The sequence below is a fragment of the Bacillus sp. E214 genome (genome assembly GCF_008087365.1).
Classification (GTDB): domain Bacteria; phylum Bacillota; class Bacilli; order Bacillales; family Pradoshiaceae; genus Pradoshia.
The window spans coordinates 115,344-230,686 of sequence record NZ_VENN01000001.1; the positions used below are offsets into that span (position 1 = coordinate 115,344).

Annotated in this window: 109 protein-coding genes, 1 pseudogene and 2 riboswitches (1 of these 112 only partly in view); of the genes and pseudogenes, 80 read left to right on the plus strand and 30 right to left on the minus strand. The window is 36.9% G+C overall.

What is annotated here, in order from left to right; all coding sequences use genetic code 11:
* The 11 genes from FHY47_RS00560 to FHY47_RS00610 form a co-directional block, all read left to right on the plus strand.
* Nucleotides 1–679, plus strand: the 3' portion of a protein-coding gene (locus tag FHY47_RS00560) for a S66 peptidase family protein (protein WP_139891343.1). 260 nt of this gene lie to the left of the window's left edge; the window shows 679 of its 939 coding nt (coding positions 261–939); the start codon falls outside the window, past its left edge; its stop codon occupies nucleotides 677–679.
* Complete coding sequence (locus FHY47_RS00565; protein WP_066101083.1) at nucleotides 669–1,751, plus strand: dipeptide epimerase; 1,083 nt, start codon at nucleotides 669–671, stop codon at nucleotides 1,749–1,751. The genes FHY47_RS00560 and FHY47_RS00565 overlap by 11 nt, the downstream gene beginning before the upstream one ends.
* 15 nt (nucleotides 1,752–1,766) lie before the next feature.
* A complete protein-coding gene (locus FHY47_RS00570) occupies nucleotides 1,767–2,684 on the plus strand; it encodes a C40 family peptidase (RefSeq protein ID WP_306821537.1) in 918 nt (305 codons plus the stop codon).
* 460 nt (nucleotides 2,685–3,144) lie between these two features.
* The gene (locus FHY47_RS00575) at nucleotides 3,145–3,753 is read left to right on the plus strand and encodes an alpha/beta hydrolase (RefSeq protein WP_139891342.1); all 609 of its coding nucleotides are present in this window, start codon (nucleotides 3,145–3,147) and stop codon (nucleotides 3,751–3,753) included.
* Between the two features lie 15 nt (nucleotides 3,754–3,768).
* Nucleotides 3,769–4,383: a flavin reductase family protein gene (locus FHY47_RS00580; RefSeq protein ID WP_066101077.1), complete on the plus strand. Its 615-nt coding sequence runs from the start codon at nucleotides 3,769–3,771 to the stop codon at nucleotides 4,381–4,383.
* 284 nt (nucleotides 4,384–4,667) lie between these two features.
* Nucleotides 4,668–7,652 carry a YhgE/Pip domain-containing protein gene (locus FHY47_RS00585; protein ID WP_148629520.1) on the plus strand — a complete coding sequence of 995 codons (2,985 nt, stop codon included), beginning with the start codon at nucleotides 4,668–4,670 and terminating at the stop codon, nucleotides 7,650–7,652.
* Between the two features lie 108 nt (nucleotides 7,653–7,760).
* The gene (locus tag FHY47_RS00590) at nucleotides 7,761–8,312 is read left to right on the plus strand and encodes a glycerol-3-phosphate responsive antiterminator (RefSeq protein ID WP_316245978.1); all 552 of its coding nucleotides are present in this window, start codon (nucleotides 7,761–7,763) and stop codon (nucleotides 8,310–8,312) included.
* Nucleotides 8,313–8,497: 185 nt separating this feature from the next.
* Nucleotides 8,498–9,337 (plus strand): MIP/aquaporin family protein, encoded by an 840-nt coding sequence (locus FHY47_RS00595; protein WP_066101072.1) that lies wholly within the window; start codon nucleotides 8,498–8,500, stop codon nucleotides 9,335–9,337.
* Nucleotides 9,338–9,397: 60 nt separating this feature from the next.
* Complete coding sequence (gene glpK, locus FHY47_RS00600; protein WP_139891340.1) at nucleotides 9,398–10,888, plus strand: glycerol kinase GlpK; 1,491 nt, start codon at nucleotides 9,398–9,400, stop codon at nucleotides 10,886–10,888.
* Between the two features lie 171 nt (nucleotides 10,889–11,059).
* Nucleotides 11,060–12,730 carry a glycerol-3-phosphate dehydrogenase/oxidase gene (locus FHY47_RS00605; protein WP_066101068.1) on the plus strand — a complete coding sequence of 557 codons (1,671 nt, stop codon included), beginning with the start codon at nucleotides 11,060–11,062 and terminating at the stop codon, nucleotides 12,728–12,730.
* A gap of 138 nt (nucleotides 12,731–12,868) precedes the next feature.
* Nucleotides 12,869–13,933: a lactonase family protein gene (locus FHY47_RS00610; RefSeq protein ID WP_181161982.1), complete on the plus strand. Its 1,065-nt coding sequence runs from the start codon at nucleotides 12,869–12,871 to the stop codon at nucleotides 13,931–13,933.
* Between the two features lie 41 nt (nucleotides 13,934–13,974).
* Here FHY47_RS00610 and FHY47_RS00615 read toward each other — a convergent pair whose 3' ends face one another.
* Both FHY47_RS00615 and FHY47_RS00620 read right to left on the minus strand, forming a co-directional pair.
* Nucleotides 13,975–14,154, minus strand: a complete 180-nt coding sequence (locus FHY47_RS00615) for a hypothetical protein (RefSeq protein WP_066101063.1) — start codon at nucleotides 14,152–14,154, stop codon at nucleotides 13,975–13,977.
* Between the two features lie 127 nt (nucleotides 14,155–14,281).
* Nucleotides 14,282–14,830 (minus strand): peroxiredoxin family protein, encoded by a 549-nt coding sequence (locus FHY47_RS00620; RefSeq protein ID WP_148629522.1) that lies wholly within the window; start codon nucleotides 14,828–14,830, stop codon nucleotides 14,282–14,284.
* 160 nt (nucleotides 14,831–14,990) lie between these two features.
* On the opposite strand from FHY47_RS00620, the gene gntK reads away from it, so the two are divergent.
* The 3 genes from gntK to cdr all read left to right on the plus strand — a co-directional run bounded on the left by gntK (nucleotide 14,991) and on the right by cdr (nucleotide 20,252).
* Nucleotides 14,991–16,529, plus strand: coding sequence for a gluconokinase (gene gntK / locus FHY47_RS00625; protein WP_140461217.1), 1,539 nt, complete (start codon nucleotides 14,991–14,993; stop codon nucleotides 16,527–16,529).
* A gap of 107 nt (nucleotides 16,530–16,636) precedes the next feature.
* Nucleotides 16,637–16,837: riboswitch (Lysine riboswitch) on the plus strand.
* 132 nt (nucleotides 16,838–16,969) lie between these two features.
* Nucleotides 16,970–18,409 (plus strand): amino acid permease, encoded by a 1,440-nt coding sequence (locus FHY47_RS00630; RefSeq protein ID WP_140461218.1) that lies wholly within the window; start codon nucleotides 16,970–16,972, stop codon nucleotides 18,407–18,409.
* A 193-nt stretch (nucleotides 18,410–18,602) separates the two neighbouring features.
* Nucleotides 18,603–20,252 (plus strand): CoA-disulfide reductase, encoded by a 1,650-nt coding sequence (gene cdr, locus FHY47_RS00635; RefSeq protein ID WP_066101056.1) that lies wholly within the window; start codon nucleotides 18,603–18,605, stop codon nucleotides 20,250–20,252.
* 97 nt (nucleotides 20,253–20,349) lie between these two features.
* Here cdr and FHY47_RS00640 read toward each other — a convergent pair whose 3' ends face one another.
* Both FHY47_RS00640 and FHY47_RS00645 read right to left on the minus strand, forming a co-directional pair.
* Entirely contained in the window at nucleotides 20,350–20,631 is a 282-nt protein-coding gene (locus FHY47_RS00640) for a hypothetical protein (protein ID WP_148629523.1), read from the minus strand.
* Nucleotides 20,631–21,899 (minus strand): MFS transporter, encoded by a 1,269-nt coding sequence (locus FHY47_RS00645; RefSeq protein WP_066101053.1) that lies wholly within the window; start codon nucleotides 21,897–21,899, stop codon nucleotides 20,631–20,633. The genes FHY47_RS00640 and FHY47_RS00645 overlap by 1 nt, the downstream gene beginning before the upstream one ends.
* A gap of 152 nt (nucleotides 21,900–22,051) precedes the next feature.
* On the opposite strand from FHY47_RS00645, the gene FHY47_RS00650 reads away from it, so the two are divergent.
* From FHY47_RS00650 to FHY47_RS00670, 5 genes are all read left to right on the plus strand, one after another.
* Nucleotides 22,052–23,257, plus strand: a complete 1,206-nt coding sequence (locus tag FHY47_RS00650; RefSeq protein ID WP_066101050.1) for a helix-turn-helix domain-containing protein — start codon at nucleotides 22,052–22,054, stop codon at nucleotides 23,255–23,257.
* 522 nt (nucleotides 23,258–23,779) lie between these two features.
* Nucleotides 23,780–25,054, plus strand: coding sequence for a right-handed parallel beta-helix repeat-containing protein (locus FHY47_RS00655; protein ID WP_066101047.1), 1,275 nt, complete (start codon nucleotides 23,780–23,782; stop codon nucleotides 25,052–25,054).
* Nucleotides 25,051–25,548, plus strand: coding sequence for a nitrous oxide reductase accessory protein NosL (locus tag FHY47_RS00660; RefSeq protein WP_066101044.1), 498 nt, complete (start codon nucleotides 25,051–25,053; stop codon nucleotides 25,546–25,548). The genes FHY47_RS00655 and FHY47_RS00660 overlap by 4 nt, the downstream gene beginning before the upstream one ends.
* Before the next feature lie 69 nt (nucleotides 25,549–25,617).
* Nucleotides 25,618–26,430, plus strand: a complete 813-nt coding sequence (locus tag FHY47_RS00665; RefSeq protein WP_066101040.1) for an ABC transporter permease — start codon at nucleotides 25,618–25,620, stop codon at nucleotides 26,428–26,430.
* Nucleotides 26,427–27,131, plus strand: a complete 705-nt coding sequence (locus FHY47_RS00670) for an ABC transporter ATP-binding protein (RefSeq protein WP_066101037.1) — start codon at nucleotides 26,427–26,429, stop codon at nucleotides 27,129–27,131. Before FHY47_RS00665 ends, FHY47_RS00670 begins: the two co-directional genes overlap by 4 nt.
* A gap of 110 nt (nucleotides 27,132–27,241) precedes the next feature.
* Here FHY47_RS00670 and FHY47_RS00675 read toward each other — a convergent pair whose 3' ends face one another.
* On the minus strand, nucleotides 27,242–28,282 hold the full coding sequence (locus FHY47_RS00675; protein WP_139891331.1) for an AI-2E family transporter: 1,041 nt from the start codon (nucleotides 28,280–28,282) through the stop codon (nucleotides 27,242–27,244).
* A 224-nt stretch (nucleotides 28,283–28,506) separates the two neighbouring features.
* On the opposite strand from FHY47_RS00675, the gene FHY47_RS00680 reads away from it, so the two are divergent.
* The 8 genes from FHY47_RS00680 to FHY47_RS00715 all read left to right on the plus strand — a co-directional run bounded on the left by FHY47_RS00680 (nucleotide 28,507) and on the right by FHY47_RS00715 (nucleotide 37,325).
* Nucleotides 28,507–29,295 carry an SDR family oxidoreductase gene (locus FHY47_RS00680; protein ID WP_139891330.1) on the plus strand — a complete coding sequence of 263 codons (789 nt, stop codon included), beginning with the start codon at nucleotides 28,507–28,509 and terminating at the stop codon, nucleotides 29,293–29,295.
* A 391-nt stretch (nucleotides 29,296–29,686) separates the two neighbouring features.
* Nucleotides 29,687–30,628: an ATP-dependent DNA ligase gene (locus tag FHY47_RS00685; RefSeq protein ID WP_148629524.1), complete on the plus strand. Its 942-nt coding sequence runs from the start codon at nucleotides 29,687–29,689 to the stop codon at nucleotides 30,626–30,628.
* A complete protein-coding gene (gene ligD / locus FHY47_RS00690; RefSeq protein ID WP_148629525.1) occupies nucleotides 30,625–31,833 on the plus strand; it encodes a non-homologous end-joining DNA ligase in 1,209 nt (402 codons plus the stop codon). Before FHY47_RS00685 ends, ligD begins: the two co-directional genes overlap by 4 nt.
* Before the next feature lie 70 nt (nucleotides 31,834–31,903).
* Nucleotides 31,904–32,731, plus strand: coding sequence for a non-homologous end joining protein Ku (gene ku, locus FHY47_RS00695; protein ID WP_066101014.1), 828 nt, complete (start codon nucleotides 31,904–31,906; stop codon nucleotides 32,729–32,731).
* A gap of 426 nt (nucleotides 32,732–33,157) precedes the next feature.
* Nucleotides 33,158–34,534: a murein hydrolase activator EnvC family protein gene (locus FHY47_RS19385; protein ID WP_139891328.1), complete on the plus strand. Its 1,377-nt coding sequence runs from the start codon at nucleotides 33,158–33,160 to the stop codon at nucleotides 34,532–34,534.
* 172 nt (nucleotides 34,535–34,706) lie between these two features.
* Nucleotides 34,707–35,162, plus strand: a complete 456-nt coding sequence (locus FHY47_RS00705; protein WP_139891327.1) for a hypothetical protein — start codon at nucleotides 34,707–34,709, stop codon at nucleotides 35,160–35,162.
* A 288-nt stretch (nucleotides 35,163–35,450) separates the two neighbouring features.
* Nucleotides 35,451–35,786, plus strand: a complete 336-nt coding sequence (locus tag FHY47_RS00710; protein WP_066101009.1) for a DUF485 domain-containing protein — start codon at nucleotides 35,451–35,453, stop codon at nucleotides 35,784–35,786.
* Complete coding sequence (locus FHY47_RS00715; RefSeq protein ID WP_139891326.1) at nucleotides 35,787–37,325, plus strand: solute symporter family protein; 1,539 nt, start codon at nucleotides 35,787–35,789, stop codon at nucleotides 37,323–37,325.
* 178 nt (nucleotides 37,326–37,503) lie between these two features.
* On the opposite strand, the gene FHY47_RS00720 is transcribed toward FHY47_RS00715, so the two are convergent.
* The 4 genes and pseudogenes from FHY47_RS00720 to FHY47_RS00735 form a co-directional block, all read right to left on the minus strand.
* Nucleotides 37,504–38,439 carry an NADP-dependent oxidoreductase gene (locus FHY47_RS00720; RefSeq protein WP_148630226.1) on the minus strand — a complete coding sequence of 312 codons (936 nt, stop codon included), beginning with the start codon at nucleotides 38,437–38,439 and terminating at the stop codon, nucleotides 37,504–37,506.
* A 240-nt stretch (nucleotides 38,440–38,679) separates the two neighbouring features.
* Nucleotides 38,680–38,885, minus strand: a pseudogene (locus FHY47_RS00725) (zinc ribbon domain-containing protein).
* Between the two features lie 93 nt (nucleotides 38,886–38,978).
* On the minus strand, nucleotides 38,979–40,199 hold the full coding sequence (locus FHY47_RS00730; RefSeq protein WP_066100997.1) for an MFS transporter: 1,221 nt from the start codon (nucleotides 40,197–40,199) through the stop codon (nucleotides 38,979–38,981).
* 153 nt (nucleotides 40,200–40,352) lie between these two features.
* Nucleotides 40,353–40,994 carry a Bax inhibitor-1/YccA family protein gene (locus FHY47_RS00735; RefSeq protein ID WP_066100995.1) on the minus strand — a complete coding sequence of 214 codons (642 nt, stop codon included), beginning with the start codon at nucleotides 40,992–40,994 and terminating at the stop codon, nucleotides 40,353–40,355.
* A gap of 261 nt (nucleotides 40,995–41,255) precedes the next feature.
* Between FHY47_RS00735 and FHY47_RS00740 the strand changes: the two genes are divergently transcribed.
* Both FHY47_RS00740 and FHY47_RS00745 read left to right on the plus strand, forming a co-directional pair.
* Nucleotides 41,256–42,521, plus strand: coding sequence for a metallophosphoesterase family protein (locus FHY47_RS00740; protein WP_066100993.1), 1,266 nt, complete (start codon nucleotides 41,256–41,258; stop codon nucleotides 42,519–42,521).
* A 3-nt stretch (nucleotides 42,522–42,524) separates the two neighbouring features.
* A complete protein-coding gene (locus tag FHY47_RS00745; protein WP_066100990.1) occupies nucleotides 42,525–46,055 on the plus strand; it encodes a YhaN family protein in 3,531 nt (1,176 codons plus the stop codon).
* 60 nt (nucleotides 46,056–46,115) lie between these two features.
* Here FHY47_RS00745 and FHY47_RS00750 read toward each other — a convergent pair whose 3' ends face one another.
* On the minus strand, nucleotides 46,116–46,952 hold the full coding sequence (locus FHY47_RS00750; protein WP_066100989.1) for a formate/nitrite transporter family protein: 837 nt from the start codon (nucleotides 46,950–46,952) through the stop codon (nucleotides 46,116–46,118).
* A gap of 602 nt (nucleotides 46,953–47,554) precedes the next feature.
* On the opposite strand from FHY47_RS00750, the gene FHY47_RS00755 reads away from it, so the two are divergent.
* The 6 genes from FHY47_RS00755 (at nucleotide 47,555) to FHY47_RS00780 (ending at nucleotide 55,201) form a co-directional block, all read left to right on the plus strand.
* A complete protein-coding gene (locus FHY47_RS00755; RefSeq protein ID WP_066100986.1) occupies nucleotides 47,555–49,138 on the plus strand; it encodes a peptide chain release factor 3 in 1,584 nt (527 codons plus the stop codon).
* A 129-nt stretch (nucleotides 49,139–49,267) separates the two neighbouring features.
* Nucleotides 49,268–50,365 carry an SDR family oxidoreductase gene (locus FHY47_RS00760; RefSeq protein WP_139891324.1) on the plus strand — a complete coding sequence of 366 codons (1,098 nt, stop codon included), beginning with the start codon at nucleotides 49,268–49,270 and terminating at the stop codon, nucleotides 50,363–50,365.
* A 17-nt stretch (nucleotides 50,366–50,382) separates the two neighbouring features.
* Nucleotides 50,383–51,927 (plus strand): aldehyde dehydrogenase family protein, encoded by a 1,545-nt coding sequence (locus FHY47_RS00765; RefSeq protein WP_225983668.1) that lies wholly within the window; start codon nucleotides 50,383–50,385, stop codon nucleotides 51,925–51,927.
* A 69-nt stretch (nucleotides 51,928–51,996) separates the two neighbouring features.
* Nucleotides 51,997–52,092: riboswitch (yybP-ykoY riboswitch) on the plus strand.
* An 81-nt stretch (nucleotides 52,093–52,173) separates the two neighbouring features.
* On the plus strand, nucleotides 52,174–52,950 hold the full coding sequence (locus FHY47_RS00770) for a TerC family protein (protein WP_066100981.1): 777 nt from the start codon (nucleotides 52,174–52,176) through the stop codon (nucleotides 52,948–52,950).
* Between the two features lie 248 nt (nucleotides 52,951–53,198).
* Complete coding sequence (gene sigI, locus FHY47_RS00775; protein ID WP_225983669.1) at nucleotides 53,199–53,954, plus strand: RNA polymerase sigma factor SigI; 756 nt, start codon at nucleotides 53,199–53,201, stop codon at nucleotides 53,952–53,954.
* Complete coding sequence (locus tag FHY47_RS00780) at nucleotides 53,951–55,201, plus strand: anti-sigma factor domain-containing protein (protein ID WP_148629526.1); 1,251 nt, start codon at nucleotides 53,951–53,953, stop codon at nucleotides 55,199–55,201. The genes sigI and FHY47_RS00780 overlap by 4 nt, the downstream gene beginning before the upstream one ends.
* Nucleotides 55,202–55,271: 70 nt before the next feature.
* Here FHY47_RS00780 and FHY47_RS00785 read toward each other — a convergent pair whose 3' ends face one another.
* Entirely contained in the window at nucleotides 55,272–55,466 is a 195-nt protein-coding gene (locus FHY47_RS00785; protein ID WP_066100972.1) for an alpha/beta-type small acid-soluble spore protein, read from the minus strand.
* A 186-nt stretch (nucleotides 55,467–55,652) separates the two neighbouring features.
* Here FHY47_RS00785 and FHY47_RS18765 point away from each other — a divergent pair, with 186 nt between their 5' ends.
* Nucleotides 55,653–55,808 carry a hypothetical protein gene (locus FHY47_RS18765; protein ID WP_175354219.1) on the plus strand — a complete coding sequence of 52 codons (156 nt, stop codon included), beginning with the start codon at nucleotides 55,653–55,655 and terminating at the stop codon, nucleotides 55,806–55,808.
* Nucleotides 55,809–55,844: 36 nt separating this feature from the next.
* Here FHY47_RS18765 and FHY47_RS00790 read toward each other — a convergent pair whose 3' ends face one another.
* Both FHY47_RS00790 and FHY47_RS00795 read right to left on the minus strand, forming a co-directional pair.
* A complete protein-coding gene (locus tag FHY47_RS00790) occupies nucleotides 55,845–57,599 on the minus strand; it encodes a B12-binding domain-containing radical SAM protein (RefSeq protein WP_066100969.1) in 1,755 nt (584 codons plus the stop codon).
* Between the two features lie 196 nt (nucleotides 57,600–57,795).
* Nucleotides 57,796–58,866: an acyltransferase family protein gene (locus FHY47_RS00795; protein WP_139891322.1), complete on the minus strand. Its 1,071-nt coding sequence runs from the start codon at nucleotides 58,864–58,866 to the stop codon at nucleotides 57,796–57,798.
* Between the two features lie 319 nt (nucleotides 58,867–59,185).
* Between FHY47_RS00795 and FHY47_RS00800 the strand changes: the two genes are divergently transcribed.
* From FHY47_RS00800 to FHY47_RS00825, 6 genes are all read left to right on the plus strand, one after another.
* Nucleotides 59,186–60,199, plus strand: a complete 1,014-nt coding sequence (locus FHY47_RS00800) for a 2-oxoacid:acceptor oxidoreductase family protein (protein ID WP_066100961.1) — start codon at nucleotides 59,186–59,188, stop codon at nucleotides 60,197–60,199.
* Nucleotides 60,199–62,499, plus strand: a complete 2,301-nt coding sequence (locus FHY47_RS00805; RefSeq protein ID WP_148629527.1) for a thiamine pyrophosphate-dependent enzyme — start codon at nucleotides 60,199–60,201, stop codon at nucleotides 62,497–62,499. Before FHY47_RS00800 ends, FHY47_RS00805 begins: the two co-directional genes overlap by 1 nt.
* 179 nt (nucleotides 62,500–62,678) lie before the next feature.
* Complete coding sequence (locus FHY47_RS00810; RefSeq protein ID WP_225983712.1) at nucleotides 62,679–64,823, plus strand: PAS domain S-box protein; 2,145 nt, start codon at nucleotides 62,679–62,681, stop codon at nucleotides 64,821–64,823.
* A gap of 218 nt (nucleotides 64,824–65,041) precedes the next feature.
* Nucleotides 65,042–65,215, plus strand: coding sequence for an aspartyl-phosphate phosphatase Spo0E family protein (locus tag FHY47_RS00815; RefSeq protein WP_077247946.1), 174 nt, complete (start codon nucleotides 65,042–65,044; stop codon nucleotides 65,213–65,215).
* 780 nt (nucleotides 65,216–65,995) lie between these two features.
* Nucleotides 65,996–66,433, plus strand: a complete 438-nt coding sequence (locus FHY47_RS00820; RefSeq protein WP_066100952.1) for a MarR family winged helix-turn-helix transcriptional regulator — start codon at nucleotides 65,996–65,998, stop codon at nucleotides 66,431–66,433.
* Between the two features lie 230 nt (nucleotides 66,434–66,663).
* Nucleotides 66,664–67,689, plus strand: coding sequence for a YkvI family membrane protein (locus FHY47_RS00825; protein ID WP_066100949.1), 1,026 nt, complete (start codon nucleotides 66,664–66,666; stop codon nucleotides 67,687–67,689).
* Nucleotides 67,690–67,793: 104 nt separating this feature from the next.
* On the opposite strand, the gene map is transcribed toward FHY47_RS00825, so the two are convergent.
* Both map and FHY47_RS00835 read right to left on the minus strand, forming a co-directional pair.
* Nucleotides 67,794–68,537: a type I methionyl aminopeptidase gene (gene map / locus FHY47_RS00830; RefSeq protein WP_066100948.1), complete on the minus strand. Its 744-nt coding sequence runs from the start codon at nucleotides 68,535–68,537 to the stop codon at nucleotides 67,794–67,796.
* Between the two features lie 166 nt (nucleotides 68,538–68,703).
* Nucleotides 68,704–68,883 (minus strand): YkvS family protein, encoded by a 180-nt coding sequence (locus tag FHY47_RS00835; RefSeq protein ID WP_066100944.1) that lies wholly within the window; start codon nucleotides 68,881–68,883, stop codon nucleotides 68,704–68,706.
* 271 nt (nucleotides 68,884–69,154) lie between these two features.
* Between FHY47_RS00835 and FHY47_RS00840 the strand changes: the two genes are divergently transcribed.
* Nucleotides 69,155–69,349 (plus strand): hypothetical protein, encoded by a 195-nt coding sequence (locus FHY47_RS00840; protein ID WP_066100941.1) that lies wholly within the window; start codon nucleotides 69,155–69,157, stop codon nucleotides 69,347–69,349.
* 64 nt (nucleotides 69,350–69,413) lie between these two features.
* Here FHY47_RS00840 and FHY47_RS00845 read toward each other — a convergent pair whose 3' ends face one another.
* Nucleotides 69,414–69,917, minus strand: a complete 504-nt coding sequence (locus FHY47_RS00845; RefSeq protein ID WP_066100938.1) for a sigma-70 family RNA polymerase sigma factor — start codon at nucleotides 69,915–69,917, stop codon at nucleotides 69,414–69,416.
* 216 nt (nucleotides 69,918–70,133) lie between these two features.
* On the opposite strand from FHY47_RS00845, the gene FHY47_RS00850 reads away from it, so the two are divergent.
* The 4 genes from FHY47_RS00850 (at nucleotide 70,134) to FHY47_RS00865 (ending at nucleotide 74,381) form a co-directional block, all read left to right on the plus strand.
* The gene (locus FHY47_RS00850; protein WP_066100935.1) at nucleotides 70,134–70,877 is read left to right on the plus strand and encodes an SDR family oxidoreductase; all 744 of its coding nucleotides are present in this window, start codon (nucleotides 70,134–70,136) and stop codon (nucleotides 70,875–70,877) included.
* Nucleotides 70,878–71,352: 475 nt separating this feature from the next.
* Nucleotides 71,353–71,619: a phosphocarrier protein HPr gene (locus FHY47_RS00855; RefSeq protein WP_066100932.1), complete on the plus strand. Its 267-nt coding sequence runs from the start codon at nucleotides 71,353–71,355 to the stop codon at nucleotides 71,617–71,619.
* Complete coding sequence (ptsP, locus tag FHY47_RS00860) at nucleotides 71,619–73,340, plus strand: phosphoenolpyruvate--protein phosphotransferase (RefSeq protein WP_148629528.1); 1,722 nt, start codon at nucleotides 71,619–71,621, stop codon at nucleotides 73,338–73,340. The genes FHY47_RS00855 and ptsP overlap by 1 nt, the downstream gene beginning before the upstream one ends.
* Before the next feature lie 162 nt (nucleotides 73,341–73,502).
* Nucleotides 73,503–74,381: an NAD(P)-dependent oxidoreductase gene (locus FHY47_RS00865; RefSeq protein WP_395940462.1), complete on the plus strand. Its 879-nt coding sequence runs from the start codon at nucleotides 73,503–73,505 to the stop codon at nucleotides 74,379–74,381.
* Nucleotides 74,382–74,445: 64 nt separating this feature from the next.
* On the opposite strand, the gene FHY47_RS00870 is transcribed toward FHY47_RS00865, so the two are convergent.
* Complete coding sequence (locus FHY47_RS00870; protein ID WP_066100921.1) at nucleotides 74,446–75,600, minus strand: aminotransferase A; 1,155 nt, start codon at nucleotides 75,598–75,600, stop codon at nucleotides 74,446–74,448.
* 167 nt (nucleotides 75,601–75,767) lie between these two features.
* Between FHY47_RS00870 and corA the strand changes: the two genes are divergently transcribed.
* Complete coding sequence (gene corA, locus FHY47_RS00875; RefSeq protein ID WP_077247945.1) at nucleotides 75,768–76,724, plus strand: magnesium/cobalt transporter CorA; 957 nt, start codon at nucleotides 75,768–75,770, stop codon at nucleotides 76,722–76,724.
* Nucleotides 76,725–76,800: 76 nt separating this feature from the next.
* On the opposite strand, the gene FHY47_RS18770 is transcribed toward corA, so the two are convergent.
* Nucleotides 76,801–76,971, minus strand: coding sequence for a hypothetical protein (locus tag FHY47_RS18770; RefSeq protein WP_175354218.1), 171 nt, complete (start codon nucleotides 76,969–76,971; stop codon nucleotides 76,801–76,803).
* A gap of 228 nt (nucleotides 76,972–77,199) precedes the next feature.
* Here FHY47_RS18770 and FHY47_RS00880 point away from each other — a divergent pair, with 228 nt between their 5' ends.
* Complete coding sequence (locus FHY47_RS00880) at nucleotides 77,200–78,105, plus strand: chemotaxis protein (protein WP_148629530.1); 906 nt, start codon at nucleotides 77,200–77,202, stop codon at nucleotides 78,103–78,105.
* Nucleotides 78,106–78,132: 27 nt separating this feature from the next.
* On the opposite strand, the gene FHY47_RS00885 is transcribed toward FHY47_RS00880, so the two are convergent.
* Entirely contained in the window at nucleotides 78,133–78,627 is a 495-nt protein-coding gene (locus FHY47_RS00885) for a YkyB family protein (RefSeq protein WP_066100915.1), read from the minus strand.
* A 181-nt stretch (nucleotides 78,628–78,808) separates the two neighbouring features.
* On the opposite strand from FHY47_RS00885, the gene FHY47_RS00890 reads away from it, so the two are divergent.
* The 3 genes from FHY47_RS00890 (at nucleotide 78,809) to FHY47_RS18775 (ending at nucleotide 79,797) form a co-directional block, all read left to right on the plus strand.
* Nucleotides 78,809–79,189: a fluoride efflux transporter FluC gene (locus tag FHY47_RS00890; protein ID WP_140461227.1), complete on the plus strand. Its 381-nt coding sequence runs from the start codon at nucleotides 78,809–78,811 to the stop codon at nucleotides 79,187–79,189.
* Nucleotides 79,186–79,548 carry a fluoride efflux transporter FluC gene (locus FHY47_RS00895; RefSeq protein ID WP_077247944.1) on the plus strand — a complete coding sequence of 121 codons (363 nt, stop codon included), beginning with the start codon at nucleotides 79,186–79,188 and terminating at the stop codon, nucleotides 79,546–79,548. Before FHY47_RS00890 ends, FHY47_RS00895 begins: the two co-directional genes overlap by 4 nt.
* 93 nt (nucleotides 79,549–79,641) lie before the next feature.
* On the plus strand, nucleotides 79,642–79,797 hold the full coding sequence (locus FHY47_RS18775; protein WP_175354217.1) for a hypothetical protein: 156 nt from the start codon (nucleotides 79,642–79,644) through the stop codon (nucleotides 79,795–79,797).
* A gap of 64 nt (nucleotides 79,798–79,861) precedes the next feature.
* Here FHY47_RS18775 and FHY47_RS00900 read toward each other — a convergent pair whose 3' ends face one another.
* Entirely contained in the window at nucleotides 79,862–80,650 is a 789-nt protein-coding gene (locus FHY47_RS00900) for a metallophosphoesterase (protein WP_306821535.1), read from the minus strand.
* Between the two features lie 326 nt (nucleotides 80,651–80,976).
* Between FHY47_RS00900 and FHY47_RS00905 the strand changes: the two genes are divergently transcribed.
* From FHY47_RS00905 to FHY47_RS00915, 3 genes are all read left to right on the plus strand, one after another.
* Nucleotides 80,977–81,186 carry a hypothetical protein gene (locus FHY47_RS00905; protein ID WP_066100906.1) on the plus strand — a complete coding sequence of 70 codons (210 nt, stop codon included), beginning with the start codon at nucleotides 80,977–80,979 and terminating at the stop codon, nucleotides 81,184–81,186.
* Between the two features lie 195 nt (nucleotides 81,187–81,381).
* Nucleotides 81,382–82,146: a 2,4-dienoyl-CoA reductase gene (gene fadH / locus FHY47_RS00910; RefSeq protein ID WP_066100902.1), complete on the plus strand. Its 765-nt coding sequence runs from the start codon at nucleotides 81,382–81,384 to the stop codon at nucleotides 82,144–82,146.
* Nucleotides 82,147–82,374: 228 nt separating this feature from the next.
* A complete protein-coding gene (locus FHY47_RS00915) occupies nucleotides 82,375–83,013 on the plus strand; it encodes a DUF3993 domain-containing protein (protein ID WP_180349914.1) in 639 nt (212 codons plus the stop codon).
* 59 nt (nucleotides 83,014–83,072) lie between these two features.
* Here FHY47_RS00915 and FHY47_RS00920 read toward each other — a convergent pair whose 3' ends face one another.
* On the minus strand, nucleotides 83,073–83,312 hold the full coding sequence (locus FHY47_RS00920; protein WP_066100896.1) for a glutaredoxin family protein: 240 nt from the start codon (nucleotides 83,310–83,312) through the stop codon (nucleotides 83,073–83,075).
* 414 nt (nucleotides 83,313–83,726) lie between these two features.
* On the opposite strand from FHY47_RS00920, the gene FHY47_RS00925 reads away from it, so the two are divergent.
* The 6 genes from FHY47_RS00925 to FHY47_RS00950 all read left to right on the plus strand — a co-directional run bounded on the left by FHY47_RS00925 (nucleotide 83,727) and on the right by FHY47_RS00950 (nucleotide 89,347).
* On the plus strand, nucleotides 83,727–83,966 hold the full coding sequence (locus tag FHY47_RS00925) for a YkuJ family protein (protein ID WP_066100892.1): 240 nt from the start codon (nucleotides 83,727–83,729) through the stop codon (nucleotides 83,964–83,966).
* A gap of 208 nt (nucleotides 83,967–84,174) precedes the next feature.
* Nucleotides 84,175–84,621: a cyclic-di-AMP-binding protein CbpB gene (cbpB, locus tag FHY47_RS00930; RefSeq protein WP_066100889.1), complete on the plus strand. Its 447-nt coding sequence runs from the start codon at nucleotides 84,175–84,177 to the stop codon at nucleotides 84,619–84,621.
* A 259-nt stretch (nucleotides 84,622–84,880) separates the two neighbouring features.
* The gene (locus tag FHY47_RS00935; protein ID WP_066100885.1) at nucleotides 84,881–86,386 is read left to right on the plus strand and encodes an MDR family MFS transporter; all 1,506 of its coding nucleotides are present in this window, start codon (nucleotides 84,881–84,883) and stop codon (nucleotides 86,384–86,386) included.
* 107 nt (nucleotides 86,387–86,493) lie between these two features.
* Nucleotides 86,494–87,366, plus strand: coding sequence for a transcriptional regulator CcpC (locus tag FHY47_RS00940; RefSeq protein ID WP_066100883.1), 873 nt, complete (start codon nucleotides 86,494–86,496; stop codon nucleotides 87,364–87,366).
* A gap of 79 nt (nucleotides 87,367–87,445) precedes the next feature.
* Nucleotides 87,446–88,156, plus strand: coding sequence for a 2,3,4,5-tetrahydropyridine-2,6-dicarboxylate N-acetyltransferase (gene dapD, locus FHY47_RS00945; RefSeq protein WP_066100880.1), 711 nt, complete (start codon nucleotides 87,446–87,448; stop codon nucleotides 88,154–88,156).
* Between the two features lie 72 nt (nucleotides 88,157–88,228).
* A complete protein-coding gene (locus FHY47_RS00950) occupies nucleotides 88,229–89,347 on the plus strand; it encodes an N-acetyldiaminopimelate deacetylase (RefSeq protein ID WP_066100876.1) in 1,119 nt (372 codons plus the stop codon).
* A 42-nt stretch (nucleotides 89,348–89,389) separates the two neighbouring features.
* On the opposite strand, the gene FHY47_RS00955 is transcribed toward FHY47_RS00950, so the two are convergent.
* Nucleotides 89,390–90,208 carry a mechanosensitive ion channel family protein gene (locus FHY47_RS00955; protein ID WP_066100873.1) on the minus strand — a complete coding sequence of 273 codons (819 nt, stop codon included), beginning with the start codon at nucleotides 90,206–90,208 and terminating at the stop codon, nucleotides 89,390–89,392.
* 613 nt (nucleotides 90,209–90,821) lie between these two features.
* Here FHY47_RS00955 and FHY47_RS00960 point away from each other — a divergent pair.
* Entirely contained in the window at nucleotides 90,822–91,811 is a 990-nt protein-coding gene (locus tag FHY47_RS00960; protein ID WP_066100870.1) for a cytochrome d ubiquinol oxidase subunit II, read from the plus strand.
* A 40-nt stretch (nucleotides 91,812–91,851) separates the two neighbouring features.
* On the opposite strand, the gene rnjA is transcribed toward FHY47_RS00960, so the two are convergent.
* Both rnjA and FHY47_RS00970 read right to left on the minus strand, forming a co-directional pair.
* Nucleotides 91,852–93,519 carry a ribonuclease J1 gene (gene rnjA / locus FHY47_RS00965; RefSeq protein ID WP_066100868.1) on the minus strand — a complete coding sequence of 556 codons (1,668 nt, stop codon included), beginning with the start codon at nucleotides 93,517–93,519 and terminating at the stop codon, nucleotides 91,852–91,854.
* A 3-nt stretch (nucleotides 93,520–93,522) separates the two neighbouring features.
* Nucleotides 93,523–93,735 carry a DNA-dependent RNA polymerase subunit epsilon gene (locus FHY47_RS00970; protein WP_066100864.1) on the minus strand — a complete coding sequence of 71 codons (213 nt, stop codon included), beginning with the start codon at nucleotides 93,733–93,735 and terminating at the stop codon, nucleotides 93,523–93,525.
* Nucleotides 93,736–94,403: 668 nt separating this feature from the next.
* On the opposite strand from FHY47_RS00970, the gene FHY47_RS00975 reads away from it, so the two are divergent.
* On the plus strand, nucleotides 94,404–95,174 hold the full coding sequence (locus tag FHY47_RS00975) for a Cof-type HAD-IIB family hydrolase (RefSeq protein ID WP_066100860.1): 771 nt from the start codon (nucleotides 94,404–94,406) through the stop codon (nucleotides 95,172–95,174).
* Between the two features lie 151 nt (nucleotides 95,175–95,325).
* Here FHY47_RS00975 and def read toward each other — a convergent pair whose 3' ends face one another.
* Entirely contained in the window at nucleotides 95,326–95,880 is a 555-nt protein-coding gene (gene def / locus FHY47_RS00980) for a peptide deformylase (RefSeq protein WP_066100859.1), read from the minus strand.
* A gap of 300 nt (nucleotides 95,881–96,180) precedes the next feature.
* Between def and FHY47_RS00985 the strand changes: the two genes are divergently transcribed.
* The 6 genes from FHY47_RS00985 (at nucleotide 96,181) to FHY47_RS01010 (ending at nucleotide 103,229) form a co-directional block, all read left to right on the plus strand.
* Nucleotides 96,181–96,846 (plus strand): YkyA family protein, encoded by a 666-nt coding sequence (locus FHY47_RS00985; protein WP_066100857.1) that lies wholly within the window; start codon nucleotides 96,181–96,183, stop codon nucleotides 96,844–96,846.
* Nucleotides 96,847–97,380: 534 nt separating this feature from the next.
* A complete protein-coding gene (gene pdhA, locus FHY47_RS00990; RefSeq protein WP_148629531.1) occupies nucleotides 97,381–98,496 on the plus strand; it encodes a pyruvate dehydrogenase (acetyl-transferring) E1 component subunit alpha in 1,116 nt (371 codons plus the stop codon).
* A 3-nt stretch (nucleotides 98,497–98,499) separates the two neighbouring features.
* A complete protein-coding gene (locus FHY47_RS00995; protein WP_066100851.1) occupies nucleotides 98,500–99,477 on the plus strand; it encodes an alpha-ketoacid dehydrogenase subunit beta in 978 nt (325 codons plus the stop codon).
* Nucleotides 99,478–99,562: 85 nt separating this feature from the next.
* A complete protein-coding gene (locus FHY47_RS01000; protein ID WP_066100849.1) occupies nucleotides 99,563–100,888 on the plus strand; it encodes a dihydrolipoamide acetyltransferase family protein in 1,326 nt (441 codons plus the stop codon).
* Between the two features lie 3 nt (nucleotides 100,889–100,891).
* Nucleotides 100,892–102,301: a dihydrolipoyl dehydrogenase gene (gene lpdA / locus FHY47_RS01005; protein ID WP_066100846.1), complete on the plus strand. Its 1,410-nt coding sequence runs from the start codon at nucleotides 100,892–100,894 to the stop codon at nucleotides 102,299–102,301.
* Nucleotides 102,302–102,401: 100 nt separating this feature from the next.
* Nucleotides 102,402–103,229 carry a polysaccharide deacetylase family protein gene (locus tag FHY47_RS01010; RefSeq protein ID WP_066100842.1) on the plus strand — a complete coding sequence of 276 codons (828 nt, stop codon included), beginning with the start codon at nucleotides 102,402–102,404 and terminating at the stop codon, nucleotides 103,227–103,229.
* Nucleotides 103,230–103,542: 313 nt separating this feature from the next.
* Here FHY47_RS01010 and FHY47_RS01015 read toward each other — a convergent pair whose 3' ends face one another.
* Complete coding sequence (locus FHY47_RS01015) at nucleotides 103,543–103,974, minus strand: DUF1885 family protein (RefSeq protein WP_066100840.1); 432 nt, start codon at nucleotides 103,972–103,974, stop codon at nucleotides 103,543–103,545.
* 372 nt (nucleotides 103,975–104,346) lie between these two features.
* Between FHY47_RS01015 and FHY47_RS01020 the strand changes: the two genes are divergently transcribed.
* The 3 genes from FHY47_RS01020 (at nucleotide 104,347) to FHY47_RS01030 (ending at nucleotide 105,976) form a co-directional block, all read left to right on the plus strand.
* Nucleotides 104,347–104,460: a GapA-binding peptide SR1P gene (locus FHY47_RS01020; RefSeq protein WP_077247942.1), complete on the plus strand. Its 114-nt coding sequence runs from the start codon at nucleotides 104,347–104,349 to the stop codon at nucleotides 104,458–104,460.
* Nucleotides 104,461–104,722: 262 nt separating this feature from the next.
* The gene (locus FHY47_RS01025) at nucleotides 104,723–105,688 is read left to right on the plus strand and encodes an NAD(P)H-dependent flavin oxidoreductase (protein WP_066100837.1); all 966 of its coding nucleotides are present in this window, start codon (nucleotides 104,723–104,725) and stop codon (nucleotides 105,686–105,688) included.
* 12 nt (nucleotides 105,689–105,700) lie between these two features.
* Complete coding sequence (locus FHY47_RS01030; RefSeq protein ID WP_066100834.1) at nucleotides 105,701–105,976, plus strand: UPF0223 family protein; 276 nt, start codon at nucleotides 105,701–105,703, stop codon at nucleotides 105,974–105,976.
* Nucleotides 105,977–106,033: 57 nt separating this feature from the next.
* Here FHY47_RS01030 and FHY47_RS01035 read toward each other — a convergent pair whose 3' ends face one another.
* Entirely contained in the window at nucleotides 106,034–106,651 is a 618-nt protein-coding gene (locus FHY47_RS01035) for a DUF1054 domain-containing protein (protein WP_139891312.1), read from the minus strand.
* 180 nt (nucleotides 106,652–106,831) lie between these two features.
* On the opposite strand from FHY47_RS01035, the gene FHY47_RS01040 reads away from it, so the two are divergent.
* Nucleotides 106,832–107,029, plus strand: coding sequence for a hypothetical protein (locus FHY47_RS01040; RefSeq protein ID WP_066100827.1), 198 nt, complete (start codon nucleotides 106,832–106,834; stop codon nucleotides 107,027–107,029).
* 152 nt (nucleotides 107,030–107,181) lie between these two features.
* Nucleotides 107,182–107,973: an inositol monophosphatase family protein gene (locus tag FHY47_RS01045; RefSeq protein WP_066100824.1), complete on the plus strand. Its 792-nt coding sequence runs from the start codon at nucleotides 107,182–107,184 to the stop codon at nucleotides 107,971–107,973.
* A gap of 91 nt (nucleotides 107,974–108,064) precedes the next feature.
* Here the strand turns inward: FHY47_RS01045 and FHY47_RS18780 are convergent, their stop codons facing one another.
* Complete coding sequence (locus FHY47_RS18780; protein ID WP_187393408.1) at nucleotides 108,065–108,241, minus strand: DUF5325 family protein; 177 nt, start codon at nucleotides 108,239–108,241, stop codon at nucleotides 108,065–108,067.
* A gap of 119 nt (nucleotides 108,242–108,360) precedes the next feature.
* Here FHY47_RS18780 and typA point away from each other — a divergent pair, with 119 nt between their 5' ends.
* From typA to FHY47_RS01060, 3 genes are read left to right on the plus strand one after another with little or no spacing between them, the layout of a single operon-like run.
* On the plus strand, nucleotides 108,361–110,199 hold the full coding sequence (gene typA / locus FHY47_RS01050; RefSeq protein WP_066100821.1) for a translational GTPase TypA: 1,839 nt from the start codon (nucleotides 108,361–108,363) through the stop codon (nucleotides 110,197–110,199).
* Nucleotides 110,200–110,231: 32 nt separating this feature from the next.
* A complete protein-coding gene (locus FHY47_RS01055; RefSeq protein ID WP_066100818.1) occupies nucleotides 110,232–110,552 on the plus strand; it encodes a YlaH-like family protein in 321 nt (106 codons plus the stop codon).
* A gap of 11 nt (nucleotides 110,553–110,563) precedes the next feature.
* A complete protein-coding gene (locus tag FHY47_RS01060; RefSeq protein ID WP_066100815.1) occupies nucleotides 110,564–110,851 on the plus strand; it encodes a hypothetical protein in 288 nt (95 codons plus the stop codon).
* A 98-nt stretch (nucleotides 110,852–110,949) separates the two neighbouring features.
* On the opposite strand, the gene FHY47_RS01065 is transcribed toward FHY47_RS01060, so the two are convergent.
* Nucleotides 110,950–111,150, minus strand: coding sequence for a YlaI family protein (locus tag FHY47_RS01065; protein WP_066100812.1), 201 nt, complete (start codon nucleotides 111,148–111,150; stop codon nucleotides 110,950–110,952).
* Between the two features lie 355 nt (nucleotides 111,151–111,505).
* On the opposite strand from FHY47_RS01065, the gene FHY47_RS01070 reads away from it, so the two are divergent.
* Nucleotides 111,506–112,837: a PhoH family protein gene (locus FHY47_RS01070; RefSeq protein WP_175354235.1), complete on the plus strand. Its 1,332-nt coding sequence runs from the start codon at nucleotides 111,506–111,508 to the stop codon at nucleotides 112,835–112,837.
* A gap of 133 nt (nucleotides 112,838–112,970) precedes the next feature.
* Here the strand turns inward: FHY47_RS01070 and FHY47_RS01075 are convergent, their stop codons facing one another.
* The gene (locus tag FHY47_RS01075) at nucleotides 112,971–113,474 is read right to left on the minus strand and encodes a peptidyl-prolyl cis-trans isomerase (protein WP_148629532.1); all 504 of its coding nucleotides are present in this window, start codon (nucleotides 113,472–113,474) and stop codon (nucleotides 112,971–112,973) included.
* Nucleotides 113,475–113,649: 175 nt separating this feature from the next.
* On the opposite strand from FHY47_RS01075, the gene FHY47_RS01080 reads away from it, so the two are divergent.
* Nucleotides 113,650–113,946 carry an Fpa/YlaN family protein gene (locus FHY47_RS01080; RefSeq protein WP_373925453.1) on the plus strand — a complete coding sequence of 99 codons (297 nt, stop codon included), beginning with the start codon at nucleotides 113,650–113,652 and terminating at the stop codon, nucleotides 113,944–113,946.
* Between the two features lie 112 nt (nucleotides 113,947–114,058).
* Nucleotides 114,059–115,246, plus strand: coding sequence for an FtsW/RodA/SpoVE family cell cycle protein (locus tag FHY47_RS01085; RefSeq protein WP_148629533.1), 1,188 nt, complete (start codon nucleotides 114,059–114,061; stop codon nucleotides 115,244–115,246).
* Nucleotides 115,247–115,343 lie beyond the last annotated feature (97 nt).

Genomic DNA, 115,343 nt, shown 5'->3' on the forward strand with positions numbered 1-115,343 from the left:
ATATGGGACGGCGCGAATTGCGGATGCCATTAATTATGAAGTCATTAGGAATAACCCAAAGATTTTCTGGGGATATTCAGATATTACATTTATACATACGGCAATTCGACAAAAGACTGGCTTGGTTACCTTTCACGGTCCTATGCTTGCATCTGATTTAGGAAATGATGATATACATCCTCGCTCTAAGGAATCATTTAAACAGCTTTTTCAATCAGAAGAAGTGAATTATAAAGAGGATATCTCCCCTTTACACCCATTTATTGAGGGAGAAGCGGAGGGTGAATTAGTAGGAGGAAATCTAAGCTTGATCACAACGACCTTGGGGACTCCTTTCGAAATAGATACGAAAGGAAAGCTCCTTTTAATAGAAGATATTTATGAAGAGCCTAGGAATATTGATATCTTCTTAAATCATTTATGGTTGGCTGGAAAGTTAAGTGATATTGCCGGTCTTGTCATCGGTGATTTTGCCGATTGCGAGCCAAAAAGCAGACGGACACTCACCCTTGATGAGGTATTGACTCACTATACAAAACTGATTAATAAGCCAGCTATGGGTGGATTTAAAATTGGTCATTGCAATCCACATATTGGAATACCACTTGGCGTGAAAGCCAAAATCAGCACTGCAGAGAAGACACTTACCATTGAAAGCGGAATTGCAGATGAAAATTAGTAATATCGAAACCTATCGTATACAAGTTCCTTTAATTAAACCATTTAAAACAGCATTAAGGATTGTAAATACAGCTGACTCTGTTTATGTCAAAATTCAATGTGACAATGGTTTGGTTGGATGGGGAGAAGCAACCGCAACTGCTGTTATTACTGGTGATACATTACAATCAATAGAAACAGCTATTCACGACTTTTTTAAACCCAGTTTAATAGGAAAAGATATTTTGTGTTTCGAAGAGATTTTTCATGACCTATCCGCTATTATGACAAGAAATTCAAGCGGAAGAGCGGCAATTGATATGGCTATTTATGATTGTCTGGCCCAAAATAGTAAGCTGCCCCTTTATCAGTATTTAGGTGGCAGAAGCTCTCGGCTTGAAACAGACTTTACGGTAAGTGTGGATATCCCTCACATAATGGGGGAGGAGGCATTGGAATATGTAAAGAGCGGTTTTACAACCTTAAAGGTTAAAGTAGGTCTCGGTAATATAAATGAGGATATTGCGAGAGTGAAAGAAATTAGAAAGTGTGTGGGGAATGAGATTACGATACGTCTGGATGCTAACCAAGGATGGACTGCGAAGGAAGCGATTCAGGCAATCCGCCGTATGGAGGAAATGGGTTTACAAATTGAATTGGTGGAACAACCGGTCAAGGCAGATGATTTGGAAGGGCTCAGACAAGTAACTAATCAGGTAAATACATTTATTATGGCAGATGAAAGTGTATTTACCCCAAGGCAAGCCTTAGAGGTCATTCGTACACGGAGTGCAGACATGATTAATATTAAATTGATGAAAACTGGAGGGATTTTTTACGCCCAGTACATTAACCAATTAGCTGAGGCGGCAGGGATGGAATGCATGATGGGCAGTATGATTGAAACACATTTAGGTTTAACAGCTGCTGCTCACTTTGCTGCAAGTAAACGTAATATTACCCGCTATGATTTTGATGCCCCTCTCATGTTATCCCGCTCCCTGATTGAAGGCGGCATACAATATAAGGGTAGTAAATTTACTTTACCCGAAATAGAAGGCTTAGGTATAAGGAATATTCAGCTCAAGTGAGAGGAGGATCAAAAAGTGGGATTTACTCACAAAATCATGACCGTTAATGTAACTGTAGCGACCGTTTGGACTACAAATCAGTCTTATAGAGAGCTTGATCGTCCAGCCATTAGCCATCCGGTCCGATTGGAGGATTGGCTTCTATTTATGAATGAGGCTGAGCGGCTTGATTTATGCGAATCCAATAGAATCCAGACCCAATTATTATTTGGTGAACAGGTCCTGCTGCTCGAATATAAACATGGATGGGCCCATATCATTGCCATCGAGCAGTCTTCAAAGAAAGATTCCAGAGGATATCCAGGCTGGGTACCTCTATGCCAGCTGGAGAATTATGAACCTGCATCCAATGACACTTTTGCCTTGATTACAAGTCGGAAGGCTTTGCTTACACTGGAAAAAACACAAGATACCCTAGTGCTAAGCTATCAAACGAAGTTATCATACCTTGGTGAAAAAGATGGACGGATACTTGTAGACACCCCCTTAGGTATTGGAAATTTACACAGAGATGATATAGCTTTATTTAACTGTAAAGAGAGAGGGAAGCCAGGGAGTGATATAGACATTGTCACTTCTGGAGAGCAATTCGTCGGCTTACCCTATTTGTGGGGTGGACTGAGCAGTTATGGGTATGATTGCTCAGGATTTACCTATACAATTTATAAGGCAAATGGCTATAGTATTCCACGTGATGCAAGTGAGCAGGCGCAATATGGTACGCCGATTGCGCTGAATGGGGTACAAAGGGGGGACTTGCTTTTCTTTGCATATGATAATGGAAAAGGAGCCATTCATCATGTCGGGATTTATTATGGACAAGGTAAACTTCTTCATTCACCGCATACGGGTAAATCAATTGAAATTATCCCGATTGAAGGCACTATATATGAAAAAGAGTTATGCATGGCAATGAGATGTTTGGAAAAGTAGAATTCAAAGCATGTATGTATTTAATATTGTCCCTATTTTATAGAAAGACTCCAAACATATAGTTTAACTGCTTAAAAAGATAGTTTAAATGATTCGTACCAAAAAAGACAAAACCATGATGGAAAGAAAGGTTAGAAGAAACAATGTGGAACCATATTATCGGTATCAATGATTAGTCCTGATCAGAGCTTTTCCATACTGATCGGGACCTTTTTGTATTGAGTGGTTATCTGAATAATGTTAATGGTCATTCCCTATAATGACCCTTTATGCTAATCGATTATTTTAATAGAGGTAATACTCTTGCTACTCAATTTTGTAATAAATAAAGTTGTATAATATACTAGTTTCAAGATAAATTTAAAGTGATCTTAATAGAATTGAAATCCTGTGAGGTAAGAATCTCAAGAATTCGAGGGATAAATTGGAACGTTTCAAGCGATCAATTGGGGGAATATGCATGAGAGACTATTTTATAAAGGGAACAAATATGAAACTTCCAACACTTTTTATGCTGCATGGTACAGGTGGAACAGAGCATGATTTAGTGCCGATTGCTAAATTAATTTCACCTGAGTCCTCCATTTTAAGTGTACGAGGCAACGTTTCGGAAAATGGAATGCCAAGGTTCTTTAAAAGATTGGCTGAAGGTATTTTTGATGTTGAAGATTTAAAGTTTCGTACAAAGGAACTAAACGATTATTTAAACGAAGCCTCAGTCAAGTATGGGTTTGACCGAAACAATGTGTTGGCAATCGGTTATTCAAATGGAGCTAATATAGCTGCCAGTATGCTTTTTCACTACCAACATGTATTAAAAGGAGCTATTTTGCATCATCCTATGGTTCCTTTAAGAGGAATAAAGCTGCCAGAAATGGAACGTCTGCCAATCTTTATAGGTGCCGGCAAAAACGATCCAATTTGTTCACCGGAAGAAACAAAAGAACTGAGTGAAATACTGAAGGCTGCCGGAGCCAAAGTAGAGGTTTATTGGGAACAAAATGGACACCAGCTGACACAATCAGAGGTAGAGGCTGCAGGATTATGGTTTTCTCAGCAATTTAAATAAATTGGAGATGATTAGATGATATCGCTAAATCCAACCGAAATGAGTGAACGAGAGAATTATACCTTTTTAACAGGGGCAGTCGTTCCTAGACCGATTGCCATTATCTCAACCATTTCTAACGAAGGAATTATGAATATTGCACCTTTTAGTTATTTTACGATCGTTAGTTCAAATCCCCCGCTGATTGCTGTATCAATCCAGCGACGGAATGGCGAAAGAAAGGATACTGCAAGAAATGCAATCGATTCGGGAGAATTTGTCCTCCATATTACAGATGAAGAAAACGTGGAGGGAGCGAATTGGACAGCAGCTGAATTGCCTCCGGACCAAAGTGAACTAGAAGGATCTCCCTTTCAAACAGTAGATAGTGTTCATGTACGAGTCCCAGGGCTTAGCCCTGCGAAGATTCGGATGGAATGTACCGTACATAAAGTAATACCGCTTGGAGGCCATACCGCAGAAGATGCAGGTTGTGATCTACTAATCGGTAATATTGTTTTTTATCATATAGATGAAGCCATCTACAAGGATGGTACAATCAGTACAGAATTACTCAAGCCTGTTTCCCGGCTTGCTGGCCAAAATTTTATGAAGATTGGTGAACAATTTATTCTGGAAAGACCAAAATAATAGCGTACAGAACTTCCCACTTCAAGTAGGGAGGTTTTTTTTATGGGTTCTTTTGGTAATAGAAAAGGTCTAAAAGACTATAAAAGATAAGTTTTTCTTTAATTAAGTCATAAGATTTTCTTATTAAAAATTAAAAAAAGGTACAAAATATCTAATTAAATTACAAATTTGTTAAATTACTAGAAGGACTTTCACTAAATATTCAGAATATATAACCAGTATACGAGTGGTTGCGCTTTCATAACCACCTTAATATAGATAAATCAGACAAGTGGGGGTAATGAATGAACGCTTTAGGTAATGGGAATCGGATGTCAGAACTCGGTCGCAGGAGAGGTTTTTGGATCTCATTAATTGCTGTATTACTGGTACCGTTAGTTTATGGATTGATTATGCTAACGCCAAGTTGGGGACCATATGATAATCTTTCAAACTTGCCGGTCGCAGTTGTGAATAATGATTCAGGTACTGTAACAGACGGTAAGGAAGTTAATGTTGGTAGAGATTTGGTAGCGAAACTGAAAGACGGGAATGACCTGGGATGGAGATTTGTCAGTAAGGAACAAGCAAATCGCGGACTTAATGATAATGAATATTATATGGTAATTGAGATTCCTGAAGACTTTTCCCAAAAGGTAGCAACCGTAATGGATGAAAATCCGGAAAAACCGGAACTAAAGTATACGCAGAATGAAGGGCTGCATTTTATAGCTGCAACAGCAACGAAAACAGCTATAGGAACAATTAAAGAGCAGCTTGCTGATACAATCACCGCTACCTATACCAGTACAGTTTTTGCCCAGCTTGGTGATGTAGCAGAAGGATTTAAATCCGGTGCGGATGGTTCAACAAAGCTCCATGAAGGCTCTGTTAAACTGAAGGAGGGTACTGGAACCCTACTAGATTCACTAACAACAAAAACAGGCGATATTCAAAAACTGGCAGACGGTTCAAAGCAAGTGGAACAGGGGCTCGGTCAATTGAATGGAACAATGGCTGGAAAATCAGCTGATATCGCAAGATTGGCAAATGGAGCAGCTCAGGTCAGTGATGGGTCGAGCCTTATGCATTCAACAGTAAGTGGTAAGACCGGCGATATCAATACACTTGCAAGTGGGTCGAAGCAGGTTGAGGATGGGTTAGGCCAGTTGAATGGCACAATGGCAGGAAGTTCAGCTAGTATTGCCATGCTGGCTGATGGGGCAGCTGATCTCAGAAACGGCTCAGGTTTAATTTATTCAACCGTTGGCGGTAAGGCCGCTGAAATTCAACAACTAGCAGATGGATCAAAGTCAATTGAAGACGGTTTAGGGACCTTGTCAGGAACATTTAGTGCGAAGGAGAAGGATATTGAGGCTCTTGCAAAAGGATCCAAAGAACTTAAAGATGGATCAGATTATCTTTATTCCCAGCTTGATGGCAATAAAGGTAAGATTGAGGAGTTGGCTAATGGTGGAGCAGCTATTTATGATGGGACTGAAAAGTTGAAAAAAGGTACTTCTGATATGTTGCTTGGTTTACAATCAGCTCAAACAGGAGTCAAACAATTAAATGGTAGTATGCCTGAACTGGAAAATGGAAGCGCTAAAATTTCTGGAGGTTTAAATCAATTAGCAGCGAAAACACCTGACTTAGCAGATGGAGCTGCCAGAGTTGCGGCAGGTATAGAAAAATTAGCTGAGAAAATTCCTGGGATAGAACTTAACCCAGATTATCAAGAGTTATTAAAAGGTGCAAAAGCTGTAGCTGAAGGAACTGCTCTGGTAAATGGAGGTATAAAGGGAGAAAATGGTCTCAATGCAGGTGCAGCTTTATTGGCTTCAGGTATTTCTGAAAAGCTTAAACCAGGTATAGAACAATTAAATGGTGCATTTGAAAATCAAATAATACCGGGTCAAAAGGATATTGTTCAAGGAGCATCAGAATTAACAGTGGGTGCTGAACAAATAAAATCTGGTACGGATTCAGTAAAAACAAATTGGGGAGTAATCACTAATGGTGTTGGTGAAATTAATGGCGGTCTTACCACAGTAGCTGCCGGAAATCAATCAGTTAACGAAGGTTGGAAAACTGCAGTAGACGGATCCAAACGTCTTTATGACGGATCCAAACAAGTAGCAGCAGGCACAGGGTCAGTTAATACTGCATGGGGTACGTTAACAACATCTTTAGACACGCTAAATAAAGGTGCTGCGCAAGTGGCAGACGGTAATGCTACGGTAAACGATGGCTGGAAAACCGCAGTAGCAGGTTCTAAACAGCTTTATGATGGTTCCAAGCAAGTGGCCGATGGAACAGCAACAGTGAATAGCGCATGGGGTACATTATCAACATCTTTGAATACGTTGAAAAATGGTGCTGCTGAAGTGGCTGGTGGTAATGCCACAGTGAATGCAGGCTGGAAAACAGCTGTTGATGGATCTAAGCAGCTATTTGATGGATCTAAGCAAGTAGCCGATGGTAACGCAACGGTTAATACTGGCTGGGGTACGATGAAGGAAGGGGTAACTGAAATTGATAAAGGTGTCGGTCAAATCAAAGATGGTACACTTGAATTATCCAACGGCTTAGGTGACGGAGCTGAAAAAACGGCCGGTATAAATGCTACTGATGAAACGATTAGCATGTTCTCCTCGCCGGTTGAGCTGATCGATTCGAAAATTAATAGTTATCCGTATTATCGTTACGCAAACGCACCATATGTACTATCGTTAGCATTATTTGTGGGTGTTTTATTAATGATGTTAGTTGTTGGGGTTAGAAAACCAATGGATGAAGCTAGTTCAGGCTTCGCATGGTATTCAAAAAGATTTGGTTTGCTTGCTTTATTGGTAGCTGGTCAGGCCATCCTTCTTTCTGGCTTTACCATATTCTTTGTTAATTCAGGATTTGCGAATAGCCTGTTGCTTATCTTGTTTGCTGTATTGGCGAGTATCTCATTTATGTCCATTGTGTTCTTCCTGACTATGCTTGCCGGCAACATTGGTTTGTTTATAGGCGTGGCACTTCTGATTATGCAGCTATCTACTACCGGATCTGCATTGCCAATTGATATGCTGCCTGAATATTTACGTACTCTAAGCAATTTCTTGCCGATGACTTATTCGATTGCAGGCTTCCGAGCATTAGTATCATTGGATGACATCGGTATGATGTTTGCGAATGCAACGATACTAGTTGTGTTCCTGCTCCTGTTTGCTGGACTGTCCGTTGGATTATCCTTTTTCAAAAAAAATGAATCAGGAGGAGATGCAGAAATAGTAAGGTAAATATAATTATATAAATCCCTTTTAGTAGAAGAATGCATAGATTAATTGTATTCTATATTGAAAGGGATTTTTACTTATGAATAAGGGGTCCGAATGGGAGAGATTAGATTGAATCAGAAAATATTACCGGCAGCTTCAACTATGAAGGACTTTGAAAAGTTTTTACAATCAGGATTTAAAACAGGTGTTATTTTAGAGACTCATCTTGGGCAAATCAAACATATTACTCAAATGGCCAAAATGGCAGATAAACAACTGTTTTTTCACGTGGATTTAATCAATGGATTAAAAAATGATGAATATGGTACTCAATATTTATGTCAGGATTTTAAACCATTTGGTGTCATATCCACAAAATCAGCGGTTATTCAAGAAGCAAAAAAACATCAGGCAATAGCTGTGCAGCGAATCTTTATGATTGATAGCCATGCGCTCGAACGCAGCTATAAGATGGTCAAAAAATCACAGCCTGATTATATTGAAGTACTACCGGGCGCACTTCCTAATATGATTAAAGAAGTTGCAGGGGAAATTCAGCTGCCGATCTTTGCGGGTGGTTTAATCCGAACAGTTGAGGAAGCGAAAGAAGCACTTGAAGCTGGTGCTGTCTCGATAACCTCGTCTAAACGAGAACTTTGGCAGTATTTTGCAGGGGAATGAGTCGAATTCCCTATTTATTTCTTTTTATTTGACAGCGTTTACAAAAAGTTTTACACTGTGTTTAAGTTAATAAGTATGTGGAAAGACATGGAGACACAGGTGGCAGTATTCCTTAATAAGTAGGAATACTTTAGTGCTTGTTTCTTCATTTTTTTTTGAAATTATATGATAGGGAGATGGAAGGAATGACACCATTTTGGGGTGAATTAGTAGGCACGATGATCTTGATTGTTTTTGGAGCAGGAGTGTGTGCTGGAGCCAACTTAACTAAATCTTATGCAAAGGATGCTGGGTGGATTGTTATCACTATAGCTTGGGGGCTTGGTGTTACATTAGGCGTATTTGCAGTCGGCGGCATTAGCGGTGCTCATTTAAATCCTGCTGTTACATTTGGTCTTGCGTTTAGCGGAGATTTTGCTTGGGCAGATGTACCTGGATATATTTTGGCGCAAATGATTGGAGCAATGATTGGGGCAACTCTTATTTATTTACAATACTTACCACATTGGAAGGCGACTGAAGATCCAGGGACAAAATTAGGGGTTTTCGCAACTGGTCCGGCTATTCCTCATACATTTTCAAATTTACTTAGTGAAATTATAGGAACATTTATTTTATTGCTTGGTCTGCAATTTATTGGAGCAAATGATTTTACGGAAGGCCTAAATCCATTCGCAGTCGGTCTTTTAATCGTAGGAATCGGTATGGCTCTTGGGGGAACAACTGGTTACGCCATCAATCCGGCACGTGACTTAGGTCCGCGTATTGCACATGCGATTCTTCCGATAGCGGGGAAAGGCCCATCTAATTGGGGATATGCTTGGATTCCGGTTGTAGGTCCTATTCTCGGCGGATCCTTGGGGGCTTTGTTCCATAAAGCGGTCTTCAATAATACGTTGACAGGCGCTTTCTGGGCAGTATTAGCTGGCACTGTAGTTATCTTGGTAATCGCTTATTTTATGACTAATAAAGATTCAGAACAAGCACTACGACAAGCTAATGATCCAGCAAAAGCAAGGTTATAAGTTACTAACTTTAGAGAAATCGATTATAATATAAAAATTAGTAGATGGGAGATGAAAAAAATGGAGAAATATATTTTATCAATTGATCAGGGGACCACTAGTTCCAGAGCTATTTTATTCAATAAAAAAGGGGAAATTGTACATAGTGCTCAAAAGGAATTTACACAGTACTTTCCAAAGCCGGGCTGGGTGGAGCATAATGCCAACGAAATTTGGGGTTCAGTGCTTGCTGTTATTGCGGGCTGTCTTTCAGAATCAGGTATAGAGGCAACAGATATTGAAGGAATCGGAATTACAAATCAGCGTGAAACAGCGGTGGTTTGGAATAAAGAAACAGGTCAACCTATTTATAATGCGATAGTTTGGCAATCCCGCCAGACAAGAGATATATGCGAGGAATTGAAAAATGCTGGCCACAATGATCTTTTTCATTCCAAAACTGGTTTATTAATAGATGCCTATTTTTCTGGGACAAAAGTTAAGTGGATCCTCGATAATGTAGAAGGTGCGCGTGATTTAGCCAATGAAGGAAAATTGTTATTCGGGACAATTGATACATGGCTAATCTGGAAGCTATCCGGCGGTAAAGCTCACGTAACTGATTATTCCAATGCTTCAAGAACAATGATGTACAATATTTATGACCTGCAATGGGATGATGAATTGCTGGAGATATTAGATGTTCCGAAATCCATGCTTCCAGAAGTGCGTCCTTCATCTGAAGTATATGCACAAACCATTGATTATCACTTCTTTGGTAAGAGTATCCCAATTGCCGGTATTGCTGGTGACCAACAGGCAGCATTGTTTGGCCAGGCATGCTTTGAAAAAGGAATGGCTAAAAACACATATGGAACAGGCTGTTTTATGCTCATGAATACTGGTGAAAAACCGGTTAAATCGGAAAAAGGATTATTGACGACTTTAGCCTGGGGATTAAATGGTAAAGTTGAATATGCATTGGAAGGTAGTATCTTTGTAGCGGGTTCTGCTGTTCAATGGCTCCGAGATGGATTAAGGATGCTTAAGGATGCTGCTGATAGCGAGACATATTGCCGGGCAGTTGACTCTACAGATGGAGTATATGTCGTTCCAGCCTTCGTAGGTCTTGGTACTCCATATTGGGATAGTGATGCAAGAGGAGCGGTCTTCGGTCTGACAAGAGGGACTACAAAAGATCACTTTATCAGAGCAACAGTTGAATCTTTAGCTTACCAAACAAAAGCTGTTATTGATGCAATGGAAGAGGAATCCGGAATTGAATTGAAAACATTGCGTGCCGATGGCGGGGCCGTTAAGAATTCATTCTTAATGGAATTCCAGAGTGATATCTTAAACGTGCCGGTTGAAATACCAAAAATTAATGAAACGACTGCCCTTGGAGCTGCTTATTTAGCTGGGCTGGCTGTTGGATTCTGGGAAAGCCAGGATGAAATTGCTGCCCAATGGATCATTGATAAATCATATGAACCAACTATGGAACAAGAGAAACGTAATGAATTAGTTGATGGTTGGGAAAGAGCTGTGGCAAGTACCAGAACCTTTAAATGATAATTCAATTTTGTATGAGTTTTACTCAAAAAATGATATAATGAAAATAAGTTAATATAAGGTTAGAGATTTTAAGAGACCGCGAGTACATTCCTTTAAATAAGGGTAATGTATTTTGTGGTCTCTTTTTATTATCTCAATAGCACTTATCAACAGAGGAGGAACAAGAGGATGGGTTTAAATAGTTTAAATAGACATGAATATAAAAATAAATTACAAAACACACATTTCGATGTGCTTGTCATTGGTGGAGGAATTACCGGAGCAGGGATTGCTTTAGATGCAGCTACAAGAGGGATGAAGGTGGGCCTAGTTGAAATGCAGGATTTTGCAGCCGGTACATCAAGCCGTTCAACCAAGCTGGTTCACGGTGGATTGCGCTATCTAAAGCAATTGCAAGTAGGAGTAGTTGCAGAGGTTGGGAAAGAAAGGGCTATTGTTTACGAAAATGGTCCTCATGTTACAACACCTGAATGGATGTTATTACCCTTCCATGAAGGCGGTACATTTGGTAAATTTACTACTTCCATTGGCTTACAGATGTATGATTTTCTTGCTGGAGTGAAAAAGGAAGAACGCCGCACTATGCTTACAGTAGATGAAACAATTGAAAAAGCTCCATTGGTTAGAAAAGATGGCTTAAAGGGTGGGGGCTACTATGTTGAATACAGAACCGATGATGCCCGCCTGACGATGGAAGTCATGAAAGAAGCGTTTGAACAAGGAGCAAGCTTACTGAATTATGCCAAGGTCGAGGATTTAATCTATGAAAATGGAAAAATAGTAGGTGTAAATGTTAAGGATATATTGGATGAGGATTCCTTCCAAATTAAAGCTAGGAAGATTATAAATGCAACGGGTCCATGGGTAGACTTTATACGTGAAAAAGACAATTCTAAAAAAGGTAAAGTGCTTCAGCTTACTAAAGGTGCACACATAGTGATTGACCAATCCCGTTTCCCTTTGAAACAAGCGGTTTATTTTGATACCCCTGATGGAAGAATGGTATTCGCGATTCCGCGTGAAGGGAAAGCCTATGTTGGGACAACAGATACATTCTATGGTCAAGATCCAATCAATCCAAAAATGACTGATCAAGACAGAGATTATATATTGGATGCTATTAACTATATGTTCCCTTCAGTAAACGTTACTAAAGAGGATGTGGAATCCAGTTGGGCTGGAGTGCGCCCATTAATCAGCCAGGAGGGGAAAGGTGCTTCTGAGATATCCAGGAAAGATGAAACATGGGTATCTGATTCTGGGTTAATTACGATTGCAGGCGGAAAATTGACAGGATATCGTAAAATGGCTGAAACCGTTTTGGATTTAGTAGCTAAACAATTCAGAGATGAAGGATATAAACATTTCGGTAGCTGCTATACTGAAAAAATGCCGATATCCGGCGGCCGTGTTGGAGGCTCAACGAAATTTAGTTCATATATAAGCAAAACTAAAGAAAAAGCAATCGGAACCGGGTTATCAGATACAGAAGCAAGAGAGATTATTTCAACATATGGATCCAATGCTCCGCTTCTGTTTGAAATAGCCCGAAAAAACAAAGAAAAAGCGAGCGAAATAGGGCTGCCATTACCAGTATTGGCTAAATTGGGCTATGCAATTGAATATGAATTGGCTTATACGCCGCTTGATTTCTTTAATCGCAGAACTGGCATGGTCCTATTTGATATTAAGCATGTTCATGAATACAAAGATCAAGTGATTTCGTATATGAAAAAAGTACTGCATTGGACTGAACAGCAAACAGAAATGTATACTAAAGAGCTTGAAACTGAATTGCATGATGCTGCGTATCCACAATCCGAGCTGGTTACGAATTAATATAAATACGGATAAATGACCCCACTTCCTTGAAATATAGGTTGTGGGTTTTTTTTTAAGATTCAATATCTTTAAAAAGGGGAATAGAAATGAAACAGAAACTATTAGTTTATTTAACACGGGATGGGGGCAGTCAAGATGAATGAAATTCAAGGAAATAAGAAAAATGAATGGATGATTTATACCGGATCTTATGCAGAAGAAACAAGTACGGGTATTCATCTATTCAAATTGAACGTGAAAGAAAAAAAACTTGACTTAGTTGAGAAATATACGGGTATTGAAAATCCTTCCTTTCTTGTTATAAATAAAGCTCAGACCCATTTATACGCGGTAAGTGAAGTTGAGTATGGGATGGTTGTCTCTTATGCAATCAATCGGCAATCCGAACAGATTAGAGAGTTAAATCGCAAATCTACGAATGGGATGGCACCTTGCTATGTCAGTCTTAGTGAAAATGAATCTTGTTTATACATTAGTAATTATGGTGGCACGGTAACTAGGATAGAACTACAAGAGGACGGAACACTTGGAGAACATACGACAACAAATGAACATGTTGGATCAGGGGTTTGGGCAGACAGACAGGATGCACCGCATGCTCACTCAATCGTACCGGTACCGAATTCCTCCGTTGTAGTTGCAGCAGATTTAGGTACTGATAAAATTTATGTATACGATGATAAGGATTTTGCCAATTTGGCTAAAATGTCTACTATTCCTGGATCGGGTCCAAGACATTTTGCCTTTCACCCTACATTGCCAATCATGTATGTCATCCAGGAATTAAGCAATACAATCGCAGTATTTGAATTAAATGACCAACATATACCGGATTCTCTTCTAGGGGTGGTTACTACATTGCCGGATGATTACAAAGAGGAAAATACAGCAGCCGATTTGCATATTTCAGAGGATGGCCAATTCTTATATGCCTCAAATAGAGGGCATGACAGTATTGCAACGTACAAAGTGGCAGAATCAGGTATACCGGAAATTATCGCATTTACACATACGGAAGGAAAGGGACCGAGAAATTTCGAGTTAATAGACGAAGAAAAAGTACTTATTGCAGCAAATGAGCAAAGTGATTCATTAGTTTTATTTGAAATTAATAAAGAGGGTATTCCAACCTATACAGGGAATACGATTTCTCTTTCGAAACCCGTTTGTGTTCAAGCGATAGTAAGAAATCAAGAATGATACAAAAAAGCTGGTTTGGATTTTTCCAAACCAGCTGTTATTTAATTAGATTGTTCTTTTAAAGATTGTGTATAAGCCGTAAAGATACCTAAAACAATAATAGCCATTCCACCGTTTAATAGGGAGTATTGCAAGTCCCAATGGCCAGTATATAAATTTTTAATAGACAACACGCTGATCAACATAAGCATCAATGTAATTAAAATATTGTATGCTTTCATTCGTGAAACAACACCCCTTGATTCGTAATTGATCTTTTTCATATATTTTATTTTACTATGGTTTAGGTATAAAATTAAGTATAATTTTGTCTTTTTTTGTTATATTTTTCCGGAGATGTTTTGGACGCTAATCTATTGAGTCCATCAGATTTTTTATCGTTTCTTTTTGCAAGGGTCCGATTATTCGCTTTTGTATGATACCGTTGGAGTCAATGAAATAACTGGTTGGGATTGTTATAATTTTATATAATCCTGCAATAGTTCCTGTTTGGTCCAGTAATACAGGATACCTGATCTTATACATATCTTGAAATGCTTGTATGGTTTGCTTGTTTTTTTCTGAATAGGTCATATTCACGCTTAATACAGTAATCTTCTCCATACTATGTTCACTATAAAATTCATTGAGGTCTGGTATCTCTTTTTTGCAGGGAGGGCACCAGCTTGCCCAAAAGTTTAATAAAACTTTTTGACCGCGATAATCAGATAATTTTATGCTTTTTCCGTCCTGAGTTTTTAATTCGAAATCAGGTGCAGATTGACCTTCTTTAATTCCTGTTTGAGTCAAAACAGGTCTAGTTTCCTCTGTAATAGACTCTTTTTGTGTCTGCGTGTAAATAAATAGAAATATGAATAAAAAGAATGGAGCAAGAATGGCAATTGTTTTATTCTTCAATTTGGATGAGGCCTCCTGATGTCGTTTTTATTTAGTAGAAAGTATTTGCCAGTCGTGAAAAAATTAATCAATGGGCATCAAATTGTGTTAAGTTGTTTATAAAAATATGAATAAAGGTAAGAATCTAGTATTGAGCTTTTAGGGAAGTGAGGGAAGATAGATGTTTTATATAGGAGTTGATATAGGAACCACGAGTACAAAGGCTGTATTATTTTCGGGAGACGCATCTGTGCTCAGCACCTATCATGTAGAGTACCCATTATATAGCCCGACTCCACTTACAGCAGAGCAGAATCCTGATGAGATCTTTCATGCTGTACTTAATGCAATAAGAGGAGTAATGGTCCAAAGCCAAATAAATCCTGATGAACTGTCGTTAGTATCCTTTAGCTCGGCTATGCACAGCGTAATTGCGGTTGAGGAAAATGGAAATCCATTAACTCAATGCATTACATGGGCTGACAGCCGTTCAAAGAAGTGGTCCGACTATATTAAAAATGAGAGGAATGGACAAGAAATTTATCGGAGAACTGGAACGCCAATCCATCCAATGTCTCCTCTTACAAAAATCACCTGGTTGATGAATGATTATCCCGAATTAGCGGGTAGGACATATAAATTCATTTCCATTAAAGAATATGTTTTTTATAAATTATTTGGGCAATATGTGATTGATTATTCGGTTGCTTCAGCAACAGGAATGTTTCATCTTAAAAATTTAGAATGGGATTCTGAGGCATTGGCAATCGCGGGTATTACAGAGACCCATTTGTCTAAACCAGTACCAACTACATATTATTTATCTGGCATGGACTCCGCCTATGCTGCGGATATGGGGCTGTTGCCGGATACTCCATTTGTAATAGGAGCCAGTGATGGCGTTCTCTCCAATCTGGGTGTCAATGCGATTGATCCAGGGATTGTAGCAGTCACGATTGGAACGAGCGGAGCCATTCGTACGGTAACAGATAGGCCGATTACGGATGAAAAGGGCCGAATTTTTTGTTATGCATTGACGGATAAGCATTGGGTGATTGGCGGACCAGTTAATAATGGAGGTATGACTTTTAGATGGCTAAGAGATGAGCTGGCTTCAGCGGAAGTAGAAACAGCTAAACGCCTCGGAATTGACTCATATGAAGTACTCACCAAGATAGCATCAAAAGTAGCGCCGGGGGCAGATGGACTACTATTCCACCCATATTTAGCTGGAGAGAGAGCGCCCATTTGGAACCCTGATGCCAGAGGATCGTTCTTTGGCTTGGGACTTCATCATAAAAAGGAACATATGGTCAGAGCGGTGCTTGAAGGAGTCATTTTTAATCTCTATACAGTCTTATTAGCTTTGCAGGAATTGATAGGTGTGCCAAGTAAAATCAGGGCAACGGGGGGATTTGCGCGCTCAGAGTTATGGAGGCAAATGCTTGCGGATATTTTTAATCAGGAAGTAGATGTGCCAGAAAGCTTTGAAAGCTCTTGTTTAGGAGCAGTTGTACTCGGCAGATATGCACTCGGTGAAATTGAAGACCTATCCGTTGTATCAAATTATGTGGGAACTACACATGTCCATACGCCGGTTAAAGCAAATGTAGAAAGATACGAGGAATTACTGCCAATTTACATCAATATATACAGAAAATTGGAGACTGAATATAGCAGTATAGCAGCTTTCCAAAACAAATGGATTAATCATAAATAAGTTGATTTGAAAATAACATTGTCGAATAATATTGACAGCATTCGCGTTTTCACTGTATCCTTTATACAGGAATAATTTAATTTAATACAAATCCTCATCGGACTAAAAGATGAGGTAGAGGTCGCAGATTTTATTAGTAAACTAAAAAGAGAGCCGGAAAGCTTGCTGACTTTAGTTGAAAGGAAAATCTGCCGAAGCGCTCTTTTTTTCCGAAGAGAGCAGCTGGGACTGTATCCGAATAGGTGCAGGACTGTCATGGTCTATATACATCGCGATATGTATATAGACCATGGAGAACTATCCATTTATTGTCTGGTGTGGCTAATCATAAAATGTTGCACACCTTAACAATAAGGTGTGTTTTTTATTTAGTTTATTTACACAGAAATGGATAATTCAAAAATAGAGAGTAACATGACAGCTTTGGAAGGGGAATTATCGTGCACAATAAGAAGCAACTGGGTTTTTGGATTTTAACGGCATTTGTAGTCGGCAATATGGTTGGGTCTGGTATTTTTATGTTGCCGCGTACGCTGGCAGAAGTAGCTAGTCCTGCCGGAGTAATTATGGCATGGGGATTAACAGGATTGGGTGTACTAACTATTGCGCTGGTTTTTGGGAATCTGGCTGTTCGTAAGCCACATTTAACAGGTGGCCCTCAGATTTATGCTAAGGAATTGTTCAAGGAAAATTCTTTAGCCTCAAGATTATCCGGGTTTATGTCTACATGGGGATACTGGATTGGTAATTTTGCAGGTAATATTGCCATCATCACTACGTTTGCAGGGTATTTATCTACCTTCTTCCCAAGTTTGACTAGTACGGCTGAATTGTTCAGTATAGGGAATTTTAGTCTAAAAGTTGGCAATGCTTTAACATTCCTTGTCTGCACAATCATGCTCTGGGGCGTTCATTTCTTTATTATGCGAGGCATAGAGAATGCTGGTAAATTAAACTTTGTGGCGACTGCGGCAAAAGTACTTGGATTTGGATTATTCATTGTAATTGGGCTATTTGCCTTTGAACAATCTAATATTGTACCGTTTGCGGAAACTCGTATAATTGATGGTGAGAGTCGGGGATTACTCAGCCAGGTAAATTTTGCTGCCGTCTCAACCTTATGGGCTTTTGTAGGGGTTGAATCTGCTGTTGTATTCGCATCAAGGGCGAAGAGAAAGGCAGATGTAAAGAGAGCGACCATTTTAGGGCTATTGATTGCCCTGGCTATCTATATGGGAATCAGTACACTTGTTATGGGATTATTAACACAGGATGCACTTATCCATTCAGAAAAACCATTAATCGATGCAATTGAAACGGTGCTGGGACCTGTTGGTGGGAAAGCATTGGCGGTCATTGGATTGATCAGTTTATTTGGTTCAACAATTGGCTGGATCTTGTTAAGCGCTGAAATCCCGTATCAGGCAGCAAAACAAGGTTTATTTATCCCTAAGTTTTTACAGGTCAATAAGCGTGGGATTCCTAATTTCTCTATGATTGTTTCAAATGGTTTAGGTCAATTATTTATTTTCTCAACTATTTCAAATTCAATTGCTCATGCATTTGACTTTATTATTTATATCGCGACACTTTCTTATTTAGTGCCATATTTAATTTCCTCCTCATTCCAACTGAAATTAGTTTGGACTGGCGAGACATATAAATCTGATGAAATGCGTTCACGAATTATTGATGGTACCATAGCCATATTGGCGACGGCATATTCCATTTGGGTGATCATCAAAGGAACGGCTGATTTAAAAACATTTATTTTCGGTGTTATCCTTCTGGCAAGCGGAATCCTATTCTATCGTTTACTGCCTAAAAATATGGAGGAAGTTAAACAACACGAGAACTATTATTTGAAAAAATCTTTTTAACTGTAATAAGAAGCAAACCCATTGTTAAAAGTGGGTTTGCTTTTTTTGGGTATTATTTAAAAGTAAAACGGTGTTATGAAAACTGTTATCGGGAGCAATGATAGAGTGTAATCATGTGAGTTTGATAAATTGACATACCCAATAGGGTATATTACGATTAGACTAATCGATGAACTAATGGAGGTCTATTAAAATGAAGATTTTAATTGTTGGCGGTGTGGCAGGCGGAGCATCTGCTGCGGCAAGACTGCGCCGTCTAAGCGAAAAAGATGAAATCATCATGTTTGAAAAAGGTGAATATATTTCATTTGCGAATTGTGGTCTTCCATATTATATAGGAGAAGTTATCCAAAACCGTAATAAACTGCTTGTTCAAACAGTTGAAGGAATGGGGCAACGCTATAATTTAGATATACGTAATTGGACAGAAATTATCAAAATCAATCGGGAGCAGAAGACTGTCATAGCCAGAAAAGCAATGACAGGCGAGGAATATGAGGAATCCTACGATGTGCTAATCCTATCTCCGGGTTCAAAACCGGTTAGGCCAGCCATTCCGGGAATCGATGAGGCTAAATCTGTTTATACGCTTCGGAATGTTCCTGATACGGACCGTATCAAAGAAAAGGTAGATCAGGATAAACCTGAGAAGGCTGTTATCATTGGCGGCGGGTTTATTGGGATTGAAATGGCTGAAAATTTACGGGAGCGCGGCATAGATGTAACAGTTATTGAGATGGGAAATCAGGTGATGGCGCCAATTGATTTGGAGATGGCTCAAATGGTCCACACACATTTGCGGGACAATGGAGTTCATTTAATACTTGAGGATGGTGTATCATCTTTTGAAAAGAATGGTCGTATCATTCGCTTGAAAAGCGGCAAAGAAGTAGAAACGGATATGATACTTTTAGCGATTGGTGTTCAACCTGAAAGTACCATTGCGAAAGATGCCGGCCTCGAGCTTGGGGTTCGGAATGCGATAAAAGTCAATGAGCATCTGCAAACATCAGACCCATCTATTTATGCGGTCGGTGATGTCATTGAAGTAAAGGATTATATTAACGGAACGGATACTTATGTGCCGCTCGCTTGGCCTGCCAATCGTCAAGGGCGTTTAGTAGCGGATCATATTCACGGGAAAGAAAGTGTTTATAACGGTACATTGGGCACTTCCATAGCTAAGGTGTTTGAATTGACCGTTGCTTCAACAGGAAGCAATGAAAAGATGCTGAAGCGTTTAGGTATACCATATGAGGTTGTTCATGTTGCACCAAGCAGCCATGCTGGCTATTATCCAGGTGCTTCCCAATTGCATTTGAAACTGATCTTCGATAAGGAAACGGGGAAAATATACGGAGCGCAGGCAGTTGGAAAGGATGGGGTAGATAAACGTATTGATGTTATCGCGACAGCTATCAAAGGTGGCTTAACTGTATTGGATCTTCCGGATATCGAGATTGCCTATGCTCCTCCATATTCCTCAGCTAAAGATCCTGTAAATATGGCTGGTTACGCAGCAACCAATATTATTGAGGGAATGGTCAGCACAGTGCAATGGCATGAAATTGATGAGATTGTGGAAAACGGAGGTTATTTAATTGATGTCCGCTCACCTGCTGAGGTTGCTAAAGGAGCAATTGCCGGCTCGGTCAATATTCCTGTTGATGAACTGAGAGAGCGATTATCAGAGATACCGACTGATAAAGATTTATATCTTACATGCCAGGTAGGTATGAGGGGTTACTTAGCTACCAGAATACTTGAAGGAAACGGCATTAAAGTTAAGAACCTTGATGGCGGATATAATTTGTATTCTAAGGCATTTCCTAAAGAAAAATAATAGTAAATGAGAGTTGGAGCTCCCTTTATGCGATAGTTTAGATTATCGCATAAAGGGGCTTTTTTGAATTGCTGAGACGGTTTGTGTCATGCTTGATTTAGAGCTTGGCTGGATTCAAGGGGCGATCGGCCGGATTCAAGCTCAGATTGGCTGGATTCGAAGAGGAATCGGCTGTATTAAAGCAGTGAATCAGCCGGAATCTAGCCCGATTCGGCTCGAATCGAAGTCGATACAGACAGTAACCAGCTAGAAATTCAATCAGAATCAATTCATTATAGAGGAATCTGCAAGATACGCCTATAATCGAGTAAAAACAATTAGGGGAGTATAAAAATGCCCGGCTGGATATAACCCAAGCCGGGCGATACTTCTTTATCATTAACTTGCCAATTCAGATTCCTTTGGTTCTTTTACTTTTGACATGGCAAGAAAGCTAATTAAGAGCAGTGAAAATCCAGTGATGAGAGGTATATAAAAAGCTGGTATGTAGTCAAGCAAGACACCGAAAAGAATCATCCCAAGCGGTGAGATTGCAGATGCAATCGTTTCAACTAATCCGAAAATACGACCAAGATAGTGGCTCGGGGTTGTACGCTGTATTAATACATGAATAGGAATATTTACAACCATGACGATGGAACCTATCATTCCAAGGACGATGATGTAGTAACTGACATTGGCAATCACAGAAGTCATTTGGAGCATAGGAGGCAAGCCAATCATAATGACAAGTATTGCTAAACCAATTAAGCCCAATCTAATTTTCTTTAATTTATCTTTCATTTCAGGACGTTGTGAAATGATCAATGATGTGATAAGTGCTCCAACAGATACCATCGAAGCAGCAATTCCGTATGATTGAGAAGAAAAATTCAGTGATGTGTTCAGGATGTAGGGGATTGCAACATTTATACCCGCAAAGAAGAAGTTAATCCAAAGTGATACTTTGAGCAGGGAGAATAAAAAATCGTTTTCTTTTAAATAGGAGAAGCCTTCAGCCAAACTCTTCATGAATTGCGTCTTTTCCTGTTGTGCCGCTTTCTCAGTGTACAGGTTGAAAATAATAAATAATTCAATTATACCGGCAAGTATAAAGGTGATTCCAGTTAGCAGAATGATTTCCTCAATTGCTAAGAACCCGTATAAAATACCAGCTATGATTGGACCGAGTATACCGGCAAGCGATGATGCGGATTGATTTAAAGAGCCAGCCTTTTGTATAGATTTATCCCCAGCCATTGAGGGAATGGTTGAAGATGCAGTCACAGAAAAGAAAGTAGAAAAAATCCCTAGCAGTACTTCTGATGTATATAACAATGCAAGTGAGAGCCCCGAAAAGTGAGAATAGGCAATCATAAAAAACATGAGTATTCCGCTAAGAATTTCCGTCAATATAATGATTGTTTTGCGGTTAAAGCGATCTGCAAGGGTTCCGGCAATTGGTCCAAAAATAATTCTGGGAACAGAGGCAAACACAAGAGCAAGTGCAAAACTTGTACCCGAACCGGTAATTTTTAAAATGTATAATCCGATGGCGAATGAATAGATGCTTGCACCAAATAATGAAATAAATTTTCCAATAAAAAACAATAAAATATTCCTTGCGCTTAATCTCTCTTGTTCTGCTTCGGTATAACGTACACTCATGGGCTTTTCTCCTTTAGTTTAAAAGTTTAATGTCATTAAACTTATTATATAAATACTAATTTTTGGAAGTCAACAAAAAGTTTAAAATAATTAAACTTTAATTTGTGGATCAGAATTATTTACCGTATACTTTCCATAAGGAGGGGATAACCATGCTGGGCAATAAAATTAAAACGTTACGGAAAGCTTTAGGGATGACCCAATCCGAGTTGGCTGGAAATCGATTGACAAAAGGAATGCTGAGCCAAATTGAAAACAGTAAAGCAACCCCATCGATGAGCACACTTGAATATCTTGCTCAACAGCTTGGTTGTGAACCTAGTGATCTTCTGAATGAGAAAGAGGATTATCTACCTTTATTAAATGAGATAAAGAATGATAAAAAACAAGAGAATTATTCAGCTATTTACGATAAATTATCCCATGTGGTTTCTGAAAATATGCCTCAGGGAGTAATGGAGGCGAAGTTATACAGCCTTTATGCGGAAGCAGGCCTTTATTTAGATAAACCAAACATGAAGAAATATATCGAATTGGCAGCCTCCTATTTTAAGATGAATTCTTTATTCTTAGACAGTGCTGAAACATTATGGATTTATCATCAGTATCGTTTGTCTCATGGAAATTGGGATGAATCTTTATCCATTTTGAATGAAATTAGAAAATTCTACTCTGGTAATGGACTTGAAGAAAATACGGTATTTCAATTAAAGCTTTTATTGGATGAAGGAATCGTCTTATTAGCGTTGGAAGAATATAAAGAATCCCATACAAGAATGCAGGAAGCCATCGCATTGTCCAAAGAGACGAATGTCTATTATCGTATGGATGATATATACAGGATTGCTTCCAATTATCCGCTTGTGATGAAGGATGATAAGGAGTTTCTTAGATTAATCAGTAAATCTCGTCAATATGCGATTTTTTCGGAAAATAAGATTGCATTGATGATGTTTCCACTTTTATATGCGGTTTATCATAATGAAATAACAAAAGACTACAAAAAAGCTATTCACTACCTAGAAGAATTTGCGATAAATCCGGAAAAGATAGACGAACTTTATTATCTGGAATATGGGAAAGCACTATATGGTCTGGGAGAAATTGATCGAGCTTTGGAAAATCTGCTTAAATGTCATCTATCCGGTGCGTTGGTGCATCCAATCGATGTAGGAATGGTACAGTCTGCAGGAATCTATATTGCTCTTTGTTTAAATCAACAGGGCCACAAGGATGAAGCCCTGGAGCAAATTAACAAAACATGTGATTTAATAAAGAATATGCCGAAATCTATTTATTATAAAAGGGCTGTTGAGGTTAAAGAAACATTGCTAAATGATAATGGAACTGTACATTGAAATTATGTGTGGCTGTTCATTCAGTTCCTTTATCCATTTGTTTCAAAGATTTAGGTTAACGTTTGTAAACGCTTCACCTAAATATACAATGTCGTTAGGACACAGTGGTGATAATAATGTTGACAGATGGTAGTGGGCTTTTATTTTATGTTCCAATCCATTCATATCTGGCATTCAAATGTCTATTAAGATTTTCGGTTAGTTTACTTACCCTATTCGGTCATTGCTTCGCAAGAACTCTTCCTATCCCTCTAATATCTCCCTGGTTACTTCCCCTGCACAAGAATAATCTTCTGCAATAATAGTTGCCTGTAAATTTAACCTATTAAACTTCTATGCTGAAACATATAAAATTCTCCATAAAATAGCTCCTAATACAATATGATGATGGGCTTGATACCTTTATGCTGGAAAATATAATTATTTTTCAAGTAAAATAATTATATAAATTATAATGAATATGATCATACCATCAACTGCTTAAAGTGGAGCAAACGATTGATAGAAAAAGGTGGGTTAATGATGAAAAGGTTACGCATCTTTTTAGTGTTTGTAGCGTTATGGATTATATATGAACCGAGTAGTTTCGCAGAATCAACTCTGCAGCAGCAAATTGACCAAACGCCCATTGGAGGAACATTGATTGTTAAAAGCGGTACCTATGAAGATCCGGTTTCCATTAATAAGCCAATGACCATTAAAGGAACAGAAAATACAGTGCTGAGTTATACAGGAGAGGGATCCTTTATAAACATTTCTGGTGAGGGTGTACAAATATCAAATATTGAAATAGAGGCAACACGCCTACCAATTGAGGAATCTGCAATTGTGCTGGCTGGAAATTATCATAAACTTAACAATCTCACAATCAAGTCAGCTGGGACTGGTATTAAACTGGATAAGGCGAATCATGTAAGTGTGCTAGAAAGTTCATTTACAGGGACATCTGAAGGCCATGCTATTAATCTGTGGGAGTCAAATTACAACACGTTCGGTAAAAATTCAATACGGAATGTTCAGGATGGATTTTATGTAGAATACAGCCACCATAATACATTTAAAAATAATAAAATTTGGGATGCCCATTATGGGGTGCATTTAATGTATTCCAATTCCTGTTTGATTGAAGAAAATGAATCATTCAATAACTTTACCGGCGCCATGATTATGGGTGCTGAAGATGCAATGGTACGTAAGAATACATTCACCGAAAATAATGAAAATGTGAATTCTCAGGGTTTGTTACTATATGACTCTAGGAATGTTACGGTTGAAACAAATGAGATTCACAATAACCGGATTGGCATATTTATTGAAAAGGCCAATGTGAATACCGTTAAGGATAACAGGCTGCAATCAAATTTTGTAGGTATTCAGTTTAAAGAATCAGAGAATAATCGAATCTATCAAAATGATTTTCTGGGTAATGTAAATGACGCTCAGGCTATTGAAAGTGAAGGGAATCAATTGGATGGGAACTACTGGGACGCATCAGCGAAAATAGATTCAGACGGAGATGGTATAAGTAATTTAATCTACCGAGCCGATCCTTATTTTCTGGCTTTGACAGAGGAAGTTCCTGAGTATCAACTCTTTTTTCAGGCACCGGGCATGACAATTCTGCAAAAAATGCTGAAAAGTACCGATGAAGAGCTATTAACGGACTCAGGTCCCTTAATGGACCCTATCCAATCAAACAATCAAAACAATCAAGCTGATCTGCCAGTATGGATAGTCAGCGGATTATTGTATATAGGCAGTTTATTTCTATTCATAAAAGGGAGGAAACAACGATGAAACAATCATTATGGAAAATTGCGTTAATCGGAATTGCAGTTATGCTTATGTCTGCTTGCGGTAATGAATCGACTGAGCCAGTGGAAATTAATTCGAAGACTGACACATGCGCAAACTGTAATATGTCGGTTGCGGATAATCAGCATGCAACAGAAATTATCTTAACTGATGGTAAAACATTTGTTTTTGATGATATCGGTTGCATGTTTAATTGGACAGATGAAAACGAGAATAAGGAAATTGAGAAGACCTTTGTACGTGATTATCATTCTAAAGAATGGATAGAAGTTGAAAAATCCTATTTCGTATATGGAGAAGAAATCAAGACGCCAATGTCATACAATGTAATTTCTTTTGAAGACCAATCAAGTGCTGAAGAATTTGCTGAAGAATCAGGGGGAAGTTTATTATCCTATGAAGATTTACAAAAACATGATTGGAAACAGCATAAAGAGATGAATCATAAGGAAACGGACAGTCATAGCCATAGTTAACAGGTGAAAAAAACAAGGCAGCCGGCATGGTTGCCTTTTATTTAGATGTCGTCACGGGAGGTAAGAAGAATGTGGAACATATGGAGCTCTGAATGGAGAATGACATCACGGGGCCGTTCGTATTATTCAATCGCCATTCTATGGATTGTTGTCATTTCTCTTTTATTGGCATTGGAGCGGACAAATGGAGCAATCTCAGGATATACAAATATTACGGGAACAGTCGTTAATATTATGTTATATATATTGCCATTATTTATGTTGATTTTTGGCTCTTTTTCAATAGCTAATGAAATGGAAAATGGCCAATGGAGATTATTATGTACGTATCCATTAGATATCGTCTCCTACTTCTTTGGTAAACTTGGAGGCCAGTTTACTGCCCAGGCAGTGTGTTTTTCACTGGCGTATTGGTTGAGTATGGTAATTGGGTTGCTGACTGGGATTGATATTTCGTTAACTTGGATGCTTGTGCTTTTTCTATTTAGTATGCTGTTAATCTTGTTTTTCCTGACACTTGGCCTTTTTATAGGATCATTTGTAAGCACGAAATGGCAGGCACTTACTCTATCTGTTGCAGTCTGGTTTCTTCTTATTATGATATGGCCGACTGCGTTAATTGCTATTTTAGGTGCTTTACCTTATTCAATGATAGGAGTGCTTATGAAAATTGCGATGATCATAAATCCAGCAGAATTCTTACGCTTTTTCTTGGTGATTAGATTGGACGGCGGTTCTATCTTCGGCCAAGCCTATGATGGATTGGTTCCGCTATTTAATGAAGGAATTGTATGGGGTGTACTATTCTTATATGCGTTTGTATTTATTGCTGCGTTAGGCTTTATTGCAATTTGGTATTTAAAAAGGAGAAGAGCACAATGACAGGGTTAGAAGTGACTGATATCTCAAAACACTATAAAACCAATACAGCGTTGCAGCCATTTTCGTTGGCAGTGAAGGAAGGGCAATGTGTTTCTTTATGCGGAGGGAATGGTGCTGGAAAAAGTACTATCCTGAATATTTTGGCCAGTATCTCTTCCCCCTCAGCCGGAACCGTTCTGTTGGATGGGGTCAATATGACTGCACAAAATAAAGAATATGTATCATTGATCGGTTATATGCCTGATGAATTTTATGCTCAGGGCGACATGAATGTGGGAGAGTTTATGTCTTTTTATGCAGCTATCCGAGAGATTTCCAATGAACGAGTGAGAGAGGTGATTGATCGTTTGGGATTAACCGACAAGCGGAAAGAGCTCGTAAAAAATCTTTCTAAAGGAATGAGACAAAGGTTGTTATTCGGCCAATCGATTTTAGCTGAACCAAGACTTTTAATTATGGACGAGCCGACCAATGGGCTCGATCCTTACTGGATTAATGAATTTATAGAAATGATTAAAAAGCTTAAAGAAGCAGGCACGATTACGATTTTCTCTACTCATATGATGGATGTTGCCGCAGAACTTGCCGACCGGGTGTTATTCATTGAAAAGGGGCAGCTGGCTCAATCACTTGAAAATGATTTTTCTGATATTGATGGTTTTACGAAAGAGCTATCAACCTTGTACAGACAACGAATATAAAAGGGTGGACTGCAGCCGTGCTCTGTAAGACGTACGGTTGAATTATATTTAAGAATAACAATAGGCATGAGTTCGAAAGATTCCGAAACTCATGCCTATTTTACGATCCATTATATATTCTTAGGTTCAGTCACTTCAGCATCTGGAACATCAAGCATATTTAATAAGAAGATAAAAATAGGAATACCTAAAATCAAGCCCCATATTCCAAGGAAATGTTCACCGAACACCAATACCAGGAATGTGAAAAACGTAGGTAAATGAGTTTTGGCCGACATGAATTTAGGATTTAGTACATAACTTTCCAAAGCATGTATGGCTGCTATTAGAATAACTACATACAGTACATGCATTCCTCCACCTATACTATAGGCAATTGTACAAAGAGGAATTAAGGAAATAATAACGCCCGCAACAGGAATAAGTCCCAGTAGGAAAATCATAAATGCGAGTCCCAATAGCTGTGGAAACCCTAAGAAATAAAGAATAATAATCGATAATATAGCATTAACAAATGCAATTAAAAATTGAACTTCGATAACCTTACCAAATGAATTTACAAATATATTACCTAAATACTCTAATTCAGTGAATAAAACTCCCAGTTTGCTTTTCTTGAATGAACCGGTAAATCGTTTGATTTTTTCCTTTTCCAAAAGAAAGAATAAACTTAGCAGCAAAGCTAAAAATAACTGCAGGCTTAATTTACCGATATTTGCAGCATAACTGTACAGCGCCATTGCATTTTCCTCAATTTCAGAAGGTGATACAAACTTCTGCATTGCACTGATCACAACATCAATTGCTGTGTTATCAGGCGGGTGCTTGTAAAAATCTATAATTACTTTTACAAGGTCGGTTATTTGCATGGTAATGACAGGTATGTATTTATAAATAATCATAACCAAAGAGGAAATTATGATTGTGTAGAGCAGGATAATTATTATTTGTGGCTTGACTCGTATTGGACTGATTTTGGATATGGACGATGAAATGATTCTCTCCAAACCGCCCATTAAGAAAATAAAAATAAAAGTGAATAGAACTAAATTCATCATACCTCTAAGGGCATAGAAAATCCCTATCAAAAATAAGATGGTAAGAAAACGGACGAACCCTCTGCTTTTTATAAATTGGTTGAGTGAAAACATAAACCTGTTGTTTCTCCTTTCGGCAGCACCGCATGCTTGATATGTTAATTATATCTGTTAGTAGTACGGTTTATAAGAGGGTTTGGAAATAATTTTTTAAAAATTGGTGGAATATAGGAAATGTTCTATGAATATATGTATAAACTGTTCAGGCATACGTTTCAATATTGTACTTATTGGATAAATAAGTAGATAAATAGAAATGTGCATGGGAGATGAAACGTATGGCGTTATCTGAAAAATCAAAGGGTAAAGTTGCAATCGTAACTGGTGGAGGTTCTGGGATTGGCGCAGCCACAGCTAAGAAGTTTGCGGACAATGGCATTCGTGTCTGTATTATGGACATAAATATTGATAATGCAGAGAAAATAAAGGAAGAAATCACAAATGCAGGAGGAGAAGCCTGTGTTTATGAGGTTGATATCCGTGATGAAGCTCAAATTCGTGAAGGAATTTCACAGGTCATGAATAAGTGGGAAAGGCTTGATATTCTGTTCAGTAACGCTGGTATAAACGGGACCTTGTCTTCTATTGAAGAATTTGAAATTTCGGACTGGAATGAAGTGATTGAAACGAACCTTAGAAGCACATTCTTGTTTGTTAAATATTGCATTCCTCATATGAAAGAGCAAGGTGGCAGCATCATAATCACAAGCTCAATCAATGGAAATAGACGGTTCGCTGGCTTTGGTATGGCAGCCTATAGTACTTCGAAGGCCGGTCAAATTGGATTTATGAAAATGGCGGCCTTAGAGTTGGCCAGATATAAAATCCGAGTTAATGCCATTTGTCCTGGTGCAATTGAAACAAATATAGATAGCAGCACAACTAAGTCTGAAAGTTTAAAGGAAATCGAAATACCTATCGAATATCCTGAAGGAATGCAGCCATTGGCAGATGGACCAGGATCAGCTGAACAGGTAGCAAATTTGGTTTACTTCCTTGCATCTGACGAGTCAAGTCATGTTTCCGGTACCGAAATATATGTCGATGGAACTGAATCATTACTGTAAGTGAGTTTTTTGTATCTTAGTTAACATCTAGTAAGTAAGATAGGGGCATTTGATAAAACATCCTGTAATTATAGTATTAATCATTTAATAGATAGCACTCAAAAGGTAGCCAAGGCAATGGCTATCTTTTTTGTATCTTTAGCAAGGATTTCTTTTAAACACCGTAATGGATCATATGTTTTGTCTCTTCAGATGCCTCCAAAATTTTTGAAGCCAAGTTACTTAGTTCGTTGGAGGTTTTATAATCCTCTAATGATACTACTGCCTCATAAAATAATGACAACGATTCCGGCGGAATTCATTCACTCGCTGACATATTCTTTGTTTTTATTCCCATACTATAAATATGAAATGTCGAATGCTGTTGCACTATTAGATGGAAGGTGAAAATATGGACCCTATAAAACCCTTTGAGCCGATTTCCGCTGAAGTTATACCAATAGGGGAGGAATGGATCTTCCAGGTTAAATGGGATGGTGTGCGGATGTTAGTTTACAAAATAGATGATGAAGTAGAGCTGGTTAATCGTAATTTAAATAATAGAACAAAGCAATATCCGGAGTTTACGGATTTAGGCAGCTATTGTTCTGCATCCTCTGTAATTTTGGATGGCGAAATTATCGCTATGCAAGATGGAAAGCCATCTTTTCATGAGGTAATGAAGCGGGACCGGATGAACCGATCAGAATTGATTCATCTTTCCATAAAGGAACGACCTGTCATCTATATGATTTTTGATATTCTTTACCTGGATGGAAAATGGGTTATTGATGACGAACTTGCAGAACGTCAAAGATTATTGTCATCTATAATTACGCCAACAGAGAATGTACAGGTTGTAGAAAGCTTTTCGAATGGAGAGGCATTATACGAGGCCATCAAGGAGCAGGGATTAGAGGGTATCGTTGCAAAGGATTTGCGTAAACCCTATAGCTTGAATGGGAAAGACGGTCGGTGGCAGAAGGTGAAATTTTATAAAGACCTCATTGCTATAGTTGGGGGATATGTGACAAAGGGGAGTGAACTGCAATCCTTAGTACTGGGATTGTATGACTCCTCGGGAGGACTCAAGTATATTGGTCGTGCAGGAAAAGGACGCTATAAGCTGGATGAGTGGAAGGTGATTAAAGAATTTATGGAAAAAGCCTTACAAACTGAAAATCCTTTCACCTCAAAATTGGGAAATACAAAGCAGTATCACTGGATACAACCCATTTATACAGTGAAGGTCTCTTATCTGGAATGGACAGAATCTATGACATTAAGGCAGCCTTTATTAGAATCATTTGTCGACCGTAATCCAAAGGAATGTTTATTGGAGCTTGAGATATGAGATATACAGGTCTATGTTTTTTAACTAAATATGATAGTGAAAATAAAGTCTGTACAGTGGCAGTTCTTCATGAAGAAAAAATCATTGAGGTTGCTGAAGTAAAAGAAGCATTTACTGATGAAGAGCGCGAGGCAATTTTAGGTATTTTACATCAAACTGGGAAAGCACAGCAAAACCAAATTTATAAGGTCCCTCCTGGTATTTGCATTCAAGTGGCATACAAGGCAGTAACAAATTATAAATTAAATTCTCCGGTCTATATAAGCCTGGCGGTGACTGAGAATTGGACAGCCTGTACATGGACGAAATTAGTACTGTCCCAATATGAACAGGTAGCCATTACGAATCCAGGGAAAATCATCTGGACAGAGCAATCAGTGACCAAAGAAATGTATTTGGAATACCTTCTTACTGTCGCAGACTTTATGCTGCCCTTTTTAAAGGACAGGCACTTAACAGTTAAAAGATATCCAGAAGGTGTCGATTCTCAGGGATTCTATCAAAAAGCAACACCTGACTATGCACCTGATTTTGTAAAAACGGATATGAACCATGATATTAACTATACCGTATGTAATAATATCGAAACTCTTTTATGGCTCGGGAATCAGGCAGCCATTGAATTTCATATTCCCTTTAATGATATTAAAAAACAAAATCCGGCAGAAATCGTGTTTGATCTTGATCCACCTGAACTAGGCGATTTACGCTTGGCTGTAAAAGCTGCACTGGAAATGAAACAAATACTCGATCAATTTCAGTTAACGGCTTTCGTGAAGTTATCAGGCAGAAAGGGGATTCAAATTCATCTTCCATTGAAGGGAGCTACAATCAGTTATGCGGAAACACGTATATTTACCGAATTCATTGCTCTCTATCTAATTAATCGTTTTCCGGACAATTTTACAATAGAACGGATGAAAAAAAATAGAGCAAATCGTCTCTATATAGACTATATTCAACATGACAAAGACAAGACGATTATCTGTCCGTATTCACCGAGGGAAACAGCCGTCCCCTCTGTTGCAGCGCCATTGTTTTGGGATGAAGTAAAGAGCGGGTTGCAGACAGAGCATTACTCAATGAAAACTGTTAAGGATAGATTAGTAAAGGGAATGAATCCGTTTGAAAATTACTTTACAGTTGATCAATCGAACCAAATGAAAAAAATCATAGACTTCATTAAAAAAGAACATAAACCATAACATCACCTTGAATAATCATTTTAAAATTAATTAGTTTGGATATAATATACAAAAAAAGGAAGGTGTATTTATGCATACAATTTGGAAGGGAACCATTAGTTTTGGTCTTGTCAGTATACCAATAAAGCTTCATGCGGCAACGGAGAATAAAGATATATCCCTGCGCACCTTACATAATAAATGCCATGCGCCTATCAAATATTCGAAAGTATGTTCAGTTTGCGGAGAAGAGGTGAGCCAAGAGGATATTGTTAAAGCCTATGAGTACGTGAAAGGAAAATATGTTGTGCTCGATGATGAAGAACTGGAAAAATTGAAGAAAGAGCAAGAGGACAAGGCAGTTGAAATTATCGATTTTGTCAAAATAGATGAAATCGATCCTATTTATTTTGATAAGAGTTATTATATGTCACCAAATGAGGGCGGTACAAAAGCTTATTCCCTGTTGAGGAAGGCGTTGGAGGAATCAGGAAAAGTTGGGCTGGCGAAAATTACGATCCGTGCAAAGGAGTCGCTCGCTGTGGTCAGAATCTTAGAAAATACTTTACTAATGGAGACCATTCATTTTCCTGATGAGGTAAGAAAAGCTGCAGATGTACCCAATATCCCCGCTGTTGAAGAAATTGTACAGAAGGAATTGGATACAGCTATTTTATTAATCGATCAGTTGACTACCACATTTGATCCATCTAAATATCATGATGAATACCGGACAGCTTTACTTGAATTGATTGAGCAGAAAAAACAATCCGATACGGTCACACCTACAGCTGGAAAGAAAACAGCATCAAATGTTGTTGATCTTATGGCAGCACTCCAGGCATCTATTGACCAAACAAAACCAGCAACAAAGCCAGCCAGAAAAAGAGCCCCACGCAGGAAAAAAGAGACTTCCTGATTTATTTTGAATAGATAAGCTTGTTTTAGAAGCCGTTTCTGTAAAGAAACAGGCTTTTTATTATTATCCAATAATTCAGAAAATATAAACTTTTGTTTTCCTTTTGAAAGACCAGGTTTATTTCTATGGGTGAAAAGATTCATTTTTAATAGCGAATTGTAGTTTTATTAGCAAAAAGTATGTCGAAATTACTAGAAAAATGGACTTTATTAAATATATTACAAGATCGAAATTCCGCGAAATATAAATGTAATGTTTGAATGGTAGAAAAAAATTGTCAGATTGATATAATAAGGCAGTACCAATCATTGGTTTGATTGGCAATTATATATATGAATTTTTAATAGTCGCTTATTTTAATAGTCACTTATATAGAGAGAAGCAAGATACAAACTAACATGTGAGACATTGAAAGGGGATCATTGCTTGAAGAAGTCATTTATTGCGTTTAACATTGCTTTAGCAGTTGGTGCAGGGTCATTATTATCAGGAGGATATGCTACGGCTGCATCCTTATCAGAATTAGAGAAAAAAGAGAATCAAATTAGAGGCGAAAAAGAGAAAGTAAATCAAGATATTAATCAAACAAACGAATCTATCGGTCATGTAGTAGATCAGCAAACTGATTTAACAGCACAACTTAAAAAGCTGGAATCAGAGATTACTGAAACGAATTCAAAAATTGACAAGATAAATACAAAAATTGATAACACAAAAAAGGATATTGAACAATTAAGAAAAGATATCGTAGTACTTGAAGAGAAGATTGAAGCAAGAACAGAATTATTAAAAGAACGTGCTAGATCCTATCAGGTTACAGGCGGTAAGATGAATTATCTGGAAGTTGTAGTGGGAGCGAGCAGCTTTGGCGACTTTGTTGAACGGGTGAATGCCGTATCTACAATAATGGAAGCTGATAATGATCTAATCGCTGAACAAGAAAAAGATAAAAAGGATTTAGAGAAGAAAAAGCAAGAAGTAGAAACTAAGCTTCAAAGTTTAGAATCTATGAAAAAAGAATTAACAGATTTGAAGGCAAAACAAGAAAATCAGAAGCAAGAAAAAAATAAACTAATGAAAAAGCTTAAACTTGAAGAGAAACACTTGGAAGAGCATAAATTAAGTATGGAAGAAGAATCTTCTATCTTAGCTGGCCAAGAAACAGCTTTAAGCAAAGCGATTGCGCAGGAAAAAGAACGTCAGGCTATAGTTGCCAGACAAAAAGCGGCTGAGGCGGCTGCAGAAAAAAAACGTCAGGCTGAACTTGCAGCACAAAGAGCAGAGGAAGCTAAAAAGAGTGAATCCTCTTCTAGTGCATCTACAGGAAGTTCATCTGTTAAAAAATCTAGTGCACCAAAAGTCAGTGAACCAACATACAGTGCACCAGCTTCAAGCAGCTCATCTGGCATGTTCATGAAACCATCTGCAGGGTATTATACTTCTGGATATGGTCCAAGATGGGGAAAATCACATGGCGGAGTTGATATTGCAACATCTGGTACTGTTCCAATCGTGGCAGCTGCAAGCGGTGTTGTATCTAGAGCTTACAAATCTTCCAGTTATGGTAATGTAGTATTTATCACTCACTATATTAATGGACAACAATACACAACTGTGTATGCGCATATGAGAGACAATAGTATGAGAGTAAGTACTGGACAAACTGTCAGCAAGGGTCAACAGATCGGTTTGATGGGGAATACTGGACGTTCAACAGGCCAGCATTTACACTTTGAGCTTCATAAAGGACCTTGGACACAAAGTAAAGCCAATGCTATAAATCCTACGAATTATATAAATTGATTTTAAAGGAGGCCAATGGCCTCTTTTTTTGTTGCTCTTGAAAAAAAGAATTTCCATTTTGTAGTATTATAAAAATGATGATAATTAACTAAAGATTGTGGTAGGCTAGTTCGACAATACTACCAATGAAACTTGAATAATGAGTGATAATCCCGAAAAAGGGGGAATGTAGTTGAAAAAACAATATCTGCTTTTGATTACAGTCTTATTTGTTTTACTTACTTCATTTTTACCAGCAAAAGCAATGGCAACTAAATGGTTATATCCGTTTGTGGTTTGGGGCGGGTATGTCTATGAGGTAAGTGAAGAATCTGTGACCGAAATTGGGGATGAAATTGGACAAGTAACAAAGTATTCGGATATGGAACCGCAATCGGGTAATTTTTCTAATGCTTATCCGAAAGGTACTAAATACTTTACTATTAAAGAGGTTAGTACAGAGGAAGCGTTAGTCGTACAAGAATCCGATGGTCAATATGTGAAAGCAGATAGAAGAGAAGAATATGAATTTAAACAAGACTTAAATGAACCACAAGACATCCTTAAAGGGATTATTTTTTCATTGGTGGGGATTTTAGCTGGTATTCTCATTTATAAAATTCTAAAGAATCATCTGGATAAAAGGTAAATACTTCTTTCAACCACTGAGATAGCAAAAAGCTATCTCTTTTTTATATGCTATTAGCAACATCCTTACTTAAATAACTCTTTTTTGTAGTGTTTAGTTGACTGGAATTGCTGTATGTAAATCCTTTTTCAATAAACGGTCTCCCATATTCAAACCTCATTTTAACTTGTATAAAAATAAGCCTAAATATTGATTTACCAAAGGCTCTGAATGAAGTATACTAATAGTGTTTATAATATTTAGAATATTTTGTAAGCGTTTCAATTAAATATTAGAAAGGGGATTAAGATGGAAGAAAAAATGTTATCCAAGGAGGAACAAAAGGGGAAAAGGGATTATTCGGCTATTGTAAAAAGTCCAGAGTTTCAACAACTTTTAAATGAAAAGAAAAAATTTATAATACCCTTAACCTTGTTTTTCCTAATCTTTTATTTTGCACTTCCCATAATGACATCCTATTCATCGGTGCTGAATAATTCTTTCTATGGACATATCACTTGGGCGTGGGTATTTGCATTTGCACAGTTTATTATGACGTGGACGTTATGTATGATCTATTCTAAAAGAGCAACCAGATTTGACCGCTTAAGTGATAAGGTGTTGAAAATAGGGGGTAAACAGTAGATGAATTATACGGCTTTTTTTATGTTTCTCGCTATTGTATTTGTTACTTTGCTCATTACTTATTGGGCTTCTAAAAGAACAAACAATGCGAGTGAGTTTTACACAGCAGGAGGTGGTCTGACCGGTTGGCAAAATGGCTTAGCAATAGCGGGTGATTATATGTCTGCAGCTTCGTTTTTGGGAATAGCCGGTGCAGTCGCTTTAACAGGTTTTGATGGCTTCTTTTATAGTATAGGTTTTTTGGTCGCTTACTTGGTTGTACTTTATTTGGTGGCTGAGCCACTTAGAAATCTGGGCAAATATACATTGGCAGACATGCTGGCAGCAAGGTTTGATGCAAAAAAAATACGTGGTGTAGCTGCTTTTAATACGATGTCTATTTCTATATTTTATATGATTGCTCAGTTGGTAGGGGCAGGAGCACTGATTAAATTATTGCTGGGCTTAGAATATGCCACCTCCGTTTTAATTGTTGGAGCTCTCATGACCATATACGTTATTTTTGGTGGCATGCATGCTACTAGCTGGGTTCAAATTGTCAAAGCTGTATTACTGATGGCAGGGACCTTTATCATTTCATTCATCGTTTTTGCCAAATTTAATTTTAATATTGCAAGTATGTTTGAACAGATGAGTACAGCTACTCCATTAAAGGAGGCGTTCCTGAATCCGGGGGTAAAATACACTGATGGCCTAGATACATTATCGCTAACAATGGGACTTGTTCTTGGAACCGCTGGTTTGCCACATATCCTTGTACGATTCTTTACGGTAAAGGATGCTAAAACAGCGCGAAGCTCAGTTGTATATGCTACCTGGATCATTGGGATTTTTTATGTCATGACCATTTTCCTTGGATTTGGAGCAGCAGCTTTTGTGGGTAATGCTGATATAGTAAACGCGAATGCAGCAGGGAATATGGCAGCACCATTACTAGCCAAGGCTATTGGTGGGGATATATTGTTTGCTTTTATCTCGGCAGTTGCATTTGCGACAATATTGGCCGTTGTTGCTGGTCTTGTATTAACTGGGGCATCTGCGTTTGCCCATGATTTTTATAATGAAATATTGAGAAAAGGAAAGGCAACTGAAAAAGAGCAGGTTAAGATGGCAAGATATGCATCTGTTGGTGTTTCCGTCTTATCGATTCTTTTGGCTTTAGTAGCACAAAATTTAAATGTCGCCTTTCTTGTATCATTAGCCTTTGCCGTGGCTGCCAGTGCAAATTTACCTGTAATTATTTATACAATCTACTGGAAGAAATTTAACACTACTGGTGCTATCAGTGCAATGGTAGTAGGTTTAATCACTTCAGTTGGACTTGTTTTAGTCAGCCCTAACGTGTTTAATCCGGAAGCTGGAGCGGCGATACTGGTTGGTGACCCTTTATTTCCTTTGTCAACACCTGGTCTGGTATCCATTCCGCTAGGGTTTCTGGCTGGATTTGTAGGGACATTATTATCTCGTAAGAAGGAAGATGAAGCGAAGTTCGATGAAATTTTGGTTAAATCTAATACGGGTTTAGATACTATAAAATAGTGGTATGACCTCTTTTAGGTCAAGCATAAATTAGGGAAGGGGCTGTTCGTAGGTTATTTAATGACTTACAGCGGCCTCTTTTTACATGCAATTGAGCCAATGAAAAAGACAGGCAAAGGTACGTACACGTGACTCCTCTGCCTGCTTTATTTATCATTTCCCAAGAAATAACTAAATATTAATCAACTACTAAGATTATTTTTCCTCTCGCATGAGAGGATTCACTTAATTCGTGTGCATTTTTAACACCTTTTTCATTTAAAGGGAAGGTTTCACCAACTACTGGTTTCAATCTTCCCTCGCTAAGAAGCTTAGCCAATTCTTTTAGCTGGTTACCATTTGGGTTTAACCATACAAATTCTTCCGTAATGCCATAACGATTGGCTAATTGTTCGTTTGGCGGGTCTACAATGGATACCAATCTGCCGCCTCGACGTAGGATTTTCATGCTGGCAGTTTGAACGGATGTCCCAATTGTATCTAAAACAGCATCGTATTTTGTCAATTTATCTTCTATATTTTCGGTATGGTAGTCAATGCATAGATCGGCTCCTAATTCCTTTAGAAATCCATGGTTTTTTTTGCTGGCTGTGGTGGCTACATAGGCTCCTTTAAGTTTAGCTAATTGGATTGCGTACGAACCAACACCTCCTGCACCACCATGAATAAGAATTTTCTGTCCTTCCATAATTTCCAATGCATCAAATAAACACTGATATGCCGTCATTCCAGCCAATGGGACGGATGCAGCCTCCTTAAAAGATAAATTATCAGGGATTTTCGCAATTAGTAATTCATCAACAGCTGTGTATTCAGCATAGGCTCCATAACGAGTTGTATCGAGACGTGCAAAAACCCTGTCTCCATTTGTAAAATCAACGACGTGTTTACCAACCTCTTTAACAATTCCTGCAACGTCCAAGCCTAATATAATAGGGAATTCGAATGCATATTGATCAGCAATATGGCCTTCTCTTAATTTCCAATCAATTGGATTGACGGATGCAGCTTTTACTTCGATTAAGACCTGATTATCTAATAGAGGCGGCTTTTCAACTACTTTTTCTTTTAAAGCATTCTGTCCGCCATACTCTTCTATTACTATTGCTTTCATCTTGGTATTTTGCATATAATTCCTCCTTGACTGGTAATTAAGGCTTTGGAAATCCTTATTATGTTCATTCCCTGTACAAAAGAAGGTAACCGTTTTTAACGTGTAATGAATAAAAAACAGGAAATTTATCCTAAGAGGATTAATTGAGTTTTTATCTTATAAATGGAGGATTGAGTTATCTAATTTTGAGGAAGGTATGGATTACTGCCATAAGTAAGACGGAGGAGAAGGGAGGGATGATCATCCTCTAAAGAAAATGTCTAAAACATTGCTGCTAGCAGAGGACTTTTTATTATAAAACTCCGAATAGCCACAATGATTGCATTAAACTACGAGAAATTGATTATTTTGAATATCAAACATTTTTGACAGACCGGTTCCTGTCATAGAAACTTCTTTTTGGCTGGCATCAAGGCTTCCACATTTAAACATCCTGATTGTGACAAAGCAAATCACTCCTTTTATGAAGATAATTTCCGATATAATTATAACATTAAAAAACATGTCCCAGTTGCCTATATAGGCGTGGGACATGTTTTTTAGGTAGCTGCTTTTTCATCACTCTTTATAAATTTGAGAACAATAAAGAATAAAATCAATGAAATAGCACCAAAGCTATAAAAAAGATAAGATTGATTATGCTTCATAAAATAAGACATGAGTGGAGGACCTGCTGCTACACCAAAAAATCGTGCCGAGCTGTAAAAAGATGTGATTGTTCCTCTTTGTTTTTTATCGATGTTTTCAGTAATAATTGCATCCAGTGACGGTAAAATCGTCCCAAGGCCGGCACCAAAAATCGATAATACTCCGATTAATATATAGATATTATCGAAATAAGTTGTAAAGGTGATGGCAATCGCGCTAACAATGATAGAAGCCAGAATTAGGATTTTCATTAATTTAATATTATCTTTTATTTTTTTTCCGGTGATAAATGAAGCAACACACAAGAAAAATAGGGGAACAGCAAGCACAAGTCCCTTTTTAATTTGATGAATATCATACTTGGATTCAAGTATGGAAGATAAATAAAACTGGATGGCAAACAATATTAACATGACGAATGCCCCTGTCAGGAATACACTGTATAACCATGACCCATCCTTCTTAAATATTTTTTTGGTATCCTTTAAAAATTCTTTTAGTGTAGGAGGTTCTTCTGTTTTCTTTGGCAACTTTATACAAAAAAGAATCATAAAAAATGTGACTAAACTTAAAAAAGAGATAGCAAAGAAAGGAAGAAACCATAGAGAAATGGCTAATGCAGCTCCAAGTACGGGACTTAAAACTTTTCCAAAGGTATTGGATGTTTCCACAATTCCCAGAACAGAGCTTGCTTTATCATCGTCTTTAAAAAGATCGCCAACTAAGGGTAATATGATTGGAAAAGCACCAGATGATCCTATTCCTTGAATGATTCGTCCTATTATAATGACCATAAATGGATTTTCCATTTTCCAAGAGGCAAAGCCTGATACTAGCCCGCCGATAAAAGCTAAAACTAAACTAGGCAGTAAGATCATTTTCCTCCCAAAACGGTCGGATAAATATCCTGCAATCGGTATTAAAAGGATGGAGGCGATTGAATAGCTTGTAATAATCAAACTGGATTGGAAAGAGGAGATTCCAACTCTCTTTTCTAAAATAGGTAGAACAGGGATAAGCATTGAATTACCTAATGTCATTATTAGTGGCACTGCTGCTATACTGGCCAAACACCAAAAACTAATTTTATCGGTATCCGTTTGTGAACTCATTTAATTCCCTCATCTCTCTAAGCAGTTCTATGCAATTACTTTGCCACACAGGATGAGAAATTATGTACATTAAGTGTTCTTAAATGCTTATTATAAATGGATTGGAATATATATACAAAAGAACTGTGAAGGTTATTCACAGTTCTTTTTTGCCTAATCATCCGAAGATAAAATACCAATAAATCTAAGGATAAAAAGGAACAGGTTAACAAAATCAAGATATAAATTGAGTGCAGCCAATGGGATTTCATCTTCAGGTACTCCGTACTGTTTCATACGGTTCACATCATATAATACGTATCCGCTGAATACGAGTATACCTATAAATGAATAGACAAGCATGGCAGTAGAAGATAAAGGTGAAAAAATATTGAAAATCCCAATAACCAGGATGGCGAGCAATGCGGCTAACAGAAATCCGCTTAAAAATGTTAAATCCCGCTTTGTTGTCGCGGCGTAGAGAGAGAGTCCGCCAAATACAACTACTGTAGCAGCCAAGCTCATGATAATGGGCTGCGGTCCTATTGTTACTAAATAGTTTGCGATTACAGGATATAAGGTGATGCCTGATATAAAAGTAAACGCATATAAGAAACTATATGAGAGAATTTTCCTTCTTCTCACAAAAAACGCCGCAATAAGCATACCGAATTCTATAATCATCAGTGGCAAGAACAAGGATGGAGGAACAAAATTACCTACAATAAAGCCAATTAAAGAAATAGCTAATGATAAAGCGAAAGTTCTGATAACGGCTGGAATGTGATATTTATTGGTTTCCGTATATGAATTCATTTATTTACCTCTCCTTTTATTTATCATATATGTATCTACGATTAACTATATCAAAGGTTTCAAGGAATATCCTGATTTTTACATAGAAATAGTAGAGACAAATACAAATGGATATTATATAATAAAAATAAGAACATTTGTTCTTTTTTTGGTAGGTGTTGTATATAGCTGTGAATATTTGGGAGTGTTAGGTTCAGGGCTCTAGTGTATACCATTTTATGCTATTCTATGATTATGAGGATGAGGAAAGGGGGAGACTTTGTGAACTTTACATTTATCCATGCTGCTGATATCCATTTAGATAGTCCATTAAAAGGTTTATCAAGATATGAAGGAGCACCAGTCGAAAAGTTGCGCAGTGCTACCAGAGATGCATTTAAAAATATGATTGATTTTGCTATTAAAGAAAAAGTGCATTTCATCATTATTGCAGGTGATTTATATGATGGGGATTGGAAGGATTACAATACAGGTCTCTTTTTTGCAAACGAAATGGCAAGGCTAAAAATGCATCAAATCCCTGTTTATATGATTAAAGGGAATCATGATGCAGCAAGTATCATTACTAAAGAAATAAAACTTCCTGATAATGTTTATATTTTTGATGATAAAAAATGCAAAAGTATGTTTATAGATGAACTTGGAGTGGCCCTACATGGTCAAGGATTTTCAACACGTGCTGTAACAGATAATCTTGCTAAAAGCTATCCGCAAAAGGAAGATGGATATTTCAATATTGGGATTTTGCATACATCGGCAGTAGGCCGGGAAGGACATGAGAATTATGCCCCCTGTTCCATAGAGGACATGAAGGGGAAAGAATATGACTATTGGGCTCTTGGGCATATTCATAAACGGGAGTTTTTATGTGAGAAAAACCCAGTCATTCTCTTTCCAGGCAATATTCAAAGCCGGCACAGCAAAGAGACAGGTCCAAAAGGATGTTCCTTGATTAAAGTTAGCGATGGTCAGATACAGGAATTAAATCATATATCACTGGATGTATTACGCTGGGAGATCATTGAGATAGATGCGACCCCCCTTGGTGATTACGATCAATTTCTCCAGAAAATCGAAGAGCAGCTGGAAAATTACCTAGATACTGCAGATGGTAGAATGCTCGCAGCCAGAGTAGTCGTCAGTGGCAATACTTCTTTATATCAGGAGCTTATGAAAAATAAAGAAAAAGTATTAAATGACATTAGATCTGCAGCTTTTGCCGTTGGACATGGGCAAATATGGATAGAGAAAATAAAGAATAAAACGGCTCCACCGTTAGAGTCCAATCATTTCTCTGATGAAAATAACCCAGTGACCTCCATTTTTAACTGGCTTGAGAAAAGTGATATGGATGAATTGCTCGAAGATGTAAGAAAAGAGTTTTCTGCGATTACTAACGTATTACCGACCGATTTAAAAAGAGGAGAGAATATGGTTATTCCTGATTCAGTTGCCATGCTGGAAGAAAAACTGGAGGAAGTTAAACAACTGGTGAGCCTTGAGTTACAAATGGAAGGAGGTAAATAAGGCATGCGTTTTGAAGAGTTAAATCTGACTGCGTTTGGTCATTTTACTGATTACCCGGTTAACTTTCAGCCAAATCAATCTTTACACGTAGTGTATGGAAATAATGAAGCTGGAAAGAGTACTATGCTGCGTTCTATTACTCAACTCTTGTATGGCATTCCGCATAATTCTAAGGATTCATTTTTACATCCCAATTCCAATTTACGTATAAAGGCCCGCCTATCCAATTCATCGGGTAATACTCTGTCCTTCATACGAAGGAAAGGAAAGTCAAAGACCATTCTTAATGAGGCGGGAGAAGCATTACCAGATAATGTTTTATTACCGTATATAAATGTGCTGTCAGAGGAAACATTCCGAAATATGTTTGCACTCAATCATGAAACTTTGCGAGAAGGCGGAGAAGCTTTGCTTGAGTCAAATGGAAGCGTCGGAGAGAGCTTATTTGCTGCAGCTTCAGGGATAAATACAGTAAAGAAAATTATGCAGGAATTTGATTCGGCAAGTAAAGAATTATATAAATCAGGTGGTTCAAAACCAAAAATAAACGAATTATTAAAGAAAGAAAAAGAGTTAACTCGCCGACTTAATGATTCGCAAATGCTCGCCAGACAATGGATGCAGCTGGAGGATGATTATCTTCATGGTAAGAAACAGCTGGATGAATTAAGAGAGCATTACCTCCAGGTAGACGCAACTCTAAAAAAATTATCGAAGTTAAACCAAGCTGCTCCTATTCTTATTGAAAGAGACAGATTAATAGAGCAACAAAAGAGCTTCACTGAAATTCCGGATTTACCCAACGATTTTAATTTACAAAGAGAAAATGTATTAAATGAATTAAAACATGCTGATGAAAATGCCAAAATATCCAATACAGAAATAATGGCGCTTGAAGAGAAGTTAGCCAAACTGGATATCGATGAAAAACTTTTAACATGTGAGTCTAGGATTCAATCTCTTTTCAGCCAAGTTGGTGCATACGAGAAAGAGAATAAAGACTTACATGTAAATGAGGCAAAGGCTGAGCAGGCACTCAATCGGATGAACGATATTCTCCTTAAGCTGGGCTATAGTAGGGTAGATAGTGTCAATATTGAGGATTTTAGAATTGCCATTTCTCGCAAAGAAAAAATCCGTATGCTTTATAAGCAATATGGGATTTTACATGAAACGATAAAAGAAATAAATAAACGACATGAAAGTCTAAAGGAAACTGTTGCTTTAAAGCGTGCGGAATGGGAAGGTTTTGGAGAAGTAAAGAATATTGCCAAGCTTAAACTTGTGCTTGACCATGCCCAGATAGAAGGAAATATTGAAAAAACCATAGATGTTTTATCAGAGGAAATGAAGGATCTTAAAGACAAATCAATGGAAGAGCTAAACTATTTACCACTATGGGATGGTTCGGTAGAGGAGTTTGATTCCTTTTACATTTCCATTTTAGAAGAAACTATTAATCAGTACATCGGGCAACTTGAAAGATTTAATGAAGATAAAACAAATTTAGAGCGCAGTATTAAGGTTGAAAAAACGATTATTTTGGAAGCGGAGAAATCGATTGCTGAATTAGAAGCCTTGTCTGTTATTCCTACAGAAGATGATTTAGAGAGAACCCGTCAGATTCGCGACCATGGTTGGAGCTTAATTAAGAATAAACTTAAAGGTGAAGACATTGATCGTGAAGCAATTAAGGAATACTGCAGTCAGCAAGAGGTAGAAGAAAAATTTGAGCATGATTTAAAAACAACGGATGAACTTTCAGATACTATGTGGAAAGAATCTGCAAAGGTGGGCATGAAGAATAAGTCGTTGCAGGATATAAAGAGATCTGAAACCAAAATTGCAGCTGCAGAGACACAGCTGCAGTTCCTTAAAGATGAGATGAATCTGTTTTTTCAACAGTGGAATGAGCTATGGCAGCCGTTCGGTATTGAGCCATTATCGCCAACTGAAATGAAAGAATGGGTAAGAAAATACACGGTTATTAAGCAGAATCAAGGCGAATATAAAAAGAAACAGAAACTTTGGGATGAGCTGACAGAAAAACGATTGGCTATCAAAAGCCGTTTATACCTTGCCCTGTCAGAAGTAATCGATGATCTAGATACTCAAGTGTCAGAATGGACACTCACAGACTTAATAAGAGAAGCAAATAGAGTAGTCCATTTAGCAACAGAGCGTTTCAATGAGAAGAATTCATTGGAAAAAGAGTGGAAGAGCAAGGCTGCTGATCTTAAACAAATCGAGCAGGAGCTGGCGAGCAAGCAAAGTGAATTAGTCAATTGGAGAGAAGCATGGGAGGATGCTACTAAACCCTTGCAAGTTGAAAGTCAGGCTCCGATTGATTACACAATGGAAAGGCTTGATAAGTACAATGAATTGACTACTACGTATGATGAATGGGCAGATATCAATAGCAAAGCAAAAGCTGGCATGTTATTTGTACAGGATTATGTAGATCATATCAGAATTGTAGCTAACACGTTACAGTTACCTGAACCAATAAATATCCAATCCTTTATCTATGATTTAACGAATCAGTTGCAGGAGCAGAAAAAGTGTAAGCAAAATCAACTCGAATGGCAAGGACAATTGGATAAACGGAAAAAAGAATATCGGTTAGCGAAGGATAAGAAAGAGATGGCGCTTAATCGTCTTGATGAATTGTTACAGACAGCAAGTGTAAAGACCATCGAGGAAATGCAAATTATTGAAGATAAATATCGACAAAAGCAAAAGCTGTCTGCAGAACTGATCAATCTGGAGAAGGTGTTACTTGAGATTGGCAATGGCTTATCGATTCAAGAAATGAAGGATGAAATAGACAAGCTTGATTTAGATTTTATGGAAAGTGAAATGGCAGAATTAAAGGCAGAGCTTGCAGATTTGGAAGAGAAAAGAACGGAACAGAACCAAATCTTTGGTGTATGCAGAAAAGAATATGAAGAAAAGATTAAGGGAAATTCATATGCAGCTGTTCAGGCCGCAGAAGAAAGAGAAAGTATCCTGGCTGAGCTCGCAGAATTGACCGATCAATATGTCCAAAAAAAATTAGCTACATTTGTATTACAGAAGGGAATAGAATATTTCCGTTCCGAAAATCAAAATCCGATTTTAACAAAAGCATCAAAACTGTTTGCAAAATTAACACTGAACTCCTTTGAAGGATTGACTGTTGATTATAATGAAAAGGATGAAGAAGTACTACTGGGTTTAAGAAATAACGAGAAAATTGGAATAGACGCGATGAGTGATGGAACAAAAGATCAATTGTATTTATCCTTAAGAGTTGCAAGCATAGAAAAATATTGTGAGGAAAATGAACCTATTCCATTTATTGTCGATGATATTCTTGTTCACTTTGATAATGAACGTTCAAAAATTACGTTATCTATCTTAAAAGAATTATCGAAAAAAACTCAAGTTATCTTTTTCACTCATCATTATCATTTATTGGATTTGTTGGAGGAAACATTGTCGCATGAGGAGTATCAATTGATTCACATTCATAAAGAGGCCGTCATGAGCTGAAATTAAAAGAAGACCAATTCAAACTTTATGAATTGGTCTTCTTTTTCTTGGTTCACTTTATTATTTTGTATTTTCTTTCTCAGTGATTTCAGAGATTTTATTCATGTTGTCCTGTAATTGAAGCTTTGTGCTTGATTTACTTAAGAACTGATATAACATTCCTACAAATATTGCTCCACCGACAATATTACCCAAAGTAACAGGAATCAAATTGTAGATGGCATTTCCGATTGTAATGGTATCAGGATGTGGTGATACTAATGCAATTGAGAATAATGATAAGTTTGCAATGCTATGTTCAAAGCCTGATGAGAAGAATAAAAATACAACTGCAATCATCATTGCCATTTTAGCTCCGTCACCTTTTACTTGGCTAGGCAAGTAACAAGCTAAACAAACAAGCCAGTTACAAAGGATTCCTTTAAAGAATAAAGCTGAAACAGATCCATGCATTTTATAAGAAACAATTTCGTGCATTAAATGCTCGTTTGGAATGTGGCTGAATATGCCTGTAAGGTAAAATAAAATGGCAAAGAAGATTGCCCCAACAGCATTGCCAAGATAACAAGCGCCCCAGTTTCGGCCTAAATCTCTGAGAGTTACCTCATTACGCATATAAGCGACAGTGAAATAAGCGGTATTACCGGTAAATAGCTCTGCCCCACCGTAAATAATGAGTATTAATGCGATACCAAAGAAAAGTGCCGGGAATAGGTATGCAAAAGGTGAGTCGGCTACCCTGAAATATTCTCCTGTTCTAAAGCAGGTAATGATTACAAACCCTACAAATATTCCTGCCATCATCGCTCTTAAGAAATAATGAAGAGGAAAATGGTCTAACAGCCTTTTCTTTTTCTTTGCAAGGGCAACTAAATACTGTAATCCTTGTTCTTCCATGATGTTAAATTCCTCCTATGCTGAAAAAACGTCTACTAAATAAACTACTATGACTTCTATAATTAATCAATAAGCTTGTGAAATTATTCACTTTTCTGATAGCCTCTTTTATTCAAATAAGGTAAACTTGCGTAAATCTTGTGATTATCTTCCACCGAATACGGGTAAGGTAAGTATAAGGATGGTGATTATCTTGAAAAGTAAAATCTTAAAAAGAGTTATTGCAGCAGCTGCACCTTTCGTGATCAGCTATATTACAAAAAAATTAACCAATAAGAAAAAAGTAGCTTAAAGGACGGGCAATAATGCTCGTTTTTTTTATGTTATCTTACCTTGCCCCAAAGAATTGCGAAATACTTAAACGGACACTAATTGACTGTAATTCACTACATATGAGAAAATATGACTGTTTGATTAAAACTTATGATTCGCCTATTCACATATTATTTTTTTACATGGTATATTTGATAAGATGGATTTTGATTTTAATAAGAATTGTTAAAGTGGTTATTTTCTTTTTACAACATCAAAGTATCATTGGAGATGTAGATCCAAGATGAATAGATTTATGAAGTTTTACTATATATAAAAGGATGGCTTACATGACAAATTTAAAAGAACAGATAGAATCAAGAAGAACCTTTGCAATTATTTCTCACCCTGACGCAGGTAAAACGACGTTAACAGAAAAGTTGCTCTTATTTGGTGGCGCAATCCGTGACGCTGGAACTGTAAAAGGACGTAAAACCGGTAAATATGCGACAAGCGACTGGATGGAAATTGAGAAGCAGCGTGGAATTTCCGTAACCTCTAGTGTTATGCAGTTTGACTATAATGGGACCCGTGTTAATATCCTCGACACACCTGGACACCAAGATTTCAGTGAAGATACGTACCGTACATTAATGGCTGTTGATAGCGCAGTTATGATTATTGATGCTGCCAAAGGGATTGAAGCACAAACATTGAAATTATTTAAGGTTTGTCGCATGAGAGGAATTCCTATTTTCACATTTATTAATAAAATGGATCGCCAAGGTAAATTGCCGCTTGAGCTATTGGCTGAGTTGGAGGAAGTGCTTGGAATAGAATCCTATCCAATGAACTGGCCAATCGGGATGGGTAAAGACTTCTTCGGTATTTATGACCGTTATTATAACCGAATTGAAATGTTTAAGGCTGAAGATGAAGAGAGATACTTAAAATTGAATGAAGAAGGCGAAGTAGAAGATGAAAATCACTCTATTGTTGAGTCTCCTTTATATGAGCAAACATTGGAAGAAGTGTTATTGTTAAATGAAGCAGGAAATGAATTTTCGCGTGAAAAAGTCAGAAATGGTGAATTAATTCCTGTATTCTTTGGAAGTGCCCTTACTAATTTTGGCGTTCAGACATTTTTGGATACGTATTTAGAGTTTGCGCCAAAGCCTCAGCCAAGACCATCATCCGTGGGGCCGGTTGAACCCGTTCAGGATACTTTTTCAGGATTTATATTTAAAATCCAAGCAAATATGAATCCGATGCACCGTGACCGAATTGCCTTTTTGCGCATTTGCTCAGGTAAGTTTGAACGTGGGATGACTGTTCAATTAAGCCGAACAGGCAAGCCTATGAAACTTAATAATTCAACACAATTTCTTGCAGAGGAAAGAAACAATATTGCTGAAGCAGTAGCAGGAGATATTATCGGATTATATGATACAGGAACCTATCAGATTGGTGATACGCTAACTTCAGGAAAAGAAGCATTTTCTTTCGAACGTCTGCCACAATTTACACCTGAAATGTTTGTACGTGTCAGCGCTAAAAATGTATTAAAACAAAAGCATTTTCACAAGGGAATTAATCAGCTTGTACAGGAAGGTGCCATTCAATTATTTAAAACAGTTGGGATTGAATCCTATATTCTTGGAGCAGTCGGACAGTTACAGTTTGAGGTATTTGAGCACCGTATGAAAAATGAGTATAATACAGAAGTTATCATGGAAAGAATGGGTGACAAGATTGCCCGTTGGACAACGAATGAAAAAATCGATGAAAAGCTTTCAAGTTCAAGAAGTCTTTTGGTACGCGATCGCTATGATCAATATGCTTTCTTATTCGAAAATGACTTTGCACTGCGTTGGTTCCAGGAAAAAAATCCTTCTATAGAACTATATAATCCAATGGATCAGCACGAACGTTAACTAAATTTAAGCAGGATTTAGCCTATATAGGGTTAAATCCTGCTTTTTTCTGTTATATAACAATTAACCGTTGACATATTTTTCTAAATATTCTTACAATAGTGGAAAGAAGATTAGGAGAGTGAAACAATGAAACATGTCTATTTTTTTACCGGGTTTCCAGGTTTTATTTCAAATCAACTAATAAGAGAGCTAAAAAAACAGGATCAGTTATTTAATAAAGTGATTGCTATTGTACTGCCGTCTGTGTGGCATAAGGCTGTCAGTGAAAGATTAAAAATTATAAACGAGTTCAATTTAGATGAAAATCAGTTTATCCTTATTGAAGGAGACATCACCAAACCCGGTTTAAACATCAGTAAAAAAGAAAGCGGTTTCAAAAAGGGAGAAATTACCCATTTTTTTCACTTAGCTGCGATTTATGATTTAGCTGTTCCAAAAAATATAGCCTATTTGGTGAATGTCGATGGAACACACAATGTAAATGATTATGTATTGACCCTTCCTAACCTATTGAGGTATACCTATTTTAGTACAGCTTATGTAGCTGGAAGACGTGAAGGAAAGCTGTATGAGCATGAATTAATTAAACCAGATAAATTTAAAAATTATTATGAAGAAACCAAATATGAAGCAGAAGTCCTTGTTCGAAAGATTATGGATCATGTTCCTGTTACAGTCATTCGGCCGGGTATCGTAAAAGGAAATACCCTAACTGGAGAAACCATTAAATTTGACGGCCCATATTTTATATTAAATTTCCTCGACAGAATCAGATACCTTCCAATTATCCCTAATATAACTAAGTCAACCTGTGTGATCAATTTGGTTCCTGTTGACTATATAATAAAAGCAACAGCTTATTTAACTTTAAGCCCTAAAGGTGCTGGAAAAACATATCATTTAACGGATCCTAATCCATATACGGTTACAGATATTTATAAGTTGTTTTTGAAAGGGTATAATGGAAAACGACCAATTGGGTATTTGCCGTTCGGGCTGACGAAAATGGCTTTATCAATCAAGCCAATAAGAAAGTTTCTGGGTGTGGAAGTTGAATCACTTGATTATTTCACCTGGAAAGGAGAATTTGATTGTGTACAGGCACAGGCTGATTTAGCTGAAGGGGGCATTTTATGTCCTGATTTTAAGGAAGGTGTAGTGCCAATGGTTGAATATTATAGAGCCAATAAGAACAATCGGGCGTTTCATATAGAGATTACATAATTAGAGGAGGAACAAAGTTGGAAGCCTTAAAAGAAATGGTAAATGTATATGCTCCTGCAACGGGAGAACTGATTATGCAGTATGAGGAGATGCCGGCTAGTCAAGCTGGTGAAATAATGAATAAATCCAAAGGGGCTTTTCTTTCGTGGTCACAATTAGATATAGACGAACGTTTACGCTATCTAAAGCAGTTGCGGCATACGATTGTGAATAGACTTGATGAAATTGCTGAGCTCATTTCAAAGGATACAGGGAAAGTCAAAACAGATGCATTAGTGGCTGATATCATGCCTGCCCTCGATGCTATTAGTCATATTGAAAAACATGCGAAAAAAACATTTAAGGCACAAAAGGTTCGTACACCTTTTTTGTTAATGGGTCATAAATCGAGTATTCATTATATGCCAAGAGGCTCTGTGCTTGTTATCTCACCATGGAATTATCCATTCCTTTTGGCTATGGTTCCTGTTGTATCCGCGCTTGCAGGCGGTAATACGGTTATTTTGAAACCATCAGAAGTTACTCCGGCAGTGGGTAAGTTAATTGAAACATTGTTTAAAGAAGCTGGATTTCCTGATCATGTTTTTCAAGTAGCCCATGGCGGTAAGGAACTTGGTGCCAGTCTTACGAAGCAAAAGCCTGATTATATCTTTTTTACAGGGTCTGTAGGTACGGGACGTATTATTCAGGAAATAGCAGCACGAGATCTTATCCCAACCACTCTTGAGCTCGGTGGAAAGGATCCAATGATTGTGTTTAGTGATGCTGATTATAAGCGTGCAGCAAAGGGGGCTGTTTGGGGAGCATTTACAAATAGCGGTCAAGTTTGTATGAGTGTAGAGAGATTGATTATCCAAAGAGAGGCGCTTGAGCCATTCTTACAGGAGTTACTTCCAATTGTTAATCAATTAAAGCAAGGAAATGGAAAAGAATCAGATATCGGTTCTATGACCTCAATACAGCAAATATCTATTGTAAGAGAGCATATTGAAGATGCCCTATTAAAAGGCGCCACTCTCCTGACTGGTGATCCGCCTTCTGAATGGAATGAAAATTCCATGTTTATTAAGCCGATTGTTTTAACAAATGTTTCAGAGGATATGCTTGTGATGCAGGAGGAAACATTTGGTCCGGTTCTGCCTATACTGACTGTTGAAACAGAAGAAGAAGCTATACGAGCCGCTAATCATTCCAAATACGGATTAAATGCAAGTGTTTGGACAACAAATAAGGAAAAAGGACGGCTGACAGCTAAGAAGCTTTTGTCAGGTGCTGTGTTAATTAATGATGTTTTAATAACAGTTGCCAATAATAATCTTCCATTTGGCGGAGTTAAAGAAAGCGGAATAGGCAGGTATCATGGGGATCAGGGTCTTCGTATATTTTGTCATGAAAAAGCAGTAATGGAAGATATGGGCCTCAAAAAATCGGAGATTCAGTGGTATCCTTATGAAGGGAAATATGAACATTTCCATGCACTGTTAACAGCCTACTTTGGCAAAAGGAAATCGATGATGAAGGTAATCAAGGAATATCTGAAATTAATAAAACTATCAAAATAAATACTATCTATGAGTTAATACTTGCGCTTGTATCCAGAAGCCAATATAATAGGTATACAAACTTCATACAAACCTTTCAAAGGGGAGTAGCGTTAGGGAAACCTAAAACAAAGTCGTCAGTACGTGGTTTTTACCATCGGCTTTGTTGGCATTTTTACAATGTCTAGCAAGACCTTTGTCAAAAAAGAATTACTTTTTTGGCATGGGTCTTTTTTGTTGGTTTGGAAAATAAAAGGAGGTTTACTTATGGATTGGGCAATAATTTTAGAGTACGCCTGGGTATTATTGGTGTTAATTGGACTTGAAGGAATTCTTGCAGCCGATAACGCAGTCGTAATGGCTGTAATGGTTAAACATCTTCCGAAGGAACAACAGAAAAAAGCTTTGTTTTATGGACTAATTGGTGCGTTCGTCTTTAGGATCGGTTCCCTGTTCCTGATTTCATTACTTGTAGATTTATGGCAAATACAAGCAATTGGAGCTGTATATTTGCTCTACATTATGATTAATTATTTAGTGAAACACTATTTCTTGAAATCTGAAGATGAAGCGGTCAAGGAAAAAAAGAAATCCGGTTTCTGGATGACTGTTCTAAAGGTCGAGGTAGCAGACTTGGCATTTGCAGTAGATTCCATGCTTGCAGCTGTTGCTTTAGCTGTAACTCTACCGGCGGTAGGGTCGTTTAATATCGGCGGTATCAATGGTGGGCAATTTATTGTTATGTTCCTTGGAGGATTTATTGGATTAGTTATTATGAGGTTTGCTGCAACACAATTTGTTGTACTATTGAACAAGCGACCATCTCTGGAAACAGCTGCTTTTCTAATTGTCGGCTGGGTGGGGGTTAAGCTGGCTGTCATGACATTAGCACATCCAGGTGTTGGAATTCTTGACCATCATTTCCCAGAGTCTACAACTTGGAAAATCATATTCTGGGGTGTCTTAGTATCGATTGTGGTTATTGGATACCTCGTATCAGGTAAAGATTTGAAAGCTAAAAATCAAATTGACCAGGAAATGTAAAATTACAAAGATATAAATTAATAGATTAAGTGAAGACCCGGGATGCATGATTATGTGCGTTCCGGTTTTTTTATTTTTGCAACCACTTGGATAAAATTTGGTTATAACCCCTATATACGGAAATTTGTGTACGTATGATATAGCATAATAAATAAACCGACCAAGCATTATTTATAACAAATGAAGAGTGAAAACATCCCACAAAGACCATACATTGCAACATATGGTATAATTTGTGCAGGGATGAGGTGAACATAATGCTTGGTATGCTTTTTCCGATTCTGAGAAAAAAGCAGGATTTAACAGAAACCGTACTCTTAATACAAGAAGGGGATCTGGAATTAAGAAATAATTTGCTTAAAAAATACAAACCCTTTATTAAAAAATCTGTTTCATCTGTATGCCGGCGTTATATCCGAGAAACAGATGATGAATTTAGTATTGGTCTAATTGCTTTTAACGATGCAATAGATAAGTTTTCACCTGATAAAGGAAATGGCTTATTGCCATTTGCAGATACGGTAATCCGAAGAAGAGTTATAGATTATATAAGGTCACAATCAAAAAAAATGAATGAACTGTCTTTTGAAATCCAACATGTTTCAGAAGATGAATACATACAAAGTCCATTAGATATAGAAAAATCAATTGAAAACCATCAGAGACAATTAAACTCCGAAAATTTAAAGGATGAGATTATTCGATATACTGAATTATTAAAAATCTTTCATATAACCTTTGACCAATTAGTCAAACATACACCAAAGCATGTGGATGCAAGGAATAATGCCATAAAAATCGCTAAAACAATAGCAGATGAGCCTTTGATGCTTCAATATGTCATAGACAAGAAAAAACTGCCTATCAAAATGATGGAAGAAAAAGTTGAGGTTTCAAGAAAGACAATTGAACGCAACCGCATTTATATAATAGCTATGGTTTTGATTTTAACGGGAGATTATTTGTTCTTAAAGGATTACTTGAAGGGGGTTCTTTCAAATTGAAGTGTGGAATCATTATGCAAATATCATCAACGGAAATTACTGTATTGACCCCTGAAGGCGATTTCATTAAATTGAATAAAGAACGCAAAGACTATCAAATCGGTGAAGAAGTCAGGATTGATGTTACAAACTCAAAACCAATATTCAGCAAGAAGAATGGATGGAAATTAAAAATACTGGTTCCAGCATTAGCAGCAGCTGTTTTTTTAATAGTTTGTTTCTTTCCTGCGCTTTTAACTAATTCAAAGGTATCAGCTTATGTCAGTATGGATGTTAAATCAAGTATCGAACTTGGTATAACAGACGAACTAAAAGTGGTTGAAGTAAAGGGAATTAACGAAGAAGGGAAAGAAATTATAGCAAGACTTAAGGAATGGAAGGGCAGAGATATGGACGATGTTATCAGTGAAATGGTTACTTTAAATCGCAGTGCCGGGCATCTTAAAACCAATTCCAATATCTTGTTCTCCACCGTAATGATTGAAAAGGATAATCGAAATTTTGAATATTCCTTACAGAAAAAATTAACTGATACTCAGGATATCCCGCAAATTGATAATTCCGTGAACATTGAAATGAAAAAGGCCTCTGTTAAAGATAGACAGGAAGCAACAGATAAAGGGATTTCTACGGGTACATACCTAGAGCAAACCAATAAGAAAACCAAGTATCAGCCTTCAACTGGAGTAAAGAAAAATGATAAAATTAAAGTAACAGAAGAAAAAAGCAATCATAAAAGCTCAAGTGTGGAAAAAGTTGAAATAAAACAGCAAACCAGTAACAGTAGTGACCGAACCCAAATTCCGAATAAGTCTGCAGTCATTCAGGAAAATAAGCAAGGATCTGTTGAAGTGCCTAAAAAGGCGGGCACCGTTACAAAAGATGCTAAAGCTATACATACTACAGAAGAGAAGGCTGTAAAACAACAACATAAGGATAACAATTCAAAGCAGAGGCCACCCTCTAAAGACCAGCCTATAAACAAAGAGGTAAGAAAGGATACCATCCAGAAAGAAAGGAAAACCAATCAAAATAAAAGAGATACTGACCGAAACAAACAACAAGTAGATAAGCGAAATAAACCAAATAAGCAACCTTATAAAAGTCGGAAACAAGATCAGGTGGACAAGCGAGATGTCCGGAAACAAGATCAGGTGGACAAGCGTGATGTCCGGAAACCGCAGCATCAAAGAGGGAAGCAAGATGAACGTAATCAGAATCAGAAAAGAAAAGGAATGTATCAATAAATTCAGTCATTTACATAACTAATCAGAAAATGTCCGGTAAAATACCGGACATTTTCTTTGCCATATAAGGTTATTTAGTTTTTCCACTCATTTGCGCTTGTGCATGTTTAACGAGCTGTTTGGTTATTTCTCCTCCTACTGATCCGTTCGCTCGTGAGACCGTATCTGACCCTAACGTAACGCCGAATTCAGCGGCTATTTCATATTTATATTGATCAAGCATTTGCTGTACACCTGGTACCAATAATTTATTACTGCTGGACATTTCATTCACCTCACTACATATACTGTGGATTTTTGATTCCTCCACACCATTAATATGGATGAAAAACATGATCTAATGCAGTTTAAAGTATGGAGGAATAGGCATGGTTTCCCTTTTGATAAAGTATGAAATATTGCATGAAATAGATTCCTGAACAAATACTAACCGCATAAAGGAGTGTGTAAAATGAAACGTAAGGCAGAAATGAATGCGGTTAATAAACTGAGTAAAACCCCTAAAAAAAATCTACAGGAAACTGAGTTTTCTGCGGAATTTACACATGGTGAGAACCCAATGAAGGGCGCTAACCGTAATTCTAAGCGTGGTAAACAGGGAGAATAAAAAAATAGAGACTCGACGTTAGTCGAGCTCTATTTCTTATGAAAATACTGCTGAAGGTACATAAAACAGCTTGGACCCACCATGCTTTGGGTGGAAGTATGCAATCAACAAGGTCGGAGCCGTTATTATTTCGCCAGTTTCTAAATAATGATTCATATCAATAGATAGTTCATCAATCAGAACATGCTTGTACAGTTCTTTTTCGTTTAAATTCAGTGCCTTAAATTTCTCACCAACCAGATGAGGATTAGCCAAAACGGCCTGATAGATTGGAGATTTCTCATTTTTTGTCATGGAATATTCCCACCATGGTTTACGTGGTTTAAAGGTAAGTTGTGATAAATAATCCACTTTTAGTAAGGCAATCAGTGTTTTAAGGCTATCGGGATTCGTTACACCGATAAATTCGACGAGGCGCTTAAATAGATCCTCAGGCTGATGTCCAATGCGTGACCATTTTTTTTCTTCCCAATAACTTCCGAATTCTTGGAAGAAATCAAAAGGGGAGCTATAAACAGTGCCTACTATATACTCCATTCCAAGATCCATTCGGTGATCATTCCAATACTTTTCCAGTACATCCTCAACCTGCTTAATTTTAATAATATCGGAAAACGGCATTACATTATTGCTGACAATTTCGTATGGGGCTTGATCCATATATTGATAATCCCATTGTTTAGCCTGAGTTCTCAAGCCTGTGCCGCGAAGCATTTTTAAGAAGCCCAATTGAAGTTCCTCTGGCCGCATTTCAAACACATCATCAAATGTTTTTCGGAAGGAGCTATAATTTTCTTCGGGAAGTCCTGCAATAAGATCAAGATGCTGATCCACTTTCCCGCCATCCTTAATCATGGTGACTGTACGCTTTAATTTATCGAAGTTCTGTTTTCTTTTGACTAGTTCATTAGTATAATCATTGGTTGATTGGACTCCTATCTCGAAGCGAAATAGGCCGGGAGGAGCTTCTTTGTTTAAGTATTCAATTACTTCAGGCTTCATAATATCTGCTGTAATCTCAAATTGAAAAACGCAACCTGGTTCATGCTCTTTAATTAAAAATTCAAATATGTCGAGAGCATAGCTACGACTGATATTAAAAGTACGGTCCATAAATTTAATTGTTTTTGCTCCATTTTTCATCAAGAAACGGATATCTTCTTTAATATCTTCTCTATTAAAGAAACGTACGCCGGTTTCGATGGATGAGAGACAGAATTGACAGTTAAAAGGACAACCGCGGCTTGTTTCAATATACGTGATTCTCTTCGACAAGTTAGGGATATCTTCTTCAAATCTAAATGGTGATGGAATAGACTTTAAATCTACCTTTGGAGCGGCAGGTGTCAGGATAGGTTTTTCACCTTCAAGATACGCAATTCCCTGAACAGTGTGAAAGTCTTTATTGCCATCTATTTCAGCTATAAGATTTTTAAATGTGGCTTCTCCTTCACCTATTACGATGAAATCAGCGCCTGGGATATCTTTGAGCCAGAAAAATGGATCGTATGTTACCTCTGGACCTCCAAGAACAATATAGATGTCCGGATTGATTTTTTTGAGTATGGTAATAACTTTTTTAATTTCTTCCATATTCCATATATAACAGCTAAAGCCGATTACATCTGGCTTTTGGTTATACAAATCTGTAACGATGTTCATAACCGGATCTTTAATGGTGTATTCAATAATTTCTACATTGTACTCGGGTGCTGCATACGCTTTTAAATAACGAAGGGCTAAATTGGTATGAATATATTTGGCATTTAAAGTAGTTCCAATAATTCTCATGTATTTGTCATACTTCCTTTCACCGTTTGCTAACAATTCATATTATCATATTTGAGTATGGGTTTACAGTATTGGCGACATTTTACATAGGTTCTAAGATGGTACGGTTTAATTTTCAGTAGTTAAAAATGAGAGATGACCAAGGGAATAATGAAGTGTATGTATAGCGGTACAAAAAAGTCCTTCGGAATATTCATTATTCCGAAGGACTGCGATTCATGGATTTAGATAAATCATATTTTTGTTTATAAAAATGTAATAAGCCTTTTAATTTATAGAACATCATTTTAGTATGACGGGTGTTAAACTCAATCATTGGCTGTGTAATTGACTTGACTAATGTACTCGACAGGATGATTGTAATAATCAATGAAATTGCTGCTAATAGTATATAGTGTTCTGCAGTAGTGAAATATTCATTTAAACTTGTAAATCTAAAGGTCCGGACAAAAAAGCCATGCAATAAATATACATAAAGGGTTTGAGTGCCCCATCTAGTAAAGAAATAGCTACCTCTAGGTACAAGGGCCATAAAGCTGACTATCATAAGAGAATTAACGATGAAAAATCCAAGGCGCTTAAACATAGAAAGGAACGATACTGTCTCAATTTCCGAATAAGGCTTTGAACCGAGCAGCCACTGGGAGTCTATTTCCGGGAAAAATGAAAACCATATAAAAATTACACCAAAGGATGCCAAAGCGTAAAATTTACTTTTCACTGTTGTTATTTTTTGAAAATGTTCCTTCTGACTGTGATAACCAATCAGGAAAAATGGAAAGAAGACAAATGTTCGGGATAAACTCAGATAAGTAGAGATTGTATCAATATATCCCACAAGTAAAGCAAGCGCTATTGCTAATCCAATCCCTACTAAAGGTTTGAATTTTGTAAAGACGAAAAGCATTAAATTCCAAAAGAATAGACTTAACAGAAACCATAAGGACCAATTGGGTTCCAATGCTTCGAACTTAAGTGTTGATTTATCAAATAGGTAATAATAATAAATCGTATAGATAACCTGAAAAAGTAAATAGGGAAGAATCAGTTTAGTACTTAGCTTTTTTATATAGCCTTTTTTGTTAAAGCCTTTTGCAAAAAAGCCTGATAACAGTATAAAAGCAGGCATATGGAAGGTATAGATTGTAGTGTATAAAGCATAAATCGTTTCATTTTGATCAATATATGTTCGTAAAATATGACCAAAGACAACAAAAAACATTAATATGACTTTTGCGTTGTCAAAATAACTTTCCCTCTGTCTCATAGCTGCCTCCTATTATTTCCGGAAAAATTCTTTCTATTATTCCCCTTTATAATGGTAATCAAACAATTGAGAGATGAATTGGTAAAACCATCCATTTGAACCATTATTAACAATGTGATAATCGTGTATTTCCGTACTATAATCTATGTATCTGTACTATAAGAATATAGATATCTGTTATATATAGTTTAAATGCAGAATAGCTATTGGTTTCAATATATAAATAATTCCAATTAAAAAACTGTATTCATCAGTATTTAAATAATATTTAAAGATAAACTAAACAAACTTTTTCGTTATGAAATAGGGAGGGAAAATAATGACAATTCTTCCGAAAAAGAATGAGCAAGGTTTTTATGAAATTCGCCTAGAGTCAATCGGAGGACTAGGGGCAAATCTAGCCGGAAAAATGCTGGCTGAATCAGGTGTTCTGGGGCATGGTTTAAATGGATCCAATTTTTCCTCCTATGGTTCGGAAAAAAAGGGATCTCCTGTAAAGAGCTTTGTTCGTTTCTGCGATGCCGAAACTGAAATACGTGATCATAGTCCAATTGAAGAGCCTCATGTTATTGGTGTTTTTCATGAAGCACTTTATAAAATGGTTGATGTGGTGAGTGGTTTACGTCCGGATGGTATCGTTCTTGTTAATTCAACTCGTCAGTTCGATGAAATAAAAAATGACTTAAATCTTCAGTATGGAACGCTTGCAATCGTCGATGCACTTGGTATTGCAGTAGAAGAAAAAACAAAAGTGAACACAGCTATGCTTGGAGCTTTGTTCCGTATATGTGATTTCCTCAATCCCGAGTCCATGAAAGACGTAATTAGAAAAACATTCGAAAAGAAATATCCACATTTAGTTGAGCCAAATATCCGTACGTTTGAACGTGGCTATCATGAAGTGACGTTTAAACATTTTGAGGTACCTCAAGATGCAGAGGGCAAAAGTTTTAAAAGAGCATTACCTTTATTGGGATACGAAACCCAAGTTATTGGCGGCACGATCATTGCTCAGGGTAACAGTATACTTAAAGACTTGTCCGGTTCCAGACAGGGTTTTTTACCTGAATGGGATGCTGAAAAATGTATACATTGTGCTGCCTGTGATACAGCTTGTCCGGATTTTTGTTTTGTCTGGGAAGAGGGAGAAGATAAGCGTGGACGCAAGCAAATGTTTTTAACAGGGATTGATTATCAATACTGTAAAGGCTGCTTGAAATGTATTGAAGCGTGTCCGACTAGCGCCCTTCGGGAAATGCGGGAAATCTTAGGTTTTGCTGAGGAAAATACAGTGAAACAACGTAATCCTTATGTAGCAGGAGGGATGAAATAATGGCGATATCAGAAGTAGAACTAACTGAATTGGTAAAGGATACAATGGCTGAACAAGTGACTACCTTTGAATCAGGTAATGAAATGGCCGCAATGGCTGCAGCACAAATCAATTATCACTTAATGGGGTATTTTCCAATTACCCCATCAACTGAAATAGCTCAGTATTTAGATATTATGAAATCCAGAGGAGAACATGATATTCAATTAATTGCGGCTGATGGAGAACATGGTTCGGCAGGTATTTGTTATGGTGCTGCCGTGACAGGAGCCAGGGTTTTTAATGCCACAAGCGCAAATGGACTTATGTATATGCTAGAGCAGCTACCTGTTCAATCAGGTACAAGATTTCCAATGGTTATGAATCTTGTTACTAGATCAATCAGTGGTCCGCTCGACATTCGGGGCGACCATTCTGATTTATATTTTGCCTTAAATACAGGTTGGATCATTTTGACAGCCAGAACACCTCAAGCTGTTTACGATATGAATATAATGGCGTTGAAAATCTCGGAGCATTCCGATGTACGTTTACCTGTTATAGTCGCTTATGATGGATTCTTTACATCCCATCAAAAGAGAAAAGTAAACTACTTTAAAGATAGAGAGATTGTGCAAAAATTTATTGGTGAAATGCCAACTCATTTTCCGCACGTAGATATTCACAACCCGGTAACGATTGGTGCACATATGAATGGGGATGATTTGATCAATAATCACTATCAGCAGTCTGAAGCGATGTATAAAGCCGGAGAGGTTTTTACTCAGGTAGCTTGTGAATATGCTGAACTGTCAGGTCGCCAATATGGAGTATTGGATCTATATAAGATGGAGGACGCGGAAGTTGCCTTATTCCTGTTAAATTCAGCTGCCGAGACAGCTAAAGATACGGTCGATGATTTAAGAAAACAAGGAATTAAAGCTGGCGTGATCAGTCCTAACATAATTCGTCCGTTCCCGGCAGAAGAAATCAGAAAGGCTCTGAAGAATGTTAAAGTACTGTTGGTTGGCGAGAGAGCAGATTCCTATGGTGCCAATGGTCCCAACCTTACACATGAAGTGAAATCTGCCTTACAGGAAGATCAGGATAATCATACTGCTGTGTTAAGCCGTGTGTTTGGTTTAGGAGGAAAGGATTTTTATCCGGAGGATGCAAGGGCATTTTTTGATATGGCATTGCAAACATTAAATAATGGCCAAATTGAAAAAGTATTTGATTATTACGGTGTCAATCCGGGATTGCCTGAAGCCCAACCACAGCCACTTTTAAAGCCGAATAACGAAGATTTATATAAGACAGGGTTTATTCAGGTAACTCCTGATGAGGAGAGTGGAAAATTAAAGGTACGTATACCTCCTTTACGCTCATTAATGAGCAAACCAAAACGTTTGGCTTCCGGTCATGGAGCATGTCCAGGATGCGGAATATTTCCAGCATTGGAGCTGTTCTTTAAAGGAATCGAGGGGGATGTTGTTGTTCTGTTCCAAACAGGCTGTGCCTATGTGGTAACAACGGCATATCCATATAGCTCTCACAAACAAACGATGATTCACAACTTATTCCAAAACGGGCCGGCAACTTTATCAGGTACACTTGAAGCATTTTTGGAGAAAAAACGCCGTGGTGAAATCTCTATCAGTGATGATGCGACCTTCGTTATGATCACCGGTGATGGTGGCATGGATATAGGGATGGGTTCAGCTATTGGAACTGCACTGCGCAATCACAAACTCATTATGCTTGAGTATGATAATGAGGGATATATGAATACAGGCTCGCAAATGTCCTACTCTACTCCGCTTGGTCATATGACAAGTACAACAGGTGTAGGAAGTGCACAAAAAGGAAAAGCTTTTCATCATAAGGATACAGCTCAAATCATGGCTGCCACTGGAATACCATATGTATTTACAGGATCGGAAGCTTTCCCGCAGGATTTAATTAAGAAAGCGGTGAAGGCACAATGGTATGCGCAGAATGTAGGTACCGTTTATGGCAAAATATTAATCACCTGTCCTTTGAATTGGAAGGCAGAGGAACGTTATGGTGCTAAGATTATGGAAGCGGCAGTAAACTCATGTTTCTTCCCTCTATACGAAGTTGAGAATGGTGAAACTACCATTACTTATAATCCGGAAACGAGGAAAAAACGTATTCAACTATCTGAATGGTTAACATATATGGGGAAAACAAAGCATCTGCTGCAGGAAGAAAATGCAGGTATGCTTGAGGAATTTGAACAAGAAGTGGATAGAAGATGGAACCGATTGCTGGCTAAGCATGAAAATCCATCCCTTTAATAGTATTTTAAAAGCCTGAAGAGATTCTATAAGATATCTCTTCAGGTTTTTTTATATTTTAATCTATACCATAAGGAGGTATTTAGTCTGATTCTGATTGTTTAAAAAGGTTTTTCCATAATTTTGTAGAATAAGTATCTTATTATGTCACAGGTATTAGGAGGATCCCCTTGGCTGATATGGATTTGAATGATAAGGAAGTAAAGATTATAGAAAAAAATACGGCCTTGAAAACTGATTACGAGACATGGGAGCATTTTTTAAACTCATTTACAAAAGCAATTATTGTTACTGATTTGGAAATGGAAATCATATCTCAGAATGAACAGGCAATCAAGTTATACCATCAGTTAGGGCGAGAGGGTAAACCAGGAAATCTTCGGGACTTTTATATCTCTGTTTCAAAAGAGGTGGTTGATGATCAACTCAGAAACGTGAAACAGCATGGTTTTTCAAATTATATATATTCAGTAAGGAATTCTGATGACACCTGCTCAGTTGAGCTTGAACTTAATGGACTTTTGGATTCATATTCAAAAAAAATTATCTATGTGTTAATCCCATTAAAAACAGAGAGTACAAGGGATCATGTAAAAAAGGATAATTTATATGTAGATATTATTAATGATTTAAAGTGCTATATTGTTATCCATACTAAAGAAGGAATCATCGTGGATGGTAATAAAGCCTTTTGTGGGTTGGTCAAAATTGAGAGATCGAAAATTCTAGGCAAAAGTATTTATCAATTTATTACTGCCGCCGATAAAGATAAATTTGATACTGTTATCAAGCATCTATCATCCGGAAATTCCCGTTTTAATTTATTTCAGCTTTGTCTTGATTCAAAAGAGATTACATATCAATATACTACACAATTTAATTTTTACAGTGGTTTGTACTATACAATTATTTACGATTGTTTTGAAGAATCAGAGCAAAATCACTATTTAATAGAAGGAATTCAAAATGTCTTTTGTCAATCCGTGGATGGAATAATCATGCTGGACTCTAAAGGAATCATCGTACAGGCTAATGAGCAAGCCTGCATATTGTTTGAGAAAACGCAGGTGGAATTAATTAATACGAATATAGAGAAAATTACGGGCGAAAAGATAAATACGCTTTTTATCTTGGAAGAACAAGAGAGTTATGAGCTTATTTTCAGTTCATCGAGTGGGAAAAAGAAGATTATAGAATTAACAAAAAGTCAGATTAGCAGTAGTCCTTATACTCTTTTAATTTGTAAAGATATTAGTGAAAAGTGGGTGATGGAGCAGGAACTTCTTATCTCGGAAAATAAATTCAAGAAAATTTTTGACGGTACCTTTGATGGAATTATGATTTGGGGAGCAGACGGGGAAATATATGATATTAATGAACCTGGTGCTGCAATTATAGGGGCTTCTATTGATCATATCCAAAACAAAAACTTCCATGAAATATTCGAACTGACTGAACATCAGATGAAACATTTACAAAGGCATATTTCCTTGATCAATAAAAATAAGCATCATCATTTTGTGTGTGAGCTTACTTGCAGGGATGGGCAAAATAAACAGCTGGATTTTTCCTCCAGACTGGATGTTATACCGGGTAAGAATCTAACCATTTTTAGAGATGTAACAGATAAGATTCGAATGGAGGAACAATTAAAAAAATCAGATACGTTGAATGTTGTGGGTGAGCTGGCAGCTGGTATTGCTCATGAAATCAGGAATCCTATGACAGCTTTGAAAGGTTTTATTCAATTACTGGAAGGCAGCTTGAATGGCGAATTTTCAACCTATTTCCAGGTTATTTCTTCAGAATTACAAAGAATCGAGACAATCATTACAGATTTTTTAATTCTTGCAAAACCACAGGCAGTTTCCTATCAAATTAAACAGGTAAATAACACAATCGAAAATACGTTGGATCTGCTAAGTGCGCAGGCATCTATGCATAATATTCAATTCCACACACATTTTTCTAAAATACCACCCATCCATTGTGAGAGTAACCAACTTAAACAAGTTTTTATAAATTTAATCAAAAACGCTATAGAGGCTATGCCTACAGGAGGGTTTATTGATATCACAACAGAATTATTTTTTGATAGCCATGTATTAATATCGATACAGGATTATGGAACCGGAATCCCTGAGACTGTTCTTGATAAATTGGGAGAACCATTCTATACAACAAAAGAAAAGGGGACGGGTCTAGGTTTGATGGTTACCTACAAAATCATTGAAGAGCACGCCGGTTGGATTGAAGTTGCCAGTGAAGAAGAGAAAGGAACCCTGTTTCAAATCTATCTGCCTATTAATCATGAGTTCACTTGAGAGAAAAAATTAGAATAGGATGGTAAAATGGAAACTCTTCTGATTTATAAGGGTTTCTTATTTTTGTTTGCTGGAAGTGTTAGACAGATTCTTTAATAAGAAGATGAAATAATTATTATTTTTTGTCTTTTTTTGCGATTGTATTTACATTATTTTAAAATTCTGACATAATACCACTTAATGTTATTTTTTTAGTGAATAAGAAGGAGGAGCTTTTCTTGCAGAATCAAAAAGATTGGCTGGAAACTGCCATAAGAAATAAAAGAGAACAAATGATTAGCCATGCTAAGAACAATGGCCTTCTAGATGAAGGTACATTAAATCTGAGTCGGCAGCTTGACCAGTTAATTCTTGAACATATTAGGATGAAATACTCAATAACTAATTATTAAATAAACAAGGAATGCGTAAAGGTGAAAACTAGGATTTTATGACATAAAACGTATTTACCATTTACTATTTACATATGGTTTGTGGATAAAAGCAAAGTAACAATTTAATACTAGGATAGGTATAATCAGTTCTGAAAAAGATATCTCTACCTGGTCGGCAAGTACATTTTAGCCCAGGTCGATTTATATACTCCTTTAGTATACGCGATTTTAGGCCATATTTATGAATGCATGAATAACCCCTTTTCTAAATGATCACAGTGGAAGGAATAGGTATACCATACACTTCCGTCACCTATCCTCAGGCGAGACCTTCTCCATATTCGTTATAAATCCTATTTTTTCAGGTTAAGTGCGCAGTACTTTTTCTGGGAATTGAAAAGCTCATACTTAAAAAATCCATCAATACAGCACGATTTGGATGACTGAATCTCATCCTACGAATAGATGAAATGATTGTTTGCATCCAGAGGATATTCCTTATATGATGTCTATTTATATAGAGCAATACCTATTAGAAGACATTAGAAGATTCATTTTGTACCTTAGGAAAAATAATCTCCTCGTTTGCATAAGGTTATACATCATCAATAAAGGATTAGTGCTCAAAATATTAGGATGTTCTGCAAAAGAATTGTAAAGTGAAAAATAAATAAAGGTTAAATACTAGGTTATTACTACTATCAGGATGATTATAAAGTTTTACTTTTTAATAGGAAAGAAGTATAATTACGCGGATGATAATAGTGAATTTTATCCGTTAATTGTGGGTGATTAAATATGGAAGAACAAAATCAATCTTTAAAAGTATTTATAGTTCTGTCGAGGGCTTTTCGAGCTATCAGTGACTATACCAACAAATATATCCAAGCCTCAGGTGTAAATCCAACCGAATTTGCTGTCCTTGAGCTACTCTACCATAAAGGTGATCAACCATTGCAGCATATAGGGGATAAAATCCTGCTTGCCAGTGGAAGTATCACGTATGTAGTAGATAAGCTGGAAAAAAAGCAATTATTAAAAAGGATTGCATGTCCCAATGATCGAAGAGTAACATATGCGCAAATTACGGAAAAGGGAAAGAAGTTCCTGGAAGGGATATTCCCGGAGCATCAGGAACGAATTGAGCATTTAATGGATGGGTTAACAGTCGAAGAGAAGGAAACGGTGATTGAGCTTCTGAAAAGAATTGGTAAATCCGTACCGTTAACTAAATAATCCATTAATACCTATATATTAATGAATAAAATGAAATAGAAGAATAAGATGGACTGGCTGTCGTTAACCGGCAGTTATTTTTTTTGTCTAAAAGCTGAGGAGGAAATAAGATGTCACTCGTTCATTAATGAAACAAGGTGGTAAGAAGCAACCGGTATTCACCAGAATAATAATTTGTCATAAAGACAATCAGCCCGCATACAGTGAGTAGTAAGCGGGGAGGGACAAGGGTGAATCGTCAATATGTAAATATTTTTCAAGTTGCAGCTGTTTATGTTGGAACGGTTATTGGAGCGGGTTTTGCAACTGGAAAGGAAATATATGAATTTTTTACCCAATATGGACTTTATGGCCTATTAGGGATTCTTCTTTCGGGATTTATTTTTATTCGGATTGGCAGAAAAATAATGATTGTAGCATTACATAGAAATATTAAAAATTATATGGAATTTAATGATTGGTTATTTGGTAAACGTATATCCTTTTTTGTTAATATCATCTCTATGGGCATGTTGTTTGGGGTTACAGGTGTTATGATGTCAGGAGTTGGCGGTCTATTTGAAGAGCAATTGGGATTTTCTAAAATAGGGGGCATGCTTTTTACTACATTTCTATCAATTGTTGTCATGAGCTGGGGGACTAAAGGTTTATTATCTATTAACACCTTTGTGGTACCTGCAATGATTATGTTTAATTTAATCCTGATGTTTGCTTCATTATTCCATATGAATCCTGTTCAAAATCTGCTAACCATTCCTGATGAAGTAAGCTGGAAGATGGTCTTATCGCCCTTCTCCTATACGGCATTTAACCTTGCTTTGACACAGGCTGTTTTGGTTCCATTGGCTGCCGAAATAAAGGATGAAGATATTATTCGAAAAGGTGCAAATTTAGGAGGATTTATTTTATCCGTTGTTTTGGTAAGCTGCCATATTTCCTTATCCTCCATACCAGGAATTGAACAGATTAACATTCCTACTGCCTATGTAATGAAACAAATAGCACCTTTTTTATATGGGCTCTATTTATTCATTATTTTTGGAGAAATTTTTTCAACCTTAATTGGAAATGCCTTTGGACTCGAAAGGCAACTAAAAAAAGCAACGGAACTGCCTTCCTGGTCGCTATATGTTGGGATTTTTGCCATAAGTTTAATAATTGGCCAAATTGAATATGGTCCTTTGATCTCTATATTGTATCCGATTTTTGGATATATTAGTTTAATCTTTTTGCTGTTAATAACTGTCAAAAAGTAAGTGTCAGCTACGATTTATACTGTTTCTAGAAAGATTTATAAAAATGACAAAAAGAAAGAGAAGGGATAGTCCCCTCTCTTTATAAGGTCAATGCCGTAGGCACATTATAATGTTAATATAATCGGCTCATTCTTTGTCACTATGATAGTATGTTCACATTGTGCAACCAAGCTTTTGTCACTCGTGATAAATGTCCATCCATCACCGGCTTCTGTAACCATGGTTGCTTTTGTAGAAATAAACGGTTCAACGGCCAATACTGTACCTTCATGAAGAAGCTCTGAATCCCATGGGTCAAAATAGTTTAAAATATGATCTGGTTTTTCATGCAGACTTCTACCTATTCCATGGCCGGTTAAATTTTTGATGACAGTGAATCCATTTTGTTTTGCTGTATTGAAGACAGCTTTACCAATTTGGTTTTTCTTGGAGCCTGCTTTAGCTTTGCTGATTCCCTGATAAAAAGCATCAACTGCGCATTGGCATAATTTTTCTTTTTCACTAGTTGTAGTGCCAACCGGGAACGAAATTCCTGTATCCCCATAATATCCATTTAATACTGCAGAGACGTCGATATTTACCATATCGCCTTCGTTAATTATACGTTTTCCTGGTATTCCATGAGCAACTTCTTCGTTTACACTGATACATGTAAACCCGGGAAAATCATACTCATTTTTAGGTGCAGAAACAGCTCCGGTTTCCTCAAATATTTTCTTTGCGATTAAATCAAGCTCCAGTGTTGTAATACCGGGAACGGTAGCTAATTTCATTGCTTCCCTGACACGTGAAACAACTGCACCTACTGCTTTTAATCCTTCTAAATCTTTTTCGTTTTTTACAATCATGATACTAAACCTGCTTTCTGTAATGCTCTTCATTAGTATAAAAAGTTTAGTGGAAAGGTTCCAGATGGAATCGATTCTCACTATTATATCTAAGTTTTTTACAAATTTAAAGTAAGGGAAATTAATGGGACAAGAAGAGAACGAGGCAAGTAGCCCCGTTCTCGAATTATTCATATATGATTTTATAATTTTTATGGTTAACGACTGTCTTTTCTTCTAATTCAAGATCATGAAAGTTCTCCATTAAAGTTAAATCAACAATCACTGAGTTTTCATTTACTTTTTCTACAATCCCACGCAATCCATCGCGGAATTCAATTATATTGCCTACATCAGCCTTTTTCATCATGTTCACACCTTTTCAGTTTATTAAAGTTATCAACAGATCTTGATTAGTAAACTAATATCCTTGCAATTTCGGGATTCGTAAGTCCGCTTATAAAGAAATTATCCCTACTATTTAGCTTATGCAGAATAATATTGTAATTATAGTATAAATTGTGATTAATTGGAATGTTAAAAGAATAAATAGTCTTTATATTTTCGCTCCTATGGAATACTTGTTTAATGTAGGGGTTTGAGAGTATCATGTTTTGTATATATAGGAGGTTTTACGAATGAATAAAGAAGAGATCCAATCCATATTTGATCAATTAAAAAATGGAGAAATAGATAAACTTGAAGTTGCAAAGCAGGATTTCATGGCGTTTCGATCTGTGCTTGTAGAAAGGGAAGATTTTAAACATTTTCGGGGAACTGCTCATATAGGCGGGGGTGTGACCTATCATTATTTAGAGGAGCCTAGAAGCTGAATAGAAATCAACAAACCCAATTATAAAGTAATTGGGTTTGTTAACATTTTAATCAGTATTGTCCTTATTTGATAAACACATCTGGATGTATTTCAAGGTAATGCTTTAGTTTCTTTAGCGCCATCCGTTTCCAAGATTTCACCGTTGCATACGTTGTATGGTATTCGTATGCGATATCTGTGATGGTTTTACCAAATTGAATGTATTCAGCCAACCAAATATATTGGTTGTTTGTTAAGGAAGTTAGAAAAGGTTTAGGGAAGTACCATTCAAGGAAGGAAACATCTTCTTCAACCTTTAATAAATCCCAATACTCAGGTGATTTTTTTAATTCTCTCCCATTTATTTTAGTGGACTTGCAAAGCTGTATAAGCATTTTACCTTGTATGGACTTATAGGCATAGGAAAGGAACTGTCCTTTTTCAGGGTTGAAATTTTGGCTGGCCTCCCAAAGTGCAATTAATCCTATTTGGTAAAATTCATCCTTTTCACAAATAATATTAAGCTTTCTCATAATATGATGTATTAATGGATTATATTGGTTAACTAATGATTCGAAGTCTTCCATACTCGTAATCCTGCCCTATGAGGAGCGACCTCTATATTCCCGGGTACCTTTAAAGTACGCTTAAAGATTCTTTCTGTAAAAAAAGCAAATTTGAAAATTTGTTGAGTTTTTAGCGAAAAATGAGGATAAATTCTATTAAAATAATCATTATTTTAAAAAATATGGATTCCTATAACAAAATCTAACCATTTAATTTAAAAGAGAGGATTGGATACAATGAATTTTCAGGATCAAGTTGTGTTAGTAACAGGTGCTGCAAATGGGATTGGTAAAGAAATCGCAATACAATATGCAAATAAAGGCGCGAAAGTTGTTTTAACCGATATAGATGTGGAAGCTGGAAAGAAAATTGAAGCTGAACTATTGGCAATGGGAAAAGTTGCTTTATTTGCTGAGGCCGATCTCAGCAAAGAGGATGATTGCCTTCATATAATGGAAATAATTAGAGGTGAATGGGGTAGGTTAAATATTATAGTAAATAATGCAGGCATAAGTGAATTTACTCCATTATTTGAAATGACAACAGAGAATTGGAATCGCATTATCAATACCAATTTACGAAGTGTATTTATTTTGGCAAGAGAAGGAGCTAAGCTGATGACTGGAACGGGTGGTTCTATCATTAATATAGCATCAACCCGAGCCATACAATCTGAACCGAATTCTGAAGCTTATGCTGCATCCAAAGGTGGAATCCTAGCTCTAACGCACGCTCTTGGCGCATCATTAGCCAAAAAAGGTATTCGAGTTAACAGTATTAGCCCTGGCTGGATTCAAACGACTGATTACACTGGTTTACGTGAGATAGATCACGCCCAGCATTTTTCGGGTAGGGTAGGTAAGCCAATAGATATAGCAAAAGCATGTTTATTCCTAAGTGATCCAGAGAACGATTTTATTAATGGAGAGAATCTGGTTATTGATGGTGGAATGACAAGGAAAATGATTTATGAAGATTGAAAATATGAATAAAAAACAGAATAGAAAGGTTCTTCAAATTTGTCATTAGAAATACCTTTGTTGTAAAATCGATAGGAAATACAATATATAGATATTTCTCCAAGCTATGTGAAATTTAGTTGTAGAATTGCTTATCTGTGTGCAAACACTTTACTGAATAAATTCATTGTATATAGGATTCTGGTATATATTAGAAATGAATCTTATATTTATTGAAAGACTATGTTTCAATCAATCTTACAGGTGAGATATATTTATGGTTCTTAATTTATAAAAGCAGTTGAACAATTTTAATTTTTCAGGTACATTTCTCTTATAGGGTTTTACTCTATATTGTGAGAAAAGCTACATAATTTCGACTGTTCATCCTTTTATACATAGGACCGGTTGAAACTGGGTAAAATCATAAGATGTAAGCAGCTAGAATTCGTATAGCTAAAACAAAATAATTATTAATAAAGGAGCTCGATTACTTATGGTACAAAAAACTTTTCATGTAACTGCAGAAACAGGAATTCATGCTCGTCCAGCAACATTGCTTGTACAAGCAGCAGGTAAATTCAACTCTGATATCAACCTCGAATATAAAGAAAAGAAAGTTAATCTTAAATCAATTATGGGCGTTATGTCTTTAGGAATCGGCAGTGGTTCAGATATTACAATTATCGCTGAAGGAAATGACGAACAAGATGCATTAAATGCCATTGAGGAAACATTAACAAAAGAAGGATTGGCTAAGTAATGACAACGATGTTAAACGGGATAGCGGCATCTAATGGAATTGTCATAGCAAAAGCTTATCGTTTAATGGAGCCTGACTTAACTGTAACAAAAAGCACGATTAATGAAGTGGATACCGAATTAACTCGTCTTCAAGAGGCGGTTAATAAGGCTCAGACCGAATTGGAAACAATTCGTGAAAAAGTCAAAACAGAACAAGGTGAAGATAAAGCAGCCATTTTTGATGCTCACATACTTGTTTTGAATGACCCTGAATTGCTTGGTGCTGTACAGGAGAAAGTTAAGTCTGAAAAAATCAACTCTGAATTTGCTATGCGCGAAATTGCTGATATGTTCATCACTATGTTTGAACAAATGGATAATGAATATATGAAAGAAAGAGCAGCTGATATTCGTGATGTAACAAAACGGGTTATCAGTCATCTTCTTGGGGTACAAATACCAAATCCAAGTATGATTGCTGAAGAAGTGATTGTTGTGTCCGAGGATTTAACTCCTTCAGATACAGCTCAATTAAACAGAGAATTTGTTAAAGGCTTTACAACTGATATTGGAGGGCGTACTTCTCACTCCGCAATTATGGCACGCTCGCTTGAAATTCCAGCAGTTGTTGGGACTAAACAGGCAACTGAAACTATTCAAAACGGCGATATGATTATACTTGATGGGCTTAAAGGTGAAGTACATATTAATCCGACACCTGAATTGATTGAAGAATACAAAAAAGCTGCTGATGCTTATGCACAGCAGAAACTTGAATGGGCTAAGCTTGTTAACGAAAAAACGGTAACAGCAGATGGCCATCACATAGAATTAGCAGCGAACATCGGCACTCCTAAAGATCTTGAAGGTGTTAAAGCAAATGGTGCTGAGGCTGTAGGCTTATATAGAACAGAGTTCTTGTATATGGGAAGAGATAATCTTCCTGGAGAAGAAGAACAGTTTGAATCCTATAAAGCTGTACTTGAAGGTATGGAAGGTAAGCCGGTTGTGGTACGCACATTGGATATTGGTGGAGATAAGGAGCTTCCTTATCTAGATCTACCGAAAGAAATGAATCCATTCCTTGGATTCCGTGCTATTCGATTATGCCTTGAGGAACTACCGATTTTCAGAACGCAGCTTAGAGCACTTTTACGGGCAAGTGTGTATGGGAATTTAAGAATTATGTTCCCGATGATTGCCACTTTAGATGAATTCAGATCCGCCAAAAAGGTTCTTGAAGAAGAAAAGGCGAAATTAATTGAAGAAGGTATTGAAGTATCAGATTCTATTCAATTGGGAATCATGGTGGAAATCCCTTCAACTGCGGTAATCGCAGATCAATTTGCTAAGGAAGTAGATTTCTTCAGCATTGGTACGAATGACTTGATTCAATATACAATGGCTGCAGATAGAATGAACGAACGTGTATCTTACTTGTACCAACCATATAATCCAGCTATTTTACGTTTAGTAAAAATGGTGATTGAAGCTGCACATAAAGAAGGCAAATGGGCTGGAATGTGTGGAGAAATGGCTGGGGATGAACTGGCGATTCCGTTGCTTGTTGGATTAGGGTTGGATGAGTTTTCAATGAGCGCAACATCTGTTCTGCGTGCACGTTCCCAAATTAAAACACTTACTAGAACCGAAATGCAAGACTTGGCTGAAAAAGCTATACAAATGAAAACATCAGCAGAGATTGTTGAAATGGTTAAAAAAGCTACAGCTCAAAAATAGTTTCAATAAAAATAGATATACAGGTTTATTTATTTGAACGGAGGGGTACATTAAAGGTGGACACAAAACAGCAACATGCTTTTAGTGACCCCCCTTTCTTAATCAACTGGTTTTCCAGTTGATTTTTTTTGCTATTATAGAGGTATAGGAGGGAGCGTTATGATGAATTTACATATTGGTTTTATCGGTATTGGTGTAATGGGTAAAAGTATGGCATTGAATATAATGAAGGCGGGATACCCTGTCAGTGTTTATTCCAGAACAAAGTCCAAATGTGAGCCTTTGCTTTCGGAAGGTGCAGATTGGAAGGAGTCCCCTCGTGCAATCGCTGAGGAAGCCGATGTTATTATTACGATGGTCGGCTATCCTTCTGACGTTGAAGAGATATATCTAGGGGCGGAAGGCTTATTAAAATATGCCAAGCCGGGTACTTATTTAATTGATATGACCACTTCAGCTCCGTCTTTAGCACAAAAGTTATATGCTGCTGGTAAGGAATTAGGATTGCATGTCCTTGATGCACCTGTCTCCGGAGGAGATATTGGTGCACAAAATGCTAATCTTGCCATTATGGTTGGCGGTGATCAATCTGATTTTGAGAGCGTGATGCCTGTATTTAAAGCAATGGGGACAAATATTATCCATCAGGGCGATGCTGGCTCGGGCCAACATACTAAACTATGCAATCAGATAGCCATTGCTACGAATATGATTGGTGTATGTGAAGCGATTGTTTATGCCGAAAAATCTGGCCTGGATCCTGAAACAGTTTTGAAAAGCATTTCAACTGGTGCTGCTGGAAGTTTTTCCTTAACCAATTTAGCGCCTAGGATATTAAAAGGTGATTTTGAACCGGGATTTTATATCAAACATTTCTTAAAAGACCTAAAAATTGCATTAGAAGAATCCGAACGGTTAGGTCTTGACTTTCCAGGGCTAACTTTAGCCAAAGCTATGTATGAAAAATTGGCGGATATGGGAGAAGAGAACCGTGGAACACAAGCCTTGTATAAATATTATACTGAGGCATCCAATCAGTAACTTAGTCTCATTAAAAAAAGAAGCATTTCGAAAAGGTATCATGCCTTTAACGAAATGCCTCTTGTTATTTTATCTGCTGAATTAGGAAATGTTCAAGTCTGTTTAATCCTTCTTTAAGCTGCTCCATGGAAACAGCATATGATAATCGGAAATATCCTTCTCCATATTTTGAAAAAGCAGATCCAGGTATAACAGCTACTTTTTCAAATTGAACCAGCTTGAGGGCAAAATCGAGTGAATTTTTAAAGGCATCTGGTATTTTAATGAAAAAGTAAAATGCGCCATCCGGTAATACAGTCTGGAGATTCATCGCCGCAAGTCTATTAAAAACATAATCACGACGGTTTTTATATTCCTCTCTCATAGCAGCTGGATCATGTTCACCGTTCCTCATAGCCTCGAGTGCAGCCATCTGTGAGACAGAGGAGGCACAGGATACGTTATATTGATGAACCTTTATCATATGTTTAATGATTGCTTTTGGTGCCATCAGAAAGCCGATTCTCCAACCGGTCATGGAATGTGACTTTGATAGACCATTTATAGTAATGGTTTGCTCTCTTATAATGGAACCAATCGATGTATGAGTTCTGTCCAAAGTTAATTCACTATAGATTTCATCAGCCAGGATAAAAATATTTTTTCCTCTAACAAGGTCAGCAATTTCCTCCAGTTCCTCTCTCGTTAATGATACCCCTGTTGGGTTGGACGGATAGGGAAGAACAATACATTTTGTTTTTTCGGTTAGACTTTCTGTGATTAATTGTGGAGTCAATTTAAAGGAGGTGCTTCTTGTATCAACATGGACTGCTTTTCCCCCTGCTAAGTGAATTAATGGTTCATAACCGGGATAAACAGGGCCAGGCAGAATGACTTCATCTCCAGGTGTTAAAATAGTCCTGAAGGCAATATCAATCGCCTGACTTGCTCCTACAGTAATCAAAATTTCATCATCCGGATTATATTTAAGTGAATAATGGCTATACATAAATTTTGATACTTCTTGCCGGAGATCGAGTAAACCGGCATTGTGGGTGTAGGTGGTACAATCTTTTTGAATGGCGTTTATTGCTTTATCTTTTATATGTAAGGGTGTTGGGAAGTCAGGTAATCCTATTGTAAAGGACAGGACATCATCAATATCAGATACCATATTATAAAACTGCCGAATACCGGATATTTCTATCTCTTTTACATGAGGATTAATTAAGTGTTCCATTCCAGGTCATACCTCCTAATTACAGTTCTTATCTTTATTATTATAAGGTTGCTTTAGGAAAGTGTACACTATCCTACTCTAAATGGTTGTATGCAAGATTGGGTGAATGATGCATACTTGGTTTGGAATACTATGGGTAATTCGTTTTGCTTAGGTGGGGGAAGATAGTGTACCGAATACTTGTTAAGGATCAAACTGATGGTATAAAGGAAATGACTTTGGAGGACTTACAGAAGCGTGATTATAGCCTGGTATGGGTTGATATCCTCGCACCGCAAGAATATGAGGCTAATATACTCCGTACGTATTTTAATTTTCACCCTCTCACTATAGAGGACTGTCTTGATCGAATCAACCAGAGACCTAAAGTGGATTTTTATCAATCCTATATGTTTTTTATCATTCATTCCTTAAATGAAAACTTCGAAAGAAATGAGATTGATATTTACGTAAATGAAAAAGCAATCGTAACCGTTCATGAAGATCATATAGAGGAAATAGATAAAGTATGGGGAGTAACAGATCAATTGGATACTTCTATCCATGTCCTGCATAAAATTATTGATGCAGTGGTAGATGCTTATCTTCCAAAGGCCTATCAAATAGAGGAGCAATTAAATGTCTTGGAAGATCACCTGCAGCATTCTCTTAATAATGATCCAATGAGTCAGTTATACGAAATTCGAACGATGATTTCGCGACTAAGAAGAATTATCTTGCCCATGAATGATTTGATGTACAGGATTATTCATTCTGAGAGAATCAGTGCTCTTTCTGAACATCATCATTACCTTAATGATGTGTATGATCATTTATTGAAATTAAAAGAATTGGTTGATGGCTACAAAGAGTTCTCGACAGATCTGAGAGATAGTTATATGGCGGTCAGTTCAAATAAAATGAATGAAACAATGATGACCTTGACGATTATTACGACTATTTTCATGCCATTAACATTTATTGCAGGTTTATATGGTATGAATTTTTCTGAAATGCCTGGTTTAAGTTTTCGCAATGGTTTTTGGTATGTTCTTCTTTTTATGATCATCATCACAGTTATAATGATGATTCTCTTTATGCTGAAAGGTTGGTTATTCCGAAGGCTGTACAGAAATGAAAAATAAATAGCGGCTTAGCTCTATTGTATTTAGAACTAAAGCCGCTTAGGTCATGTTTACAGGACTGGGTCCTTTATTTATATTAATATCCGTAATCCCAATCGATTTCTTCTGGATGCCACATAGTAAGCTGAGGAGTTGCGTAAGATTCATCAGTTTGGTTATGTGTGTATTTTTCAACTTCGCTAAATTGAATATTCTCTAAACAAGTAATAACATGGTTATCTTCATATAAAATGGCAGTACCTTTCATAAGTCAACCCCTTCTTTCCAGCATATTGATTTAAGTTATGCTTTTATCTGTATAATAGTCCTCATTTGTTAAAGCGTCTATATCATTGAGCAAAGTTTCACAAAATAAACACGATTATCGATTTAAATTTAAATATTTATAAAAAAACATTAATTTAAGCCGATACTAGAAAGAAGGCTTTATCTTACTGCAATTAATCGTAAGAGATATGGAAAGGCGCTGTTAAAAATGAATGAACAAAAAGGAATCCTGCTAGAGAGCGGAACAAATGAGTTGGAAATCGTGGAATTTGGTATTGGCGAGCATAAATTTGGAATTAATGTTATCAAAGTTAAAGAAATTATTAACCCAGTACGGATTACCGGTGTTCCACAAACACATCATCATGTTGAAGGAATCATTGAACTTCGTGGAGAGATACTCCCTGTAGTAGATATTGCCAGTGCACTGAATCTCCCAGCATCCCAAGCTCCTGAAAAAGATAAATTTATAGTGACTGAGTTTAATAAAATAAAGGTCATTTTTCATGTACATACCGTTACCCAAATCCATAGGATTTCATGGAACCAAATAGAAAAACCATCTGATATGTACCAGGGATTGGATAGTCAGATTACTGGTGTCATTAAAATGAATAATGAAATGCTTTTACTGCTTGATTATGAAAAAATTATTTTGGAAATCAATCCTGAATCAGGAATAACCATTAATCAGATTCAAAAATTAGGAGTTAGAGAACGATCTAATAAGCATTTATTAATTGCTGAGGATTCACCGCTGTTGCGGAAGCTGTTGATGCAGACATTAAAAGAAGCCGGTTATGAACAACTCGATTTCTTTGAAAATGGCAAGGAAGCGCTAACCTTTATAGAGGGAAAGGCACTAGCAGGAACCTTACTGAATGATGTACATTTGGTAATTACAGATATAGAAATGCCACAAATGGATGGTCACCATCTAACCAAACGAATTAAAGAAAATCCTACCTTGTCGGATTTGCCTGTTATCATTTTTTCATCATTAATTACGGACGATTTAAGGAATAAGGGAGAGTTGGTAGGAGCAGATGCACAAATTAGTAAACCTGAAATAGTTGAACTGGTCAAACAGTTAGACAAACTTTTACAAAAGTAAAGCTGCTGAACCCTTTGTTCAGCAGCTTTACTTTTTCCAATTTTGATATGGATAGGATTCACCAAGACGCGTAAAAGTCGGTTTTTGGTATTTCTTTTTATAGTCTTTAGCGCGATCATTATCTGAATTTTCCTTGCATCCTGTATAAGACATCAATAGTTTTTTTGCTTTAGATAAAGAAAGACGTGAAGAGGGGTTTCTTACCTCTTTTGATAAATGACCAAGATGTGTTAATGTTTGAAAGTCGTCCTTTGAGGGCGGAATATGGAATGTATACTTTCCGCATTGTATCAGTACATCTGATTGTTGGAAGCTTAAATGAGGATGGTCTGAATATTGAAGGCCTATTTTCTTTGCCTTTCCTTCTTCAAGCATTTTAATAATCGTTTTTTTCTTTAGATTGTATAGAAATTTAGGGTCTGATGCAGTTTTTGCATGTCTATTCACAGAATAAATCGCTTCTCCCAGGTCATCGGCAGTAAAACAGGCGGGATTAGGAAGATTCCCATTATTTTGATTCATAAATGTTCCTTTCTTCTAAGAATATTTCATGATAATAAGTAAAAGCATATAACTGATTATAACGTGTTCTGCTATGGGATAAAAGGAAAAACGTTTCATATCTTATTTGAACGAATTAATTTTCAAAACAGACTACCCGAGAAATTGAAGGTAAAAGAATTATGAAAGTGAGTGTGATACCTTGCAAAAGCTGCTACTTACTGGTTGCGGAGGGGCAATGGGTGCGTTAGCTCGATACGGGATAAGTTTATTGATCCCGTCATCTGGCAGTCCTATTCCGTTTAACACCTTATTCATAAATGGTTTTGGAAGCTTTGTTTTAGCCTATCTCACCTATTCGCTATTTAAAAATGAGGGAAATGAAAGATTAAAATTATTTTTTGGAACTGGTTTATGTGGAGGATTTACAACGATGAGTAGCTTTGCATTGGAAATAACCAATCTCGCAGCAACTTATCCCCTATATAGTCTTATTTATTTTTTTCTGAGTATGATTGCAGGTCTCTTAATGGCATGGTTAGGGTTTATTATGTCTAGTTGGATAAAGAGGGAAGCGCGTTGATTATATTAATTGTATTAGGTGGTTTTCTCGGAGCATGTTTAAGATATGTAATGACTGGCTGGTTAAAAAAATATAATCATTCATTTCCTCTAGCTACTCTTGTTATTAATTTAATTGGTTCGTGTTTAATTGGTATATCGGCCGGGATAGGAATAGAGCGGGGAAGCGGTATGCATATGTTTACTGTGATAGGAAGCTTGGGGGCTTTTACTACATTCTCAACTTTTGCAATTGAAGCCTTGGATTTAATGCTGAGCCGGGAACACCGCAAGTTATTGCTTTATGTAAGTTTTTCTTTGGCAGGAACGTCAGTTTGTTGTATGTTGTGCTATCATCTTATGAAAAATATAGGACATTAACCGCTCGTCTCTATGAAAATTCGACAATGTATTATAAAATAATCGAAAGAAATGTAATTTATTTCAAAAAATGAACTATTAGGTGCCCTGACTATGACAACTTTAAAGAGTAACATTAAAAGCTATACAGGTAATAAACAGGTAGATTTTCTGTTAGATATACAATGTGAAAAAGCACAGGGTTTTTATTTTTCAAGACCAATTCCTGCTATTGAAGCTGAAGAGAAGTATCTGAAAAAGAAGAAATAACACATGGCATAAAACAGCCAGAAAATAGGCAAACGGGCAGAATGTAGGGTCTGCTCGTTTGCCTTTATCGTTTTTTTAAGCCTTCTTGGCCTTTCTGCAAATCAATGACCGTGATTTCAGGACGTGAAAATAACCGGTATGGAATTCGGGTTGTACCTAAACCACGATTTACATACAAGGATAAAGGGCCAACTTTATAGGATCCTTCCCTGTATTTTTCTGCAAAAGGAGGAGTCACAATCGCACCCAAAAGAGGAAACTGAATTTGTCCTCCATGACTATGTCCGCTTAATTGTAAATGAACTGGGTAACTGGCGGCATAATCAGCATAATCAGGAGCGTGAGATAGAAGAATGGTAAATAAATCACTGGATTGTACCGGTATACTTACATCCAGGTTGGGCTTGCCGAGCATTGCATCATCTACCCCGCTTATTACGATTTGACGGCCATTCTGCAGGGTTATAAAGTTTGATTCATTTACTAACAGGGTAAATCCATTACTAACCATAGTCTCTTTGTAAATTTCCGTACCATAACCGCCATGGTCATGATTGCCAAAAACGCAATATTTACCAAGAGGTGCCTCCAGCTGACTTAATAATTGATTGAGCTTAGGAGTTATTCTATATTCATTCGGATTATCCATCAGGTCACCTGTAAAACAAATAATATCGGGATTAAGTGAATGAATGGTTTCAACCGTTTTTTCTAAATCTGACAAATTATATTGGAAACCCAAATGAGTATCACTGAATTGGACAATTCTAATATTTTGAAAGGAGTCTGGAATAAGTGGGTGGGAATAGGAAAAACGTGTTATATCAACCCAGGAGGGTTCAATATCTTTCATATAAAATCGCCCTCCTATAAGAGAGCAAAGAATAGTAGCTATATAGGCAAATGATTTTTTTAAAAAGAATCTTCTGGTTATTTTCTTCATTATAAAGTTCCTATCTCATAATAGTCAGTCTAATCCTATCATTCATTAAGAAAATTGTTAAGATGTATGAGTATTACTTTTTGATTACAAAATTTATGTGCTATTTGGTCTATAGATTAACTACCTAAAATAAGGTAAAATTAAAATACAATAGGTATTTAGATTTATAGAAATAATGATTTATATATTTAGTTAACTGAATGGGATGTTTCATTCTGAGGACGAGGGTGTTACAGATGAATAAAGCCAAATCATATGAAATGATCTATCTTCCTGCAAAAATAGGAATGATAAAAGTATATATGTATGGATTCCATAAAAAAGGAGATCCCGGCAGAGTATTTGTTATGCTTAATGATTTAAAAGTAAATGGCAAAGGTACGAATAAAAAGGAAACATTGATTAGTACTCTTTCTAAACTTAATGAACTAATCAATCAATCATAAGTAAAACATATAAAATTTTTAAGGGCGGCCATTAGGCGGCCCTTTTATCATTTAATTTGATTGGCTAAAATTTAAAAATCCCGTTATATCTATATTTTTCATCTATTTTGCTAATTCAGCATTTCTGGATATTATTGACAGAATTTTGTGATATAATAAAAGTGAATAATCATTCATTTTATTTGGAGGGCTCATATGAAGGGAAAAGTAGTGATTGTAACTGGTGGTTCTAGTGGAATGGGAAAGGCTATGGCTCAACGTTTTGCAAATGAGGGGGCTAAAGTAGTCATTACCGGAAGGAATAAAGAAAAACTGGATAACACCATTAAAGAATTTGCAGAAAATCAGGAGAATATACTGGCTGTTCAGATGGATGTTCGAAATGTGGAGGATGTTAAAAGAACCATTGAAGAGACGGTTAACAGATTTGGTACAATCGATTATTTGATTAATAACGCAGCAGGTAATTTTATTTGTCCGGCAGAGGATCTATCACCGAATGGCTGGAAATCTGTCATTGATATTGTTTTGAATGGTACTTTTTACTGCAGCAGCCTCATCGGCAAGTATTGGATAGAAAATGGCATTAAAGGATCAATCATCAATATGGTCGCTACCTATGCGTGGGATGCAGGTCCATATGTCATTCACTCTGCCTCAGCAAAGGCTGGTGTGCTGACAATGACTAGAACTTTGGCTGTGGAATGGGGTAAAAAATATGGAATCCGCGTAAATGCGATAGCTCCCGGGCCGATTGAAAGAACTGGGGGAGCAGATAAGTTATTTCAATCGGAAGAAGCAGCTCAAAGAACGCTTGAAAGTGTTCCGCTTGGAAGATTAGGAACACCGGAGGAAATTGCAGATTTAGCCCTGTATTTACTGTCTGATCGGGCATACTATATTAATGGTGATTGTATTACAATGGATGGCGGTGCTCATCTCAATCAATTTCCGTTTTAGGCATAGGATGGATGAATGGTTTTAATAAGAATTGAAATCTTTAAAGAGCAGTTCAATATGCTGATTTAATTGAACTGTTTTTTGTGCGTTCATTTGACTAGCTGTTTAAGATGATATTTTAGTTTTCACTATCCTTGTATTATTTTTCAGTAAAAAGTGTTTATTCTGGTAAAAAGGGGAATAAGCTAATAAAGGCCTTGAGATATGTACTTAAAAAGGAGGATCATAATGAAAAAGGTTTTAACTTCGTTGTTTATTACCATGCTTGTATTAGCGGTTTCTCCTCTTGTCAAAGTAGATGCTAAAAGTACACTGGATAAACAAGATGCATTTAATCTTTTAGATAGCGCATTTCAATTGCAGGTATCTCTTTCAGAAAAACCAAGATCAATGGACAATATTCGAGATTTATTAAAAAATTCCTTCTCAGAGGAATACACTGAGGATTTTATAAACATGAATGTACAAAAAAGTGTGGATGGTAGTGGCTATCAAACCTATGGTACGGATATAGCCCTTTATTATATTCCTTTTTTTACATATAGTGAACATACTAAACTAGGATATAGTTCTGCTAATGATCAATGGTATGTGTATGAATGGTTTCCAGGCAATACAGATGGACCAGTCAGCTATGAAGGGCATTACGAGGCAATCGGGCTGATGTATGACCATAATAAATGGGTAATTAATGATTACCAAATTGCTTTCGATCCGAAAACACTTGATGACAGTCAAGAAATAGCCCAAAATTCGAGTGTGGATAAGGAGCCATCCAATCCGACTTTCATAAACAGATTGACAGATTATATTAGCTACGGGTTCATTAATCATATGTCTCATTGGTTTGGGATGATTGCTTTCTAGATACTGATGGCATGAATGGAAAAGCTAATCCTGCTTGAATGAGGATTAGCTTTTTTGTATTAATCTCTAATATTTAACAATTCCATAATTCGTTCCTGGTTAAATCCAATGATTACTTGATCACCAATGACAAACGTTGGGGTAGAATATGAATCATATTTGGTCATAAGTATTTTTTTTGCTTTTGCATCCTTCTGAATATCTTTTAAGGTATAGGGAATATTGTGCTCATCAAAATAATTTTTGGCGTAAGCACATGGCGGACAGCCTGGTTGCGTAAAAAAAAGAACTGGTTCCACTTTTTTCTATCCTTTCTTTTGTTTAATTTGTATCTACCAGTATACATGAAACTTTTTTGTTTACTATAGTACAAATTTTAAGTAGGATATCAGGCAGGGCTATCTTTTATCAAATTAAAGAACTAGAAAGAGAAAAAGAATTGCCAACACCAGAGAGATCTTGTCAATTTATTTTGATTGAGTCTGCTTTAAAGTGAAAAATATGGCGCTGGAATTTTTCTTGGAACGTTTTTATGATAAAATGATGAAGTCTCTAAAAAAAGAGATGAAATAAAAGGTGTAACCATCAAATACGTTATAATGAATTTGGGTATACAAATAATGCCTATTCCTCTATTCTGTTACTAATGGCCAGTCCATAAGCGACAATATATTTTATTTGTTGGTAAGTCATGAAAGGAGCATATATTAGATATGTCACGATTACAAGGAATTTTATCACGTTTGAAAAACTTACAGGAGCAAGGGAAAGTATCAGATACAGCACAACGTGTGTTTGAAGTTGAAGGTCAAGTTAAATGTCAAGTATCTTATTTCGATAAAACTGAAACATTCGAATTAGAGATTTTTCAGGATAAAGGAAAAACTATGAAGTATCAATTTGATAATATTGATATGATTGCCATTGAAATTTTTGAGTTAATTTATAGCTAATTTGGAAATTTGAGATGATTTGGTTATGTTCCATTATCATGATGAAGGTATTTGTTCCTAATCATGTAGGTTATGCTTCTGAAAATCTCTAACTTAAATTTTTAAAGTGGGGAAGGGAAGATAATTACTGACAAATCGAACAGTTAAGTCTTCCGAATAAAACCAAAAGTGGATAACCAGGAACTAACTATATAAGGGGTTCTTAACCATGTTAGATATGCAAAAATTAGATGGATTCGAACTGACTGTAAAGGATTTAATGATTTCGTCTGAACGTGTTGCTCATGTACAGCAGGAAAATAATCTCGAACATGCATTATTGGTTCTTACTAGAAGCGGATATACTGCTATACCAGTTCTGGGACATGATTATAAGCTGCATGGATTAATTAGTACACCAAAGATAATGGATGCAATATTGGGCTTGGAGCGAATTGAATTTGAAAAACTGGAAGAGATGAAGGTTGCAGAAGTGATGGATCCCAATCTTCCATGTCTTAAAGAAAGTGATTCAATTGAAAAAGCAATGGAACTTCTCATTGATCATCCATTTGTATGTGTGGTAGGTACTGAGGGAGCTTTCGAAGGTATATTGACCAGAAGGCAGGTTATGAAGCATACAAATCGTTTAATAAAAATCATTAAATATAATTAATATCAGTATCTCAATCGATAATGATGAGTGGATTAAAAAATAAACATTTTTTAAAACGCCTGGATAAAGATCCAGGCGTTTTTTACATGGTTTATAAAGTTGTATAACTTAAATTTAAAAGTGACTTTAAACAATGTTATCAATAAAACACTCTAAGACATGCTAATAACTCAACAAAACTTTTAATAGATATAATATTCCAAATTAACTTTATCCAGGATAGGAACTTCGTTAAAATGATAGGGAGGGGCGTGGAAAAATGAATTCAATCGATTCAAGCATAGAAAAAAAGTCTTTCAAAAGGGCAAAGAAGAAGACAAAACGCCCTTTAGTATTAATTTCAATCCTATTGGCTTTATTCATGGGTGCCATCGAGGGTACTATCGTTTCAACTGCAATGCCTGAGATCGTTGGTGATCTGGGAGGCTTCTCCCTGTATAGTTGGGTCTTCTCAGCCTATTTGCTAATGAATACGGTAACGGTATTGATCTATGGGAAGTTATCTGATTTATTTGGCAGAAAACCAGTATTGTTATTTGGGATTACAGTGTTTCTGCTTGGTTCCCTCGGCTCTGGATATGCATGGTCCATGCAAAGCTTAATTTTTTTTCGTTTAATACAGGGTTTTGGAGCTGGAGCCATTACGCCCGTTGCAATGACAATTGTAGGGGATATATATACGAAAGAAGAACGAGCAAAAGTTCAGGGTTATTTATCAAGTGTTTGGGGAATATCGGCTATTTTGGGACCTGCTATTGGCGGATTATTAATCGAGTACATATCATGGAGCTGGATCTTTTGGATTAATATTCCGTTAGGATTTCTCTCTTTAGGAGGTTTGCTATTTTTCTTCCATGAGCAAAAGACGGTTAAAAAACAAAAGGTAGATTATATGGGTTCAGCAATGCTTGCTGTTTCTTTGTCGCTTTTAATGTTTTTATTTGTGCAAGGAGGGATTTCATTTTCCTGGCTTTCTTTAAAAAGTTCGTTGTTAATTATACTCCTGCTAATTTTGGTGTTTTGCTTTGTGAAGCATGAAAACAGAACTGTAGAGCCCGTTATGCCTTTTTCTATCTGGAAGAATCAATCAATATTGTTTGCTAATTTAACCTCTCTTACAACCGGTATTGTTTTAATTGGAGTATCAAGCTATTTACCAACATTTGTACAGGGAGTAATGGAGGAATCCCCAATGATAGCAGGATTTACTCTTACTGCCATGTCTATAGGGTGGCCGATAGCATCCTTTATATCAGGCAATATGATTTTGAAGATAGGGTATCGTACTACTTGTATAACAGGTGGAATCTTTATCATACTGGGTGCACTGGCTTTTACATTTTTGCCCTCCCATGGATATGTGTTTTTGGCCGCTTCTGGATCCTTCTTGCTTGGTGTGGGAATGGGGCTTACAAGCACTGCTTTTATCGTGTCCATCCAATCTACTGTGGATTGGGAACAAAGAGGTGCTGCAACAGCTGCAAACATGTTCATGAGAAATCTGGGAAACACAATCGGTGCCGCATTATTGGGAGGTATATTGAATAATCGTTTAAACGCTTATTATTCTCAAAATGAAAATATAGATTTAAATTCGGTAAACGAATTGCTTAACACTGAGATTCGATCTTCTTTAGAGCCGGAAAGATTGGAACAGATCCAAAGTGGATTAACACATTCATTGGGTATTGTGTATTTCATTGTCTTACTACTGGCTATACTGAGCTTGTTCTTGATATTGAAAATGCCAAAAGAGAAATCGTAACAGCCTCATTAAATCTGCTATATTGTAATATTTGCAGTTCAGCAGAATATAAAGGTAAAATAAAATGAATGTCTGATTAAGAAGAGATTGGTTTGTGAGGAGAACAAATGGTTATAACTGATTTTGAATTATTGGATACTCTTGCTGTTGAACTGAATTTACGTAAGACTGCCGAAAGAATGTTTGTCTCTCAGCCGGCACTTTCACAACGTCTTCAATCAATAGAAAGAGAATGGGGAACACCGCTTTTTATTAGATCAGCAAAAGGAATGACGTTGACGGAGGCGGGAGAAATTGTCGTTCAATATGCCAGGGAATCCCTGAAATTAAAAGAAAAAACACGAGAAAAAGTAGATGCTCTCAATCATAATGTACAAGGTACATTAAAAATTGCGAGTGCTTCTATAGTCGGCCAATATTGGCTCCCGATGATTTTAAAGAAATATGTTAACAAATATCCCAATGTTAAGATCTCACTTGTGACAGGCTGGAGCAGTGAAATGATCGAAAATATCTATAATGGAGAGTCTCATATTGGTATATTGAGAGGGGTTCCTGACTGGCATGGTTATAAAAAGCTATTGTTCAGTGATCACTTATACCTTGTGGATACCGAGCTTAACCAATTATCAGATGCGTTAACTACAGAACGCCCATTTATCTTGTTTAAAAGTGATTCGAACTATTATCGAGAGATTCAAAATTGGTGGATCCGCCATTATGGAATTCCACCGACACGTACCATTCTTGTGGATCAAATTGAAACCTGTAAACAAATGGTGATGAATGGAATTGGGTATGCCATATTGCCCGGTATTTCTTTAAGAGAAGGTGAAGCCTCGTATTTTAAACATCCCTTGTATGATTTGGAGGGGCAGTCTGTTGAAAGAAAGACATGGCTTGTAAGCTACGATGCTTCCTTAGAATTAAGACAGGTTAAGGCTTTTGTAAGTTTGATTGAGGAAATGTTAATTGAATAGAAATGAAATCTCTATTCTTGTTTTTCCTACTCTTGTTTGATAAAGTAATAGAAAATTATTTAGGGGAGAGAAATATACTATGAAAATGATGGATGCAAATGAAATTATATCCTTTATCGGAAACAGTGTGAAAAAAACGCCGGTTAAAGTATACATAAAGGGAGAAATCAGTGAGCTGGTATTTAATCCTGAGGTTAAAACATTTATTACCGGTAACACAGGGGTGATTTTTGGAGAATGGTCTGATATTCAACCAACATTAGAGGAAAACAAGGCGAAAATAGAAGATTATGTTATTGAAAATGATTGTCGAAATTCCGCAATTCCAATGCTGGATTTAAAAGGGATTAATGCACGTATTGAGCCGGGGGCGATTATCCGTGATCAGGTTCATATTGGAAATAATGCGGTGATTATGATGGGAGCGTCCATTAATATTGGTGCAAGCATCGGGGATAAGACTATGATTGATATGAATGCCGTGCTTGGCGGACGTGCAACTGTCGGTGAAAATTGCCATATTGGAGCAGGAGCAGTGTTGGCTGGCGTAATAGAGCCTCCATCTGCCAATCCTGTTGTAATCGAAGATAATGTACTTGTTGGTGCTAATGCGGTTATTTTAGAAGGCGTCAGAGTAGGAGAGGGAGCTGTAGTAGCGGCTGGAGCAATTGTAGTAGAAGATGTTCCTGCTCATACAGTAGTTGCTGGAGTTCCGGCTAAAGTAATTAAAACAATTGATGAAAAGACTAAATCCAAAATTGAAATTAAGGATGAGCTTCGTCAGCTATAATAAAAATGGAAGGGGCGTGGAGATGATGATTTCCGCGCCTGTTTTTAAATTGGAGATGAGGTGAGCTGCAATTTGGAAAAGTTAATTTCTATAAGAAGAGATTTGCATAGGATCCCTGAACCTGGTTATAAGGAATTTAAGACGCAACAATATTTGATAGATTACATAAGAAATCTTCCTCAGGATCGTATAGAATGGGAAAAATGGAGAACAGGAATTTTTGTTCGAGTAAAAGGGCTATCTCCTGAGAAAACCATAGGCTACCGTGCTGACATTGATGGTTTGCCGATTCGAGAAGAAACGGAGCTTCCCTTTAAATCCGAGCATGCAGATTATATGCATGCATGCGGCCATGATTTTCATATGACCATCGCCCTTGGTGTATTAACAGATTTAGTGGAAAATCCAATCAATGACCATGTATTATTTATGTTCCAGCCCGCAGAAGAGGGCCCTGGAGGAGCAGAGGAGATGATTGCTGCTGAGCAGTTTTCTAAGTGGAGACCTGATTTGATTTTTGGATTGCATATAGCTCCGGAATATCCGGTAGGAACAATCGCTACCAAAACAGGTTTACTCTTTGCTAATACCTCGGAGATCTTTATAGATTTTAAAGGGGTTGGTGGACATGCTGCTTATCCGCATCTGACGAATGATATGGTGATTGCATCCTGTCAATTTGTTACTCAGCTTCAGACTATTGTAGCAAGAAATATTAATCCACTTGATTCGGCTGTTGTTACAATTGGGAAAATAACAGGAGGGACTGTCCAAAATAGTATTGCTGAAAATGCGCGGATAGAAGGGACGATTCGGACGCTATCTGAGGATTCTATGCTATTGATCCGGAATCGAATACTGGAAATGGCAAAAGGAATGGAAGTGGCTCTTGATTGTAAGATTAATGTTGATTTTGGTTCTTCCTACTATCAAGTATATAACGAATCTAATCTAACAGAAGAGTTTATGAAATTTCTGTATCAGCGGCAGGATACGACATTCGTCAATTGCAAGGAAGCAATGACGGGTGAGGACTTTGGATACATGATTAAGGAGATTCCAGGCTTTATGTTCTGGCTTGGTGTTCAGTCATCGTATGGATTGCACCATGCTAAATTAAATCCTGATGAAAAGGCACTACCCTTTGCTGTATCGGTTATAACAGATTATATTCGAATGAAATCAATATAAAAAGAGAACCCGGCTAAAGAGATAGCAGCCGGGTTCTCTATATTATTCTGTTCCTTCAGCAGCGTATTGAAGCCTTATTTGATCGATGGCTATTTTAATCCTAGAGCGCAGCTGACGTTCAACATGGTATTGCTGTCCATTTGTTGTTCGGGCTACAATTTGAATTGTATAATCAGCTGTACCCATATCCTGGATGCCAAGAATCTCGGGTCCCATTAGGATATCTTCATCTTTTTCGGCCATTGTATGGCATATTTCTTTAATTGATTTTGTGATTTCCTCCAAATTATCTTCTGCTTTAAGTTTAATTTCCACCATAGCTCTCATAGCTCCACGTGAATGATTGCTTAGTATGGCAATTTGTCGATTGGGAATATAGTGGAGGCTTCCGTCATAACCTCTTATTTGGATTGTTTTAAGTCCGACTACTTCTACAACGCCTTTAATAACTCCTATTGTCACTTCATCCCCAACATCAATCTGTTTTTCGAGCAGGATAAAGAAGCCGGTTACTACATCACTCACTAATCCCTGGGCCCCAAAGCCGACCGCTAAACCAACGATTCCGGCACCGGCTAGAATCGCACTAACGTTGATTCCTAACATTTCCAGGATGGTGACTATTAAGATAAATATAAAGACGTACCCAAAAGCGTTTTTCGTTAAGGATTCCAATGTTTTCGTACGGTTCTCAGAAAGATTCTCTTTGGCCTGCATGCGCGAGAAAATCTTTTCAATGATTTTAAAAGTAAACGTGCGTATTACTTTATAGATTAAATAAAATAAAAAGATTTTTAGAACCCAAATTCCAATATCGAAAAGCCAGGTTTCCCACTTGAGATCTGAAAATTTAAAACCCATTATGAACGAATTCTCCATTAAACCAATCCTTTCCTAACAACTTCTTTATTGATATAAACGGAAGTATTCAATTATGATAGATACAATTTTTTTGGTATACTATAACCTTCATCTTGAAGGAAAATGTATGCAGCCTTTTACTATCATAATAGAATAATATAGATATACCATAAAGGAAGTTGAATGATTTGCCAAGTGAAAGGTAAAATGTTTGAAAAGACATAATCATTATTCAACATAAACTGATACAATGATAAAGTTATAGATAATAAAGCTTGCTTTTATCAATTTCTACACATTTTAAATATTGACCCTTGAGTTATGTTACTGGTGTGTTCATAGCCACTTTTACTATTTTCCCAAAAAGTTTGGTTGAAAATACTGTAAACATTTAACCGGATTATGTATTATTTGCATATGTGATATTTATTTTGGATATATATTGGAATTTTAGGCGAAAAGAGGGTTCGTTGATTGGAAATCAATCGGTGATTAATAGTTCCGTGGGACATTCAAGAAACATGTGAAGAATGAAGAGCGGTTCTCTCTTTCCGGTAAATAGTATGGATAGGTAATAATCACTTTATAAAACTAAAAAGGAGGCGTCGTAACCTTGAATTTTGAACTGCTGACAATAACGGTATTATGGTCCTTCCTTTATGTATATGTCATAATTGCTTCCATTGAGTTTGGGGTTGGTTTTTTTACATATTATGGTCGTTTTAAAGGTAAGCAGGTGGGAATTCCTAAATCGACAGGTCATTATGATCCACGACTCTGGCATATTACGATTATTTTCTTTATATTTTTTGTGGCAGGATTAATTGGATTTTTTCCGGATACATTTAATTATTTTGGCAGAGCATTGGTTCTACCAGGGCTGGTCGTTTTATTACTGGTAGTCATCAGATTTATGGCACATTTTTTGTATAAAAAAGGGAACAAAACAAGCTGGTCATTTTTGTTCGTTTATGTTTCGACTGGGATCCTTATTCCTGCCTCTTTATCCATTGGGCTTACGATATCTGAGGGAGGTTTTATAAAAAAAGAAGGAGAACGAGTGTTTCTCCTGGTAAAAAAATTGTTCCTCAGTCCTTATTCCTGGAGTGTCGTGTTTCTGACAATTGTAAGTGTATTGTTTATAAGCGCCGTATTCTTGCTCTATTATAAGGAAAAGTCTAATGATAAGGAGGCAAGTATGACTGTGCGAGGCTATGCTCTTTTTTGGAGTGTTCCTACGATCATTGCAGTTGCTTTAGCGACTATTTCATTAAGGGGACATAATTTGCGTCATTTTCAAAATGCTCTGGAGATTTGGTGGTTATTTGCGCTTTCTTTAATTAGCTTTATGGCTGCCCTATACTTAATCATTCGAAATAAAAGACATGGTTTAGCATTTATATTTGTATTACTTCAGTTTTTGTTTGCTTTCTACGGATATGGTATTTCACATTTGCCTTTTATACTTGATCCGTTCATTACATTGGACTCGTTTAATGGGAGCCACTTATGGTTAACATTAGGATGCTTATTGGTAATCGGATTATTGCTTCTGACTCCATTTACTCTATTGATCAATAAAATGTTATTCCGAACAAAATGAAAAACGCGAGTACCTGTTAAGGTACTCGCGTTTGTGCTTTTTATACTTCCATGATAATAGGCAGAATCATCGGACGTCTTTTGGTTCTTTCGTATAAGAAAGGTCCGAGTGTGTCTGTAACTTGATTTTTAATTTCAGACCATTGTGTAGTCTTACGTGCCATGATTTTATTTAAATGCTGAGTGATTAGGTTTTGAGCATCGTTAATCAGATCTCCTGATTCACGCATATAGACGAACCCGCGAGAAATGATATCCGGCCCAGCAGCAATTTTGAACTCTTTCATATTGATGCTGACAACAACTATCACAAGACCTTCTTCTGAAAGAATACGACGGTCGCGAAGGACGATATTTCCAATGTCCCCGATCCCGCTTCCATCAATATAGACATTGCCGGAAGGTACCTTGCCAGCAACGGTAGCACTATCCTGAGTAAGTGCCAGCACTTCACCGTTGTCCATGATAAAGCAATTTTCCTCCAAGACACCGCAATCCACAGCTGTTTGTACATGTGTTCGCTGCATGCGGTATTCTCCATGGATTGGCATAAAGAACTTAGGCTTCATCAATCTGAGCATTAATTTTTGTTCTTCCTGTCCACCATGGCCAGATGTATGAATATTACTTAAAGGACCATGAATGACATCGGCTCCAGCACGGAATAACATATTAATGGTGCGTGATACACTAACCGTATTACCTGGTATTGGTGATGATGAGAATACAACTGTATCACCAGGATTAATCTGGATTTGTCTGTGAGTACCGTTTGCAATTCTAGATAAGGCAGCCATCGGTTCACCCTGTGAACCAGTACAAAGAATCGTTACTTCGTTTGCCGGTAATCTATTTAATTGCTGAGTATCAATAAATGTTTCTTTTGGTGCGGTAATATAACCAAGTTGAAGTCCAATTTCGATGGCATTTTCCATACTGCGACCAAAAACGGCTACTTTCCTGTTGTTTTGTACAGCTGCTTCTGTAACTTGCTGCAGGCGATGAATATTCGAAGCAAAGGTTGCGAAAATAATGCGTCCTTCTACTTTTCGGAATATATCATGTATACTTTCGCCAACTTTACGCTCAGACATAGTGAAATTAGGGATTTCACTATTTGTACTGTCTGAGAGAAGGCATAGAACACCTTCTTTACCAATTTCAGCCATTTTAGTTAAATTGGCAGGTTCTCCAACCGGAGTAAAATCGAACTTGAAATCACCGGTATGTACAATATTGCCCTGTGGTGTTTTAACCACAATGCCGTATGCATCCGGGATACTGTGAGTGGTACGATAGAAAGTAACAGATGTTTTCCGGAACTTGATCACATCGTCCTCTTTAATTTCATGGATAATGGCTTGTCTTAGTAAACCGTGTTCTTCTAATTTCTTCTTTACTAATCCAAGTGCCAATTTGCCTCCATAAAGTGGAATATTCACTTGCTTTAGTAAATAAGGTATCCCGCCAATATGATCCTCATGACCATGAGTAATAAACAAACCTTTAATCTTGTCCGCGTTTTTTACGATATAGGAATAATCCGGTATGACATAATCAATGCCAAGTAATTCATCTTCCGGAAACTTTATTCCGGCGTCAATTAGAATAATTTCATCCTGGAATTGAACGCCATATGTGTTTTTGCCGATTTCGCCTAGCCCTCCGAGGGCGAAAACAGCTGTTTGGTCGTTCTTGACAAATTTCATATATTATTTGGTCTCCGTAATATGGAAATCTGGATTCTGTTTTTCAAATTCCAAATATTCATCTTTAAGAACTTGAACAAATTCAATATTGTATGGAAGGCTTTTTAACTTTTGGCGGACATCTCTTTCCGATTCCCCTTCAACGTAAATAGATTTAGTATTTTCGCGAACGGGTGTCTCAGCTGCGTTCTCCTGAAAAAAAACTTTAAAAATCATGTAAATCTCTCCTAACTTACTCTTGTAAAATTTATAAATAAAGAGGTGGCAAGGAGCAACAACCAGGCCACCTTATCTATTGATATTCATCTTAGACTGTCGGTCTAAACAGTTCATCATCTCTATTATAAGAAAATTTCCTAACATTTGCATGTTTAAACAATTTTCTTTAAGGACTGTTATCTACTTTACCGTATAGAATAAGCCCTCCGCAAGGATATTTGAAGGGCTTTTCAAAAAATTATGCAATTGATTTCCTGCCCATCAGGTCTTTCCATTGTTTGAGAAGCTTTTTTCTGAGCTTTTTTAACATGGCTGACCATCTCCTTTATCTATTATTTTAATGGTAATTAAGCGTTTGGTAAATATGCTTGAGGGATATAAGTACCTAAACGTAAAAATAAATTTATCGTCCCACTCATAAATAGTATATGCTTGGATTCAAAAGCTTATATTGTAATTTATTTACAATCGCGTCTGATTCATAATCTAAGTATAACTAATATCTTTAACCGTTACTATTTTTCCTGAAGAGTCAAGATAACTAATCATAGCTGTTTTCCTGTTGTATGAGATTCCTCATGCAGAGGTTTACTATTTATTATGATAGTATGATTGTAGACAATAATACGTTATATATAGTATTGCGCATCTGGGAGGAAATGTTTATGGGTAAAATTGTATTTTTTGACATTGATGGGACACTTCTAAATTCTGAAAAGAAATTACCGGAATCCACTAAGGAAGCAATCCATTTACTTAGAAAAAATGGGACATACGTTGCAATAGCGACAGGTAGGGCACCTTTTATGTTCAGCCATCTTATTCATGAACTGGAAATCGACTCTTTTGTCAGCTTTAATGGTCAATATGTTGTTTTTGAGCATGAGATGATTTATAAAAACCCTCTATCTCAATCACAATTAGAAAAATTAACGAGAGAAGCAAAGGCGAATGGTCACTCCATGATCTATATGAATGAGAAAACAATGAAAGCCAACGTTACACATGATCCCTTTATAGAAGAGAGTATGGGATCTCTTCATTTTCCACATCCCGAGGAAAAGGGAGACTTTTATAAAAATCATGAAATTTACCAAGCTCTTTTATTTTGTGAGGAACATCATACGTCTCTTTATGAAGGAAACTATTCGGATCTGCAATTCATACGCTGGCATCCATATGCAATGGATGTAGTACCAAATGGAGGGTCAAAAGCTAAAGGAATTGAGTATGTGATTGAGCGCAAGGGATTCTCTATGGATGAAATTTATGCATTTGGTGATGGATTAAATGATCTTGAAATGATTAAGGCAGCAGGTACGGGTGTGGTCATGGGAAATGGTGTACCGCTGTTAAAGAAAGAAGCGGACTTTATTACAAAAAGCGTAGATTCAGATGGGATTTATTACGGATTAAAGGAATTAAAGCTTATATAAATTTGTTAGTAATCAGCAACTGACTAGTCATAAAATAGGGCAGAGCGGTTTAGCCACATAGTTTCTATAAATAAGTGAACAAAAAAAGACTGTAGACCAACCTAAATAGGGAAAATGTCTACAGTCACAGCCGGTGATTAATCACCGGTTTTTATTTTTCAATGGCTACCGCATTGTCTAAATGGGCAAATGGATCTTTAGGATTTATATGATCATAGAACATGACTCCATTTAAATGATCAATTTCATGCTGAATAATAATGGCCATCATGCCGCTTAATCTTAAAGTAATCTCTTCCCCCTCAAGCGTATAAGCTTGTACTTTTACTTTATTGTAACGGGGAACATAGCCTGGTATGGCACGATCTACTGATAAACAGCCTTCTCCGGTACTTAAATAAGCCTTCTGAACAGAATGGCTAATAATTTTTGGATTAAAGAGAGAATAGCTATGGAGCTTATTTTTATCGTCTGTAGCGTGAATGGCAATCATTCGTTTTGAAATATTAATTTGAGGAGCTGCCAGCCCAACCCCAGGACGTAGACCGTATTTTTCTGCTTTTACTGGATCCTGGCTGTTTTGTACATATTCCATTAAGCTTTTGAGAATCTCTTGGTCTTCTTTGGAAGGCGGAATTTGTACTTCCCCCGCTCTTTTTCGTAGAGTGGGATGCCCTTCTCTGATAATATCTTGCATTGTAATCATTATTTCACCTCATAAAACTGTCCATTTATACTCTATAGTCTATCAAACCTTGCATAAAAAGTTAATTATGACTTCTGTAATCTTAACAAACATATAAGGGGTCTGTACGCCTTACTTATCTTTACGTAGTAGCGTATTTTAAGTTTAGGAATTAATCAATAGCAATCATACTACAATATATTACCTTATATTTAGATTACTAAGTAATTTCGGGGGTATTACTCCTATTATATATGTTATTTGTTGTCAAAATATTTCCATTTCGTTATAGTAAAGTAGGGATAGATAGGAGTGCTAATCATGGAAAAATACAAAAAAATTATTACACTTACAGGTATGTTAGTAGTAATCCTTGCATTAACAGGATGTCTAAACAATAGCAGTCCAGAAGAGAAAATTTATGATACTCTGGAGGAAGTGGCTGCATTGGAGGAAGACTTCCAAAAACAACAAGAGCCGCTTCAAAAGCTGGAGGAAGAAGATAATGAACTGTATGGAAAGATTATACAATTGGGTATGAAGGAAATAGAAGAAATACAATCATTATCAAATGATGCTATTAAAGGAATAGAAGAAAGACAAGCGTTAATGAAGAAGGAAAAAGAAGCTATCGATAAAGCTAAGGAACAATTTAAGGATTTAAATGGTCATATAAACGATCTTGAAGACTCATCCTTAAAAGCAGAAGCGAATGAATTAAAGGATACAATGACGAAAAGATATGATGAGTATGATGAACTGTATAAACATTATACAAAGAGTCTTACACAGGAGAATGAGTTATACACACTCTTTAAAAAAGAGGATGTGACCAAAGAAGATTTACAAGAACAAATTGAGAAAATCAATGAAACGTATAATTCACTGATGAACTCAAACAAAAAATTTAATGACTTAACGAATGAATATAATGAACAAAAGATTGCTTTCTATAAAAGGGCAAAACTAGATGTTGATACAGAATAAGAAAAAGCCATCAGGAGTGATGGCTTTTTTTTATAGAAATTCCAGGTTGTCGATAATCAATTCGATAAGTTTTGGTATGTTTTGTTAAGTAGTAAAACCTAATTGATTTTTGACCAGTATCGAGTATGATTATTTTTATTATAATTTAAAAATGGTTATTAGGTTTTATACATTTAGTATTGCATGTTTAATAAGGTTAGTTATTTTGCCCATATTACTTTAGTTTAGGGGATTATAAATACAGAAAGTTCATCTTTGTAAGCGCTTTTTCCACATTCTGTATTAGTATAAAAAAATATTAATGTATAACAGTTTGTCGTTAAAGAAAGTTTGTGAAAATGTTTACATACTCGAATCATATAAGTTGACGGCAATTATTTAAATCGTGTAAACTTTAACCATTGATACAGTTGTACTACTTTTTATCAAGAGGAAACTAATACAGTTATCTAATGGTTTAGGTGTGGAAAACTGGCATTATGATAATTTAAAGATGGATATTTAACCATTTATAGAAAGGAAGATGTGAATCCTATGGCTTCTAAACAACAGAAAGTCCTTATTGAGGCAGAGAAGCAGTTGGAAAGCGTTAGCGACCAGTTCAAGACGTTGCAAATTTTAAATGAAGAGGGAGAAGTCGTAAATAAATCAGCTATGCCTGATTTAAGCGATGAACAGCTTCAAGAATTAATGAGAAGAATGGTTTACACTCGTATTCTTGATCAACGCTCTATCTCTTTGAATAGACAAGGTCGTCTTGGTTTTTATGCTCCAACAGCTGGACAAGAAGCTTCACAATTGGCATCTCAATTTGCTTTGGAAAAAGAAGATTTCATTTTACCTGGTTACCGAGATGTACCACAAATGATTTGGCATGGTCTTCCATTGACTCAAGCCTTCTTGTTCTCTCGTGGCCATTTTGCTGGAAATCAAATTCCTGCAGACGTTAATGTGATTTCTCCGCAAATCATCATTGGTGCACAATATATCCAATGTGCAGGTGTAGCTCTTGGTATGAAGAAAAATGGAGCGAAATCTGTTGCAATCACATATACAGGTGACGGCGGTGCTTCCCAAGGTGATTTCTACGAGGGAATCAACTTTGCTGGTGCATTTAAAGCTCCTGCAATCTTTATCGTTCAAAATAACCGTTTTGCGATTTCTACACCGGTTGAAAAACAATCAGCTGCTAAAACAATCGCTCAAAAAGCAATGGCTGCCGGTATCCCAGGTATTCAGGTAGACGGTATGGATCCATTAGCTGTTTACACTGCAGTTAAAGAGGCACGCGAAAGAGCAATTAATGGAGAAGGTCCTACTTTAATTGAAACTTTAACTTATCGTTATGGTCCACATACAATGGCTGGTGATGATCCAACACGTTACCGTACAGCTGACCTTGATAACGAGTGGGAGAAAAAAGATCCACTTGTTCGTTTCCGTAAATTCCTAGAAGGAAAAGGACTATGGAGCGAAGAGAAAGAAAATGAAGTAATTGAACAAGCAAAAGAAGATATCAAAGTTGCTATTAAAGAAGCGGATAATACTCCAAAACAAAAAGTAACTGATTTAATTATGAATATGTATGAAGAGCTTCCATACAACCTAGAAGAACAATATGAAATTTACAAAGAAAAGGAGTCGAAATAAGCCATGGCCCAAATGACGATGATTCAAGCCATCACTGATGCATTACGTACTGAAATGCGTAATGATCCTAAAGTTCTCGTTTTTGGTGAGGACGTAGGAGTAAACGGTGGTGTCTTCCGTGCTACTGAAGGATTACAAAAGGAGTTTGGAGAAGACCGCATCTTTGATACCCCTTTAGCTGAATCTGGTATTGGTGGATTGGCAATTGGACTTGGATTGCAAGGATTCCGTCCTGTTCCTGAAATCCAATTCTTCGGCTTCGTATTCGAAGTTATGGACTCTATTGCTGGTCAAATGGCTCGTATGAGATATCGCTCCGGTGGTACTTATACTTCACCAATTACAATCCGTTCACCATTTGGTGGTGGTGTACATACACCTGAGATGCATGCAGATAGCCTTGAAGGTTTAATGGCTCAAACACCAGGTGTAAAAGTGGTTATTCCATCTACACCTTATGATGCAAAAGGTTTGTTAATCTCTGCTATCCGTGATAACGATCCGGTAATCTTCTTAGAACACATGAAATTATACCGTTCTTTCCGTCAAGAAGTACCTGAAGGGGAATATACAATTCCATTAGGTAAAGCTGATGTGAAACGTGAAGGTACTGATCTTTCTATTATTACTTATGGCGCAATGGTTCAGGAATCACTTAAAGCTGCAGAGCAACTTGAAAAAGAAGGTGTATCTGCAGAAGTAATCGATTTAAGAACAATTAGCCCGCTTGATATTGATACAATTATTGCATCTGTTGAGAAAACTGGACGCGCAATTGTTGTACAAGAAGCACAAAAACAAGCAGGTATTGCTGCTCAAGTTGTTGCTGAAATCAACGACCGTGCCATTCTAAGCCTGGAAGCACCAGTATTGCGTGTAACTGCTCCTGATACAGTATTTGCATTCTCTCAAGCTGAGCCTATATGGTTGCCAAATCATAAAGATGTACTTGAAACTGCAAAAAAAGTTTTAGAATTTTAACATAACAGGAGATGCTTTCGTGGCATTTCCTGACTAACACAACCATAACTTTAAAAACTGAAAAGAAAGAGGAGGAAGAAAAGCCATGGCTTTTAAATTTAAACTCCCGGATATCGGCGAAGGTATACATGAAGGTGAAATAGTAAAATGGTTTATTAAACCAGGTGATAAAGTACAGGAAGATGACGTACTGTGTGAAGTGCAAAATGACAAATCTGTTGTTGAAATTCCATCTCCAGTAGAAGGTACTGTTCAAGAAGTATTAGTTGAAGAAGGTACTGTAGCAGTAGTTGGTGATGTACTTGTAACTTTTGATGCACCAGGTTATGAAGATGTACAATTTAAAGGTGATGAGCACGGTGAAGAAAAAACTGAAGCTCAAGTTCAATCTACTTTAGAAAGCGGACAAGACCTTAAGAAAGAAGCAGCAGCTCCAGCAAACTCTGATACTCCAACTGGTGCAGGTTCACAGCCACAAGCAGAAGAAACTGCAAGTGACCGTGTAATCGCAATGCCATCTGTTAGAAAATTTGCTAGAGAAAACGGTGTGGATATTCACAAGGTTAAAGGCACAGGCAAAAATGGCCGTGTATTAAAAGAAGATATCCAAGCATTTATGAATGGTGGACAAGAAAGTGCGCCTGTACAAGAAGCTCCTGCTGCCAAAGAAGATTCTAAACCAGCTGCAGCGGCTATTCCTGCAGGAGAATATCCTGAAACTCGTGAAAAAATGAGTGGAATTCGTAAAGCTATTTCTAAAGCGATGGTTAACTCTAAACATACAGCTCCACACGTTACATTGATGGACGAAGTAGATGTGACTAAATTGGTTGCTCACAGAAAGAAATTCAAAGAAGTTGCAGCTGAAAAAGGAATTAAGCTAACATTCCTTCCTTACGTTGTTAAAGCTTTAACAAGTGCATTAAGAGAGTACCCAGCATTAAATACATCTCTTGATGATGCTACACAAGAAATTATCCATAAACACTATTACAATATCGGTATTGCAGCTGATACTGAAAAAGGACTTCTTGTACCTGTAGTTAAAGATGCAGATCGTAAATCTATGTTTGCTATCTCTAATGAAATCAACACACTTGCCGGAAAAGCTCGTGATGGTAAATTAGCTCCTAATGAAATGAAGGGTGCTTCTTGCACAATTTCAAATATCGGTTCTGCCGGTGGACAATGGTTCACACCAGTTATTAACCACCCAGAAGTTGCGATTCTTGGAATCGGACGTATTGCAGAAAAACCAATCGTTCGTGATGGTGAAATTGTAGCTGCTCCTGTATTATCATTATCTTTAAGCTTTGACCACCGTATGATTGATGGAGCTACTGGTCAAAATGCATTAAATCACATTAAACGTTTATTAAATGACCCAGAATTATTATTGATGGAGGGATAAGACATGGTAGTTGGAGATTTTCCAATTGAAACAGATACTATAGTAATCGGTTCTGGTCCAGGAGGTTACGTGGCTGCAATCCGTGCTGCGCAACTTGGACAAAAAGTAACAATCGTTGAAAAAGGAGACCTTGGTGGCGTATGTTTGAACGTTGGATGTATTCCATCCAAAGCCTTAATTACTGCAGGTCACCGTTATCATGATGCCAAACATTCTGAAGATCTTGGTATCACTGCTGAAAACGTAAAAGTGGACTTCTCTAAAGTTCAAGCCTGGAAAGGTACTGTAGTAGAAAAATTAACAAGTGGTGTTGGCGGATTACTTAAAGGTAACAAAGTAGACATCGTTAAAGGTGAAGCTTACTTTGTAGACGCTAATAACATCCGTGTTATGACTGAAAATAGCGCTCAAACATATACATTTAAAAACGCTATTATCGCAACAGGTTCTAGACCGATTGAATTACCGACATTTAAATATTCTGATCGTGTCATTCATTCCACTGGTGCTTTAAACCTTGATCATATCCCTGCAAGCATGGCTATTATCGGCGGTGGAGTAATTGGAGTTGAGCTTGGTTCTGTATATGCTAACTTTGGTACTAAAGTAACCATTCTAGAAGGTATGGACGAAATCTTGGCTGCTTTCGAAAAACCAATGTCTTCTATCGTTAAACGTAACTTGAAGAAGAAAGATGTAGATATCTTCACTAAAGTTAAAGCTAAAGGCGTGGAAGAAACTGAAAATGGTGTAATTGTTACTTACGAAGAAAAAGGCGAAGAGAAAAAAGTTGAAGCTGAATATCTATTGGTAACAGTTGGAAGAAAACCTAATACTGATGAAATTGGTTTAGAACAAGTCGGTATTGAACTAGATGAAAGAGGCTTCATTAAAACAGATAAGCAATGCCGTACATCTGTAAGTAATATTTTTGCGATTGGTGATATCATCTCTGGCCCTCAATTAGCTCATAAGGCTTCTTATGAAGGTAAAATCGCTGCTGAAGTTATTTCAGGACATGCAGCTGAGATTGATTATCTAGGTATTCCTGCAGTTGTATTCTCCGAACCGGAACTTGCAACAGTTGGTTATACTGAACAACAAGCAAAAGAAGAAGGTTTAGATATCGTTGCTGCTAAATTCCCATTTGCAGCAAACGGACGTGCTTTAGCATTAAATTCTGCAGAAGGATTTATGAAGTTAATTACACGTAAAGAAGACGGATTAGTAATCGGTTCTCAAATTGCTGGACCTGGTGCTTCTGATATGATTGCAGAGCTAGGCCTTGCAATTGAAGCAGGAATGACTGCTGAAGACATCGCTATGACTATTCATGCTCACCCTACATTGGGAGAAATCACAATGGAAGCAGCAGAAGTTGCGATGGGAAGCCCAATCCACATTATTAAATAATTAATTATTTTTTACACCCCTATCCTTTTTGGACAGGGGTGTTTTATTTTGTCGGTAAAGTGGTAAAATATAGGATAAGGTTGTCGAAAGGTGGAATTTCATGAGATATGCTATAGCTTTGCTTACATCTATGGTTCTGTTGCTATCTGGTTGCGGAGAAGAAGAGAAGGCGAAAGAAGATACACCTAATAAAAGTGTAGAACAGACACAATCAAATCAGGGAACAAAGCCTAATAAAGCTGAAATTAACAAAGAGGTACCTAAAGAAACAGCAGCGAAGCCGATAGAGGAGATTTCACAAAACTATCAGGTCAATCTAACAAATTGGAAAATTGAGCCTATAGAAGATGGTGAAAAGAAAGTAGCTCTATTAACCATCGATGATGCACCGGATCGATATAGTTTAGCAATGGCAAAAAAATTAAAAGAAATGAATGCCTCTGCTATATTTTTCGTTAACGGACATTTTTTGGAATCGGATGCGCAAAAAAAGATATTGAAACAAATCTATGATATGGGATTTGAAATCGGTAACCATACATATAGCCATGCCGTCCTGCCAGAATTGGATGAAGAGGCGCAAAAAGAAGAAATTATTAAAGTGAATGATATGGTGGAAACTATAACCGGTGAAAGGCCCAGATTTTTTAGAGCTCCATATGGGCAAAACACAGAGTTCTCAAAACAAATAGCCAAAGAAGAAAAAATGCAGTTAATGAATTGGACAATAGGATACGATTGGGAAAAACAGTACCAAGATAAGGACGCTTTAGTGAAAGTTATGCTTACTAGCAAAGAATTGTATCCGGGAGCAAACCTGCTTATGCATGACCGTAAATGGACTAATGATGCAATGCCAGAATTAGTTGAAGGATTACGTGCAAAGGGTTATAGGGTGATAAATCCTCGTGAAATAAAATCTTTTTAATGGAAGAGTTCTGGCAGCCTCAGTAATTAGGCTGCCTTTTTCAATACTATTTTTAAGTAACTAGTTGAAGAGTGGATGGGTGGGTAATATGTTTGTACAGAAATCCTTTGGTATGGTTAGCGCCTGCTTAAGGGGAAACCTCCGGATTGAGTTAATATGTGTTGGCAAAACTAGATCTGTCCTTGCTCGGTAGATGATTCATGATTTGACGACTTTCTAGATAGCTATTCAACCAGTAGCTTGATCATCACTATTAGGTACATATAGGTTATAAGCCCTCTAAATAAACCAATTTAAAGTATAAAGTATGGCTCTACTTTTTTAGATTAAAATGGATGATTCTCCCGTTAAATAAATGAAGTTCCCCTTTTAATTTCTTTGATAAAAATTTAGCAAACTCATTAGCCTTCGATTTATCACCAATTGTAGAGTGTTGAGATAGACTGATTTGGATATAAGGGACTCTTTGTTTATTTTCATCAGGGGTTTGTATATATTCATAATCCACTCCAATGGCTATCATGTGATAGTCCTTTTCCTCTGAGTATAAATAAAACCAATTATGTTTCCCTTCGTCTGTTACTTTCAAAACATAAGGAAATGCAGTTTTACTATAATCCCATGCTAATTGTTCGGAAGTATGCGAGATTGATTGTCTATACTGATTGATCAATTGTTTAATGTCCTCAATAGTTATGTCATCTTTTATGGATCCCTTCATTTTTATAAACGTTGATAAAGTCATAGGAACCTCCCTGAATTAATTTATTTTAATTAGTTTATCATTACCTGAAAATGGATAACAAGGGTGATAATGAAAACGCTTTTCTTGGTTAAGTGTATTTAATTTCATTAATGAAGGAATTCATGGATAAAATCATTAGAATAATAGCCAATTTAACTGTTTAAATATTGATATTACACTTACTGATACATTTGCAGGATAAGAGTGTCTAATTGTCATATTAATAATATATTATACACAATTTAACGAAAAATATTTTAATGTGTTATACAATTTGGGCTTGAAATATTCAATGAGTTATACTATTATTGATTTATGGAATTAAAACGCTTTCTTGGAAGGCGTTTACATTTAGAAAAGGAGATGAAATGAATGGGTACAATCGTATGTACAGGATGCAACAATACAATCGATCATTTTGAAGACGAAAAAGTAACAGTATTGTATGCAACATGCACTGATTGCCACAGTTGTGAACAAGAATAGTCACTAGACCAAAACCGGTTCATTTCAAAAACTATAATCATTTAATCTTGAAAACTATAAAAAGTTAACATTAGCGATGACAACCTTCAATTTTCCAGGGGTTGTCTTTTTTATTTACTCGCAAGAACACGGTGTATTCTTTACTTATTCTTTATATGATAAATTAATGATACACAAATGATTGGTTTCACTTTTCAATTAAGAAGCGAATCATATATTGCCATTGTGTAAAAGCAATCCTAACGACAAAGGAGGGTGTTTTATGTGGAAAACGCGTGTAACAGAGTTGCTTGGCATAGAGCTGCCAATAATTCAAGGGGGGCTGGCTTATCTAGCCTATGCTGAATTGGCTGCCGCCGTTTCAAACGCTGGTGGACTTGGTCAAATTACAGCTATGTCATTGAGCAGTCCTGAGGATTTAGCTAGTGAAATTGATAAGGTACGTTCTATGACTTCTTCCCCATTCGGAGTTAATTTTGCTATTGGTAACCACGGTAAACCTTATGAAGAATTTGTACAAGTGGTACTCTCCAAAGGAGTAGAAGTTGTTTCTGTTACAGGGGGAAACCCGAAAGAATTTTTAGAGATGTTTAAGGGTACTGGAGTAAAAACACTCGTATTGACTGCAGGGGTAAGGCATGCTATGAAAGCTGAAGAACTTGGAGCAGACGCAGTTATGGTGGTTGGCTATGAAGGTGGAGGCCATATAGGAAGAGATGAGTTGAGTACAATGGTCCTGGTGCCTCAGACAGTTGATCATGTCTCCATTCCTGTTATTGCTGCTGGAGGTATTGGAGATGGAAGAGGTTTAATGGCAGCGCTGGCCCTGGGTGCTGAAGGTATAGAAATGGGTACACGATTCATTACTACGAAAGAATGTATACATGCTCATGCCGCTTATAAGCAAGCAATCATAGATAGCTCTGAAAAGGATACGGTAGTGATTAAAAAGAGCTTAGGTGCTCCAGGACGTGCCATTCATAATCCGCTTACGGATATTATCCTTGGAATGGAGGATAATAATTGTACATATGAGGATTTAAAAGATTATATTAGTGGTGTAAGAAACAAAGCATTTATATATAATGGAGATTCAGAAGCTGGTTTTGGTTGGGCTGGTCAAGTTGTTGGTATAATTAAGGATGAGCCAACAGTAGAGCAATTGTTCAGTAGAATGCTAGCGGAAGCAGCAGCTATAAGAGAACGCTGGAAAGCAATTACAACATAAGAGGTGGTACATATGGATTATCAATATCCGATTGATTATGAATGGTCTACTGATGAGATCGTAAAGGTTATATCTTTTTTTCAAGGAATCGAGAAAGCTTATGAGAACGGGATAGAAAGGGAACAGTTAATGAACCTTTACAATGAGTTTAAGCGAATTGTTCCTTCTAAATCTGAGGAAAAGAAATTGTGCAATGAGTTTGAAGAAGTGAGTGGCTACTCTGCCTATCAAGCAATTAAGCGAGCAAAAAACAGTGCTAATGAAGGATTTATAAAATTAAGCCGATAAAAGACATTAACCCCCTTGGCATAGTGCTAATGGGGGTTAATGTCTTTTTCGAGTTTATTAGACATTGTACAGGGGTATTAAATGTACAAATACATCATGAATAATTTCAACTAATTGATCACCGGAAAGCTGAACAGCTTCCTCGCGTGGAATTTGATAGCCGCATAATAATTCAGCTTTTTTGACTGTTTGTAAACGATTAAACATATCGTTTAAGCCATCGGTTGATAATGTACTGTGAGGAATAACTTCCGGCTTCATGTGATCAATAGACCACACGTAATCAGATGGGATAAGATTTTTTATCGATTCAGTTTGGCTAGCCAAACGTTGTCCCTTTTGCGCTTTGTCTTTGGCTTCATAAATAATTGCATACCAAATAAATAAATGGGTTTCCCACAGACCGATTTGAAAATGTGGCTGCATTTTGTAACCGCGTGGATTGGATGAAAAAGATACCCATGTATCATTCGGCGGGTTAATCGTACGACGAGCATGCTTTGCAATATGGGGATACATTGGATCTTGTGTTAAAACAGATAATTCCTCTGTGAAAATCTGACTTAATGTTTCAAATTTGGGACGTATTAAGGTTTTGATTGCATCCATTCGTTGGTCGAGACCATCTATTGTAAATACATTAAAGTCTTCATTTGTGAAACCTTTTATAACCATATATATTACCTCCTATTCTCTCTTATTTTAGCATAAGAATAGAGAGGCCAAATAATATTATGCATATGTAACTAGGCGCTTGTCTATTTTGGTTGCAATAATCCAGAAAGAACATACTATAGTACAAAGTACAATTAAATTTCTGAATTTTCTTAAAATAAATGCAAGGAGAGGATTTTTATGAAACAGGTAGTTAATCACAAACTGAAAGCTCAAGAAGTCGAGAAACATAGAAAAGTAGTTCTCCGGATGGAACTGGATTATGAATTGGCTACCTTATATGAAGCTATTCAGCAGGATGATGAAAAACAAAAAAATTGTTCAAAACAAAAACTTGAAAGAATAAGAAAAGAACTTCTGCGCTTAAAAGCACTTTAATAGTGGATATTATTATATGATTTTTTGATTGATTAAGACGAACTGCATGTTCTCGTTCATGATGTTCGTCTTTTCTTGTTATTTAATGTCATTCGAATTAAACTGGAATTAATATACATACTATAGAAAAGATTTTAATTGAGGTGGGAAAAATGGCGGAATGGTCCAACATTCACGAGATGGCGGTTCAATGGATTAAAGAAGCAGGGGTAAAGATTATTAACTCATTTGAATCAATTTTAGATATTAACACAAAATCAAATGTAAATGATTTAGTCACTAATATGGATATGGAAATAGAGCAATTCTTTAAAGAAAAAATATCTGAACAATTTCCTACTCATCATATTCTCGGTGAAGAAGGTTCTGGCCATGATTTGCAGTCACTGGATGGAGTAGTTTGGATTATCGATCCTATAGACGGAACAATGAATTTTGTGCACCAGCAAAGAAATTTTGCGATATCAATAGGTATAATAGAAAATGGTATTGGAAAGATTGGGCTAATATATGATGTTGTCCATGATGAACTGTATCACTGTATAAAGGGAAAAGGAGCTTTTCTCAATGATAGCGAGATTCCTAAGATAAAGGAAGTTCCACTTCCCGAATCTATTATAGGTTTAAATCCAATTTGGCTGACGGACAATAAAAAAATTGATAAGAATCTGACGGGCAGACTTGTCAAAGATATAAGAGGGACCAGGTCCTATGGATCTGCTGCCCTTGAAATTGCCTATGTTGCTACTGGGAGAATGAACGCTTATATATCGATGAGATTGGCGCCATGGGATTTTGCGGGGGGAGCCGTGATTATTGAAGAATTGGGTGGAAAAGTGACTGATCTGCAAGGTAACCCGATTCATTATCTAAAGAAGAGCTCATTCCTAGTGTCATCGCCAGCTTTACATGGAGTGATTCTTGAGCAGTATTTATCATCCTGATGGCTATAAAAGAGAAAAAGCATCAGTACTGATGCTTTTTTATTGCTTAAAATATGATATTGCGGTAAAATTATTTAGTTAAAAGAATAGTCTAAAGTTTTTCTCTCCAACGCTTTTTTAGTGTAAAGCCGCTTCCCATAATGCCGATAAAAGCTAACAGGCATAGGACAATGGCCACTACACTTCCTTCAGCGATGGATATAGCAATTCCGCATAAGCTTGTCATAGCGAGAACTGCTAGCAGCATAAATATAAAGTTAATATTCATATGTAATCACCCCAATCTTCATATTCATTGTACACAATACGATAGCAGCTTTCTAGTTTCAGTATGTTATAATGACAAGGTTGGTTTCGATAAGCATAAAATCTGGGAGTTGAAATAGTTTGCAATACAGAAATGACGTCAAAAATATAGCGATTATCGCTCACGTTGACCATGGTAAAACAACTTTGGTCGACCAATTGTTAAAACAAGCAGGTACATTCCGTTCTAATGAACAAGTTGCTGAAAGAGCAATGGATTCCAATGATCTTGAAAGAGAGCGCGGTATTACAATTTTAGCGAAAAATACTGCCGTTAACTATAAAGATACACGTATTAACATATTGGATACACCGGGACACGCAGACTTCGGCGGAGAAGTAGAACGTATCATGAAAATGGTAGACGGTGTTCTCTTAATCGTTGATGCGTATGAGGGTTGTATGCCGCAAACCCGTTTTGTACTAAAAAAAGCATTAGAACAAAAACTTACGCCAATCGTTGTTGTTAACAAAATTGACCGTGACTTTGCTCGCCCTGAGGAAGTAATTGATGAAGTTATTGATTTGTTTATTGAATTGGGTGCTACTGAAGAACAATTGGAATTCCCAGTTGTTTATGCATCAGCAATTAACGGTACCGCTTCTTTAAGCCCTGATGTGGCTGATCAAGAAGAAAATATGGAGTGTTTATTTGAATCAATCGTAGAAAATATTCCATCACCTGTTGACAATCGTGAAGAACCGCTGCAATTCCAGGTTGCTTTGCTGGATTATAGTGATTATTTAGGAAGAATAGGAATTGGCCGTGTTTTCCGTGGCACAATGAAAGTTGGACAACAAGTATCCTTAATGAAACTTGATGGAACTGCGAAAAATTTCCGTGTAACTAAAATATTCGGCTTCCAAGGATTGAAACGTGTGGAAGTAGAAGAAGCCTTACCGGGTGATTTGATTGCTGTCAGCGGTATGGAAGACATTAACGTTGGGGAAACAGTTTGCCCAGTAGATGTTCAGGAGCCGCTTCCAGTTCTGCGTATAGACGAGCCTACATTACAAATGACATTTGTAGTAAACAACAGTCCATTCGCCGGCAGAGAAGGTAAATGGGTAACATCACGTAAAATCGAGGAGCGTTTAATGAGCCAGCTCCAAACAGATGTAAGTTTACGTGTGGATCCTACTGATTCTCCGGATGCCTGGATTGTTTCCGGACGCGGAGAGTTACACTTATCCATTCTTATCGAAAATATGCGCCGTGAAGGATATGAACTTCAAGTGTCTAAGCCTGAAGTAATCATCCGTGTTATTGATGGTGTTAAATGTGAACCTGTGGAACGCGTACAAGTTGATATTCCTGAGGAATACACAGGTGCAATCATGGAATCATTAGGGGAAAGAAAAGGCGAAATGCTGGATATGGTCAATAACGGAAGCGGACAAGTACGTCTAGTGTTTAACGTTCCTTCCCGTGGATTGATCGGGTATACAACTGAATTCTTAACATTAACTCGTGGTTATGGTATTTTGAACCATACATTCGATTCTTATCAACCTATGCAGGCAGGTCAGGTTGGAGGAAGAAGACAAGGTGTTCTTGTATCCATTGAGACAGGTAAAGCTACTCAATACGGTATCATTCAAATTGAAGACCGCGGCGTTATCTTTGTAGAGCCAGGTACTGAAATTTATGAAGGTATGATTGTTGGGGAACATAATCGTGAAAATGACTTAACTGTCAATATTGTTCGTGCTAAACAACAAACAAACGTTCGTTCCGCTACAAAAGATAATACAGTTACTATGAAAAAACCTAGAATCATGTCACTTGAAGAAGCATTGGAATATTTAAATGATGATGAATACTGCGAAGTAACACCAGAATCAATTCGTTTACGTAAAAAGATTTTGGATAAAAACGAACGTGAAAAAGCAGCTAAGAAAAAGAAATTCGCTGAATAACTTTTACCTTTGGGGAGAGGGAGCGTTTTAAAGTGGATATTACAAATAACCTGCCGTTCTTTGCAGACTTGTATCGAATAGGAGATCCACAATATTCACAAATAGGGGTGTGGGCTCTATATTTGACGATTGTAGTACTTTGCGGAATAGTGTATAAACTGGGGTTTGCTAGAAAATTAAGTCTTGGAAAAAGCATAGTAGTCTATGCCATTATGGCCTTTGGATGCAGCTTTTTGACCTTTTTGGCACTATTCTTGCCTGTAGCAGAAGTACTGGTAGTGGCTGCTGCTTTTCTGGGAATTTATAAATATAGACTCCGTAAGGAAATGAAAAACGAGGTAAATGCGGAATAAGGAGTGAGCGAATGAACTCTGTTCAGGATGCGATCTATAATTGGTTAACGATAAAAGTTGTCATTGATTATCGACCTGAAGATACCGCAGCAAATGAAACAGTCCTCTGGTTCGAAAATACCTTGCAGGAGAAGTTTGGTATATCAGACTATCACTATAAAAAAAGTGGCGGTTGGTATATCGTCACCTATAAAAATGAAGAGTCTGTAAATGAATTCAGGTTTCCGGAGGATATGATTGAGGTTATGCTCAATCAAATACTCCAGAATCCGGATCATTACCGTAATTATCCATCATAAAAAAACAGAGAAGATGAGTATCTCATTCTTCTCTGTTTTTTTGTTTTTATTTGAAGATTACAGGTAAAACAGCCCGATTTCTTTCAGGTATATGTAGTTTACCACGTGTCCTCTTCTTTAGCCGCCCGATATAATCTGAAATTTCCAGTGCTTTTTCGTGCAATTGTTCGTTCTTCGATACGTTTATTGCATTCCTGACACATATATGTATGAATTGGACGATTTCTAAGTCGTTTAGCCATTAACGTTTCATCATCAATTGATTCGATTTTATCACAGATTACACATTTAACTCGCATTACAGGACACCCCAATCTATTGCATGTAAAGTCATTATACCATATAAGGATTTTCCATACATGGTTATGGAATGGTCTGGTTATTTGAAACGGATAAGATGAATGATTAAAATTTTTATCAAACTTTAAGAATAAAACAATTTAAAGGAAATGGGTTATTTTCTTCTATTTTTGTATGTAAATACATATATTTGAGCATCAGATTTGTCCAGCTATTAAAAACAAAATTCCATCCGGCTTATTTTGATTAAACGTGAAAAATGCAACTCTTGCTTATTAAATGTTGTATTTCAATAAGTCATCAGCGTGTTGTAAAGCTCTGGATAGGTAATGAAATTATGACACAGGAGGATATATTTTGAGCAAAATTTATGTTCTAGATACGAATGTATTATTGCAGGATCCAATGTCTATTTTTTCATTCCAGGATAACGAGGTCATCATCCCGGCAGTAGTATTGGAGGAACTGGATTCAAAAAAACGAAACTTGGACGAAGTAGGGAAAAACGCCCGCTATGTTTCAAGACTTATTGATCAGCTGCGTACAAAAGGTAAGCTTCATCATAAAATCCCATTGTCGAATGGTGGGGTGTTAAAAATAGAGATGAATCATCGCTCACCCCACAATGTCGCAGAATACTTTGCAGAAAAAACAAATGATAATCGTATATTGGCAATTGCCAAAAATTTATCGCTGGAAGAACAGGCAAAAGAAAATGGGCGGAGCGTAATATTAGTAAGTAAAGATATTCTAATGCGGGTAAAAGCGGATGTACTGGGACTTTTAGCAGAGGATTTTTTGAGTGATCGAGTTATCCATGAGGATCAGATGTACGCCGGCTTTATCGAGATATTTGTTTCGCGAGCTGATATAAATGAATTCTATTCCAAGGGAGAGATAGCAGCTCCTGCTGATGTAGCAGAGGGGATTCATTTAAATCAATTTGTCATTATGAAATGCACAGAAATAACTTCGCTTTCTGCTTTAGGAATTATTAGCGGACATGAAAAAAGAATAAAAAAGCTTCGATATAATCAGGAGCATGTTTGGGGTATAAAGCCGCGAAATGTGCAGCAGCATATGGCAATCGAATTATTATTAAGAAGTGATATCCAGTTAGTTACATTAACTGGAAAAGCAGGTACAGGGAAAACACTTTTAGCACTCGCATCAGGTTTGCTTCAAACAGAGGATTTGGGGGAGTATAATAAATTACTTGTAGCAAGGCCAATTGTACCAATGGGGAAAGATTTGGGTTTCCTGCCTGGTGAAAAAGAAGAAAAACTGCGTCCATGGATGCAGCCAATCTATGATAATCTTGAATTTTTATTTAACACAAAAAAGCCAGGTGAATTGGACTCTATTTTAGCTGGTATAAATTCTATTGAGGTGGAGGCCTTAACATATATAAGAGGACGCAGCTTACCGGATAGCTTTATTATCATGGATGAAGCTCAGAACCTTACCAAACATGAAGTGAAAACCATACTGACACGTGTAGGTGAGCGCAGTAAGATTATTTTACTGGGGGATCCTGCTCAAATTGATCATCCTTATTTGGATGAATGGAACAATGGGCTGACATATGTTTTGGAAAAGTTTAAGAATGAAGCCATTGCAGGCCATGTGAATTTAGTGAAGGGGGAACGTTCCGGATTAGCTCAATTAGCGGCAGATTTATTATGAGTGAATCTTCTATCTAATTATCCTAACAGGAATGGGTCAGTGTACTTCCTGCTCCAAATCATTTAGAGTGTTTGTGTATTAGTAGCTTGTAGTTATCAGGGGCCATATAGCGTCTATACGGCTCCTGAACTCTTTATTGAATTGTAAAACCTGTTACGTTTTTAATGGGTGCTTGCCTGTTGGAGCCATCGCCGTGGTAAATATGAATGGGTCCACCCTCATCCGCTTTGATTGGTCGCCCTTTAATAGAAAAGCCAGCAACCAGTTGAAGCGCTTCCTCAAAAGAGAATGTGAAATTAGCATTTTCTGTATGTACAATAACAGCTGCAGAAGTACTTTCAGGTTCAGTGTTCAAGAAAAAAGGCTTTAATACAATCCCGAAACTGTTTTCAGTAAGCTGCTGTTTCTTCGTTTTTATTACAGGTTTACTTGGCGGTGGGGATGCCCCTTCAATGATCTCTTTATCCCATTGTGATGATACCTGTTTTAAATAGGTCTCCTGTTCAGGATTTTCTTTCTGATTGTTTTCTGGATGCCAAGCATCAAGATCGAATTTCCTGTCATCAAATATCCAAGTGCCAGGGTCGAGATATATCGGGAATTTTACATTCCCTTTTATTTGTAGAATATCTTTCATAATTGACTCTCCTTTCCAATTTTAATCTTATAGCTGCTGAATGAGTATGTACAGTAATTCGCTGCACGAAGGTTATCTTTTTTTAGAAAAAACTAAACTCCTTGACATTACCTTTTCTTGCAATTTTACGATTTTAAGGGTAGAATTTTATAATAGATTGGTTCATTGGGCCATAATGGGGGGTTGCACATTGACATCTGATATCCTTGTCAATCATCAAGAAAAGGCCTACGCATTGTTAAAGGCTGACGCTGATAAAATATTTAAACTAATAAAGGTGCAAATGGACAATTTGACTATGCCTCAGTGTCCGTTATATGAAGAAGTTTTAGATACCCAAATGTTTGGTCTCTCCAGAGAAATTGACTTTGCCGTTCGATTAGGATTAATAGAAGAGAAAGACGGTAAAGAGCTATTGGGATTCCTTGAACAAGAACTTTCTGCTCTTCATGATGCTTCCTTAAGAAAATAAGTAGCAGTCGAAACTCAAACGATGCCGATGTTGTTTGAGTTTTTTTGTTTTTCTTTATATAATTTTTAAACAAGCATATTTTTTAAAATGAAATTTATTCAAGGAGACCTATATGATAAAACGTATTTTAAAATCGTATGATTTTACTCTCATCGCTATCATTATCGCTATAAGTATCTTTGGTCTTGTAATGGTCTATAGCGCCAGTATGGTTACGGCTGTGTCAAGATTTGGACTTCCAAGCGATTTTTTCTACATAAAACAATTTAGGCATTTAATCATCGGGTTTATCCTGTTTTTCGTTGTAGCTGCTATACCTTATCCGGTTTTTAAAAATAAAAAGTTTTTGGTGATCATCGTACTAGGCTCGATTATCTCTCTCGTTGCTTTAAATTTTATTGGCCACACCGCCGGAAATGCGGAGAGCTGGTTTAAGCTTGGAGCGCTAGGGAGTTTGCAGCCATCAGAGTTTATTAAGTTAGGTATGATTATATACTTATCCGCAGTCTATTCGAATAAACAAAAATATATCAATGTCTTTAATAAGGGTGTAGTACCACCACTATTATTCTTGTTAGTTATCTGTTTATTGATCGTTTTGCAGCCGGATATCGGGACGGCATTCATTCTTTTTATGAGTTCTTGTACTATTATCTTATGCTCTGGTATGAATTTTAAGAGTTTAGGTAAACTGCTATCGATTTTGTTCGGAGCTATCCTTGTTGCGACACCAATCATTTTTCTTTTTAAAGACAAGATCTTTACTCCAAAAAGGCTTGAACGTTTCGTTGGATTTTTAGACCCGTTTTCCAGTGAGAAGTATGAAGGATATCAGTTGGTCAATTCTTATGTGGCAATTGGCAATGGCGGCATTACCGGAGTGGGATTTGGACAAAGCACGCAGAAATATGGTTATCTGCCTGAACCGCACACTGACTTTATAATGTCTGTGATTTCTGAAGAGTTAGGACTTATTGGGGTAGGATTTGTTATTATATGCTTGGCTACGATTGTATTAAAAGGGATTCATACCGCCATAAAATCGAATGATCCATTTGGGAGTATGCTAGCAGTAGGTATTTCCAGTATGATTGGAATTCAAGCTATGGTTAACTTAGGTGGAGTAGCTGGACTAATACCGATTACTGGGGTTACTTTACCATTTATCAGCTATGGTGGTTCTTCCTTAATTATTCTTTTGATATCTGTCGGATTACTGGTCAATGTCTCTATGATGACGAGATATGATGCAGCCTACAAAAAAGAACCAGTTGAAAAAGGGGAGACACTCCAGGGATAAGCTGGCTTAAAATAATGAGTAAGAATAATCTTCTTACTCATTATTTTTACTAAAAAATTACTATATTGTCATAATTTTCAGGAAGCTGTGAGGTGCT

Excerpts from the sequence above, each read along its gene's own strand:
- FHY47_RS00565 (WP_066101083.1), top strand. The coding sequence starts at position 669 with ATGAAAATTAGTAATATCGAAACCTATCGTATACAAGTTCCTTTAATT.
- FHY47_RS00575 (WP_139891342.1), top strand. The coding sequence starts at position 3,145 with ATGAGAGACTATTTTATAAAGGGAACAAATATGAAACTTCCAACACTT.
- FHY47_RS00580 (WP_066101077.1), top strand. The coding sequence starts at position 3,769 with ATGATATCGCTAAATCCAACCGAAATGAGTGAACGAGAGAATTATACC.
- FHY47_RS00585 (WP_148629520.1), top strand. The coding sequence starts at position 4,668 with ATGAACGCTTTAGGTAATGGGAATCGGATGTCAGAACTCGGTCGCAGG.
- FHY47_RS00595 (WP_066101072.1), top strand. The coding sequence starts at position 8,498 with ATGACACCATTTTGGGGTGAATTAGTAGGCACGATGATCTTGATTGTT.
- glpK (WP_139891340.1), top strand. The coding sequence starts at position 9,398 with ATGGAGAAATATATTTTATCAATTGATCAGGGGACCACTAGTTCCAGA.
- FHY47_RS00605 (WP_066101068.1), top strand. The coding sequence starts at position 11,060 with ATGGGTTTAAATAGTTTAAATAGACATGAATATAAAAATAAATTACAA.
- FHY47_RS00610 (WP_181161982.1), top strand. The coding sequence starts at position 12,869 with ATGAATGAAATTCAAGGAAATAAGAAAAATGAATGGATGATTTATACC.
- FHY47_RS00615 (WP_066101063.1), bottom strand. The coding sequence starts at position 14,154 with ATGAAAGCATACAATATTTTAATTACATTGATGCTTATGTTGATCAGC.
- gntK (WP_140461217.1), top strand. The coding sequence starts at position 14,991 with ATGTTTTATATAGGAGTTGATATAGGAACCACGAGTACAAAGGCTGTA.
- cdr (WP_066101056.1), top strand. The coding sequence starts at position 18,603 with ATGAAGATTTTAATTGTTGGCGGTGTGGCAGGCGGAGCATCTGCTGCG.
- FHY47_RS00640 (WP_148629523.1), bottom strand. The coding sequence starts at position 20,631 with ATGATAAAGAAGTATCGCCCGGCTTGGGTTATATCCAGCCGGGCATTT.
- FHY47_RS00645 (WP_066101053.1), bottom strand. The coding sequence starts at position 21,899 with ATGAGTGTACGTTATACCGAAGCAGAACAAGAGAGATTAAGCGCAAGG.
- FHY47_RS00650 (WP_066101050.1), top strand. The coding sequence starts at position 22,052 with ATGCTGGGCAATAAAATTAAAACGTTACGGAAAGCTTTAGGGATGACC.
- FHY47_RS00655 (WP_066101047.1), top strand. The coding sequence starts at position 23,780 with ATGAAAAGGTTACGCATCTTTTTAGTGTTTGTAGCGTTATGGATTATA.
- FHY47_RS00660 (WP_066101044.1), top strand. The coding sequence starts at position 25,051 with ATGAAACAATCATTATGGAAAATTGCGTTAATCGGAATTGCAGTTATG.
- FHY47_RS00665 (WP_066101040.1), top strand. The coding sequence starts at position 25,618 with ATGTGGAACATATGGAGCTCTGAATGGAGAATGACATCACGGGGCCGT.
- FHY47_RS00670 (WP_066101037.1), top strand. The coding sequence starts at position 26,427 with ATGACAGGGTTAGAAGTGACTGATATCTCAAAACACTATAAAACCAAT.
- FHY47_RS00675 (WP_139891331.1), bottom strand. The coding sequence starts at position 28,282 with ATGTTTTCACTCAACCAATTTATAAAAAGCAGAGGGTTCGTCCGTTTT.
- FHY47_RS00680 (WP_139891330.1), top strand. The coding sequence starts at position 28,507 with ATGGCGTTATCTGAAAAATCAAAGGGTAAAGTTGCAATCGTAACTGGT.
- FHY47_RS00685 (WP_148629524.1), top strand. The coding sequence starts at position 29,687 with ATGGACCCTATAAAACCCTTTGAGCCGATTTCCGCTGAAGTTATACCA.
- ligD (WP_148629525.1), top strand. The coding sequence starts at position 30,625 with ATGAGATATACAGGTCTATGTTTTTTAACTAAATATGATAGTGAAAAT.
- ku (WP_066101014.1), top strand. The coding sequence starts at position 31,904 with ATGCATACAATTTGGAAGGGAACCATTAGTTTTGGTCTTGTCAGTATA.
- FHY47_RS00710 (WP_066101009.1), top strand. The coding sequence starts at position 35,451 with ATGGAAGAAAAAATGTTATCCAAGGAGGAACAAAAGGGGAAAAGGGAT.
- FHY47_RS00715 (WP_139891326.1), top strand. The coding sequence starts at position 35,787 with ATGAATTATACGGCTTTTTTTATGTTTCTCGCTATTGTATTTGTTACT.
- FHY47_RS00720 (WP_148630226.1), bottom strand. The coding sequence starts at position 38,439 with ATGAAAGCAATAGTAATAGAAGAGTATGGCGGACAGAATGCTTTAAAA.
- FHY47_RS00730 (WP_066100997.1), bottom strand. The coding sequence starts at position 40,199 with ATGAGTTCACAAACGGATACCGATAAAATTAGTTTTTGGTGTTTGGCC.
- FHY47_RS00735 (WP_066100995.1), bottom strand. The coding sequence starts at position 40,994 with ATGAATTCATATACGGAAACCAATAAATATCACATTCCAGCCGTTATC.
- FHY47_RS00745 (WP_066100990.1), top strand. The coding sequence starts at position 42,525 with ATGCGTTTTGAAGAGTTAAATCTGACTGCGTTTGGTCATTTTACTGAT.
- FHY47_RS00750 (WP_066100989.1), bottom strand. The coding sequence starts at position 46,952 with ATGGAAGAACAAGGATTACAGTATTTAGTTGCCCTTGCAAAGAAAAAG.
- FHY47_RS00755 (WP_066100986.1), top strand. The coding sequence starts at position 47,555 with ATGACAAATTTAAAAGAACAGATAGAATCAAGAAGAACCTTTGCAATT.
- FHY47_RS00760 (WP_139891324.1), top strand. The coding sequence starts at position 49,268 with ATGAAACATGTCTATTTTTTTACCGGGTTTCCAGGTTTTATTTCAAAT.
- FHY47_RS00770 (WP_066100981.1), top strand. The coding sequence starts at position 52,174 with ATGGATTGGGCAATAATTTTAGAGTACGCCTGGGTATTATTGGTGTTA.
- FHY47_RS00785 (WP_066100972.1), bottom strand. The coding sequence starts at position 55,466 with ATGTCCAGCAGTAATAAATTATTGGTACCAGGTGTACAGCAAATGCTT.
- FHY47_RS18765 (WP_175354219.1), top strand. The coding sequence starts at position 55,653 with ATGAAACGTAAGGCAGAAATGAATGCGGTTAATAAACTGAGTAAAACC.
- FHY47_RS00790 (WP_066100969.1), bottom strand. The coding sequence starts at position 57,599 with ATGAGAATTATTGGAACTACTTTAAATGCCAAATATATTCATACCAAT.
- FHY47_RS00795 (WP_139891322.1), bottom strand. The coding sequence starts at position 58,866 with ATGAGACAGAGGGAAAGTTATTTTGACAACGCAAAAGTCATATTAATG.
- FHY47_RS00800 (WP_066100961.1), top strand. The coding sequence starts at position 59,186 with ATGACAATTCTTCCGAAAAAGAATGAGCAAGGTTTTTATGAAATTCGC.
- FHY47_RS00805 (WP_148629527.1), top strand. The coding sequence starts at position 60,199 with ATGGCGATATCAGAAGTAGAACTAACTGAATTGGTAAAGGATACAATG.
- FHY47_RS00810 (WP_225983712.1), top strand. The coding sequence starts at position 62,679 with ATGGATTTGAATGATAAGGAAGTAAAGATTATAGAAAAAAATACGGCC.
- FHY47_RS00820 (WP_066100952.1), top strand. The coding sequence starts at position 65,996 with ATGGAAGAACAAAATCAATCTTTAAAAGTATTTATAGTTCTGTCGAGG.
- map (WP_066100948.1), bottom strand. The coding sequence starts at position 68,537 with ATGATTGTAAAAAACGAAAAAGATTTAGAAGGATTAAAAGCAGTAGGT.
- FHY47_RS00835 (WP_066100944.1), bottom strand. The coding sequence starts at position 68,883 with ATGAAAAAGGCTGATGTAGGCAATATAATTGAATTCCGCGATGGATTG.
- FHY47_RS00840 (WP_066100941.1), top strand. The coding sequence starts at position 69,155 with ATGAATAAAGAAGAGATCCAATCCATATTTGATCAATTAAAAAATGGA.
- FHY47_RS00845 (WP_066100938.1), bottom strand. The coding sequence starts at position 69,917 with ATGGAAGACTTCGAATCATTAGTTAACCAATATAATCCATTAATACAT.
- FHY47_RS00850 (WP_066100935.1), top strand. The coding sequence starts at position 70,134 with ATGAATTTTCAGGATCAAGTTGTGTTAGTAACAGGTGCTGCAAATGGG.
- FHY47_RS00855 (WP_066100932.1), top strand. The coding sequence starts at position 71,353 with ATGGTACAAAAAACTTTTCATGTAACTGCAGAAACAGGAATTCATGCT.
- ptsP (WP_148629528.1), top strand. The coding sequence starts at position 71,619 with ATGACAACGATGTTAAACGGGATAGCGGCATCTAATGGAATTGTCATA.
- FHY47_RS00865 (WP_395940462.1), top strand. The coding sequence starts at position 73,503 with ATGAATTTACATATTGGTTTTATCGGTATTGGTGTAATGGGTAAAAGT.
- FHY47_RS00870 (WP_066100921.1), bottom strand. The coding sequence starts at position 75,600 with ATGGAACACTTAATTAATCCTCATGTAAAAGAGATAGAAATATCCGGT.
- FHY47_RS18770 (WP_175354218.1), bottom strand. The coding sequence starts at position 76,971 with ATGAAAGGTACTGCCATTTTATATGAAGATAACCATGTTATTACTTGT.
- FHY47_RS00880 (WP_148629530.1), top strand. The coding sequence starts at position 77,200 with ATGAATGAACAAAAAGGAATCCTGCTAGAGAGCGGAACAAATGAGTTG.
- FHY47_RS00885 (WP_066100915.1), bottom strand. The coding sequence starts at position 78,627 with ATGAATCAAAATAATGGGAATCTTCCTAATCCCGCCTGTTTTACTGCC.
- FHY47_RS18775 (WP_175354217.1), top strand. The coding sequence starts at position 79,642 with ATGACAACTTTAAAGAGTAACATTAAAAGCTATACAGGTAATAAACAG.
- FHY47_RS00900 (WP_306821535.1), bottom strand. The coding sequence starts at position 80,650 with ATGAAAGATATTGAACCCTCCTGGGTTGATATAACACGTTTTTCCTAT.
- FHY47_RS00905 (WP_066100906.1), top strand. The coding sequence starts at position 80,977 with ATGAATAAAGCCAAATCATATGAAATGATCTATCTTCCTGCAAAAATA.
- fadH (WP_066100902.1), top strand. The coding sequence starts at position 81,382 with ATGAAGGGAAAAGTAGTGATTGTAACTGGTGGTTCTAGTGGAATGGGA.
- FHY47_RS00915 (WP_180349914.1), top strand. The coding sequence starts at position 82,375 with ATGAAAAAGGTTTTAACTTCGTTGTTTATTACCATGCTTGTATTAGCG.
- FHY47_RS00925 (WP_066100892.1), top strand. The coding sequence starts at position 83,727 with ATGTCACGATTACAAGGAATTTTATCACGTTTGAAAAACTTACAGGAG.
- cbpB (WP_066100889.1), top strand. The coding sequence starts at position 84,175 with ATGTTAGATATGCAAAAATTAGATGGATTCGAACTGACTGTAAAGGAT.
- FHY47_RS00935 (WP_066100885.1), top strand. The coding sequence starts at position 84,881 with ATGAATTCAATCGATTCAAGCATAGAAAAAAAGTCTTTCAAAAGGGCA.
- FHY47_RS00940 (WP_066100883.1), top strand. The coding sequence starts at position 86,494 with ATGGTTATAACTGATTTTGAATTATTGGATACTCTTGCTGTTGAACTG.
- dapD (WP_066100880.1), top strand. The coding sequence starts at position 87,446 with ATGAAAATGATGGATGCAAATGAAATTATATCCTTTATCGGAAACAGT.
- FHY47_RS00955 (WP_066100873.1), bottom strand. The coding sequence starts at position 90,208 with ATGGGTTTTAAATTTTCAGATCTCAAGTGGGAAACCTGGCTTTTCGAT.
- rnjA (WP_066100868.1), bottom strand. The coding sequence starts at position 93,519 with ATGAAATTTGTCAAGAACGACCAAACAGCTGTTTTCGCCCTCGGAGGG.
- FHY47_RS00970 (WP_066100864.1), bottom strand. The coding sequence starts at position 93,735 with ATGATTTTTAAAGTTTTTTTTCAGGAGAACGCAGCTGAGACACCCGTT.
- FHY47_RS00975 (WP_066100860.1), top strand. The coding sequence starts at position 94,404 with ATGGGTAAAATTGTATTTTTTGACATTGATGGGACACTTCTAAATTCT.
- def (WP_066100859.1), bottom strand. The coding sequence starts at position 95,880 with ATGATTACAATGCAAGATATTATCAGAGAAGGGCATCCCACTCTACGA.
- FHY47_RS00985 (WP_066100857.1), top strand. The coding sequence starts at position 96,181 with ATGGAAAAATACAAAAAAATTATTACACTTACAGGTATGTTAGTAGTA.
- pdhA (WP_148629531.1), top strand. The coding sequence starts at position 97,381 with ATGGCTTCTAAACAACAGAAAGTCCTTATTGAGGCAGAGAAGCAGTTG.
- FHY47_RS00995 (WP_066100851.1), top strand. The coding sequence starts at position 98,500 with ATGGCCCAAATGACGATGATTCAAGCCATCACTGATGCATTACGTACT.
- FHY47_RS01000 (WP_066100849.1), top strand. The coding sequence starts at position 99,563 with ATGGCTTTTAAATTTAAACTCCCGGATATCGGCGAAGGTATACATGAA.
- lpdA (WP_066100846.1), top strand. The coding sequence starts at position 100,892 with ATGGTAGTTGGAGATTTTCCAATTGAAACAGATACTATAGTAATCGGT.
- FHY47_RS01010 (WP_066100842.1), top strand. The coding sequence starts at position 102,402 with ATGAGATATGCTATAGCTTTGCTTACATCTATGGTTCTGTTGCTATCT.
- FHY47_RS01015 (WP_066100840.1), bottom strand. The coding sequence starts at position 103,974 with ATGACTTTATCAACGTTTATAAAAATGAAGGGATCCATAAAAGATGAC.
- FHY47_RS01020 (WP_077247942.1), top strand. The coding sequence starts at position 104,347 with ATGGGTACAATCGTATGTACAGGATGCAACAATACAATCGATCATTTT.
- FHY47_RS01025 (WP_066100837.1), top strand. The coding sequence starts at position 104,723 with ATGTGGAAAACGCGTGTAACAGAGTTGCTTGGCATAGAGCTGCCAATA.
- FHY47_RS01030 (WP_066100834.1), top strand. The coding sequence starts at position 105,701 with ATGGATTATCAATATCCGATTGATTATGAATGGTCTACTGATGAGATC.
- FHY47_RS01035 (WP_139891312.1), bottom strand. The coding sequence starts at position 106,651 with ATGGTTATAAAAGGTTTCACAAATGAAGACTTTAATGTATTTACAATA.
- FHY47_RS01040 (WP_066100827.1), top strand. The coding sequence starts at position 106,832 with ATGAAACAGGTAGTTAATCACAAACTGAAAGCTCAAGAAGTCGAGAAA.
- FHY47_RS01045 (WP_066100824.1), top strand. The coding sequence starts at position 107,182 with ATGGCGGAATGGTCCAACATTCACGAGATGGCGGTTCAATGGATTAAA.
- FHY47_RS18780 (WP_187393408.1), bottom strand. The coding sequence starts at position 108,241 with ATGAATATTAACTTTATATTTATGCTGCTAGCAGTTCTCGCTATGACA.
- FHY47_RS01060 (WP_066100815.1), top strand. The coding sequence starts at position 110,564 with ATGAACTCTGTTCAGGATGCGATCTATAATTGGTTAACGATAAAAGTT.
- FHY47_RS01065 (WP_066100812.1), bottom strand. The coding sequence starts at position 111,150 with ATGCGAGTTAAATGTGTAATCTGTGATAAAATCGAATCAATTGATGAT.
- FHY47_RS01075 (WP_148629532.1), bottom strand. The coding sequence starts at position 113,474 with ATGAAAGATATTCTACAAATAAAAGGGAATGTAAAATTCCCGATATAT.
- FHY47_RS01080 (WP_373925453.1), top strand. The coding sequence starts at position 113,650 with ATGGGGGGTTGCACATTGACATCTGATATCCTTGTCAATCATCAAGAA.
- FHY47_RS01085 (WP_148629533.1), top strand. The coding sequence starts at position 114,059 with ATGATAAAACGTATTTTAAAATCGTATGATTTTACTCTCATCGCTATC.